The sequence below is a fragment of the Afipia sp. GW823-FHT06G09 genome, from assembly GCF_058794875.1.
Window position 1 is genome coordinate 743,778 of the sequence record NZ_JBXAHF010000003.1, and the last position, 112,268, is coordinate 856,045.

The window sequence follows — 112,268 nt, forward strand, 5'->3', positions numbered from 1 at the left end:
GGCTGGCGCATTCCGTTCCTGCTCTCGGTGGTTCTGCTCGGCGTCTCCGTCATCATCCGGCTGAAGCTGAATGAATCGCCGGTGTTCCAGAAGATGAAGGATGAAGGCAAGGGCTCGAAAGCGCCTTTGACCGAAGCCTTCGGCAACTGGAGCAACGCCAAGCTCGTGCTGATCGCGCTGCTCGGCGGCGTGATGGGCCAGGGCGTGGTCTGGTACACGGGCCAGTTCTACGCACTGTTCTTCCTGCAATCGATTCTGCAGGTCGACGGCTACACCGCGAACCTGCTGATCGCGTGGTCGCTGCTGCTGGGCACCGGCTTCTTCATCGTGTTCGGTGCGCTGTCGGACAAGATCGGCCGTAAGCCGATCATCCTCGCCGGCTGTCTGATCGCGGCTCTGACTTTCTTCCCGATCTTCCGTATGATTTCCAGCAACGCCAACCCGCAGCTGGAAAAGGCCATCGAGACGGTGAAGGTTTCGGTGATCGCAGATCCGAAGGGCTGCGGCGACCTGTTCAATCCGGTCGGCACCCGCGTGTTCACCGCGCCTTGCGACCTTGCCCGCGACTTCCTCGCGAAGTCCTCGGTCAAGTATGACACCGTTGCAGGTCCTGCCGGCTCGCCGGTGAAGATCTCGATCAATGGGACCGAAGTGCCTTACACCAAGCCGGCGGATTCGAATGCCAGCGCGACGGCTGCCCTTCAGGCGGCAGGTTATCCGAAGCGCGGCGCCAACCCGACGCTCGCGAAGATGTCGCATCCGTTCGACATCTTCAAACCGCAGGTGGCCGCGATCATCGGACTGCTGTTCGTCCTCGTGATCTACGTCACCATGGTGTACGGCCCGATCGCCGCGATGCTGGTCGAACTGTTCCCGACCAAGATCCGCTACACCTCGATGTCGCTGCCCTACCATATCGGCAACGGCTGGTTCGGCGGTCTGTTGCCCGCGACGTCATTCGCGATCGTGGCATCGACCGGCGATATCTACGCAGGCCTCTGGTATCCGGTGATCTTCGCCTTGATCACCGTGGTGGTCGGCTTCTTCTTCCTGCCGGAAACCAAGGACGTCGATATCAGCAAGTAACGATTGAAGGTCAGGCGGCTCGCTCCGCCGGACCTTTCAAACACAACGGCCGCGGAGCAATCCGCGGCCTTTTTTTGCAACATTGGATTTCAGATTTCGAAATCTCAGATTTTCTCGGACAGCTTTTTCTGCATCCGGTTCGCCATATCGATCAGCCGCTCCCAGACCCGCTCGATCAGCGCCATCAGCTTTTCGTGCTCCGGCGGCAGTTGCAGTTCGATCTTTCCGTCAGGCGACGCCTTGCTGCCCGGCGCAGCCTGTGCGCTTTTCTTCGAATCTTCCTTGGCCAGCGGCGCATCGGTCTTGCCGCTGACCGTATCGCGCTGGGCCAGTTGCTCGCGCAGTTTCTTGTTGTCGGCCTGAAGCCGGCCGATCTCGGTATCGAGCGCGGCGCGCTCGTCCGGCACCAGCCGGCAGGTCCAGCCGCTCTTGTTGGTGCAGATCGACACCACGCCGTTGCGGGTATCGAGCCGCAGGAATCCGTCGGTGACAGGTGACAACGTGAAACGGCCGTTTTCGGTCTCGGGCATCGCCTGCGCACGCGCCTCGTGACCAGTCATCACCGCCGCCGCCAACACCATCGCGGCAAGCCCCATTCGGCGGAGCGCCGCCGATGATGTCTCGACTACGATACCGGCTGAACCCATGGGCTCCTCATCGCGGCCAACATCTGCCTTGGCCTCAAACATCAGAGGTGTAGGCCTTGCGGCCTGATTTCAACGCATCGGCCAGCAATTCGATCCGATCCTGTCCCCAGAAAACCTCGCCGTCGAGCACCCAGCAGGGCGAGCCGAAGACGCCGGACGCAATCGCATCCTGGCGGTTCTGCTCATAGGCCGCGCCGATCTCGGCTGAGGTCGCCTCAGCGGCAAGCCTTGCACCCGGCAGACCGGCCTCATCGGCCAGCCGCGTCACTGTGGCCGGATCTGCAAGATCGAGTTCCTGCTCCCAGAGACCGGCGAAAGCGCGGCGCATGAACGGCTCGGGATTAAGTCCTGCAACAACTGCGGCAACAGCCACTCCATCGGCAAGCCGCGGGTCGCCCGGAAAAAACCGCGGCTTCAAATTGAACTTCAGATCGCGCTTGTCGCGCCAGCGCTGCAGTTCCATCATCCGATAACGCTGCCGCGCCGGGTGACGTTTCGCCAGCGGCAGGCCGCCGGTCTCGGAGAAGACATCAGTCAGGAGAACTGGCTTGTAATTGACCTTCAGCCGATGCGCGGCGGCAAGATCCTCAAAGAGCGCATGTCCGATGTAAGCCCATGGCGACTGCAGCGAAAAATAGTAATTAATCTGGCGCGCCATCGATCCTCCGGCAGCACGATTTCAGGAGACTTCGGTCTTATCATAACCGGGCCGAACGGCATCCGAAGACGCGACATTGTGTGTCATGGTTATCGCAGTGCGGCGAGTGCGCGCAGCGGCAGGATTTTTTCTCCGATTTCGTAAGTTAATTCAAAGCGATACATGTCAATCAGGCAATCTTGACTTGACCGTAGGCCGTCAGTATGGTCCGCGCGGTTTTCGTGGGTGGCGGGGCGTTTTTCTCTGAAATCGCGCGGCGGGGCGTGGGTGTCGACATCATGGTGGGCGCACACAACAAAGGTCGCGGCGACAATGGACGAGACAAACCGTCGGCCGAAGAAACTGCGCTCTCCGCAAGGCTCGCACGTCTGAATCATCGGCTTTCCGAAGTCCGGAATGGCCGCAAGAACCAGACAGATCAGTCGGGAAGCGGGGCAGCCTCCGCCAACGCGTCAGCGATGGCAAAGGGGTTTCGCCTCTCCTCCGAATTGATCGCAGGTGTCCTTGTCGGAGCGGTCATCGGCTGGGGCATCGACCGTCTGTTTTCGACGTCCCCTTGGGGTCTGATCGTGTTTTTTCTGCTCGGCTTCACTGCCGGCGTGATTAACGTGATGCGGGCAGCCGGCGTCGCCAACCGCGATGCGCCCGACCGCTCCTGACAGGTCCCGCGACCGGTCCTTGGGAATCGCCTGGAATTTCAAGCCAGCTCTCTGGCGGGTATGACTGTCCGGCTTGCCGGCAAAGATGAAAGACGAACGTGGATGGCCGATCCGATCCATCAATTTGAGATCCACAAGATCTTCTCGCTGGGCCACATCGGTGGTCAGGAGATCGCTTTCACCAACTCCTCCGCCTACATGTTCGGCGCAGTAGCCGTCGTCTCGCTGCTTATGATCGGCGGCAGCGCGGCGCGCGCCCTCGTTCCGGGCCGCTTCCAGTCCGTTGCCGAACTATCCTACGAATTCGTCGGCGACACTCTGAGAGAGAGCGTCGGCGACGAAGGCATGAAATTCTTCCCCTTCGTGTTCTCGCTGTTCATGTTCATCCTGACCGCGAACATGATCGGCATCATTCCCTACACCTTCACCGTCACCAGCCATCTGATCGTGACGCTGGCGCTGGCGCTGATGGTGTTTCTCACCGTTCTGCTCTACGGCATCTACAAGAACGGCTTTAAATTCTTCAAACTTTTCGTGCCTTCGGGCATTCCGCTCTACATCCTGCCGCTGATCATGGTGATCGAGGTGATCTCGTTCCTGTCGCGGCCGGTGTCCCACTCCGTGCGTCTGTTCGCGAACATGCTGGCAGGTCACATCACCCTCAAGGTGTTTGCGGGATTCGTAACGTCGCTGAGCGCGCTCGGCGCTGTGGGCATCTTCGGTTCGATATTGCCGCTGGCGATGACGACCGCGCTCACCGGCCTCGAAATTCTCGTGGCTTTCCTGCAGGCCTACGTCTTCACCATCCTGACCTGCATCTACCTCAACGACGCACTTCATCCCGGACACTGACCTCGGACACTGGCCGGATTTCACTTATCCACTGACACCAACATCCCAGAAGGAGTTTCACTATGGATCCAGTTGCAGCAAAGTACATCGGCGCCGGCATCGCTTGTCTCGGCATGGGCGGCGCAGGCATCGGCGTCGGCATGATCTTCAGCCAGTTCCTCAACGGTGCGCTTCGCAACCCGTCGGCTTCGCAGGGCCAGTTCGCAAACCTGATCTTCGGCTTCGCCGTGACGGAAGCGCTCGGCATCTTCTCGCTGCTGATCGCGCTGCTGCTGCTGTTCGCCGTCTAAGTCAGACCGGATGATGCGTTTGCCGCGGTCTCATTGAGCCGCGGCTGACGCCAACAGGAGACGCTCATGGCGACGGGTCAGGGCACTGCAAAGGGCACGACCGCCCACACCGAGGCAGACGGTCATGGCAAGGCGGGTTTCCCGCCTTTCCAGAAGGAGACGTTTGCCTCGCAGCTGGTGTCGTTCGCGATCGCCTTTGCGCTGCTTTACTTCATCGTGTCGAAGTTCGCGCTTCCGCGCGTCGGCGGCATCATAGCGAACCGCGAAGGCGTGATCGAAAACGATCTGGCCGAGGCGCACAAGCTGAAGGACGAATCCGATCAGGCTCTCAAGGCCTATGAGACCGAGCTTGCCGATGCGCGGGCGCGGGCTCAGGCGATCGGTTCGGAAACGCGCGACAAGCTGAACGCACAGGCCGAAAGCGACCGCAAGGCGCTGGAAACCAGCCTTGCGGCCAAGCTTGCCGACGCCGAGAAGACCATTGCCTCAACGCGCGCAACCGCGATGGGCAATGTCCGCTCGATCGCATCCGATGCGGCGACTGCCATCGTTCAGCGTCTCACCGGCGTTGCGCCCGACAGCAAGGCTGTCGAAAGCGCCGTCGATGCGTCCTTGAAGGGATAACGACGATGTTCCAAGCAGAATTCTGGGTTGCCGTCGCTTTCGTCATCCTGATGGGTGTGTTCGGCTATTTCGGCGTTCACCGCACGATCCTGCAAGCGCTGGATCATCGCCGCGATCGCATCCAGAAAGAACTCGACGACGCCCGCCGCCTCAAGGAAGAGGCCAACAAGCTGGTCGCCGAATATCGCGCCCGCCGCGCCAGCGCCGAGCGTGAGGCACAGGATATCGTTGCCAACGCCAAGGCCGATGCCGAGCGCATCGCGGCCGAAGCCAAGGCGAAGATGGAAGATTTTGTCGCCCGCCGCACCAAGACCGCGGAGAACAAGATCGCCCAGGCCGAAAGCCAGGCCATCGCGGATGTCCGCGCTGCCGCGGCCGAAGCCGCTGTCAGCGCCGCCTCGTCGATCATGACGCAGTCGGTGAAGGGACAGGTCGCTGGCGACCTGATCGCCAAGGGCATTCAGGACGTCCGCAGCAAGCTGAACTAAGCGCTCACATCATCAAAAAAAGCCGGCCTCGTTGATTCGAGGCCGGCTTTTTCTTTAGGCATGAATGATGCGCGCTATTTCTTGCGCTTGCGCGCCGCAGGTTCTGGCTTGAGCGCCGCGGGATCGAAGCCGACATAGAAAATGTACTTGTCGTTCGCCGCCTCGGTGGGCGTCGGATAGACAAGGTCCTCGGCAACGATACTGAACTCGGTGTTGTCCCCCTCGAGCGCCACCGAGGTGCGGAACGCCTTGGTGACAATGACTTTCTCCGGTGCGCCCTCCTGCACGAGCGCAACGCGCATCGGCACATCGACGGTCGGCGGCGCCCCCGCGGGGCCGGTGATGATCCGGCCCATCACGCCGATTCGCGCGGTGATCTGGCCGCCCTGCAGATTGCAGTCGCGCGCGGTGCGCGTGATCGACCCCTGATAGCGCAGATCGTTGCCGGAAGCCGGTTTGCCCGGCGTCCCGACCGCAAGCGTGGACGCACCAAAACGGATCGCAACGCTTGGACAGGATAGATCGCTGTTCTCGGTCGCCTGTGACGACGGCGTGGCCGACGTGGTGGCCTCCTGCGATTTCGAGCCGAACAGCTGGCTGAACTTGCTGCCGATGGAGGAAGAGCCGCTGGATGAACTGCCGGATGAGCCGCCGAACATGCTGCCGCCACCGCAGCCCGATAACGCCGTTGTCGCTGCCACAGCCAGCACGGCCATTGCCGCGCACTTCAAACGCCTGTCACCCGCCATCATTGCTTCCAGTCGGCCCCGAGGATCGTAAAGGTTCGGAAAAGGAAAGGATCAGACGGCCTTATAGCAGGGCAAAGACGGCGAACCAAAGGCGCAAGACAGTCCACAAACGGGCTGGTTAACCGCGGAAATCCTCATCTAGCAGGCCGTACAGATAATGGTCCTGCCAGACCCCGTTGATGCACAGATAGCGCCGCGCCAAGCCTTCGCGGGCAAAGCCGCACTTCTCCAGCACCCGGATCGAGGACTGGTTGGTGGGGATGCAGGCGGCCTCGATGCGGTGCAGATTGAGTTCGCCGAACAGGGTCGGCAGCAAGATCCGCAATGCCCCGGTCATATAGCCCTTGCCGGCATACGGCTGCCCCACCCAGTAGCCGAGTGTTCCCGCCTGCACGATGCCGCGCCGCACATTGGCCAGCGTCACGCCGCCGAGGAGCACACCATCGCTCTCGCGAAACACCAGGAACGGATAGGCCCTGTCCTCGGCAATATCCTCGGCGTAGCGGCGGAGCCGGCGGCGGAATCCCGAGCGCGTCAGGTCATCGGATGGCCAGATCGGCTCCCACGGCGTCAGGAACAGCCGGCTCGTCTCGCGCAGTTCGCTCCACTGCACGTAATCCGGCATTTGCGGCGCGCGCAGCAAAAGCCCGTGTCCGCGCGGGGCAAGCGCGGGAGCCGTCGACGTTGGCAAGCGAAACAGGGCCATCCAGAACCCTTCCCGTATCCGGATGCTCACTCTGCATCCACGTACCTTTTCTAGCACAGTTTTCCGGCTATTCCGATCCGGCCGGCGGGGCGATCAAAAAACTACGAGGGCCTCGAAAACACGTAAGCAAGGCCTGTCAGCATCAGTCCGGCGACGGCAAGTGTCAGCGGCAGGCCGGGATCGGCGACGATCCAGAACAGGGTAAAGCCCACAATCATCCCGGCAAGCGCCGCCATCTTCGCCCTGTGCGGAATGGCCCCGCGCAAACGCCATTCGCGCAACGTCGGCCCGAAGCGCTCGTGCTCCAAAAGCCAGGTCTCGAACCTCGGAGAGGACCGGGCGAAACACGCCGCCGCCAGGATCAGGAAAGGCGTTGTCGGCAGCACGGGCAAAAAGGCGCCGATCACGCCAAGCGCGACGAAGACAAACCCAAGACCGAGGAAGAAGGCCCGTGCAAGACGCGACGAGCGCGGAGCCTTTACAGGATCACCGCTCGCGTTCTCCATGGCGGCTCAGTGCAGCAGCGCCTTGGCCTTCGGCCGCGCCAGGCCCTCGGCAAGGCTGACCGCGGTGTCGAGCCCGCGGCCGCCGCCCAGAGCGACAACGACCGGACGGCTGCGGCTGAGCAATCCGCGCGCGGCATTACGGGCCGATTCCACACTGACAGCATCGATCCGTGCCACCAGTTCGTCCACGGTCAGCGGGCGTCCATAAGCCAGAATGTGCCGCGCCATCTGCTCGGCGCGGGCACTGCAGCTCTCCATGCCCATCAGGAGGCCAGCCTTCATCTGCGCCTTGGAGCGGGCGATCTCCTTTTCAGTCAGCGTCTCGACCGCGTTGTTCATTTCATCGACGATGACTTCCACCATCTCCGGCGCATCGGCGGGATCGGTGCCGGTATAGAGCCCAAAGAATCCGGTGTCGGAATAGGCGGCGTGGAAGGTGTAGATCGAATAGCAGAGCCCGCGCTTCTCGCGCACTTCCTGGAACAGCCGCGACGACATGCCGCCGCCGAGAATGTTGGTGAAGACCTGCAGGCTGAACAGCGACAGATCCGATTGCGGCACACCTTCAAGCGCCAGTGTCAGATGCGCCTGCTCGAGATCGCGGTGAATGACGCGCGAGCCGCCCTTGCCGAACATCGCGGGCACAGGTTTCGGCGCCGGCGTGCCCTCGAAACTCGCAAAGCGCTGCTCGGCCTCGGCGACGACATGTTTGTGATCGACCGCACCGGCGGCGGCGACCACCATGTCGGGACCGCGATAATGCGTGGTCAGGTAGTTGTGCAGATTGTCACGATTGAAACCGGCAAGCGTCTGCGGCGTACCAAGCAGCGAGCGGCCGAGCGGCTGGTCCGGATAACTCAGCTCGCTGAGGTGTTCGAAGATCACATCGTCCGGCGTATCCTGCGCGGCGCCGATCTCCTGCTCGATCACGCTCTTCTCGCGCTCCAGTTCTTCGGCATCGAACGATGGATTGGCAAGAATGTCTGACAGCACATCGAGCGCCAGCGGCACATCGGCCTTCAGCACCCGCGCATAATACGCGGTCGTCTCGTTGCTGGTGGCGGCATTGAGATCGCCGCCGACCGCCTCGATTTCCTCAGCGATCTGCTGCGAGGTCCGCCGCGTCGTCCCCTTGAACGCCATGTGCTCGAGGAGATGCGACATGCCGTGCTCGTCTAGCTTCTCGTCGCGGCCGCCGACGCCGGTCCATACGCCAAGCGCCGCCGTCTCGATGTGCGCCATGGTGTCGGTGACAACCGTCAGACCCGAAGGCAGCTTGGTGACGTTGACGCTCATCCGGCAACTCCCTGCTTGGCAGCACGGCTCACCGAGAGAATGAACCGTTCGACCTCGGTCTGATCGTTCTTCATGACCTTGATGTGTTCGGACCTTGTCATCAGGCCGTCGAGCCATGCCGGAAGCGCCGGACGGACACCACACGCCGCTTCGACGGCATCGGGGAACTTGGCGGCATGCGCCGTCGAGAGCACGATGTTCGGCACGGTCGAGACCGGCTTGTCCTGATCGGCGACCGCGAGCGCCACCGCGGTATGCGGATCGACCAGTTCACCAGCCTCCTTCCATGCGGCGCGGATCGCGGCGCTGGTTTCGGTCTCGTCGGCGCGGCCCGCATCGAAGTCCTCGCGGACCTGTTTCAACACCGCATCACTCAGCACGAAACGTCCCGACTGCGCCAGCGAGCCCATCAGCGCGCGGATCATCGCACTGTCGCGGCCGGTAGCTTCGAACAGCAGCCGTTCGAAGTTTGACGATATCTGGATGTCCATCGATGGCGACGTGGTCGCATGGACCTGCTTCACTTCATAGATGCCGGTCTTGAGCGTGCGCGCCAGAATGTCGTTGACGTTGGCGGCGATCCGCAGACGCCGGACCGGAAGGCCCATGCGCTTGGCGACATAGCCGGCGAAGATGTCGCCGAAATTTCCGGTCGGCACGGTGAAGTCCACCTCGCGCGCAGGCGCACCCAGGGCAACCGCCGACGTGAAATAGTAGACGACCTGCGCCACGATGCGCGCCCAGTTGATCGAGTTCACACCGGACAGCGAGACTGAGTCGCGGAACTTGTGATGGTTGAACAGGCCCTTCACGATTCCCTGACAGTCATCGAAGGTGCCTTCGATCGCCAGCGCATGAACGTTGGCCGCGCCGCTGGTGGTCATCATGCGCCGCTGCACATCGGAAATGCGCCCGTTCGGAAACAGCACAATGAGATCGGCGTTGTCGCGGCCGGCGAAGGCATCGACTGCGGCACCGCCGGTATCGCCCGACGTCGCAACCACGATGGTGGTGCGCTGCCCGCGCTTCGCCAGCACATGATCCATCAGCCGCGACAGCAACTGCATCGCCACGTCCTTGAAAGCCAGCGTCGGGCCGTGAAACAGTTCGAGCACGAAACGATCCGGCGCGATCTGGCTGAGCGGCACCACTGCAGGGTGACGGAAGGTGGCATAGGCCTCAACGGCCATGCGGCCGAGGTCGGCTTCGGAGATTTCATCCGCAACGAACGGACGAATCACTTCGACCGCGACTTCCCAGTACGGGCGGCCGAAAAAACCCGCGATGATCTCGGGGCTGAGTTGCGGCCAGACCTCCGGCACATAGAGGCCGCCGTCGCGGGCAAGCCCGGTCAGCATCACATCGCAGAAGCCCAGCCGGGGAGCTTCGCCCCGTGTCGAAATATAGCTCGTCAAGCGATCCTCCAAAGGCTCAAGCCTGAAGCAAGCCTTTGATAATGATGGATAAATTATCCGACAAACAGCCGGATCAAGCCGCACCATATCGGCTGAGCTTTGCCTTCACAAGGAAGCCAAACGGTGCAGGTTAAGCCCTGCGACGCTGGATCACCCAGGCGACGAAGGCGCCCGCCACCACAAGTGCCAGGCCAAACCAGGTGATGGCGTACTGCAAATGATCGTCCTTGAGATGGACGTGCAACGGACCCGGCTTTGGAATGCCCGAGGGGGGCGCTGGCGATTCGAGGTCGATATAAAATGGCGCGACCTCACCCCAGCCGAGTGCCTTCGCCATGGTCCGATGATCGCGCACAAACCACAGGCGTCTGACAACGTCATCTGCCGGTGTCAGCGTTCCGGCGGATTCGGGAAAGCGCAGATAGCCAGTCAGCGTCACCGGGGCGCCGGTAACCAGCGGCTTCACCGCACGATCCTGCTGCGCGCGGTCCTGCATCGTGTTCTGCACAAAGCCCGCATTGATGACGACGCTGCGGCCGTCGGCCAGACGCGCTGGCATAAAAGCCCAGGTGCCAGGCCCGTTGATATCGTCGCGCACGGCGGAGCCGGAACTGTAGACCATGACGTCGGGCTTCGACTCAAAGGTCGCGCTGAAACTGACGCGGCGAAATTCGTCATGGGCCGGTGTCAGCGCGGGCCACGCGGTTGCTGCCGGCAATACACCTGGCGCAGCAGCGAGCCGCTCGGTCAAAGCCGAAATCAGCGCGCGCTTCTCGTCCTTGCGGCGAAGCTGCCAGACGCCGAGGCTCACGAGCACCGACACCATGATCAGCGCGATCACGGCAAGACCGAAGATGCCTCGCCCGCGAGGCATGGCTGCTTGTGGCGCATTCATTCCGGCTTACGCCCAATCAACTGCCCCTCGGCGGCCTTGTGATGATACTGCAAGGCGATCAGCAACGCCTTCATCGACCGCAGCGGCAGCAGGGTCGTTGCAAGGATCAGCGGCCCCCACAGCGCGGCATGGACCCAGAACGGCGGCTGATACTTCATCTCCACAACCAGTGCGGCACCGACCACGATGAAGCCCGCGATCATGATGATGAACACTGCGGGACCATCGCCTGCATCGATGAAGGCGTAGTCGAGACCGCAGGCGTCGCAGGACGGGCGCAGCGTGAGGAATCCCGCATAGAGCTTGCCCTCTCCGCAGCGCGGGCACTTGCAGGCAAGGCCGCGCAGCGCAGCCTGTGACACACTGGAGGAAGCAGGATCATCGGTCATGGCGTGCTTTCATCGGCCTTCGCTACGCCCGCTGCCCCATCGCTGCAAGAGCGAAAGCATCACAAAAAAGGGCGGCCCGGAGGCCGCCCCTGATGGGTGAACCCGGTGCGCAATCAGTGCGCGCCGTGCGCCATGGTCGATGCGCCATGTCCCCAGACATAGATGGCGATGAACAGGAACAGCCAGACCACGTCGACGAAGTGCCAGTACCAGGCGGCAAACTCGAAGCCGAGATGCTGCTTCGGCGTGAAATGGCCCGCGTAGGCGCGGAACAGACATACCAGCAGGAAGATGGTGCCGACCAGCACGTGGAAGCCATGGAAACCCGTGGCCATGAAGAAGGTCGCGCCGTACACGTTGCCGGCGAAGCTGAACGCCGCGTGGCTGTATTCGTAGGCCTGCACGCAGGTGAACAGCGCGCCGAGCAGCACGGTCAGGATCAGACCCCACTTCAGGCCCTTGCGGTCGCCTTCGAGCAGCGCGTGATGCGCCCAAGTGACCGTCGTGCCGGAGGTCAGCAGGATCAGCGTGTTGAGCAGCGGCAGGTGCCACGGATCGAAGGTCTCGATGCCCTTCGGCGGCCAGACGCCCGGCACCTTGCAATCAGCCGGAGAAACGCCGGCGCCGCAACCGAACAGGGCGTCGCGGACGTAGTGGACCGAGTCGGCCGGGAACAGCGCAGCGTTGAAGTAAGCCCAGAACCAAGCCACAAAGAACATCACTTCGGAGGCGATGAACAGGATCATGCCGTAGCGGTGATGCAACTGCACGACGCGGGTGTGGTCACCCTTGTGCTCCGCCTCGCGGATCACGTCGCCCCACCAGCTCGCCATGGTGTAGAGAACGCCGATGGTGCCGACGCCGAACACGATCGGCGCGCCAGCGAACATCTTGTGCATCCATGCGACGGCGCCGAGGGCCATGATGAAGGCCGAGATCGAGCCGACGACCGGCCACGGGCTCGGATCGACGAGATGATAGTCGTGGTGTTTGGCTTGGCCCGTTGCCATGTGGTCTCTCCGTGATGCCGGTCTTATCCGGCGCGTGTCGCAGTTAAAGCCGAAAACTCAAAGGTTGCCCTTGCGCTTGTCCGTCTCCGTCGCCGCGAGCGGCTTCGGTGCCGGATCCTTCACAGGGTAGAAGGTGTAGGACAGCGTGATGCTGTTGAGGTCGTCGTATTCGCGATCGGCGGCAAGCGCCGGATCAACATAGAACACCACGGCCATCTCGCGCTTCTCGCCCGGACCGAAGGTCTGCTCGGTGAAGCAGAAGCAATTGATTTTCTGGAAGAACGCGCCGACGGTCAGCGGCGCGACATTGTAGGCGGCAACGCCTGCGGTCGCGCGCGCGGACTGGTTGGTGACGGTGTAGTAGACGGTGACGACCTCACCGATCTTGACGGAGATCTCGTTCTGCTCCGGCTGGAATTTCCACGGCAGGCCGCCGCTCACGTTCGAGTCGAAGCGCACATTGATGCGGCGCTCCAGCGACTTCTCCGGCGCGGATGTCGCAACCTGCGTGGTGCCGTTGAAACCGGTTGCGCGGCAGAACCAGTCATAGAACGGCACGGCCGCGTAGGACGCGCCGACCATGAAGGCGACGACAAAGCCGCAGATCGACGCGACCATGACATCGCGGCTGATGCGTGGCTTTGGCTTGCTGGCGGGCTGCTGCGTCATATCGCTCGCATCCCTCAGATCGGTCGATGAAGGACGGCGGGGCCCTTCACCAGGGTGACAGCAAAGAACAGGATCACCAGAATGCCCAACGCGACCGCAATGGCGATCGAGCGCTCGCGCTGGCGCTTCTTCTGCTCCGGCGTGAGAACGATACCCTGCTGCGGCTTCTTGTTGCTGTCCATGACGATGCCTGCGCTCATGACCAGAAGATCCGCATGGCTGCGGACACCACGACTTCGGCCAGCAACACGGCGAACAGTCCGAAGAGATACAGGATCGAGAACTTGAACAGCCCACGCGTGGCGCGCAGCGCGGCGCTGCCGGTGCGCTTGCGATAGACGCTAATGGCGAGCCACAGCATTCCTGCGCCGAGCACCAGTGAGGTTACGCCATAGACTGCGGAGAAATACCCAAGCGGCCACGGCGCGAGCGCAACCGCCACCAGCACGATCGTATAGAGCAAGATCTGCAGCCGCGTCGCATCGGGACCGGCGACATTCGGCAGCATCGGGATGTTGGCGCGCTGATAATCGTCGGTGCGGAACAGCGCCAGCGCCCAGAAGTGCGGAGGCGTCCACAGGAAGATGATCAGGAACAGCAGAATCGGCTCAGGCGACAGCGAACCCGTGGCGGCGGCCCAGGCCACCACCGGCGGCAGCGCACCGGCGGCACCACCGATGACGATGTTCTGTGCGGTCCACCGCTTCAGCCACATCGTGTAGATCACGACATAAAAGAAGATGGTGAAAGCCAGAAGCGCTCCGGCCAGCCAGTTCACCAGAATGCCGAGCGTCATCACCGAGAAGAATGCCAGCGTCAGGCCGAAGGCCAGCGCCTCACCAGGCAGAATGCGCCCGCGCGGAATCGGACGGTTGGCGGTGCGCGACATCAGGGCGTCGATATCGTGCTCGTACCACATGTTCAGCGCGCCCGCCGCGCCCCCACCGACGGCGATGCACAGGATCGACGTGATGGCCAGCACCGGATGGAAATGACCGGGCGCGATGACGAGGCCGACCAGCGCGGTAAACACCACCAGTGACATCACGCGCGGCTTCAGCAGCGCGATGTAGTCAGCGACGCCCGCCTCGGAGATACGAGGCGACAGATCGATCGCGTGATGGTCGACAATCGACAAGATCTAACTCACTTCCTGATCGTTTCATCCGCCGGGGCCACAGGGCCGCGGCGGATGCATTGTCTTGGTCTTGGCCGCGTCAGTTACTGAACGCGCGGCAGAACTTCGAACTGGTGGAAGGGCGGTGGCGAGGACAACGTCCATTCCAGCGTCGTTGCACCGGCACCCCACGGATTGTCAGCAGCCTGCTCCTTGCGGACGAACGCCTGGATCACGCCGTAGATGAAGATCAGCACGCCGAAAGCCGAGATGTACGAACCGATCGACGACACCAAATTCCAGCCCGCGAAAGCATCCGGATAGTCGATGTAACGGCGCGGCATGCCGGACAGGCCGAGGAAGTGCTGCGGGAAGAAGATCAGGTTGACGCCGACGAAGGTCACCCAGAAGTGCAGCTTGGCGATGGTCTCCGAGTACATGTAGCCGAACATCTTCGGGAACCAGTAGTACCAGCCCGCGAAGATCGCGAACACGGCGCCCAGCGACAGCACGTAGTGGAAGTGCGCGACGACGTAGTAGGTGTCCTGAAGGACGCGGTCGACGCCGGCGTTGGCCAGCACCACGCCGGTCACGCCGCCCAGCGTGAACAGGAAGATGAAGCCCATCGCCCAGATCATCGGGGCCCGGAATTCGATCGAACCGCCCCACATGGTGGCGATCCACGAGAAGATCTTCACGCCGGTCGGCACCGCGATGACCATGGTGGCCGCGACGAAATAGGCCTGCGTCGCCGAGGACATGCCCACCGTGTACATGTGATGCGCCCAGACCACGAAGCCGATGCCGCCGATGGCAACCATCGCGTAGGCCATGCCGAGATAGCCGAACACGGGCTTGCGCGAGAAGGTCGAGACGATCTGCGAGATCATGCCGAAGCCCGGCAGAATCAGGATGTACACTTCGGGGTGACCGAAGAACCAGAACAGATGCTGGAACAGCACCGGATCGCCGCCGCCTTCAGCCGAGAAGAACGTGGTGCCGAAGTTGCGGTCGGTCAGCAGCATGGTGATGGCGCCGGCGAGAACCGGCAGCGACAGCAGCAGCAGGAACACGGTCACGAGGATCGACCACACGAACAGCGGCATCTTGTGCAGGGTCATGCCCGGCGCGCGCATGTTGAAGATCGTGGTGATGAAGTTGATGGCGCCGAGGATCGACGAAGCGCCGGCGATGTGCAGCGACAGGATCGCGAAGTCCACCGCCGGGCCCGGATGACCCGAGGTCGACAGCGGCGCATACATCGTCCAGCCCGCGCCGACGCCGTTGGCGCCCGGCTCGCCCTCGACGAAGGTCGAGATCAGGAGCAGCGCGAACGAGGCAGGCAGCAACCAGAAGGAAATGTTGTTCATGCGCGGGAACGCCATGTCCGGCGCGCCGATCATCAAGGGCACGAACCAGTTGCCGAACCCGCCGATCATCGCCGGCATTACCATGAAGAAGATCATGATCAGGCCGTGCGAAGTGACGAACACGTTGTAGGTGTGGGCTTCGTGGAAGAGCTGCACGCCCGGATACATCAGCTCGATGCGGATCGCGACCGACATCGCGCCGCCGATGACGCCCGCCACGATCGCGAAGATAAGGTACATCGTGCCGATGTCCTTATGGTTCGTCGAATAGACGTAACGCCGCCACCCGGTCGGGTGATCGTGCGCATGGTCGTCATGAGCGTGATCATGTGTTGCAGCGGAGGTGGCCATTTTCAAATCCTTTAAGCCTCGTAGTGCCGTCAGCTAGTCCCGTCAGCCTTGCGGTGCGGGCGCCAAGCGCCCGGCCCGCCCGTCGATGCGCTTACTGCGCAGCAGCCCCGATCGACGCGTAGGAGTTCGCGGGGTTGGTCGCATACTTCTTCTTCGCCGCTTCGACCCAGGTGGTGAATTCCTGATCGCTTACGACGCGAATCGCGATCGGCATGTAGGCGTGATCCTTGCCGCAGAGCTCGGAGCACTGGCCGTAATACATGCCTTCCTTGGTCGCCTTGAACCACGTCTCGTTGAGGCGGCCCGGGACGGAGTCGATCTTGATGCCGAAGGCCGGAACCGCGAAGGAATGGATGACATCGGCGCCAGTGGTCTGAACACGGATCACCTTGTTCACCGGCACGACCACTTCGTTGTCCACCGACAGGAGGCGCGGCGCCTTGTCGGCGACCAGGAGCGAATCGAATTCGAACTTGCCGTTATCCGGATAGCTATAGGTCCAGTACCACTGCTTGCCGGTGGCCTTGATGGTGAGATCGGCCTTCGGAATATCGAGCTGCTGGAACAGCAGGCGGAACGACGGCACGGCGATACCGACCAGAATCAGGACCGGCACGATGGTCCAGACCACCTCGATCAGCGTGTTGTGCGTGGTCTTGGAGGGAACGGGGTTCTTCCGGGCGTTGAACTTGATCGCCACGATGGCCAGCAGGATCGCGACGAAAATCGTGATCGCGGCGATGATCCAGAGCAGGAAGTTATGGAACCAGGTGATGTTATCCATCACCGGCGATGCCGACGGCTGGAGCGTGATTTCCCAAGGCGACGGCTGACCCAGCGTCCCACCTGCCGCGAAAGCTGCCCCGGCCGCGGCAAGCACGGCGGCAGCCACCGCAAAACCCAGTACTCGGCGGCCATTTTGGCCCTTCGACATCTTCATGCCGCTATCGCTCCTGCTCTCGTCACCCCAGCGATCCCACCGGGCGGCGAGATCTGCCTTAAGCCTGTTTATCAGCCGCGGTCATGATTTCGGCCGTTGGCCAAAGGTTAGAACGCGTCGAATTTCCCGCTTCTCAAACCATAATTCTATGCCTACCGCAATGCACGTAATAAGGTGCACGCACAGCCTGAATCCCATTGGCAAATGGGCCAAAACCGGCGGTCCGGCAGCCGGAGAATGCTTGACACTTGGATTGTCCGTTGTACCCACGGGCAGATATGCGGCGAAATCCCGATTCGCGGCTTTGAGATGGTGCATCCCGGCAATAGGCGTTTGCCCTCAAGACGCCGTCATTGCGCTGTCAATCCAGCTATCGGGCGGGCCACACTGCGGGAAACCGCCGAATCGCCGGGAATTGCCGAGATCATTGCCAGGGAATTGAGCCTGATGGGCGCGCGAAACCAACCTTTCTCCATCCGCAGCCGGGGGATTGCGCCGATCTGGCTCGCGATCGTCGCAGGGGCATCCATTCTGACCGCACCAGCCGCCGCCCAGGCGCAGGGAGCCGTCAAATCGGTCCACGGCGACTGGCAGATCCGCTGCGACACCCCGGCTGGTGCGCAGGCCGAACAATGCGCCCTGATTCAGAGCGTTGTGGCCGAGGACCGCTCCAATGCAGGGCTGACCGTCATTATCCTCAAGACTGCCGACCAGAAGAGCAAGCTGATGCGGGTGGTCGCCCCGCTGGGCGTGCTGCTGCCGTCCGGCCTCGGCCTCAAGCTCGACGACAAGGACGTGGGACGGGCCGGATTCGTGCGGTGCCTCCCCAACGGCTGCGTCGCAGAGGTCGTGATGGAAGATACCCTGCTGAACCAGCTCAAAACCGCCAAGACCGCGACCTTCATTATCTTCGAGACGCCGGAAGAAGGGATCGGCTTCCCCCTCAGCCTGAAGGGGCTCGGCGAGGGTTACGACAAGCTGCCGTAGTCAGCCGCCCATATTCCAGGCCCTCGCCCTCCGGCATGATCGTCCCTATCTTGAAGGCCTGATCCTCGCTGCAATCCCGCGATCCCGGAGTTCCTTCATGAGCCATCCGTCCGACGTCGTACCCGTGACCACTTCTTTGATCGATCGCGCCGGGCTCGACCGCGACGCCGTCCGCAAGGAAATCGTGCGCGGACTGGCGGGTGCCGACGACGGCGAACTGTTTCTTGAATACCGCCAGTCCGAAGGACTCGGTTTCGATAACGGCCGCCTCAAGCAGGCGACCTACGACACCGCCCAGGGTTTTGGCCTGCGCGCGGTGAAAGATGACGCGGTCGGCTACGCCCACTCCTCCGATGTCTCCCTGCCCGCACTGATCCGCGCCGCCGATACCGTCAGCGCCGTGCGCGGCGGATATTCGGGGACATTTGCGGCTGCGCCCGGCCACACCAACATCCGCCTCTATGGCGACGAAAATCCGCTCGACGGCCAGAGCTTCGAAACCAAGGTCAAACTCCTCGCCGAGATCGATGCCTATGTCCGCGACAAGGACCCTCGCGTGCGGCAGGTCTCCGTGTCGCTCGGCGCGACATGGCAGGTGGTGGAAATCGTGCGCCCCGATGGCGAGAGTTATCGCGACATCCGCCCACTGGTGCGCGTGAACATTTCCGTGGTCGCAGGCAACGGCGACCGGCAGGAAAGCGGCAGCGCCGGTTACGGCGGACGCGAGGGCTATGCGCGCTTCATCGAAACCAGGGCGTGGCGCACGGCCGCCGATGGCGCGATCCGTCAGGCGCTGGTCAATCTGGAATCGGTGCCGGCACCTGCGGGCGAAATGGATGTGGTGCTCGGTCCCGGCTGGCCGGGTGTGATGTTGCACGAAGCTGTGGGCCATGGGCTTGAAGGCGACTTCAACCGCAAGCAGACCTCGGCCTTTTCAGGGCTGATGGGCCAGCAGGTCGCGGCCAAGGGCGTGACTGTCGTGGACGACGGCACCATTTCGTCGAAGCGCGGCTCGCTCTCCATCGACGACGAAGGCACGCCGACCAACCGCACCGTGCTGATCGAGGATGGCATCCTCGTCGGCTACATGCAGGACCGGCAGAATGCGCGGCTAATGAACATGAAGCCCACCGGCAATGGACGGCGCGAGAGCTACGCACACGTTCCGATGCCGCGCATGACCAACACCTACATGCTGGCGGGCGGACGCGATCCCGCCGAAATCCTGGCATCCGTGAAGAACGGCATCTTCGCCGCGAATTTCGGTGGCGGTCAGGTCGACATCGTATCCGGCAAATACGTGTTCCAGTGCACCGAGGCTTACAAGATCGAGAACGGCAAGCTCGGCGCGCCGCTGAAAGGCGCGATGCTGATCGGCAATGGTCCGACCGACTTGCATCGTATCTCGATGGTCGGCAACGATCTCAAGCTCGATGATGGCATTGGCACCTGCGGCAAGCAGGGTCAGGGCGTTCCCGTGGGCGTCGGCCAGCCGACGCTGCGCATGGATCGCATCACCGTCGGCGGCACGGGCTAGTACGACCTCGGCAATCGGCACACGGAGACGATCATGTCCGATCAGCAAGACATCGCCCCGGCGGCGCAAAAGCCATCGCGCCCGTGGACACGCTCGCTGGTCGAGATCATCGCCGCATTCCTGGTTGTGATGGCCGCCAAGGGCGCACTGGCCGAGCCGTTCTATGTGCCGTCCGGCTCAATGGAGCCGACGCTGCTGATCGGCGATGCGCTGCTCGCCTCGAAGTATCCCTATGGCTACAGCGCAGCGTCGCTGCCGGTGAACGTCGCCTTGCCGGCGACGGGACGTGTGTTCGGCGCTCTGCCCGATCGCGGCGATGTCGTGGTATTCCGCTGGCCCGGCGACACATCGCAGGTCTGGGTCAAGCGCGTGGTCGGATTGCCGGGCGATCGCGTGCAGATGCGCGAAGGCCGCCTTTGGATCAACGGCGAGCCGGTCGCAATGCGAGCCGACGGCCGCGGTGACGCTGAAGATGAAAGCGGCCGGGTCACGCCCGCAGCCCGCTTTGCTGAAACGCTGCCGGGCGGGCGCGAGCACATCCTGTTCAAACTGAAGGAGCACGGCTTCCTCGACAACACGCGCGAGGTGACGGTGCCGCCGGATCGTCTGTTTGTGATGGGCGACAACCGCGACAATTCCGCCGACAGCCGCGTCTCCGTCGCCGATGGCGGCGTCGGATTGCTGCCGGTCGAAAATCTTGTCGGGCGCGTCGATGCCATCGTCGGCTCATGGGATCTCGGGATGAAAAGCCAGCCGATCTGGACCTGGCTGTCGGGATTCCGGATCGCACGGTCGTTCACCTCCGTGCATTGACACCGGGCCGCAGCGATGACCTTCGATGATGTCCGGACTGCTGCTTTGAAATGGCCCGAGGTCACCGACGGAACGTCATACGGCACCCCTGCCCTGAAAGTGCGCGGCAAACTTCTGACACGGCTGAAGGAAGACGGCGAAAGCCTTGTCGTGCCCGGCGTCGAACCCGACGAGCGCGCCATGCTGGTCGAAACGCAGCCGAAAGTTTTCTACTTCACCGACCATTACCGCGACTGGCCGATGGTTTTAGTGCGGCTACCGAAAGCGCGGCGGCAAAATGTCGAGGGACTGCTGCTGCGGCACTGGCGGACACTGGCGTCAAAGAAAGCGCTCAAGGCATTTGAACCTGCGTCCCGCCGCTGACCTCAAGCAAGTGCACTCTCGTCATCAGCGCAGCTCATAGGTCTTGCCGTCCATCGAAATTCGTTCGGCGCGCATTTCATTCATCTCGATTTTCGACGGATATCCGTAAGCCGACACCTTCTTGCCGACGGCGACGACGTCCGCCTTCACGCCGCGCTCGATCATTTGCGAGATGGGCGCCAGTGTCACGGTCCAGATCTTGTCAGCGCCCTTGACAGAAATGGTCGCCTGCGGGTCCTCAAACGTGCTGACCAGTATCGGCCCTTCCACTGTGACCGGATGGCCGGAATCGTAGCTGTCCCAGCCGCGTTGCGCGAATGCAGCCGCGCTCGTGAGTGCGACGATCGAGGCTATGGCGAATACACTGCGGACAGGCATCATCGGGACACTCCTGACGTGGTTCGGTCCCAGCCCTAACGCACAAATCGGAGTATTGTTTGGCTATGGAACCGGCTACCGCACGACGCCGGAAATAAACCCCGGCTTGCGGCGCGGCGGCTTGACGTGATCCTTCAGGAAGCAGCGCGCCGATTTTCCGATATAGCCGGGCCGCGCATAGGTCCATGCGCGGCATTTCTGATCCTCGTCGCACACCGCCTTGCAGGTCTCGCCTTTCGGATCGACGTCCACATCGACACTGCGATAATCGCCGCCGAGCCGGTCCGTCTCGACCTCAAGCGCGCTGTTGCGCGGCTCGACAACGCCCGCGCCCCGCACGCCGGAAACGCAGCAATTGCTCGGCACGCGCGGCGGCACCGCATTCTTGAGCCAGCAGATCGCACTTTCATCGCTGACGGTTGGATAGTTGAAGCTCCATGCACGACAGCGCCGGTCGCGCTCACATTGCAATGCGCATAAAGCCGGATCACCCGACGGTATCGGCGTTCGCAGATAGTCGTTGCCGGGGCGATCGAAACTGGCCTGCGCTTGAACCGGCTGGACCGAGACAAGACACGACAGGGCCAGCGCAGCCATCAATGCGACGCAAACGCCGATGCATGATCTGAAATTGCAGATTGGAAGCATGCCATCGCTTTCAGCGGAGAACGGGCGTGATTGGCCGGACAGATGCCGCCTATTCAATCGCCGTGCGGATGTACGGCAGATGAACGGCAGATAAATGCCGGAACAACATTCTCGTGAAGACGGTAACTTGCTGAGTTAGAATGCGTATTCGCTGTATACCGGATCGACGGAATGCCGCCAGGCGCCGTTGAACTTCTCGAGCAGCCGCTCCGCAGGGGTAAGTCCCGTATCCATAATGTGATCGAGCGGCTCCAGATACCGTGTTTCGTCACGGCCCAGGTGGTCGATCTTGCCGCGCCGCGCGAGCCCCTTATGGGCCAGCACCATGCAATCCCGTGCGACCTCGAACAGATAGCGGTTGCCGATTTTCGCCTTGAAGCCGAGACGCGGCACGTCGTCGCGCAAAGCCTGCCGCTCATGCGCGGTCCAGCGCCTGGCGATCTCCCACGCGGCGTCGAGGCTTTCGTCGTCATACAGCAGGCCGACCCAGAACGCAGGCAGTGACGGCAGCTGCTGCCATGGCACGCCATCGGAGCCGCGCATTTCGAGATAGCGCTTCAGACGCACCTCGGGGAAAATCGTCGAGAGATGATTGGCCCAGTCGGACAATGTCGGCTTCTCGCCAGGCATCATCTTGTTCTTGCCGTCGAAGAAATCACGGAACGACGATCCGGACACATCGATGTAATCGTCGCCGCGCTTGACGAAATACATCGGCACGTCGAGCGCGTAATCGACCCAGCGCTCGAAGCCCATGCCGTCCTCGAACGCCCATGGAATCATGCCGGCGCGTGCGTTGTCGGTATCGCGCCAGATCTCGGAGCGGAATGACAGGAAACCGTTCGGCTTGCCTTCCGTGAAAGGCGAGTTCGCGAACAGCGCAGTCGCCACCGGCTGCAACGCCACCGACACGCGCAGCTTCTTGACCATGTCAGCTTCGGAACAGAAATCGAGATTGGTCTGCACCGTGCAGGTCCGGTACATCATGTCGAGACCGTACTTGCCGACCTTCGGCATGTAGTTGGTCATGATCCGGTAGCGGCCCTTCGGCATCACCGGCATTTCCTTGCGCGACCATGACGGCGTCATGCCGAGGCCGAGAAAGCCGATGCCGAGCGGTGTCGCGACTTCGCGCACCTGCGCCAGATGCGCCATCAGTTCGGACAAGGTCTGGTGCACGGTTTCGACCGGTGCGCCGGACAGTTCGAACTGGCCGCCGGGCTCAAGCGAGATCGCGCCGCCGCCGGTGACGTCATGCAGACCGATGATGTTGCCGTTCTCCATGATCGGCTCCCAGCCGAGCAGGAGTTGCATGCCTTCGAGCAGAGCGCCGATGCCGCGCGCGCCTTCATAAGGCACGGGCCTGTGGCCCTCCAGCGTGAACGGGGTTTTTTCGTGCTCGGTGCCGATGCGGAATTCGGACTTCGGCTTTACGCCGGCCTCCAGCCACGCGACCAGTTCGTCCCGCGAATCCAGCGGTGTCATATCGATCTGATCACGCGCCATGGGACATCCAGGTAAGAGGCTTCGGTTTGAGTGTCAGTGCACGATGCAGGCGGATGCCACGGACGCGGGCATCCGTAACCGCGAGAGGTAAAGAAAGGATCATCGCGCCGACGTGGTTTCTTTGGCTGATTCTTTGACGGCTTCCCTGGAGACAGTGACAGCCTGCGGCGCGCCTGCACAACATCCGAGGCGATCGAGCAAACCGCTCAGCTTGACGGCATCGGCATCGGAGAGTTTCGAGCCGATATGCCGCTCGATCGCGGCGGAATAGGAATTCCACATCTTCTTCTGCAATTCGCGTCCGGCATCGGTGATCTCGACGAACAGGCCGCGCTTGTCCATCTTGCACTCGCGACGCGCCGCAAGGCCTTCCTCGACCAGGCGATCGATCAGACGCGATGTCGAATACTGCGGCAACAGCATCTGCTTTTCGAGTTCGACCGGGCGAAGTTCGCCGCTTGGCGCGCGCGAGAGCTCGAGCAGCGCGTCGTACCAGGCGAGCGGCGGAAAGCCGGCCTTCTTGAGATCCTGCTCGACAGCGCCGAGCACCTTGCCCTGAACCCGCATCAGACGAATCCAGACCTCTGTCGCCTCGGTGGATGGTTTGCGCTTCATGGTGTCGTCCGTGCCGGTGGGGCTATCCAAGCTTACCCTAATAAATGCAGTTGCATCAATCTTGACATACCTGCATTTAGGAGACGGTCATAGGCCTTGCCAATGCCCCAATGTTCAAATTTTAAAAAGGGATACCTCCCATGAAACTGTATTATTCGCCCGGCGCCTGCTCGCTCTCCCCCCATATCGCCCTGAAAGAGGCCGGTCTGCCGTTCGACCTGGTCAGGGTCGACCTGAAAGCGAAGAAGCTCGAGGACGGCAGCGACTACACGGCGGTAAACCCCAAGGGTCAGGTGCCGGCGCTCGGCCTCACCAATGGCGACCTGCTGACCGAAGGCGCCGTTATCGTCCAGATGATCGCCGATTCCGCGCCGCAGAAAAATCTGGCACCCGCCGCAGGCTCCAGCGAACGTTACAAGCTCCAGGAATGGCTGAATTTCATCGCCAGTGAACTGCACAAGAACTTCAGCCCGCTGTTCCAGCCGGTGCTGTCCGACGACACCAAGGCGTTCTTCAAGGACCGCCTGATGGGCAAGTTCAAGTACATCGATCAGGCCCTGAAGGGCCGGGATTACGTGATGGGCAGCCAGTTCACCGTGCCGGATGCCTATCTCTTCACGATGCTCGCCTGGGCGGATCGCGTCGGCCTCGACATTTCCGGCCTTTCGAATCTGACCGCCTACAAAGCGCGTGTTGCAGCGCGGCCGAAAGTGCAGGAAGCGCTCACCGCCGAGGGACTGCTGAAGGCGTCGTAACCGCGATCACATTACCTAACGTGACAAAGGCGGGATCGATGATCCCGCCTTTTTCTTTATCCGATGGCGGCGAACGGTTACGCCGCGGCCTTCTTCGGTGCGAAGCGGCCATAGAATGTCTCGCCCTTGGCGGCCATGTCGATCAGAAGCTTCGGCGGCGTGAAGCGCGAGCCGTACTTCTTCTCGAGCCTGTGACACAGCTCGACGAAGGTCTTGGTGCCCATGAAGTCGATGTAGGACAGCGTGCCACCGGTGAACGGCGCGAAGCCGAACCCGAGGATCGAGCCGACATCCGCTTCGCGCGGATCGGTGATGACGTGATCCTCGACGGTCCGCGCGGCCTCCACCGCCTGCACCACGAGGAAACGCTGCTTCAACTCCTCGACATCCAGCGTATCCGGATCGAGATGCTTGGATTGTAGCGAGGTCAATTCCGGCCACAGCTTCTTCTGACCCTTGCCCTTCTCGGGATAGTCATAGAAGCCCTTGCCGTTCTTGCGGCCGAAGCGTCCGCGCTTCTCCACCATCTCGACCAGAAGCGCCTTCTGCTCCGGATCGACGGACTGCGGACCCATGTCGGCCTCGGTGGCCTTGAGGATCTTCAGCGACAGGTCGATGGCGACCTCGTCGTTGAGCGAGAGGGGGCCGACCGGCATGCCGGCCATCTTGCCGACATTCTCGATCATCGCCGGCGGCACGCCTTCCTTGAACATCTCGTAGCCTTCCGAGATGTAGCGCAGCACGCAACGGTTGGCGAAGAAGCCGCGCGAGTCGTTGACGACGATCGGCGTCTTGTTGATCTGCCGCACGTAATCCAGCGCGGTGGCGAGCGCCAGATCGCCGGTGTTCTTGCCGACGATGATCTCCACCAGCATCATCTTCTCGACCGGCGAGAAGAAGTGGATGCCGATGAACTTCGACTGGTCCTTCCATTCCTCGGCCAGCGAATTGATCGGCAGCGTGGAGGTGTTGGACGCGAAGATCGCGCCATCGCGCAGCAGCGGCTGGGCCTTGGCATAGGTCTCGGCCTTGACCTTGCGGTCCTCGAACACGGCCTCGATCACCAGATCGCAATCCTTGATTGCATTGTAATCCGGCGTGGCGGTGATGCGCGCGAGAATGGCGTCGGCCTTGTCCTGTTTCATGCGGCCTTTTGCGATCATGCCGTCGAGCATGGTCTTGGCGTGACCCTTGCCCTTGTCGGCGCTGTCCTGATCGCGGTCGATCAGCACCACGTCGATGCCGGCCTGCGCCGACACGAAGCCGACGCTGGCGCCCATGAAGCCTGCGCCGATTACGGCAAGCTTCTTGACCTTGGTCGGCGGAACGTTGGCGGGACGGCGCGCGCCCTTGTTGAGTTCCTGCATCGAGACGAACAGCGAACGGATCATCGCCGCCGCTTCCTTCGAACGCAGGATCTTCGAGAAGTAACGCGACTCGACGCGCAGCGCCGCATCCATCGGCAACTGCAAGCCTTCATAGACGCACTGCATGATCGCGCGCGCGGCGGGATAGTTGTCGTAGGTCTCGCGGCGGAGGATCGCATTCGCCGGCGGGAAGAACTGCATGCCGGCCTTGGAATAGACTGCACCGCCGGGCAGCTTGAAGCCCTTCTCGTCCCACGGCGCGACGGCCTTGCCGCCGGCCTTGATCCAGTCCTTCGCGGTCTTGATAAGGTCAGGCGCAGGCACCACCGCGCCGACGATGCCGAGTGCCGTGGCCTTCTTCAGATCGATGGCGTCGCCCTTGAGCAACATCTGCACCGCTTCCATCGGCTGGATCATGCGCGGGAGCCGCTGCGTGCCGCCGCCGCCCGGGAACAGACCGACCTTGATCTCCGGCAGGCCGAGACGGGTCTTCGGATTGTCCGACGCAACACGGTAGTGACAGGCCAGCGCCAGTTCGAATGCGCCGCCGAAGGCAAGGCCGTTGATCGCCGCGACCCACGGCTTGCCCGATGTCTCGATCTTGCGCAGGTTCTGCGAAAGCCTCGAGACTTCGTCGAACACGTACTTGTTGGCGGCTTCTTCACCCTTGGTCTTGAGCATCTCCGCGTGATTGCGGTTCATGCCTTCCAGCATGGTCAGGTCGGCGCCGCCGGAGAACGCTTCCTTGCCGGAGGTAATGACGACACCCTTGATCGCTGCGTCCTTGGTGGTCGCATCGACGATCGCGGCGAGTTCGGTGCCGGTGGTTTCGTCCAGCACGTTCATCGACTTGCCGGGAATGTCCCACGTCACCAGCGCGATGCCGTCGGCGTCGGTCTCAACCTTGAAATTCTTGTAGGTCATGTGATTGATCCTCAAACGCGCTCGATGATGGTCGCGGTGCCCATGCCGCCGCCGATGCACAGCGTGACAAGAGCAGTGGATTTGTTGGTGCGCTCGAGTTCATCGAGCACGGTGCCGAGAATCATCGCACCGGTCGCGCCGAGCGGATGGCCCATGGCAATCGCGCCGCCATTGACGTTGATCTTGTCGTTGTCGATTCCGAAGGCCTGGATGTAGCGCAGCACCACGGAGGCGAAGGCCTCGTTGAGTTCGAACAGATCGATATCCGACAGCTTCATGCCGGAACGCTCCAGCACCTTCTTGGTGACGTCGACCGGGCCGGTCAGCATCATCGCGGGCTCGGAGCCGATGTTCGCGAACGCGCGGATTTTCGCGCGCGGCTTCAGATCGCGCTTCTTGCCGGCTTCGGCATTACCGAGCAGTACCGCGGCGGCGCCATCGACGATGCCCGACGAATTGCCCGCGTGATGCACGTAGTTCACGCCCTCGATTTCGGGATGCGACTGCACGGCCACCGCGTCGAAGCCACCCATCGCGCCCATTGCGGCGAATGACGGCTGCAACTGCGCCAGCGACTGCATCGTCGTGCCCGGACGCATATGCTCGTCCTTGTCGAGAATGGTGATGCCGTTGATGTCCTTCACCGGAACCACGGAGTTCTTGAAGCGCCCTTCGCTCCACGCCTTGGCCGCGCGATCCTGGCTTTGCACGGCGTAGGCATCGACGTCATCGCGGGAGAAGCCGTACTTGGTGGCGATCAGATCCGCGGCGACGCCCTGCGGCATGAAGTAGCTCGGCACCGCCATGGAGGGGTCCACCGGCCACGCCGTACCGGACGAGAGAATGCCGACGCGGCTCATGGATTCCGCGCCGCCGCCGATGGTGAGTTCGTGCTGCCCCGACATAACCTGTGCGGCAGCGAAGTTGACGGCGTCGAGACCGGAGGCACAGAATCGGCTGATCTGGATGCCCGGCACCGCCTCGCCGAGACCGGCGCCCAGCGCGGCGAAGCGCGCGATATCGCCGCCAGCCTCGCCGACCGGATCGACAACGCCAAGGATGACGTCGTCCACCGTGTCCTCTTGCAGATTGTTGCGCTGCTTGAGCGCCTTCAGCGGCGCGGTCGCCAGCGCCAGCGCCGTGACTTCGTGCAGAGAGCCGTCGGATTTGCCTTTGCCGCGTGGCGTGCGGACATGATCGTAGATAAATGCCTCAGGCATGACGCCCTCCCTTGAGACCAAGTGATTGATTAATTTTCATAGGAGCTCGCGCCGGGGTCCGGCGCAAGGAAACTGAAAAGCTCAGAACGCCTCGGCAGACAGTTCCATCATCGAGTCCGCGCCGGTCTGGATGCGCGCGAGGCGCAGCGCCGTCTCCGGCAGCATCCGTTCCATGAAGAACCTGCCTGTCACAAGCTTGGACTTCAGGTAGGGCTGCTCGCCGGATTCCGCCAGCTTGTCCTGCGCAACTTTCGCCATGCGCGCCCACATGTAACCGATCGCGACCAGGCCGAAGAGATGCATGTAGTCGGTGGAGGCCGCCCCCGCGTTGTCCGGCTTGGCCATCGCGTTCTGCATCAGCCACATGGTGGCCTGCTGAAGGTCCTTCACCGCCGCGCTGAGCGGCGCGATGTAGGGCTTCATCGCTTCATTGGCGGCGTTCTCCTTGGAGAAGGCAGCGACTTCGTTGAAGAACGTAGTGATCGCACGTCCACCGGCACGGCCGAGCTTGCGGCCGACCAGATCCAGCGCCTGGATGCCATTGGCGCCTTCGTAAAGCATCGTGATGCGAGCATCGCGCACGAATTGCTCCACGCCGGTCTCGACGATGAAACCGTGACCACCGAACATCTGCTGGGCGGCGACCGCGTTGGCAAAGCCCTGATCGGTCAGCACGCCTTTGATGACCGGGGTCAGAAGACCCATGTGGTCGTCGGCGGCCTCGCGCTCCTTCGGATCATCGGAGCGATGCGCCACGTCGCTTTTCAGCGATGTCCACACCACAAGCGCACGCGCCCCCTCGTTGAACGCGCGGATCGACATCAGCGTACGCCGCACGTCGGGATGAACAATGATCGGATCGGCGGGCTTGTCGGGAGCCTTCACGCCGCTGATGGAGCGACCCTGCAGGCGGTCCTTCGCATAGGCGACCGCGTTCTGGTAGGCAACTTCGGACTGCGACAGGCCCTGAACGCCGACGCCGAGACGCGCCTCGTTCATCATCACGAACATCGCCTCCATGCCCTTGTTCTCGGCGCCGACAAGGTTGCCGACCGCGTTGTCGAAATTCAGCACGCAGGTCGAATTGCCGTGAATGCCCATCTTGTGTTCGATCGAACCGCATGACACGCCGTTCGGTCCGCCGAGCGAGCCGTCGGGATTGATCTTTCTTTTCGGAACGACGAACAGCGAGACGCCCTTGATGCCGGCCGGCGCGCCTTCGATTCGCGCCAGCACCAGATGCACGATGTTTTCGGTGAGATCCTGCTCGCCGCCGGAAATGAAGATCTTGGTGCCGGTGATCTTGTAGGTGCCGTCGGCCTGCTTGACCGCCTTTGTACGCATCAGGCCGAGGTCGGTGCCGCACTGCGGCTCGGTCAGGTTCATGGTGCCGGTCCATTTGCCGGTGACCATGTTGGGCACAAAGGTGTTCTTCTGTTCCGGTGTGCCGTGCACGAGAAGCGCCGCCATGGCGCCCTGGGTCAGGCCGCCGTACATGCCAAAGGCCATGTTGGCTGACGACATGAATTCGCTGACCGTTTCCGACAGTGACGCCGGCAGGCCCTGCCCGCCGTATTCCTGCGGCGCCGCCAGGCCGATCCAGCCGCCATCGGCGAATTGCTTGAATGCTTCCTTGAAACCTTTTGGCGTCGTGACGCTGCCGTCGTCGTGACGCGTGCAGCCTTCCTGATCGCCGCTATGGTTCAGCGGATGAAGCACCTGCTCGGCGAGCTTGGCGGCTTCGTCGAAAATCGCGGCGCGGACATCTGCCGTCGCGTCGCTGAAGCCTGGAAGGTTGTTGTATTTATCGATCTGAAAGACATCGTTGAGAAGGAAGGTCACGTCTTCGACGGGCGCTTTGTAGATCGTCATGGAATGTCTCTCGGCTCACAATTGGACGTGGATTGCGCGAATTGTTGGCGATGCGTCGCTTGAGCAAATGGACTGCCGTCGATGACCTCACCATGACATGGAAATGCGCGATACGCGCCGTCATCAGCAGGCGCGAGAATATCGGACACCCTTCATACCGACGCCAGTTCCAGTGTCACATTTCTCCGTACACATCTGTACGGAGCCTAGCGTGGGGCGCCGTTTTGTGTCAATACACTTGTGCATGGTGGAAACTGCCGAATCTTCAATCTCGAAAGACCGCCTCACCCGCGAGCAATGGATTGCCCACGGGCTGCGGACTCTTGCCCGCCAAGGCGCCGCCGCCCTGAAAACCGGCATGCTGGCCGAGGGACTGCAGGTTTCAAGGGGCAGTTTCTACTGGCATTTCGAGAGCATTGCCGATTTTCGCACCCAGCTTCTGGCGACCTGGCAAGAACGCGCGACGGATGGCGTGGTCCGCGAGATCGATTCGTCGATCACGGGACCTGCGCGGCTGACTTATTTGATGAAATTGGCCTTCAAGGAAGACAGAAGCCTCGATCGCGCCTTCCGCTCATGGGCTGCCACGGATGCCGATGCCGCCAAGGTCGTCTCAACGGTCGATGCCAAGCGTGTCGCCTATATCGCCAAACTTCTTCGCGAATCCGGCGTTGATGCCAAGGCGTCGATCCCTCGCGCAGAGTTCATTTACTGGGCCTATATCGGGCAGTCGTCGGTCATGAATTCTGCTCACTGCACAATCACGGAACAGGATCTCGGCGATCTCAGCGGCCTGTTTACGCGGCCGTCCTCCAGCTGACGCCTCAGGCCCGAGAATTATTAATAGGGCCGCTGCCGTTTCATTAACCCGGTATTTACCGTAACGCGAAAAAGTCGGGACTGGAAACAGACGTCTCGCGTCGAAATTTGATTGTCTCTTCAATGGGACGCGGGGGTCTGAAGCGCACTGGCAGGAGCCAGCGCCAAGACCGGACCAAGGCATGACAGCGCGCGTATCGTGGAGTGTTGACGGAATCGAGCCATCGGTCCGCGAAAGGGCCGAAGCTTCCGCGCGCCGTGCCGGTATGTCCTTGGGAGACTGGCTGAATTCGGCAATCGGCAGCCCCGCAGCCGCACCCCGCGAAGCGCAGGATGTCGCCGAAATCCATAAGCGGCTGGATTCGATCAGCCGCCAAGTCGAGCATATTTCGCGTGCTCCGGGTGCCCCGAAAAACGATCCCGCCGTTGCCCGGCAACTGAACGACGCCATTTCGCGGCTCGATGCCCGGTTGTCGCAGATCTCAAGCGGCACCCAGCCCCCGCCCCCGCCGTATCAGGCTGCTCCGGCTGCCCGCACTGCCCCCGTCACGTCGCCCAGCATGTCTCCGATGGATTTCTCTATCGCGGAAATCGTTGCGCGGCAGGGCGAACTCGACGGCGCGCCGCGCGCCATGCCGCAGCCGTCCGTGCGGATGCCGCCGCCGTCATTCGTGAACCACGCACCGCCGATCCAGCCGCAGGCCGACTTCTCCGGTCTTGAGCGGCAGCTGTCCCAGATCACCAGCCAGATCGAGATGCTGCGCCGGCCGGACGGCATCGAGCAGTCGATCGCCGCGTTCCGCAGCGAACTGAGTGAGATCCGGCAGGCGATCACCGAGGCATTGCCGCGCCGCGCGATCGAAACTCTCGAGGGCGAAATCCGATCATTGGGACGGCGCATCGATGAGACGCGCTCCAGCGGCATCGACAGCACGGCGCTGTCCGGCATCGAACGTGCGCTGTCTGACATCTACAGCGAACTGCGCGCTCTCAAGCCCGCCGAACAACTCGCCGGCTTTGACGACGCGATCCGCAATCTCGGCGGCAAGATCGACACCATCGTGCGATCGAGTCACGATCCGGCGACGGTCCGTCAGCTTGAAGACGCCATCGCCGCGCTCAAGGTGATCGTCTCGAATGTCGCCTCGAATGACGCGCTGAACGAACTCGCCGGACACGTCCAGACATTGTCGGCAAAGGTCGATCAGCTCGCGCGTTCGAGCGGCAGCGGCGATATTCTGTCGGCGCTCGAACAACGTATCGCCGTGCTGACCACGGCGCTTGAACAGCGCGAGCGCCCGCCCGCGGGCGACACGGTCTATTTCGACAATGCGGTCCGCACGATTTCGGACCGGCTCGACAATCTTCAGGTCGGCAATGGCAGCGCTGCGTCGCTCAGCCATGTCGAACAGCGCGTCCATCATCTTCTTGAACGGCTTGAAGCGTCGGAGACGCGCGGCGGAAACCTCGCACGGGTCGAAGAAGGGCTCTCCGACATTCTCCGCCATCTCGAAAACCAGCGCGCCAGCAGCGCAGCGGGTGATCCGGGCCTGCGCGCCATTGCGCCGATGGACAGCGAGTTTGTCGACACCCTCAAGCGCGAACTAACCGACATCCGCTTCAGCCAGTCGGAAACCAACCGGCATACGCAGGACTCGCTCGAAGCCGTTCACAACACGCTCAGCCACGTCGTCGACCGGCTGGCGCAGATCGAGGGCGATCTGCGCAACGCACGGACTGCTGCTCCTGCAACACGCGAGATGCCGCGCGAGCAGGCCATGCCTGACCCCCGCGCACGCGAGGCCTATGCGCCGGAGCCGCCGCGCCCGGCCACATCGTTCGCGCCGGTGCCGCGCCCCGAAATGCCGAATCCGGCTGCGGCGCAGGCTCCGATTGCACGCCCGCAAGCCGCGCAATCCGCCGCGCAGGCGCTCGACATCGCGCCGCCTTCCCGCGTGGAAGCGCCTTCCGCCGCACCCGCATCGGTGCGCCCGCCGCCGAGCCCGCGCAGCCCCATCGATCCCAGCCTGCCGCCGGATCATCCGCTTGAGCCGGGAACCCGCATGCAGCCGTCGCGCGGCGGATCCAGTCCGTCCGAGCGCATTGCCGCGTCGGAAGTCGTTCTGAACGAGATTTCCGCGAGCAAGCAAGAACCCGTCAGCTCGACCAATTTCATTCAGGCCGCACGCCGCGCCGCGCAGGCCGCCGCTGCTGCACCCCCCGCGGCAACGGGGCCGAAACCAAACCGCGTGACCGCGCTCAACGATGCCGCTCGCAACGCCGCCAAGGCTGCGGCGATCGGAGATTCCGGCATCTCCTCAAAGATCCGCGCTCTTCTGGTGGGCGCAAGCGTCGTCGTGATTGTGCTCGGCACCGTCAAGATGGGCATGAATCTGCTCAGCGGACACGACAGTTCGAACTCGTCGCTGCCTGCCGAATCCAGCGTGACGCCGCCGGCTCCGCCGCCTGCGCCGGAAAACGGACCGCGCTCCGACGCTTCGCCTGCGCTCACGCCGTCGATGACCTCGCCGACACTGCTCACGCGACAGTCACCGATGAGCGGGCCGCAGATCATTTCAGTCCCTCAGATGCCTGCGATTCCTGCTGCAGCTCCCGCTGAACCTGTCGCGGCGCCGGCCGCCGCTCCCGTTGCGCCCGACATTACCGGCTCGATCCTCACGCCGCAGGAACGGGTGTCCGTGACAATCCCATCGGGCGCAAAGACCACTGCGAAAATCAAGCTGACCCCGGTCGCGGACAAATTGCCCGAAGCCATCGGCAGCGCCGCACTTCGCAACGCGGCCAACCGGGGCGAGCCGGGTGCAGCCTTTGAAATCGGCGTGCGCTACGCCGAAGGCCGCGGCGTTGCGGCTGACTATACCACCGCAGCGAAATGGTATGAGCGCGCCTCAGCAGGCGGCATTGTCCCGGCGACATTCCGCCTTGGTACGCTTTACGAGAAGGGGCTCGGCCTGAAGAAGGACATCGAGACCGCACGCGGCTACTACCTGCAGGCCGCCGAGAAGGGCAGCGCCAAGGCGATGCATAACCTCGCGGTGCTCGACGCTGACGGCGGCGGCGCGGGACCGAACTACAAGAGCGCGTCGCAATGGTTCCGCAAGGCGGCCGAACGCGGCGTCGCGGACAGCCAGTTCAATCTCGGCATTCTCTATGCCCGCGGCATTGGCGTGGAGCAGAATCTCGCCGAATCCTTCAAATGGTTCAGTCTGGCCGCAGCCCAGGGCGACGGGGATTCCGGCCGCAAGCGCGACGATATCGCCAAGCGCCTCGATGCCCAGTCGCTTGCCGCGGCAAAACTCGCAGTCCAGACCTTCACGCCCGAAGGACAGCCCGACGAAGCCACCGCCGTTGGCGCGCCGGCCGGCGGATGGGACGTCGCCGCACCCGCAACGCCTGCGGCGAAGTCGGCCAAGACGGCCGCGAAAAGCGCAACCCGGTAGTCCCGCAGATCCGCTGAGCGAGCGCACCGAGGACAGCGGCCGCGTTAAGATTAACGCGGCACAATCCCGAAACCACACCGCGCATTTTTCGGCCCCCCAGCCGGATTCTCTAGCGCGCCCGCAAACGATTTCGGCTAAGCAGAAGCGCGGCGCATGACCCGCGTCGCGGCACACTCACTGCTGCGAGGTCCCGGCCCCGCGCAAAATCCAAGCGAACGCGCGTGCAACTTTTCCTCCCCATCGCCGACATTCCGGTCAATGTCTTTCTCATCCTGGCGATGGGCGCGGCGGTCGGATTTGTGTCCGGCATGTTCGGCATCGGCGGCGGATTCCTGATGACGCCGCTGCTGATCTTCGTCGGAATTTCACCGGCGGTCGCCGTCGCCTCGGTCTCAAGCCACATGGCGGCCTCGTCGTTCTCCGGCGCGCTGTCCTATTGGCGCAAGCGCGCGATCGACCCGGCGCTATCCATGATCCTGCTCTGCGGCGGTGTCACCGGCACGGCATTGGGTGTGTGGATTTTCGCGCTGCTGCGATCGGTCGGGCAACTCGATCTGATCATCGCGCTGTCGTACGTGGTGCTGCTGACCGCGGTCGGCACCCTGATGTTCCTTGAAGGCCTGCGCGCCATCTTGCGGGCGCGGCGCGGCAACACTGTCATTACCCGGCGCGCGCGGGCTCAGGGCTGGATTCTCGGCCTGCCGCTGAAGATGCGCTTCAAGCGCTCCAAGATTTATCTATCGGTGATCCCGGTGATCGCCGTCGGACTGCTGGTCGGCTTTCTCGGCGCCATCATGGGCATCGGCGGCAGCTTCCTGCTGATCCCGATCATGATCTATGTGCTGCGGGTGCCCACCGCGACGGTGATCGGCACCTCGATGGCACTGACACTGGTGACGATGGTGATGGCGACCGTGTTGCATGCCGTAACCAATCACCTCGTCGACGCAGTGCTGGCGCTGGTGCTGATGGTGGGCGGCGTCATCGGCGCGCAGTTCGGCGCGCGGGCCGGGCAGCGAATCCGCAGTGAACATCTGCGCCTCTTACTCGGGCTTCTGATCCTGTCGGTCGGGGTTCGCTTTGCGGTCGAACTGGTGATCCGGCCGAATGAACTCTACTCCATTCGCGATCTGGGGATTGGCGGATGAAACATCGCGCACTCCCCTTCTTCGCCGCGCTATTGCTCACCCTCGCCGCGAGCACGACTGCGAGCGCGGAGAACCTGATCGTCTCGGTCTCCAACCACCGCATCACGGTGACGCCGAATTATTCCGGCGAAGAACTCGTGCTGTTCGGATCGATCGAACGCGACAGCAAATCCAGGCCGCTAGGCACAGCCTACGACATCGTCGTGACGGTGAGCGGGCCGCGCGCCGACATGGTCACCCGACGCAAGGAACGCAAGCTCGGCATCTGGATCAATGTCGATTCACGCGAGTTCATTCAGGTCCCGGCCTATCTCGGGATCTTCGCCAACCGCCCGATCGACAACATCGCCGCGCCGGATGTGCAGCGCCGACAGCAGATCGGCATGGCCAGTTTCCCGCTGCCGCAGCGCATGGGGCCGGATGTCGCCAACACGGTCGCGAGCGACCCGTTCCGAACCGCCTTTGTGCGGCTGCGCACCGACCACGGGCTTTACCGCGAGCAGACCAATGCGGTGACATTCCTTACGCCGACGCTGTTTCGGACCGGAATTCCGCTGCCCGCGGAGGTGCCGACCGGAACCTACACGGTCGACATCAAGCTGTTCGCCGACGGCGCGGCTCTCGCCAAAACGGAAACCGCGTTTGAAATCGTCAAGGTCGGCTTCGAACAGTTCGTCGCCAATTCAGCCCGCTATCATGGGCTGCTCTATGGTCTGGCCACCGCGATGATGGCGATCATGACCGGATGGCTGGCGTCTGTGGTCTTCCGCAGGGACTAAAAGAAGAAACCTGCGATCATCGCTACTACGCAGACCGCCATTGCCGCCGTCGACAGCCACCCCAGCCAGAGCAGCGGACCGGTGATCGCAAACTTGCTCATCACATCGCGGCGGCGCGCCATGACCATCAACAGAACCATGACGGGCACCGCGAGCACGCCGTTGATCACAGCGCTCCAGTACAATGCCGAGATCGGATTGATCGGCGTAAAATTAAGACCGATGCCGATACCGGCCGACAATGCCAGCACCGAATAAAACGCCCGCGCTTCACGCGGCTTGCGGGCAAGACCGACCGGCCAGCGGCGGCCTTCACCGATCGCGTAGGCTGCGGACCCCGCGAGCACCGGAACGGCCAGCAACCCGGTGCCGATGATTCCCAGCGCGAAAATGAACTCGGCAAAAACACCGGCAATCGGTTTGAGTGCTTCCGCCGCCTGCGCGGACGATTCGATGTCGGTTTTACCCGCCGCATTCAGTGTCGCCGCTGCCGTGATGATGATCGAGATCGCAATCAGGTTCGAGAACGCCATTCCCACGATGGTGTCGGCGCGGATGCGGTGAAACTCCTTCTGTGCGCCGTAATGCTTCTCTGCCAGCGGCTGCTTTTTAGCGTCGATACGCTGCTCCTCCGCTTCCTGAGAGGCTTGCCAGAAAAACAGATAGGGGGAGATGGTCGTGCCGAGGATGGCGACCAGCGTGGTCAGGAAAGCCGAGGTCCATTGCACCTGCGGGATGGCGATGCCGCGCAAAGCATCGCCCCACGATACTTTCGTCACCGCAAGCGCGGCGACGTAAGCAAACAGGCTGAGCGTCAGCCATTTTAACACGGAGCTGTAACGTTTGTAGTCGAGAAAAATCTGGGCAACCGTCGAGGCCACACCGAACACCAGCACGTAGAGAAAGCCGGGACCACCGATCAAAAGCTTGAGCGCATCGCCCATGGCCGCCAGATCCGCTGCGATATTGATCGTGTTGGCGATGAAGAGAAGTGCCACGATGATGTTGAGCACCCAGACTGGGTAATGGCGGCAGACATTGCCGGCGATGCCAAGGCCTGTGACGCGACCAACCCGAGCAGAGATTTCCTGAATCGCCACCATCAGCGGGAATGTCAGCAGCATGGTCCAGCCGATGCCGTAACCCAGCTGCGCACCCGCCTGGCTATAAGTCCCGATGCCGGACGGATCGTCATCCGAGGCACCGGTGATGAGGCCGGGGCCGAGCGTCTTCAGAAAGCCGCGCAGGCTGAACGGCTCAGGCTTGCTAGCGTGCTGAGCCATCCTTCCCGGATGATCTGTCTTCCGATGATCGACCTTGTGGTTTGCCATGCCCATATCCAGCCGCCGCAGATAACGGCCGTCATGCGGCCGGGTTCCACGAGGTCTGTCGTGTCGGCGGCCCGAAGTCCATGGGGTAGATCAAATCATGCCGGGACCGATGGGACCACTGATCGGGTGACAAGGTAGATGCCAAGCGCGACCGGAACAATGCCGAGCAGGTCCCATGCCGCGACGTGTTCGCCGAGCAGCATCCAGCCGAACAGCATGCCAAGCGGCGGCATCAGGAAGTGATAGGCACTGGCGGCGGTCGCACCAACGACAGTCAAAAGATGAAACCACAGCATATAGGCGACAATGGACCCGAGCATAATCAGATAGGCCAGCGCCCACAGCAGCCGCGCGCTCGGCACGATGTCGCCGACATTCGAGAACAACACTGCGAACGGCAGCAGCGCGAGACCGCCCGAGATATTCTGCACACCGTTGCCGACCCACAGGCTGCCCTTCGGTGCCAGCACCTTGAACAGAATGGTGCCCGCGACGATCGAGATCAGCGCGCCGACCGAGAATGCGATTCCGATCGCACCGTCGCTGCCGGCTGAAATGCGGTGCGCCACGATCAGCGCGACACCGGCGACGCCCAGCAACAGCCCGGCGACCTTGCGCCAGGTGATCTGCTCGCCGAGCAGCGCCGCCGCCAGCATGGTCGTGAACACCGGATTAGCACTGACAATGAGCGCGTTGAGTCCCGCCGAGATGGTGCGCAGGCCGATATATCCAAGCCCAAGATAAAGCGCGTTGTTGGCGACGCCGATCAGCGCGAACGCCATTACATCGCGTCGCGACAGGTTCCATTCGCCGCCGCGCAAAGCTGCGATGCCAAGGATCAACACTCCGGCCGCGAGAAAGCGCACCGTGAGCAGGATTAGCGGCGGACAGTCGGTGACACCGATCTTGCCGGCGACGAACGACGCACTCCAGATCAGGCAGAACGCCGCCACATAGAACGGAAACGGATTGATTCCCAGCTTTGCAGCCGGGACCGGAACGGCGATGGACATGGCTGTCTCCTTCGCCTCCCGAAATAGGCCTCTTCATTGTCATTTGAAAATTAAATGATAAAATCATGATCAGTGGAAAAATAAATAGGTTGGGCCATGCTGGATCTCGAGCTTCTGCGCAGCTTCGTCTCTGTGGTGGAATCCGGCGGCTTCACGCGCGCCGGTGAGCGCGTCCACCGCACCCAATCCACAGTGAGCCAGCAGATCAAGCGACTCGAAGACGACTTCGGCCGCGTCCTCCTCAATCGCAGCGGCAAGACCGTGACGCCGACCGAAGACGGCGAGCGGCTGCTCTCCTATGCGCGGCGAATCCTGTCGCTGGCGGAGGAGGCGCGCGACGTTCTCGCGCGGCCGGCGACGGAAGGCGCGGTGCGGCTTGGCATTCCGGAAGATTTCGCGGCCTATCGATTGACGCAACTGCTCGCAAGTTTCGCGCGGTCACGGCCGGGCGTGCGGCTCGACGTCCGCGCCGACCAGAGCACCTATCTGCGCCGCGATCTCGAACGCGGCGACATCGATCTCGCCCTGATCAAGCGCGACGCGGGCGAAAAAGGCGGCATCGCGGTGTGGCCGGAGCGGGTGCACTGGGTGACAAGCAAGAAAAATCCCGTCGACGCGAAGGCGCAGTCGCTGCCGCTGGTGTTTTTCGCAATCGGATGTCTGTATCGCACACGCGCGATCCACGCCATCGAGTCGGCGGGACGCAACTGGCACATGGCCTATACCAGTTCGAGCCTGTCCGGGATTCAGGCCGCGGTCGCGGCGGGACTGGGGCTGAGCATCCTTCCGCAAATTGCCATCCAGTCCGATCATCGCGTGCTGACGGCCAAGGATGGCTTTGCCCCGATCGACAAGACCGAAGTGGCGCTGGTTGCGTCACCCGAGGCAAGCCCGGCCACGCTGCGGCTTGCTGATCGCCTTGCGGAATTTTGCAGCGAGGTGCAGGCGAAGGCCGCCTGACATTGATGCGGCATGATCTCGCCCGAAAATCGGTACCGGCTTTCGGAATCCTGCCTAATAACAGCGCGAGGCCGCGATGGTGTGCACCCGGCGATCGCCGAGCACATGCGCGGTAAAGGCCAGGGTCTGGAAGATTGCCGCAAAGGCCACATCGCGAATGCTGAGGCCACCGGTGTAGGCGCCGAATGCCGGCATCACCGCCCGCTCCCCGTCGCTGGCAAAGCATCGCCGCTCGACCGAACGGCCGCGCGTTGAGACACGCGCCTTGGGATGAAGATGGCCTGCGATCTCGCCAACCGCACCGGTCGGCTCATGGCGAAACACAATCGGCCCTATGGCGACCTCGTCCGCGACCGTACCGCCAAGATCGCGCGGCAGCGCCGGATCGTGATTGCCGGAAATCCAGATCCAGTCGCGCCGCATCTGCAAGGTGGATAGTGCTTCGCGGTCATCCGGCGACAGCCGTTCATGCGCTTCGCGATCATGGAAGCTGTCACCCAGCGCAATCACCGTGCGCGGATCGTGGCGCGCGATCACCGCACCGAGCCGGGCCAACGTCGCCGCCGTATCGAACGGCGGCAGCAGCACACCGCGCTGCGCGAAGCTGGAACCCTTTTCAAGATGCAGATCGGAAACGACCAGCAGGCGCTCATCTTCCCAGAACAACGCACCGGCGATATCCGCGGTGAACGTCACGCCCGCGACAGTCACTTCTGGAACCCGATCTGCCGCCTGCGCGCCGTGCATCTCTCGTCAATCCTGATCGGGCGACATCGCCTCTTTGACGAGTTCCTCGGCGGCTTCCGCCAGCAACTCGTCAGACGCTTCGCCATAAACCGCTTCGCGGCCGATTTCCAGCATCACCGGCACCGCCAGCGGCGATACCCGGTCGAGCTCCTTGTGCGTGATTCGGCCCTTGATCCGGATCAGCATATCGCTGAGACGGCGAATATCCAAAAGACCGGTCGCGGCATCGGCTCGCGCCGCGCGCAACAGCACATGGTCAGGCTGATGCTTGCGCAAAACATCGTAGACGAGATCGGTCGAGAACAGCACCTGCCGGCGCGATTTCTCTTCGCCGGTGAACCGCCGCGCGATCAGGCCCGAGATCACGGCGCAGGTGCGGAACGTGCGCTTCATCAGCGCAGATTCCGCGAGCCACGCTTCGAGGTCATCGCCGAGCATGTCGGCATCGAACAGCGCGTCGAGATTGAGCCGATCGCTCTGGATCATCGACGACATATCGCCGAGCGACCACACCGCGAGCGCGTATTCATTAGCGACAAAGCCGAGCGGCTTGGCGCGCGCCCGCTCCAGCCGCCGTGTCAGCAGCATGCCGAGCGTCTGGTGTGCAAGACGCCCTTCGAACGGATAGCAGACAAGATAGTGCTTGTCGGCGCGCGGAAAGGTTTCGACGATCAGCTCGCGCGGCCCCGGCACGCGGGAAAACGCTGCCTGCAGCGACAGCCATTCGCGGACCTGATCGGGCAGCCCTTTCCATGCACGCTGGTCCGCGAGCAGCAGGCGCACGCGCTCGGCCAGATAGGTCGAGAGCGGGAACTTGCCGCCCATATAGGAAGGCACCTTGGCATTGGCATCGTTGCTGCGCGATACATAAACCTCATCCTCCATCAACGCTTCGTAACGCACCACCTCGCCGCCGAACACAAACGTGTCGCCGGGCACGAGCCCCTCGATGAAGTATTCTTCGATCTGGCCGAGCATCCGCCCGCCCCGCGCAATCGCGCCGGTGGAGCCCGACCCCTTGCTGCGGCCACGCACCAGCTTCACTTTCAGCATCGGCTCTTCAACGATAGTACCGACATTGAGACGGTAGCTCTGGCGCACGCGCGGATTGGCGACCCGCCACCTTCCGGCCTTGTCCTGCTTGATGCGCGCAAACCGCTCATAGCTTTTCAGCGCGTACCCCCCCGTCGCCACAAAGTCGATCACATCATCGAAGTCCTTGCGCGGCAAATCGAGATACGGCGCGGCACTGCGCACTTCCTCATAAAGAGCATCGGCGAAAAATGGCTCGCCGCAGGCGCAGCCAAGAACATGCTGCGCGAGCACATCGAGCGATCCGGTCCGCTGCGGCGGCGTGTCCTGCGCGTTCTCCGCGACCGCATCGATGGCGGCACGGCATTCCAGCACCTCGAAACGATTGGCCGGGACCATAACCGCGCGCGACGGCTCATCGAGGCGGTGGTTGGCGCGGCCGATCCGCTGCATCAGCCGCGATGCACCTTTCGGCGCCCCGACATTAATGACGAGATCGATATCGCCCCAGTCGATGCCAAGATCGAGCGACGAAGTGCAGACCACGCCGCGCAGCTTGCCCGCCGCCATCGCGTCCTCGACCTTGCGACGCTGCGCGACATCGAGCGAGCCGTGATGCAGGGCTATCGCCAGCCCGTCGTCATTGATCCGCCACAGATCCTGAAACAGCATCTCCGCCTGTGCACGCGTATTGACGAACATCAGCGACGTCTTGTTGGCCTTCACCAGATCGTAGATTTCACCAAGCGCGTGGCGCGCCATGTGTCCCGCCCACGGCAGTCGCTCCTTTGTATCGAGCATTTCGACAATGGGGGCCGCGCCCGCATCCGCGATGACAAGATCGGCCATACGCTCAATGCCCGATTGCTGCGGCACCAGATAGCGGCGCAGATCATCCGGCTCCGCGACCGTCGCCGACAGACCCACTGTCGTGGCCTGCGGCGCGAGCCGCCATAGCCGCGCGAGGCCGAGCGACAGCAGATCGCCGCGCTTCGACGTTACCAGCGCGTGCAGCTCGTCGAGCACAATCCGCTTCAGTGACGAGAACAGATACGGCGCGTCATCGGACGAGAGCAGCAGCGCAAGCTGTTCGGGCGTGGTCAGCAGAATGTCCGGCGGGTATTTGCGCTGCCGCTGCCGCCGCGACACCGGCGTGTCGCCGGTGCGGGTCTCGACCCGAACCGGCAGCTTCATGTCGGCGATCGGCCGTTCGAGATTGCGCGCGATGTCGACCGCCAGCGCCTTGAGCGGCGAGATATAGAGCGTGTGCAGGCCGCCGCTGCGCACAACGCTCCGTCCCGTCGACATTGTTTTCGCGGATTTCAGTTGCGGCGAGCCGAGTTCCACGAGTGTCGGCAGAAATCCCGCCAGCGTCTTGCCCGCGCCGGTCGGTGCGATCAGCAAGGCGGACCTGTTATCCTGCGCTTTTGCCAGCAGATCGAGCTGATGCGCGCGCGGCGACCAGCCCCGCGCCGCGAACCAGCGCTGGAAAATCCCGGGCAGCAAATCGGGCGATGTCGGGGTCTTGGTGTCCACCGCCTAGAAGTAAGGCGTCACGCGGTCGCGGTCGAGAGCAGCGCGGAAATCCGCCCTGCCCTCGCACGTATTATTTTATCCGCTATTGGCTGACCGGCTTTGCATCGAGATCCCAGTCCTTGCCGTTGAATGTTCCGATAAACAACGTCTTGATCGGCGAATAATCATCGGGCGAGGTTGAATAGGTAATACCGGGCAGGAAAATCGGCGCCTTGTAGCCGGCCAGCGACGTGGCGTGCTTCAGAACATTGGCATGGGTCAGTTCATCGCCGCACTTTTCGAGAATGCGGGCCATGGTCACCGCCTGCGAATACCCCTGGAACGCGATGGTGTTGTCCTGATCGACGTTCGGCAGATATTTTGTCCGCAGTTCCTGAAATCCTTTCACATCGGGATCATCCGCCCATTTCGAGCTGCCGACTTCCTTGGTGTAGCTCGCGGCCACGATGCCAATGGCATTATCCGCGCCGGCGGCATTCAAGATCGACCGGCCGCTCGATGTGCTGACCAACAGATGCAGCGGCTTCCAGTTAAGCTCCGCGACCTTGCGGATTGATTGCGACGTCGCCTTGCCGGTGGAGATATTGTAGAAAACATCCGCGCCGGATTTCGACAGATTGATCATCTGCGAATCGATGGTCGGGTCCGTGAGATCGTAGGACGCCTCCGCGACGACCTTCACCTTGCCGCCGGCTTCCGTCAGAATCTCCTTGAACGAATTCATATAGTCGCGGCCGAACTCGTCGTTCTGATAGAGGATGGCAACCTTCGCGTCCGGCTTCTTTTGCAACAGATAGCGCGCAAGGATCCGGCCCTCGGTCGGATAGAGCGGCAGGCCAGGCGTGGTCCATTTGAAATTCTTTGGATCGTTCCAGCGCCCTGCGCCAGTGTTGAGAAGAAGCTGCGGGATGTTCTTGCCGTTGAGATACTTCTGCACGGCGGTCTGGGGGCCGGTGCCGAGCGAGCCAAACAACGCGAGCACTTCCTCCTGCTCGACCAGACGCCGCGTCGCCTCGACCGTCTTCGGCGCGCTGTAAGAGTCATCCAGCGTCAGGAACGTGACCTTGCGCCCGTTGATGCCACCCTTTTCATTCAGCATCTGGAAATACGCCGCCTGGGTGCGGCCGATCACGCCATAGAGCGAACCCGGCCCGGAATGCGGCACGGTCTGGCCGAGCTTGATTTCGATGTCGCTCGCACCCGGATCGTATTTCTTCTGCGCCTGCGCGGCGGATGCCACCATCAGAACGGCCCCCGAGAACGCAGCGCCGGTGGCAAACGACTTCATCGTCTTTTTCATTTCTTGTTGTCTCCCTGAATTGATTCAGCGGCATTCTGCGATGCCTTTGATTCTCCGGACGTATTCCTCGTGGATCGGATGCAGATCACGGCATCCTGCCGCGCGATGCCGCCCTGTCTTGCGTTTTGGCGTCACGGCCGGTCTTTTTGCACGGTTGCCGCAGGTCATCGGTCCTACCGCACCGTAACCGCCTCTAATTCCAGTAAAATTTCTTGAAGTCACCCTGCGTCAATTTGGCTCAGGTGTGGCCCGCGAGGTACAGCCGAACAGCCCGGTAACCGCTAAGCAGAAGAGCAATCTGAAGTGGAATTCCATGCAGAAGTTTCTGATCGCGGCCGCGCTCGTCGCAACGACGGCAAGTGCCCATGCTGCGGACCTTCCTGCCAAAATCGCGTTCAAGAAAGCGCCTGTCGCATCGACCACCTATGACTGGACCGGTTTGTATGCGGGCGTGAATGCCGGCGGTGCTGTTGGCGGCGAAGGCCGCTCCGGCCTCAATGTGCTCGGCTTCGGCGGCTCATTCGAGACATTCAACCTCGCTTCGCTGGGCGTCGTTGGCGGCGGCCAGGCCGGATACAACTATCAGTTCGGCAACTGGGTGATCGGTGCGGAAGCCGATATTCAGGGCATCGGCAATCAGAATCACGCCAACTGCATTCTGACCTGCAACGCGCTCAACAGCGCCATGCTTCAGCAGGACATGACATGGTTCGGCACGGTGCGCGGGCGCGTCGGCTACGCATCCGGCCCCATTCTCAATTACTTCACCGGCGGCTTTGCTTACGGCGGCGTCAAGGTGACTGACGCGCAGCGCCTGTTCGGCGTCAACGTCGGCACTTTCGCCATTGAGCAGACCAGAACCGGGTTCGTTCTGGGCAGCGGCATCGAGGCGGCGGTCGGCGGCAACTGGACCGCGAAGATCGAATATCTCTATGTCGATCTCGGTTCGATCAACCAGGCCTTCGTGCTTGGTGGAACGCCCCATGTGATTGGCACCGAGGTCCGCGAGAGCATTTTCCGGGCGGGCGTGAATTACCGCATCGGCGGCAATGGCAGCCTGTTTGCAGTCACACCTGCCGCGAACTGGACCGGTTTCTACGCAGGCGGCAACGGCGGCTCGGGCCTCGCGCGCGACGCCACAACCCACAGCGTCATATCCGGCCTGACAGCAGCCAACAACGATTTCGATCTCGCCCCGCGCGGTTACAACGGCGGTTTGCAGGCAGGTTACAGTTGGCAACGCGGCAACGTCGTGTACGGCCTTGAGAGCGATATCCAGTATTCGACGCAGGAGACCGATCGGAGTTGCCTGTTCACCTGCACGCCGACCGCGACTGCCACGTACCGTCAAAAGCTGGACTGGTTCGGCACCGTGCGCGGACGCATCGGATATGGCGTCGGCTCGACGCTGTTCTACGCCACCGGCGGTCTCGCCTATGGCGAGGTCAAGACCCGCGTGACGGAGACCATCACCACGCTTGGAATCAACGGGACAGCAGGTTTCAAGGATGTGCGTGCCGGCTGGGCGCTGGGCGCCGGCGTCGAGACGCCACTTGAATTGTTCGACTGGTTCAAGCCCGGCCAGTGGAGCGTCAAGACCGAGTATCTCTACATCGATCTCGGCAGCGCATCGAACAGCTATAACCTCAACGGCATTCCGCACACCCTAACGACGGAAGAGACCAATCACATTTTCCGCACCGGCGTGAATTACCACTTCGATACGCCGGTGACCGCCAGGTACTGATCGCAGCGGTCAGGCCTTGCTTGCGGTGACGACCAGACCCGGCACAGGCTCGCCGGCCTCGATGCGGGTCGATGCCGGCGTGATCGCGCACCGCGTCAGTCCGGCAGCGGCAATGGCGCCGCGCAGATAAGCCTCGCTGTGAGCATAGCGCAGTCCGGGGCCGAGAATCACGCTCTTACCAACATGCGTCTCGACTGTGAATGCCAAGAGGCCCAGCGGCTTCAGCACGCGCGCAGCTTCATGCAGCAACGCATCCAGTTCCGGAACATAAACGAAAGCGTCCGCCGCGATGACCAGGTCTGCGCTGGCGTCGCTCTCGGCCTGCAAACCCTGCAGCATGTCAGTGACATCCAGACGCGCATAGAGACCCGTGTCGCGCGCGCGCTCGATCATGCCGGACGACAGGTCGACGCCAATAAACTCATCAGCCAGTGAGGCGAACTCGCGGGCGACGAGGCCGGTCCCGCATCCGAGATCAATCGCACGCATGAAATGGACCGGCAGCTTTGCCGCGTGACGCACAGCCAGCACCGCCTTCAGCAGAACCGCGGGCCCGCAATAATCGAGATCATTGACCAACGTCTTGTCGAACCGCGGCGCATATTGATCGAACAGCGCTCGTACATAGCCCGGCGGCATGGTGGAGAGATCTTCGACGCCGAGGCGCATCAGCCGCACCTTCGCGCCATGCCGGTCGTCCGGATCGGCATCGCGCGCGCGCAAATACGCCGTCACCGCATCGTCGCGCTGGCCCATCTGTTCGCGCAGATCGCCAAGCGCAAACCATGCCGAGGCAAAGCCGGGTTCCAGCTCCGCTGCCTGTGCCATCAGGTCGGCGGCGGCGGCAAGATCGCCGCGCAATTGCAGGTCGCGCCCGAAGTCATAGCGCCGGTCGGCGATCAGGTTTCCGGAGGACAGGAACAACACGGCAGGCATGGACTTGATCTGAACCTCAAACAGAGCCAAGCGGGATTTACCAGACTCCAATGCGTTTTCGGAGCGACTATATAACCTAGTGGAGTGGATTTGACATTCGCTCCCTGCTCCTACGAGTCCGCAAGCGAATGTCAAATCCAAAACTCCACTAGAAACCTATATTTGCTAGTGGTCCCTTGATTCTAACATTCGCAAGGGTGCCTGCCGAGACGCGATGCGAATGTTAGAATCGGACCACTAGAGATGCGCCCGCAAGACATCCTGATGCCCGTCGCCGCCGGCCTCTGCTGCAAGCCCGGCGGCTTTCATATCGATCCGGTGCGGCCGGTCGAGCGGGCGCTGATCACCCATGGCCATTCCGATCACGCCCGCCCCGGCCATGGCGCGGTACTGGCGACGCAGGAAACTCTCGACATCATGAGGCTGCGCTATGGCGACAATTTCGCCCGCAGCACGCAGGCGATCCCCTACGGCGAGACCCTCAAGCTCGGCGATGTTAGCGTGACGTTTCATCCCGCCGGTCATGTGCTGGGCTCGGCGCAGATCGCCGTCACCGGCGGCAAGACAAAAATCGTCGCGTCGGGCGACTACAAGGACACGCCCGATCCGACCTGCCCGCCGTTCGAGGTTGTGCCGTGCGATGTGTTTATCACCGAGGCGACATTCGCGCTCCCGGTCTTCCGCCACAGCAATGTCGAGGGTGAAATTGCGAAACTGCTCGCGTCCGTCGCGTTGTTTCCGGAGCGCGCGCATCTTGTGGGCGCCTATTCGCTTGGCAAGGCCCAGCGCGTCATCGCGATGATCCGCGCCGCGGGCTACGATGCACCGATCTACATGCACGGCGCGATGGAGAAGATCACGCGCTACTATGAAGGCCGCGGTATCCATCTTGGCGAGTTGCGGCTGGCAAAGGGGATGAAGAAAGCCGATCTCGCCGGGACCATCACACTGGCTCCTCCGTCCGCCATCACTGACATCTGGACGAGGCGTTTTCCCGATCCCGTTGCCGCATTTGCCTCAGGCTGGATGCGGGTGCGCGCCCGCGCGCGGCAAAAGGGCATCGAACTGCCGCTGGTGATCTCCGATCACGCCGACTGGGACGGATTATGCGCGACGATCGACGCCACCGGCGCAGGCGAAATCTGGGTCACCCATGGCCAGGAAGACGCACTGGTTCACTGGTGTCAGTCGAGGGGCCTCAAAGCGCGGCCGCTGGATCTGGTCGGCTATGGCGACGAGGACGAAGGCGCTGCGCCGGAAGAGGCGGCGCCATGAATCGATTCGCGCATCTGCTCGACCGCCTTGCCTATGAGCCCGGCCGCAACAACAAGCTGCGGCTGATCACAAACTACTTTCGCGAGGTGCCGGACCCCGATCGCGGCTGGGCGCTGGCGGCGCTGACCGGCGCGTTGTCGTTCCGTCATGCCAAGGCTGGCCTCATTCGTGATCTGATCGCCGCGCGCACCGATCCGACGCTGTTCGCGCTATCATATGACTATGTCGGCGACCTGTCGGAAACTGTCGCGCTGATGTGGCCGACGGACCGGCGGGCGACGAATTCACCGCCGCCACCGACGCTCACGGAAGTCGTCACCACGTTCAACACGCTGGGTAAGACCGAAATCCCCGCACAACTGGCGCGCTGGCTCGACGAACTGGATGAGACCGGCCGCTGGGCGCTGCTGAAACTGGTCACCGGCGGTCTTCGTATCGGCGTCTCCGCACGATTGGCAAAAACAGCAGCCGCAGCCCTTGGCGACAAGGACGCCCATGACGTCGAACTAATATGGCCGGGGCTGACCCCGCCCTATCTCGACCTGTTCGCGTGGCTGGAAGGCCGCGCCGACAAGCCCGTCAACCGCGACCCGGCGCCGTTCCATCCCGTGATGCTGGCACATGCCATCGAGGACTCAGACTTTACCAATCTCGCGCCGGAAGACTTCACCGCCGAATGGAAATGGGATGGCATCCGTGTGCAGGCGGTAAATGGAAAGGACGAGCGCGGAAATCTTCTCACGCGGCTCTATTCACGCACCGGCGAGGACATCACCAGGAGCTTTCCCGATCTGGTGCTATCCCTGAGACTGCCCGGGGCGCTCGACGGTGAACTGCTGGTGCTGCGCGACGGGCGCGTTCAGACGTTCAACGTCTTGCAGCAACGGCTCAACCGAAAATCCGTCACGCCAAAATTGATGAAGGATTATCCGATCCACCTGCGCGTCTACGACCTGCTCAGCGATGGCGACAACGACCTGCGTATGCTGACCTTCACTGAGCGGCGCGCAAAACTCGAGAACTTTGTGGTGCAGCTCAATGATCCGCGCATCGACCTTTCGCCGCAAGTCTCGTTCAAGACGTGGGACGATCTCGCCGCTGCACGAGCCGACCCTGCGAGTGCCGGAGCCGGGGAGGATTCGGAGGCCATCGAGGGCGTGATGCTGAAACGCCGCGACGCGCCATATTTGCCTGGCCGGCCGAAAGGCCAATGGTGGAAATGGAAACGCGATCCGCACATCATCGATGCGGTCCTGATGTATGCGCAGCGCGGTCACGGCAAGCGCTCGTCTTATTATTCCGACTACACCTTCGGCGTCTGGACCAGCGTCGACGGCGCGGATCAACTCGTGCCGGTCGGCAAGGCTTATTTCGGTTTCACCGACGAGGAGTTGATTCAAATCGACCGCTTCGTCCGCCGTCACACCACCGAGAAGTTCGGCCCGGTGCGTCATGTGGTGCACGAGCCGGACCAGGGACTGGTGTTCGAGGTCGCGTTCGAGGGACTGGCGCGCTCGGCGCGGCACAAGTCCGGTGTCGCCATGCGCTTTCCCCGCATCAGCCGATTGCGATGGGACAAGCCACCGCGCGATGCCGACCGGCTGGAAACACTTGAACGGATGTTAATCTCCGAGAGTAAAATTCTCTCTCCTGCCGCTGCGGATAGCCATTGACGACGGCAAGACAGTCCCCCATCTGGCGTGCCAGTGTGCTGAAACCGAAGTTCGCGCAATCCCGCAGAGCCTACCGTCCACGAACTTCGGATTCGAAAGGACACTGTCTAAATATTGTACTAGTGTGCGGTGACGCACTCACTTTGGGAGACCACAATGCCGGACGATGTGAAGGAATTGCCAGCCAGAAACGACGACGCCCTGTCGCGCTTCCTGGGCGGTTCGCCATTGTCGGTCTTGCTGCGGCTGGTGCTGCTGTCGCTGCTGGTCGGTGTCGTGCTCGCCGCGATCGGCTTCGATCCGTGGAACATCATTTACAGCATCCGCCGCCTGATCGACTGGATCTGGAATCTCGGCTTCGACTTCATCAACGGCGTGTGGCGCTACTTCCTGCTCGGCGCGGTGATCGTGATCCCGATCTGGCTGATCTCGCGGCTGTTCAGCACCCAACGGCCGCGCTGATTGAGAGACGCGGCCAGAGTTACGACCGGACAGGTTTTCAGCATCGCCGGACCGGCGATGCTGGCCAATCTGACAACGCCGCTGCTGGGCGTTGTTGCGACAGCCTGTATCGGCAGGCTGGGCGATCCCGCCCTGCTCGGCGGCGTCGCAATCGCCTCGGTGGTTTTCGATTGCCTGTTCTGGCTGTTCGGTTTCCTGCGCATGGGCACGGTCGCGTTCACCGCGCAGGCGCTCGGCGCCCGGGATGATGTTGAAATCCGCGCAACCCTGTTTCGCGCAATTATCGTCGCTGCGGCGATCGGCCTTCTTCTGATCGCAGTCAGCAAGCCGCTCGGCACCGTCATCCTCTCCGTGATGGGAGGCAGCGCGCCGGTGACGGCGGCGGCGCATGAATACTTTGCGATCCGGCTGTGGTCCGCGCCGATGGCTCTCGGCAACTATGTCCTGCTCGGCTGGTTCGTCGGTCAGGCACGCGCGAAAACCGCGCTTGCGCTGCAGATTCTGATCAACGTCGTCAATATCGCGATGACCGCGTGGCTGGTCCTTGCACTCAACAAGGGTATTGCGGGAGCGGCGATTGCCGCGGTGCTGGCGGAAACCACAGGATTTGTCGTTGGCGCTGTCCTGGCATGGCGTCTGCTTGGCGGTGTGTTCGACATCAGCGCCGAGCGGCTGTTCGACCGCGAGCGGCTGCTGCACATGTTCTCGGTCAACCGCGACATTCTGATTCGTACCGCCGCCCTCATTGCCGCGTTCCTGTTCTTCACATCGCAGGGCGCACGTGCCGGCGACACCGTGCTGGCCGCCAACGCCGTCCTCAACAACTTCCTTCTGATCAGCGCATTCTTTCTCGACGGTATCGCGAATGCGGCCGAACAGATCTGCGGCCGCACCTACGGCAATCGCGACCGCGACGGTTTCCTGATTGCGACCAAACTCGTGATGCTGTGGGGGTCCGTGTTCGCGCTCGCCGTCAGCACCGCGTATTTGCTTTTCGGATCGAACCTGATCGCGCTGATGACGCCGAACCCCGACATTCAGCGCGTCGCGAACGATTATCTTGTCTTTGTCATTCTCGCGCCGATCGTCGGCTTTTTCGCATTCGCCTATGACGGCATTTTCATCGGCGCGACCTGGGCCCGCGACATGCGCAATCTCATGCTGCTGTCGCTGGTGATCTTCCTCACGGCATGGGCTCTGCTGCGATCGTTCGGCAATGCGGGCCTGTGGAGCGCGCTTCTGATCCACTACGTCGCGCGCGGCGGTCTGCAGGCGCTGCGCTATCCGGCGCTGTTCAAGGCCTCGTTCGGCAACGGAGTGCTTACTCCGGCCAGGGCTCTGCAGTAATTGTCGCCGCATCGGCGCCGACAATTTCGGAGAGACTGTCGCGGCTGGTCCGCCGCAATGTCGACAGCAGATCGGCCTTGATGTCCTCAACCAGCCCGAGGCCCTTGTAGATCAGCGAGGAGTAAAGCTGGATCAAAGTGGCCCCGGCACGGATCTTCATCAGCGCGGCACCGCCGGAATCGATGCCGCCGACGCCGATCAAAGGAAACGCGCCCTCGGTGCGTACGTAAGTCTCGGCCACCATGCGCGTGGACAGCCGCAGCAGCGGACGCCCGGACAACCCGCCCTGCTCTTTCGCTTTCGCCTGTTCACGCAGCGTCGCGGGCCGCGCCAGCGTCGTATTGGCAACGATCATGCCGTCTACCCGGCGGGAGCGCGCGATGTGCACGACATCGTCGAGTTCCTGCAATGTCAAATCGGGCGCAATCTTTAGAAGCAGCGGCGAATCGCCGGCGTTCTTGCGCACGCGTTCGCGCGCATCGACCACCCGCGCCAGAAGATCGTCCAGCGCCGCCGCCTGCTGCAGATTGCGCAGGCCCGGTGTGTTGGGCGAAGAGATGTTGACCGTGAAATAGCTCGCCACCGGTGCGAACAGCTCGATCAGCCGGACATAGTCCGCCGTGCGATCCACCGAATCCTTGTTGGCGCCGACATTGACGCCGACGATGCCGCCGAGACGCGATCGCGCGGCGAGCCGCCGAAGCACGGCTTCCGCCCCGTCATTGTTGAAACCCATCCTATTGATGACGCCGAAATCCTGTTCGAGGCGAAACAGCCGCGGGCGCGGATTTCCGTCCTGCGGTTTCGGTGTCACCGTTCCGATCTCGACAAAGCCGAAACCCAGCCGCAGCAACGCGTCTGGTGCTTCGGCATTCTTGTCGAAACCCGCGGCCATGCCGACAGGATTGGGGAAGTTCAGGCCAAAGGCACGCACCGCGAGCTTGGGATCGCTGGGGCGCGGCTTGGCCGGCGGCAGCAGCCGCAACCCGCCGATTGCCAGCCGATGGGCGTCCTCCGGGTCGAGCCGGCGCAGCAGCGGCAGGGTGAGGGCATCAAAGGCGCGGATCACGACGCAAGCTCCGGAATATCGTGCGAACCGTCGGAGCGCGCACGCAAGTCGAGGATTTCTGTCACGGCGCCGGTGTCGAGTTCGCCGTAGAGATGCGGAAACAACTCGCCGCCGCGCGAGCGTTCCCATTTCAAGGCCGGGCCCAGCGCCTCGGCATCGACCGCAATCAGGAACAGCCCCGTCTGCCCCGCGAAATGCTTGGCGACGGTCCCCGCCACCTGGGACGCGGTGGAAAAATGGATGAAGCCGTCGCGCTTGTCGTCGGCACTGCCGCGAAAGGCGCCCTGCCGCTCGGCCTCGCGCCAGGCCGACGCGGGGCAAATCTTGTAGATCGTGGACACGGCGGGCGGACTCTCGTGAGTTATTGAATTCATTTGGGATTTTTCGGAGCTCTGCCGAGCGCCCCGCAGACCGTATCGGCGCGCTCCGGCCACTTCAAGGGCAGCGTTCATCTGATCGCTATGCATTGCAGAGACGCCGGTTTCGAGGTAATAATTCCTAGTTCCTGATAAAATTCACTGCCCGGTCCGGTCGGCTGGGCCAGACATCCGGCCATCCCATGTTGACCCACGATCAAATCTGGAATGCGCTCGACCGCCTCGCCGAACGCGCGGGTTTATCGGCATCCGCATTGGCCAAACGTGCGGGCCTCGACCCCACCACCTTCAACAAATCGAAGCGGATCACGCCGGACGGGCGCGAGCGCTGGCCGTCGACCGAATCCGTCGCGAAAGCGCTGGCCGCGACCGGCACCACCGTCGACACGTTCGTGCAATTCATCGAGGACACCGCACGCTCGGTGCAGGCGGTGCCGCTGCTCGGCTTCGCCGAAGCCGGCACCGGCGGCTATTTCGACGACGGCGGCTTTCCGGTCGGCAAGGGCTGGGACGAAGTCGGACTTCCCTCGGTCAACGATGAGCATGCCTACGCGCTGGAAATTTCCGGCGACTCGATGAAGCCCGCCTATCGCGACGGTGACGTCATCATCGTCTCGCCCGGCTCACCGATCCGCCGCGGCGACCGTGTGGTGGTCAAAACCAAGGACGGCGAAGTCACCGTCAAGGAACTGAAGCGGCGCACCGCCAAGGTGATCGAGTTGCAGTCGCTCAATCCGGCGCACAAGGACCGCGTCATCGACGCCAAGAATGTCGAATGGATCGCGCGCATCGTCTGGGCGAGCCAGTAACACTCCGCCTCAAGCCACCAGCGGCGCAACGATCGCGTTCAGGATCTTGGCCGCGTCGCGCGGAGCGAGCCGCACCTGCAACCCGCGCTGTCCGCCATTGATGTAGACAAGCTCGTGCGCCATCGCCTGCTCCTCGATGGCCGCGCGCGGCGGCCTCGATTGTCCGAACGGACTGATACCGCCGACCTTGTATCCTGACAGGCGTTCCGCATCGGCCGGTTTCATCATCTGTGCGGATTTTCCGCCGAACCCAGCGGCAAGCTTTTTCATCGAGACTTCGCGATCGGACGGAACGATGACGCAGACCGGCTTGCCGTCGACCAGCGCCATCAGCGACTTGAGCACGCGCGACGGCGCTTCGCCGAGCGCCTCGGCGGCCTGCAATCCGATGCGGTCGGCATCGCCATCGTAATCATAGGTGTGAACGGTGAAGGCGACGCCGGCCTGTTCCAGCATCTTGGTCGCGCGCGTCACTTTCGACATGCGTTACTCCGAGGCGGCGGCTAGGCCGCCGCCCGCTTCAGCGCAGCATCGATCATCGCGATCGCGTTCGTCACACCATAGACCGCGACGAACGACCCGAAGCGCGGGCCTTTCTCCTGGCCGAGCAGCACCTGATAGAGCATGTTGAACCAGTCGAGCGAAACACCCGGACGGCCGTCCTTGCCGGCCTTCTTGTGATCCAGGAACGGTTCGCGGCGGCCGATTTCATAGACCACGTTCTGGATATCTTCAGCGGAAGCATCGGCATCCAGTCGCGCCAGCGCATTACGCAGGTCGGTCAGGGCCGCGCGTTCGCTCTCGGTCGGTTGGCGGAAGGTCTTCGTCGGCGCCACGAAGTCGCGATAGTAGTTGATGGCGTAACCGACCATGTCGTCGAGCTTCGGATGGGTCTTCGGCGTCACACCCGGACGATACCGGCCGATGAAGCCCCACAGCGTTTCGGCATTCTCCGCGTTCGATGACGACACCAGCGTCAGCAGCAACTGGAAGGTCACCGGCATATCGGCCAGCGGCGGATTGCCCGCGTGGATGTGCCAGACCGGATTGCTCAGGCGCTGCTTGCCATCCTGACGCGGATAGCCGTCAATGAACTGCTGATAGTCATCGACATTGCGCGGGATCACATCGAAATACAGCCGCTTCGCCGCCTTCGGCTCACGGTACATGAACAGCGACAGCGATTCCGGCGAGGCGTAGCGCAGCCACTCGTCGATGGTCAGGCCATTGCCCTTCGACTTGGAAATCTTCTGGCCCTTGTCGTCGAGAAACAGCTCGTAGTTGAAGCCTTCCGGCGGCGTGCCGCCGAGCGCCGAGCAGATCTTGCCCGACAGCTTCACCGAATCGATCAGGTCCTTACCCGCCATTTCATAATCGACGCCGAGGGCAACCCAGCGCATCGCCCAATCCGGCTTCCATTGCAGCTTGCAATGCCCGCCGGTAACCGGAACAGTGACGCGCTCCCTGGTGTCCGGATCGTCATACGAAATCGTACCGGCCTTCGCATCGTGTTCAACGATCGGCACCTGCAGCACGACCCCGGAGCGCGGCGAAATCGGCAGGAACGGCGAGTACGTGGCGGCGCGCTCCTCGCGCAGCGACGGCAGCATGATCGCCATCACCTTGTCGATGTTCTCCAGCATCTTCAGCAGCGTCGCGTCGAAGCGGCCCGACTTGTAGTACTGCGTCGATGACGCGAATTCGTAGTCGAACCCGAACGTATCGAGGAACGCGCGCAGCCGCGCGTTGTTGTGTTCGCCGAAACTCGGATGCGTACCGAACGGATCGCGCACCTGCGTCAGCGGCTTGCCGAGATCCTGCTCCAGCATCTCCTTGTTCGGCACGTTGTCCGGCACCTTGCGCAGGCCGTCCATGTCGTCGGAGAATGCCAGCAGCTTGGTCTTGATCTTGTCCTCGGTCAGCACGCGAAACGCATGGCGCACCATGGTGGTGCGCGCCACCTCGCCGAAGGTGCCAATATGCGGCAGCCCCGAGGGACCGTAGCCGGTCTCGAACAGCACTTCGTCCTTCGGCTTTTTCTTCAGCCGTGCGACAATCTGCTTCGCCTGTTCGAACGGCCAGGCGTTGGATTGTTCGGCAAGCGCCCGCAGGTCGCTCGCGGTTGAAGGCATTTCAGTCGACATCAAGGATCTCCGCGCAAAAATCAAACCGGCTGCCGGCGCGCAAGCCACCAGCCGGTCATCACCAGACACATGCCGATCGCAGCGCAGACGATCAGCAATCCGGCTGTATTAGCCGCAACCCCTGCATAACCCAAGGTCTTGGCGTCAATAAAGGGGTACGGGTAGAAGCCGAACATCTTTCCGCGCACCAGCACGAAGCCGAGATAGAACAGCGGGTAGATCAGCCACAGCAGCGGATCGTACCAGCGCAGCCCCGCCTTGCGCACACAGGTCAGCCAGAACAGCAGATAGGCGACGGGCATGGCGTAATGCAGCATCGCGTCTGCAATCCACTGCGCGCCCACCGGCGACCGGAGCTGCCGCAGCAGTACCGCATAAACCAATCCAACCATGGCGATGTAAACCGCCACCGCAGAGCGCACGAACGGATGCACCAGCCATTCCTCCGGGCCGCTCTTGATGGCAAATGCGGTCAGCACCAGGGCCGCCAGAATGTTTGACTGGATCGTGAAGTAGGAGAAAAAGCGGATAGTGGCCTCAAGCGGCGAAAGCGCCATCACGCCGGCGGTTCGCATCAAAAGCCAATACTGCAGCAGAAGCGTCGCCCATCCCAGCAGCGCAAGAAGCGCCGCGGCGGTTCGCTTGAGTTTCGCCGTTCGCGTCAAAGTCATTGCCGCATCCGAGAAGTTAGAACGGACTGACCGAGAAGTAGCGCAGCCATAAATCGGTGTAGCGGCCCTTTTCCCAGAGCCGGAACATCGCCCAGTTCAGCGCCTGCCGCAGCACATCGTTGCCGCGCTTGACCCCGATTCCGACGCCCTCGCCGAAATACCGGCTCTCCGTGAATGGACCCCCGCTGAACGCACAGCAATCGCCGGAATCGGTTCCGTTGATCCAGAACGCCAGCGAAATCGCATCCCCGAAAATGAAATCGACCTCACCCCGGCGCAGCGCAAGGCGAAGGGCATCGTCATTCGGAAAGCTGACGATCTGCGCGTCGGTGAACAGCGTCTTCAGATACGCCTCATGGGACGAGCCCGCGATAGCGCCGACCTTCTTGCCCTCGAGATATTCCGGCCGGACTTCGGCCATCACCGCATCCCGCCGCGACACGAACCGCGCCGGCGAACGATAATAGGGATCGCTGAAATCGAGCTTGGCGCGAAGCTGCGGCGTCACCGCCAGCGACGCAATGATCGCATCGCCGCGGTTGCCGTTGATCGCATCGACCAGCGTCTCGAACCGGCGCATCTGGATGGTGCAAGCCACCTTGATTTCGTCGCAGATCATCCGGGCCAGATCGACATTGAAGCCGGCCGGATTGCCGTCGGGGCCCGTGAAGTTGAAGGGCGGATAATCCGTCTCGGTCAGGAAACGGATGACCGTGAGCCGGGAGAGGTCCGGCCGGTCGGGGCGACGCCGGGGATCCCAAAATCCCGGCACAGCCTGAGGCGCGGCCGGCTGCGGAATAGCAGCCGGGGGCGATGACTGAGACGCTGCGGGTGCGCCTTGCGCGTGTGCTGGCGGCGTCCCGGGCGCGAAGCACGCCAGAGCGCTCCAGACAACGACCCCGGCGGCTGCACGGACAGCGCCACGCAATCGGACATTGAAGGAAAATACCATCTGTGGTTGCATTGACCCGGGGTTCTGCGTGTGGGGTCTTATAGACCATCCACGGGCGGATTCGAGTGCGTTTGTGGCGTGGGGTAGCGGTCTGATGGCCGTGGCTGGGCGGACAAGCGAGTTTGAGGAAGCCAGGCCGCAGCGTTTCGCGCGCCTGACGGCGTCCGCCCGGAATTTCACCTCGTTCATCGCCGGACTGCTTGGGCCGCCGCAATCACAGAACGACAACCGGCCAGGAACTGGTGAGCCCGGTCCCGCGGTCGAACTCGATTGCCTGCGCCATATGCTCGCTCCGTCGCTGCTCGCCGCAGCAGAGCAACGGAGCAAGGAGATCGGCGTCGGTGCCGACCGGGTCCTGATCCAGTGGGGCGTCATCGGCGAAGACGCGTATCTGGACCAGCTCGCCCTTCATACCGGCCTCCAGATCGAAACACTGGAGGACATCAGCCGAGCGGACTGCCTGCTGCCCGACGACGGCCTTCATCTCTGTGCACGGCACGGCATCCTTCCTGTCCGAAAACAGGGAGAACTCGCCTACGTGTCCGCTCCGCACGGGTACACCACGCGGCGCATCGTCAGGCTGATCACGGAGTATCCGTCGCTTCTTCCACGCGTCCGGCTCACATCGGATGCGAAGTTCAATGCGTTTCTCGCCTATCATTCCGGCGATGCACTGGCCGATACCGCGGCTGAAAACCTTGCACGACGCTTTCCTCACCTCTCCGCCGCGCCGGTTCCAGCTTCAAGCAGCCGCCTGTTCCGTTTCTGTCGCCATCTTCTGCGGCTTGCAGCCCCCGTTGCGCTGCTGACGCTGGCGCCGACCGTGGTGCTCGATACATGCGGCCTGATCCTCGCAATCTGGTTTCTGCTGTTCACGAGTCTGCGGCTTGCAGGATGTTTTTCGCAGCCGACACGGCGATCGCGTCCACCGCGGCTGCACGACAGCCAGTTACCCGTCTACACCGTGGTCGCGGCGCTTTACCGGGAGGCATCGTCCGTCGCGCCCTTGATGCAGTACATCAATGCTCTGGACTACCCCCGCGAGAAACTCGACATCAAGCTCGTTATCGAAACCGACGACCTCGCAACCCGCGCAGCGATCGCCAGACTCGGGCCGATGCCGCACGTTCAGGTCATCATCGCACCTGATGTCGGACCGCGCACAAAACCCAAGGCTCTCAACTGCGCGCTGAACTTCGCGCGCGGCACATTCATCACGGTGTTCGATGCCGAAGACCGGCCCGAGCCCGGCCAGCTTCGCGAAGCGCTCGATGTCTTCCGGACCTATGGACCGGAGATTGCCTGCGCGCAGGCCAGCCTTTGTATCGACAACACCGCGGACGGCTGGATACCGCGGATGTTCACCGCGGAGTATGCCGGGCAATTCGATGTCTTCCTGCAGGGCTTTTCCAACTTCGAGATGCCGCTGCCGCTCGGCGGATCGTCCAATCACTTCCGCACCAGCGTGCTGCGCGAGGTGGGCGGCTGGGATCCCTACAACGTTACCGAGGATGCAGATCTCGGCTTTCGACTTTCGCGCTTCAGGTATCGCTGCGTCATGTTCCCGTCGACAACGTATGAGGAGGCTCCGGCCCAGTTCGGAAGCTGGCTGCGGCAGCGCTCCCGCTGGATGAAAGGCTGGATGCAAACATGGAGCGTCCACATGCGTTCACCGCGACAACTCTGGCGCGATGCAGGGCCCGGTGGTTTCCTTGCTCTCAACATCATCGTCGGCGGAAACGTGCTGACTGCACTGGCGCATCCGTTCCTGCTCGGCGAGCTGTTCGTTCGCAGTTTCCTGAGTGCATTCGACGACAGCGTTTCCTCGTTCTTCGCCAAGCCGTTCATCGAACTCTATCTGGCGACGATTGCGGCGGGCTATCTCACCACGATCGTGATCGGACTGATCGGACTGGCGAAGCGGAATTTGCTGCGCGAAGCATGGGTGCTTGCCCTCACTCCGATCTACTGGATTTTCCTCTCCATCGCCGCCTGGCGCGCGCTCTGTCAGTTGCTGATCGAACCCTACCACTGGGAAAAGACCGAGCACGGTCTCGCGCGAACGTCGCGGATGACATCCCTCCGGCGGAGTAAGCCGGACCGGAAGCGCGATCAGAGATAACGCTTGAGATCGGCCGCAGCTTCCTCTGGCTTGCGCTTCAGATCGAACGGACGCACGAAATTTCCGTTGCGGTCCATCAGATAGATCAGCGCGGTGTGATCCATCGTGTAGTCGCCGTCCTTCAGCGGAATCTTCTTGGCATAGACCCTGTAGGCCGAGATGACTTTGGCCACCTCGTCCGGGCTGCCCGTCAACGCCTTGAGATGCGGATCAAAGCTCGACAGATAGTCCTTCATGACAGCCGGTGTGTCCCGCTCGGGATCGACCGACACAAAATACGCATTCACCTTGCTTGCGTCAGGACCCATGGCGCGCAGGACTTCGGACATCTCGAACAGCGCGGTGGGACACACGTCGGGACAATGGGTGAAGCCGAAGAAGACAATCGAGGGCTTCCCGATCAGGCTTTTCTCCGTCACCGCCTGTCCGGCCTGATCGGTCAGCCGGAACGGCCCTCCGATTGCCGACGGCGCGGTGGCGCCGCGCAGACCGCCGAGCAGCCACAGCGTCACCAGCAGGCCGATTGCAAGGCTGCCAGCAAACGCCGCGATAATCACCAGCGGCCGGGTCGTCCTGTCCATCGCCATCCGTCCTTGATCCTTCGCGGGGCAGCCCTGCCGCCTGTTCCAAGCCGGGCATGGGATAGAGCGCGGGGCTATGGCGGGCAAGTGTCGCAGGCGCATGCCCGATCACATGACCGGGAGCGAATTTCTGCCTGATCCGGGCTTTTGCGTTTAGCGCACGTGCGCAGAAGCCTGCGCGTCCATGTAGCACGGACGATACATGCTCGTCAGTTCGCGGCCACGCAGGAAGATCATACGCGGCTTCAAGCCGCCACGCCGCGAAATCCAGGTCCGGATCGATGTCGGATACATGTCGTACAGCATCCGGGTAGCTTCGCGGTTCGTCACCGGCCGGCCGCTCGCCCCGAAGTCCCACGCAGCGTGAAATCCGAGGCTGGCGCGCGAGGTCACGCAAATCTTGTCATGCGGAACGGCGCCAAGCACGATCGTGCAAGCCGACGCACACAAACCGTCGATCACAACGGTCTCGCCGGACCCCTTGAGGCTTTGATACTTGTCGACATAGGTCCCGATGCGGCCGCCGCGGTCATCGGAAATCCGGACCACAGCCTGACTCGCACCAACTCCGCCCAGGAGTAGGATTGCCGCAAGAAACCCCGTCACAATCTTCATTGCCGGCCCCGTCGCCCCCTGCCTGTCGATCGGGGCACTGTCAGCGTGTTGCGAGTCTGGTTTTTTGTCCAGATCGCGCTGCGATGCGCGGACGGATTCTGCCGCAGTGTTGCTGGCTTGCTGCACCTGCACTGGCCGATCCCGAATTGGAACATGACCAGCGTGGGCCAGTGAACGACCGGGAGCGGGCGCTGCCATTTTTGGCCGCAATTTCCGTTGACCCGGCTTCACGCGCCGCGCTTCAATCCGGAAGCGGGGGAGACATCAAAAATGGCGAATGATGCGGACGTAGTTGTCGTCGGTGCAGGACTGGCGGGCCTCACGGCAGCGACCGAACTGGCCGACGCGGGCAAGCGCGTGATTGTGGTCGATCAGGAAGGCGAGCAAAACCTCGGCGGGCAGGCGTTCTGGTCGCTCGGCGGGTTATTTCTTGTCGATACACCCGAACAGCGGCGGCTTGGCATCAAGGATTCCCATGACCTCGCTCTGCAGGACTGGATGGGGACTGCGGGATTCGACCGCGATGAAGATCACTGGCCGAAGAAGTGGGCGGAAGCTTACGTCGCCTTCGCAGTCGGCGAGAAGCGCGGCTGGCTTCAGGCCATGGGCCACCGCATTTTTCCCGTGGTCGGCTGGGCCGAGCGGGGCGGCTATGACGCCATGGGGCACGGTAACTCGGTGCCGCGGTTTCACATCACATGGGGCACCGGCCCGGGTGTCGTGGAACCGTTTGAACGGCGCGCGCGCGAGCACGCCAAGACCGGCCGCATCATCTTCAAGTTCCGTCATCGGGTCGATGCGCTCGATATAACGAGCGGGGCCGTGACCGGCGTCAGCGGTAAAATACTGGAACCGTCATCCGAGCTGCGCGGCGTCAGTTCTTCACGCAGCGAGACCGGTGATTTCATGTTCAGGGCGCAGGCCGTGATCGTCGCCTCCGGCGGCATCGGCGGCAATCATGATCTCGTGCGCCAGAACTGGCCGAAGCGTCTCGGTACGCCGCCGAAGCATATGGTGAGCGGTGTTCCCGCGCACGTCGACGGGCGCATGATCGGCATCACCGAGGCAGCCGGGGCTCGCCTCATCAACCGCGACCGCATGTGGCATTACGTCGAAGGCGTACACAACTGGGCGCCGATCTGGCCGGGTCACGGCATTCGCATCCTGCCGGGTCCATCCTCGATGTGGTTCGACGCAACCGGCAAGCGCCTGCCCTCACCGCTTTATCCGGGTTACGACACGCTTGGTCAGCTCGAATACATCATGCGCACCGGGTACGACTATTCCTGGTTCATCCTGACGCAGAGCATCATCAAGAAAGAGTTCGGTCTTTCCGGCTCCGAACAGAATCCGGACCTCACCGGCAAGAGTTGGCGGCAGGTCATCCGCCGCGCCGGCGCCAAGGGCGGTCCGGCACCAGTTGAAGCCTTCAAGAACAAGGGGGCTGACTTCATCGTCCGCGACAATCTCGACGATCTCGTCGCCGCTATGAACAAGCTCGGTGGCACAAACCTGCTCGATCCCGCCTTCATCAGAACGCAGATCGAGGCGCGCGACCGCGAGATCGACAATCCTTACGTCAAGGATACCCAGGTCATGGGCATCCACAACGCGCGTCGTTATATCGGCGACAAGCTGATCCGCACCGCCAAGCCACACAAGATTCTCGATCCTGCCCATGGTCCGCTGATCGCCGTAAAGCTGAACATCCTGACGCGGAAAACGCTCGGCGGGTTCGAGACTGATCTCGACTCGCGGGTATTCGGAAATGACGGCCAGATCATTCAGGGACTGTACGCGGCGGGCGAAGCGGCGGGCTTCGGCGGCGGCGGTGTGCACGGCTATCGCGCGCTGGAAGGCACATTCCTTGGCGGCTGCCTGTTCTCCGGGCGCAATGCCGGACGCGCGGCAGCGAAGGCTGTCCTCTAGTTAAAGCTGCACCTGAGTCAAGGATGCAGAACCATCTTGCTGCTGGCCTGCTCCCTGAAGGAAGCGCTTCAGGGAGCAATGGCCATAGCAACACGCGAGTATTTCGCGGCGTTCGTCAGAACCCGATCCAGTACGCATCGACCTCGCGGACTCGATTGCCCCAATCGAAATCCTTGTCAGCCTCGAACGACGGCGCTTTCGACAGCTCCTCCTCCGTCATCAATGTCAGGAGTTCGTAGCCTTCGATGGCGGGATTGTACTTCATGCTCGCCCACGGAAGCGGACGATAGTCCTCACCAACTCCGAGAAAACCGCCGAAGCACAAGACCGCGTAGGCGACGTTGCCGCTGGTCTTGTCGATCATCAATCGCTTGATGCTTCCAATTTTTCTGCCGTCGGCATTGAAGACCCGCGTTCCCTCGACCCTGTCACTGGCAACAAGACGATGTGATTTTACGTTGATTGTGTCAGCATGCATGAGAGCCTCCAGACGTGGAAGCCTGTCTTGCAGATTGGTCCGCCATGGGCGCGCGGCGCAAGCCCGCGGCACACGACCTGACCGCTCTTCCGAGCAGGCCTGTCAACCGGGCTCGCGGGCAAGACAATTGCGGGCGTGACCCGGCGCTTGCATCAACACAGATAACGTAACGCCGCCGCCGCCGCGCCGCCAGCCCGTCCGGCAGGAAAATCAGCCCTGAACCACAGGCCGTATCTGCTCCGGCGTCAGGCCCGGTGACCCCTTGCCGGCTTTTTCCGCGTGCCGGATCAGCGCGGCGATGCGCGCGGACAGCGGCGCTTTCAGACCGTGCCGCTCGGCGAGTGCGACAATCAGGCCCTGAAGGTGACCGATTTCGGTGCGTCGGCCGCGTTGCAGATCCTCCCACATCGACGAACGCGCCTTCGGGTCGATCTTCACCATCGACGCCGCGATCCGGGTGAACAACGCATCGGGCAGCTTCAGGATAAACGGTGTAAAGGACGCCGGCAGCGGCGTTGTCGACACCGGCGCAATGCCCTCGGCCTTGATCACCGCCAGCGCCTCGCGCATCTGATCCGCGAACAGCACGCGCCAGGACCGTTGTGCAAGCTGGTCGCGCAGCGGCAGCCCGGACAGCGCATTAAGCGCATTGTTCAGGTTGACCAGCAGCTTGCCCCATTGCACGGCCTCGATGTCGTTCACGCTTCGGAAAACGAGTTCGGGCCGCGAGAGCAATTTTGCGATATCGGGATCGTCCTTCTCCAGCAGGATGTCGCCGGAGGTAGCGCGATGAAAGTGCCCCTCGCCCATTGAAACCACATTGAACGGCACCATGCCCGCCAGCACATCGTGATCCGGCAGCGCTTCGCGCAACACGGCGACATTGCCGATGCCGTTCTGAAGGCTGACGATCACCGCATCCTTCCGCGCATGTCGCGCGACCAGGTCCGCGATCTCCGCGGTGTCATCGCTCTTGACGGTGACAAGGATGATATCCGCGCCCGCAAAAATCGCCGCAGGATCGTCGGACAGTCTGATCTCAGCCGGCGTCAGGCGATGCTCGATACCTTCAAAGCTCGTGACCTTCAGCCCGTGCCGGTTGATATCCTCAATCAGGCGCGGGCGCGCCAAAAGCGAGACCGGGTGCCCGCCGGCGCGCAGCATCCCCCCGACGAAGCAGCCGATGCTGCCGGCGCCTGCGACCGCAACGGACTTCAATGTGCTCATGGTGCTGGCCGTTCCTTGTTGCAGTCCCGGAGAGGTCCGGTCATTTTTCGTGCCGGGATCGCAGAAATCCAGGAACTTGTTTGCCTCTGCTGCATCCAACGCCCAAGTATGACTGAAACCGGCCAAGAGGGCACCTGCCGTGCAGCAACCATCCATACCGCAGATGACGGCCGCCGACGACGCGCTGCTGGTGCAAGGCGCCCGTGACCGCGACGAAGCGGCCATTCGCGCTATCATGCAACACAACAACCGCCGGCTGTTTCGGGTGGCCCGAAGCATCCTGCGCAACGACGGAGAAGCCGAGGACGTCGTCCAGGAGACTTACGTCCGGGCGTTCACCCATCTGGACGGCTTCCGGGGCGACTCCAGCCTTGCGACCTGGCTGACCCGTATCGCCATGAACGAGGCCCTTGGCCGGCTGCGGCGCGAGCGGCCACAGGTCGAACTGACAAGTCTCAAGCCCGGCGTGCTGGAAGCGCAGATCATTCAGTTTCCGCAATCCCTGAACCTCGGCGATCCCGAAAAATCCATGGCGCAACGCGAAATCCAGCATGTCGTTGAGCGGGCGATTGATGATCTGCCCGAAGCTTTCCGCATTGTGTTCATCACCCGTGTGGTGGAAGGCATGAGCATCGAAGAAACAGCCGAACTGCTCGACCTGAAACCGGAGACAGTTAAAACCCGGCTGTATCGCGCAAGAAGCCTGCTGCGCGGCAATGTCGAAAAGCGGATCGGCCCTGTGGTGATGGAAGCCTTCCCGTTCGCCGGCAAGCGATGCGAGCGTCTGACCGAAACCGTTCTCAAGCGGCTCGGCATTACAAGCTGATTCTCCAGGAACCTCTTTGGTCCTGCTGCATCCAAGCATCGTGTCATTCAACGGCACGATCCAGGGCTTCGTCGAAGTCCATGCACAGGAGCGATAAAATGTTCGTCCGTATCAGCGCGGCCATCGCCGCCCTTTCCCTCTTGAGCGGCGCCGCCTTCGCGCAGGGCGCGTCCAAACCGACCGATCCGCAGATCGCTCATATCGCCTATACCGCCGGCGTCATCGACGTGACCGCCGCGAAACAGGCTCTCGCGAAGAGCACCAACAAGACCATCAAGTCGTTCGCGGAAGACATGGTGCGCGATCATGAAGCCGTGAACCAGCAGGCGCTCGCGCTGGTCAGGAAGCTGAACGTCACGCCGGAAGACAACGACACCAGCCGCGCGCTGTCAAAGCAGGCCGCCGCCAAGCTCGCCGAGATGGAAAAACTCAAGGGCGCCGAATTCGACAAGGCCTATGCCGCTAATGAGGTGGCCTATCACAAGGCGGTCAACGGCGCGCTCGAAACGCTTCTGATTCCTTCTGCCAACAATGCGGAGTTGAAGAGCCTGTTGCAGACTGGCCTCAAGATCTTCCAGGGCCATCTCCAGCACGCCGAACACGTCGCGGCTTCGTTCAAGTAGGAGCAGCCTATGTGGTCGAGACGGGTTCTTCTTGCGTCGCTCACTGCCTTGCTGGGGATGGTGTCGGTCTCGGCACATGCGGCGACGATCGAGATCACCATCGAGAATCTCGTGTTCTCTCCTGCCAATGCGAAGGCCACCGTCGGTGATACGATCGTGTGGATCAACAAGGATATCTTCGCGCATACGGCGACGGCCCGGAACGGCGACTGGGATGTCGCCCAGCCGCCGAAGAAGACGGTCCCTCTGGTTTTGAGAAAAGCGGGATCGATCGACTATTACTGCCGTCACCATCCGAACATGAAGGGCACCATTGTGGTGGCGCCGCAGTAACCACCAAAAGAACAGGCGCCTTTTGGCGTCTGTTCACTTATGCCTTGCGGAATGGCAGTGCGGGTCCGTTGAGCTTGCGCAGGCCCGGCTCGCGGCGCTCCAGCCACCAGCCATACTGCTTCGGCCAGGATGCAAACGTACCGTCGCCGATCACGCCCTTCGTTTCGCTCAACGCGAGTTCGGCATGCAGCGGCCAGTTGGGATCGAACAGCGCCTCGCGGCCGACTGCAATCAGATCGGTCTTGTCTTCGGCGAGAATATCCTCTGCCTGTTGCGGATGCAGGATGAGACCGACCGCCATGGTCGTCACCTTCGCCTCACGGCGAATCTGCTCGGCAAACGGCACCTGAAAGCTGTAGCCGCGCGGAATCCGTGCCGCGGTCGCCGATCCCATCAATCCGCCGGACGAGCAATCGATCACATCCGCGCCCCGCGCCTTGGCTTCATTCACGAAAGCCACCGAGTCGGCGATGTCGATCCCGCCATCGATTCCGTCGACGGACGAAATACGGACGAACAGCGGCCGGTCCGACGGCCACACTGCGCGCACCGTCTCGATAACTTCGAGCGGATGCTTCATGCGCCCGGCGCGGTCGCCGCCATAGGCGTCGTTGCGTTGGTTGGACAGGGGCGACAGAAATTCGTGCAGCAGGTAGCCGTGGGCGCAATGAATCTCGAGTACGTCGAAATCCGCCTCGACCGCCCGCAATGTCGCAAGACGCCAGTCCTCGCACAGCGCTTTCAGATCAGGCTGCGTGAGTTCATGCGGCATCAGCCAGCCGTCATCCATCGGAATCGCGCTGGGCGCAACGATGGTCCATGGCTTGTCGCCACGCGCGTGGTCTTCGGGAGTCAGCGCCGCATTGCCGTACCAGGGTCGCTGCATGCTGGCCTTGCGCCCGGCATGGGCGAGCTGGATCGCTGGCACCGACCCATTGGCGCGAAGAAACGCCGCGATCCGCTTGAGCGGCGCGATCTGCCCATCGTGCCAGAGGCCAAGATCGCCATGGGTGATGCGGCCTTCCGCGTTGACCGCCGTCGCCTCCGTCATCACGATCCCGGCGCCGCCCTGCGCGAACTTGCCGAGATGAACCAGATGCCAGTCATCCGCCATGCCGTCGGTGGCCGAATACTGGCACATCGGCGAAATCACGATCCGGTTCCTGGCCGTGACATTGCGGAGAGAAATCGGCGTGAACAGGCGGGGCTGTGACATCAGACCTCTGTGGATTTTTGGTTTGTTGGGAAAACTGGAGCGGGCGAAGGGAATCGAACCCTCGTATGCAGCTTGGGAAGCTGCCGTTCTACCATTGAACTACGCCCGCGCGGTTCCGACCTTAGCCATACCCGGCACCCCGCCGCAAGATGGCTGCCATCACAGGTTTCGGGTGGCGGACAAAACGAAAAAGCGCAAGATTCTCCAAGTCCCGAAAATGACGCCTAAGGCAGACTGGAACGCGACATGACGGCTGGTTTTGCATTGTTCGACACGGCGATCGGACGTTGCGGCGTCGCCTGGGGCGAGCGCGGCCTTCTGGGCGTGCAACTGCCGGAGGCTGACGATGCGAAAACCCGTGCACGGCTGCTTCAGAAGGCGCCGGGCGCCCACGAAACAATGCCGCCGGCGGACGTGCAGCGCGCCTGCGACGCCATGACGGAATTACTGAACGGCACATCGACCGACCTGTCCTTTATTGCCCTCGATACCAGCCACCTGCCCGCCTTCAACCGCAGTGTCTACGACATCGCCCGGACCATCGCACCCGGCGAAACCCTGACCTATGGCGATATCGCCAGCAGGCTCGGCGACAAGCTGCTGTCGCGCGCCGTGGGCAAGGCGCTTGGAGAAAATCCGCTCCCCATCATAATTCCGTGCCATCGGGTGCTGGCGGCGAACGGCAAGACCGGCGGATTTTCCGCCAACGGGGGTGTGACCACGAAGTTCCGCATGCTGGCGATCGAACGCGCCCGGATATCCAGCCGCGACGCCGAGGACGCCCCGATGCTGTTCGATCCGGGCCTGTCGATTGCTCCGCGCCGCCGCCGGGGATAACATCCGGCCATGAAGACGACGCTGATGGAAAGCGCATCGCTGTCCGTGTTCGATTACCGGTGCACCATGGGACCGGACGACAAGCCGTTTCCCGAGCAGCATCGCAACCATTCGCTCTCGTATGTCCGCAAAGGCAGCTTCGGTTACGACACCCGTGGACGTTCCCACGAACTCGTTGCCGGCGCTGTCATGCTGGGCCATGCCGGTGACGAATACACCTGCTCGCATCCGCATCATGTTTGTGGCGACGAATGCCTGTCATTCCAGTTGTCGCCAGCGCTCGCCGACGACATGGGCGTACGCAAGGACGCGTTGTGGATCGGCAGCGTGCCGCCGCTCCCCGAACTGATGGTTTATGGCGAACTGGCGCAGGCCGCCGGGCGCGGCGACAACGACATCGGGATCGACGAAGCCGCGATGTTGTTTGTGAGCCGTTTCGCCGAAACGATGTCCGGAAAAACCCGGAAGGCATCGCCCGCCACCGCACGCGACCGCCGCCGCGCCGTCGAAAGCGCGCTGTGGATCGACGCTCATGCCGACAAATCTGTCGATCTGGAGACGACCGCAAAAGCTGCGGGCGTCAGCTCGTTCCACTTCCTGCGGATGTTCTCCAACGTGCTCGGAGTGACGCCGCATCAGTATCTGGTGCGCGCGCGGCTGCGTCATGCGGCGAGACTGCTGGCCGACGATGCAAGATCGATCACGTCGATTGCCTTCGATGTCGGTTTTGGCGACCTGTCGAATTTCGTGCGGACCTTCCACCGGGCTGCCGGTGTGTCACCACGGCGTTTCCGTGACGCCGCGCGCGGCGACCGCAAGATTTTCCAAGAACGGCTCAAGGCTGCGACCGTAGGGTGATCCTCCATCACAGGGAGATCACCATGTACGACCATATCGGACTGAAAGTCAGAAACCTCGACGCCAGCATCAGGTTCTACACCGCTGCGCTTGCACCGCTCGGCCATGTCCTCTGCTCGCGCGACAACAGCGGCGCGGGCTTTGGACCAAAGGATGCACCGGCGCTCTGGCTGCATCTGTCGAAAGAGCCTGTGGGGCCCGGCGCCCATGTCGCGTTCCGTGCGGCCAGCCAAGACGCCATCAAGGCGTTTCACACAGCCGGACTCAAGGCTGGCGGACGCGATAACGGCGGCGCAGGCCCGCGCGCGGATTATAGCCCGACCTACTACGCGGCATTCCTGATCGACCCGGACGGCAACAATGTCGAAGCCGTGTGCACGTAACGACCCGGCTGGAGCGGAGGATTGAATATGGCATCCATCGAGAAGGAATTTGTGGTCGCATCGTCCGCACCCGCTGTCTGGGATGCCGTGCGCGACTTCGGAGCAGTCCACACACGGCTTGCGCCCGGATTCGTCACCGCCGCCGTCATGGATGGCGATGCTCGGCTCGTGACATTTTCGAACGGCACGAACGCGCGAGAAATCCTTGTCGATTGCAACGACGCGAAACGGCGTCTGGTCTATGCCGTCGTCAGCGAACGGATCAGGCAACACAGCGCCTCGGTGCAGATTTACGAAGATGGCGACAAGCGCTGCAAATTTGTCTGGACCGTGGACGTGCTGCCGAACGAAATCGCGCCATACATCAGCGGACAAATGGATCTGTCGATCGCCGCGATGAAAAAACAACTCGAAAACGGCTAGATGTCGGAACGAATGTGTCGCCCACTTCGCCGCAGGCGCCCTGCAAGACGATCATGCTGCATTCCCGAAGTGTAGCATGGTCGAATTCGCATCAGAGCCGCCCGATGCAACCAGAACTCCGACAAATTTCTCTCAAATTTGAATCGCTCTCGCGCGTTTAACCTTACCGAATTATAGAGGTGGATGGTTCAACAATTCCACATTTGCGACCCCTCCATGACGCTAAGACTTCGGTCTCTGGGGACACGGAGGTGACGCATGAGGGGTTTCAAGCCCGCGGAATTGGATACGGTCGCGACATTCGGCCAGCGCAAGATGACGCCGCGCGTTTGCATCGTCGACGCGAAAAGACACATCCGCACGTTTCTCGCGGAGGCTCTCGAGGAGCTCGGCTTCGTTGCTTCCGAATGCGCGAGCGCGGACGAACTGCCGCTGCGGCTCGACGTGCACGCACCCGATCTCGTTCTTGTCGGAATGCCGAATGACGGCGTTCAGGCGGGGCAGATCCTGAAAACCCTCGTCGACAAGAAATTCGACGGCCAGGTGCTGCTGATCGGCCCGAAAGAATCGATTATCGCAGGCGCACTCCGTCAGCTCGGAGAGGAACTCGGCATCGCCATGCTGCCGCCGCTGGCGACGCCGTTCAGTGCGGATGGCCTGCGGGCCAGCGTGGTCACGCTGCTTCCGCAACAGGCCCCGCCGAGTCCGCCCGTCGATGTCGCGGAGGCGCTGAAGGCCGGTTGGCTGGAACTGTGGTATCAGCAGAAGATCGACGTGCATACGCTCGCGCCGCGCGGCGCCGAGGCGCTGATCCGCATGCGCCATCCGTCCTGGGGCGTCGTGCCTCCCGCTTCGTTTATCCCCGACGACAATGACCCCCAGTTCAAGGGACTGTCGGAATTTGTGGTCAGCCGCGCGCTGGACGACTGGCATTATTTCATGGGCCAGCACGGCCCCGTCGATATTTCCATCAATCTGCCGATCAGCTTCCTCGAAGACCCCGCGTCAGTCAGCAACCTCTGCCGCCAGATTCCGGATCACCCGGCGTTCGGTGGATTGATCGTGGAGGTCAAGGGGGCCGAAGTGATTCGGAACCTCGATCTGGCGATCGACGTCGCCAAGCGTATGCGTTTTCACAACATCGCAATCTCGATCGATGATCTCGGGACCGACTGGCCTCTGCTCACGGAGCTGAAGAGTTTTCCGTTCGTCGAAATCAAGGTCGACCGGGAATTCGTCACAGGCTCCGCCGACAACCGCCTCAAGCAGACAGTGTGCCGCCGCATTCTCGAGCTTGCGAACCGGAACGGCGCGCGCACCGTCGCCAAGGGCGTAGAGACACGATCCGATCTGGTCGCAACCCATGAAATGGGGTTCGATCTGGCGCAGGGCTATCTGTTCGGCAAACCTGCCAACGCGAAGAAATTCGCCCGTGCCTCGCTCGCGCGTCCGACGGCTCTTGCTTGACGGCTCTCATCCGGCCCTGACGGCTGCGCCTCTCCCGCCCCAGTTCGTGAAACGAACTGCGGCGACAGCGAGGACACCCAGCAAAATCATCGATACCGCTGCCAGCCAGAAGAACTGCGTGCTGTCCCCGCCATGTGACATCAGCCACCATCCGCCTGCCATGACGAATGCAAGCCGCGCGGTTTGCGCAAGCACAGGCCCGATGACGCGCGCCGCGCCCTGCGAGGAGAAGTAGAGAGAAATCGCGAGGCCGACGAAAGCGAGAAAGGGGCCGACGATGGAAAGATACTGACGGCTCGCAGCTCGCACCGCGGTGTTATCGGTGAAAATATTCACCCAGATATCCGGATAGAGGGCAAAGAAGCTACCGAAGACGCCGACCGCCGCAAACGACACACCACCCGCGGTCCAGGCAATTCGCCTGGCCCGGGCGATACGGCCCGCGCCGATCGCCATTCCGATCATCGGCACCGATGCAATGCCCACCGCAAACGCCAGCGATGTCAGCATGAACTCGAGGCGAGCGCCGATTCCGTAACCCGCCAGCACCTCGGTCCCAAACGTTGCCAGCAGGTGCGTGAAGATCGTCACCGTGAGCACGATCTGCAACGGCGAAAAGCAGGCAATCGCACCTACCTGCAAAATGTCGTAGAACATCGCGCGCTGAAACCGGAAGCCCCTGAAATTCAGTTTCACGCGGCTGCGGCCCGACAGCAGATACCACGCCATGATCCCCGCGCCGATCGAGAACGCCATCAGCGTGCCGGCCGCGACGCCGCGCATGCCGAACTGCGGAATTGGCCCAAGGCCAAGACCGAGCACACCGCCAAACAGAACCTGAAAGAACGCCGAGTTGAGAATGATCGCCGACGGCAGCTTCATGTTGCCGGTGCCGCGCAACAGCGCCGCCAGAGTGTTCATGATCCATGGCAACACGGCGCCGCCGAAGAATATCTGCGCGTACCCGATCGCCTCACCCAGGACGCGGCCCCTGCCGCCCAGTGCGGCAAACAGATACGGCCCGAAGACCAGCATCCCGATCATGAAGGTCAGACCGAAGCAAATCCCGATCATCAGCGCGTGCACGGCAAGCGCGGATGCACGCTCGGTGTCGTTGGCGCCCAGCGCGCGCGCAATGGCTGACGCGACGCCGCCGCCCATCGCGCCGCCTGACATGGTCATCATCAGGATGACAAACGGAAACACCAGCGCCATCGCCGCCAACGGTTCGACACCCAGACGGCCGATATAGGATGTTTCCGCGATCGCGACGCAGGTGCCGGCAGTCAGCGCGACGACATTGGGAGCAGCCAGCTTCAGCAGAGTAGAAAGGATCGGACCGTCGAGCAGCGGATTTCTGGCCGGGCCTTTGACAGGGGGGAGCGGCGGCTTCTCGTCCGCCTGCACCACAGGAATTTCGGCAGCTCCCAGTTCGGACATGCACTCCCCGGCGTGGCGGTCTCATTGATGTCAGCCGCCTCCGCCGACCCTTACCATCAAACCGGTGGCCTGCAATGCGCGCCTTGCGCATGGCGCCCAGTCACCGGCCCGAATATCAGGCCGAACCGAGCATGTCGGCGGCCTCCGCCATCGACATGGGCCGGTCGCCGAGCAGCCTGTCGGCGACCGCGCCATCGCCTTCGCCCGGCAGGACCGCAAAGGGGTCCTGCGCGGTCAGACGGTGATCGACCACGAGCCTTGAAAGCAATAGCCGGCGCGCATCGCCGCGCATGGCGTGGATCCGGCTGCCCTCCCAGGCAAACGTCACGGCGCTTGCGACATGATAGAGCGTGCTGGTCGCGCGCCGGGCTTCGGCCTCATTCTCAGACCGGCCCGCGACCTCGCGCGCGAAACCGATAGCCCTGTCGGTGAAGCCATAAAGCCGATCCCGCCAGCCCTGCGGAACGCCGGGCATGTCGTCGATCCGCGCATGCAGATCAGCGCCGAGCGCGGCTTCGGCGCCGTGACGGCCAACTGCCCGCTTGAGCGTGTCGATAGCTACGATGTTGCCGGTGCCTTCCCAGATCGAACCAAGATGCGCATCGCGTAAGAGCCGCGGCGTAGCGAATTCTTCGATGTAGCCGATGCCGCCGCGCATCTCCATCGCCTCGCCACAGACCTTGCGAGCATCGCGTGTGGCGCGGTACTTCAGCGTCGGCGTCAGCACGCGGAGCAATGCCGCCGCGTCCTGACTACCGGCTTCGGCGCGATCCAGCGCATCGGCCGTCATGAAACTCATCGACACCGCCTGTTCGGTCGCGAGCATGATTTTCATCAGCTGACGGCGTGCGAGCGGCATGTCGACAATGCGGCGGCCAAAAACCACCCGGTTGTGGGCAACGGTGTTCGCATCATGATGTGCGCGGCGCATCAATGCAGCGGATTTCACGCCGTTGGAGAGCCGCGACCAGTTGACCATTTCGGCCATCTGCACGAAGCCGCGATCAAGCCGCCCAACGGCGTAAGCAACCGCGCCTTCAAGCTTGATTTCGCCTGACGCCATCGAGCGGGTGCCGAGCTTGTCCTTGAGACGCACAATCCGGTAGTGGTTCGGCGAACCATCGTCGAGTTCGCGCGGCATCAGGAAGAGGCCGACGCCCTGCGTGCCGCCAACCGCGCCTTCCGGCCGCGCCAACAGCATCACCATCTTGGCATCGGCGTTGGAGCAGAACCACTTCTCGCCATGGAGCCGCCAGTGATCGCCTTCCTGCACGGCCGTGGTGGTCAGCTTGCCGACATCGGAGCCGCCCTCCTTCTCGGTCATGAACTGGCCGCCCTGGGTCAGCTTCGACATGTCGGTCTGCGTCAGGCCGTCGAGATACTTTGCCTTGAGCGCTTCATCTCCGAACCGTGACAGCAGGCGCGCGGCGCCGTCCGTGACATTGATCGGACACCCGAGACCGAACTCAGCCTGATTGAACAGGAATGTGAAGGCGTGTTTCGCCACCGCCGGATAAGTATCGGCCCAGCCAAGAATGCCCTTGCGATGCGACATCGCGTGAATGCCGAACTCGCCATAAGCCGCGCGCTCAAGCTCACGATACGCCGGATGATACTCGATCCATTGCCGGTCGTTGCCGAAGCGGTCGCGTTGATGCAGCACCGGGCCGTGTTTGTCGGCAAGGCGGGCGCATTCATCGAGATGCCCTCCCGCAAGCGCTCCGAGCCGGTCGAGATGGGGCTCAATGTGTTGAAACAACACGGCGGGAAGATGGATGCGCAGCAGATCGGCGAGGATCGGATCGGCGCGATAGAAATTCATGCCCGAGGTGTCGGGCGCGATCAGACCGAACCCGGATGTCGAAGCTGATGTCTCAGCGGGCGGAGTTTTTGCGGCTGCAACCATGGCGTTTTCATCCTGCCGGGATCGCTCCCGTTGTTTTCAGGAATGATCCGGTATTTGGATGCCCGCGGCAAGCTGGCCGGAAGCCAATGGCGGCATGGGTGAAATGTGCCGCGAGGGGACGTAATTCGCAGAGCGGAACCCGGCCGCTAGGTCCGAAAATGCTTCGAGAGCTTCAGGCCCTGCCCCTGATAATTCGATGCAATGCGCTGGCCATACAGCGCATCGGGGCGCGACAGCATTTTCTCATACACAAGACGACCGACGATCTGGCCGTGCTCGAGAATGAACGGCACTTCGCGCGAACGCACCTCCAGCACTGCGCGCGAACCCTGCCCGCCCGCGCCCGCATAGCCGAAACCGGGATCGAAGAAGCCGGCATAGTGGACGCGGAATTCGCCAACCAGCGGATCGAACGGCACCATCTCGGCGGCGAAATCCGGCGGCACCTGCACCGCTTCCTTCGACGCGAGAATATAGAACTCGCCGGGATCGAGGATCAGGCTGCGATCCGGCCGCGCGCGGATTGGCTCCCAGAATTCACCCACCGTGTATCCGGCACGGCGATCGACATCGACCACGCCGGTATGGCGCTTGGCGCGGTAGCCGACAAAACCATCGGAGCCCTCGCCGGACAGATCGACGCTCAACGCCACACCGCCGGCGAGATCGGCTTCGTCGCTGTCGACCAGACGCTCGGCTTCATGCAGCGCCTCCAGTTCTTCGCCATCGAGCAGCGGATGGCCGGTGCGGAAACGAATCTGCGACAGCCGCGATCCTTCACGCAGCAAGACCGGGAATGTCTTCGGGCTGATCTCCGCATAGAGCGGGCCATGATAGCCGGGCGCGATCATGTCGAAGCGGCGCGTGCCGTCGGCGATCACGCGGGTGAAAACGTCAAGCCGGCCGGTCGAGCTTTTCGGATTTGCCGCAGCCTGAATCGTCGGCGGCAGCGCCAGGCTTTCCAGCAGCGGCACGATGTAGACGCAGTTGGTTTCCAGCACCGCGCCATCGGACAGATCGATCTCGTGCAGCTTCAGTTCATCGATACGCTGGGCCACAGTCATGTCCGGCCCCGGAAGGAAGCTGGCGCGCACGCGGTAGGCGATCGCACCGAGGCGCAGGTCGAGACTGGCCGGCTGGATCTGGCTTTCAACGAACGGATATTCCGGCAGGATCAGGCCGGCATCGGCCATCGCCGCGATCATGCGGTCAGGCAGAATTCCTGTCGCGTCGGGGGCAAGTGTGAAGGCCACGGGGTAATCCTCGGCTATCGGCTGATCCAGCAAAACAAGCATTTTATCGGTTATCCGATGGGGTGCTTGACGGAAAGGGCATGCGGGATTAAGCCTAGAACTTATCCCGTGGTCATTTGAGCCGGCCGGCTTGCAGCCACGTTAAATAACTCGCTAAACAGGCCGGGGACAGTGTGATCCCGGCCTGTGGAAAGATTTTCCAGGCCGGTTTTTTTGTGTCCATCGCGAGGTGGCCACGATGGAGTGCACATGTCCGAGACCAAAACGCCCGCGGCCAATACGTCCCCAAGCAAGCCGCTATCCCCGACCCGCAATTATCGCCCCGAAACCCGCCTCGTGCATTCCGGCACGCTGCGCTCGCAGTACGGCGAAACTTCCGAAGCGCTGTTCCTGACGCAGGGGTTCATCTACGACACCGCCGAACAGTGCGAGGCGCGCTTCACCGGCGCAGACCCCGGCTTCCTGTATTCGCGATTTTCGAATCCGACGGTTGCGATGTTCGAGCAGCGCATGATCGAACTCGAAGGCGCCGAAGCCGCGCGCGCGACCGCGACCGGAATGGCGGCGGTGACCACCGCCATTCTTGCTCCGCTCAAATCCGGCGATCACGTCGTCGCCGCGAAAGCGCTGTTCGGCTCATGCCGTTATGTCGTGGAAGATCTGCTGCCGCGTTACGGCATCGAGTCCACGCTGGTCGATGGCCATGATCTCGACCAATGGAAGAAGGCCGTGCGGCCGAACACCAAATCGTGCTTCCTCGAAAGCCCGACCAACCCGACGCTCGATGTGGTGGACATCGCAGCGGTCGCGGACATCGCTCACAGCGTCGGTGCGAGGCTGATCGTGGACAACGTGTTCGCAACCCCGATCTGGCAGAGCCCGCTCACGCTCGGCGCTGACGTCGTGGTTTATTCAGCGACCAAGCACATCGATGGCCAGGGTCGCTGTCTCGGCGGCGTCATCCTGTCGTCGGAGGCGTTCATTCAGGAGCACATCCACACGTTCCTGCGCCAGACCGGACCTGCAATGTCACCGTTCAACGCATGGGTGCTGCTGAAGGGCCTCGAGACACTGAGTATTCGCGTCAAGGCACAGACCGAAACGGCAGCCGCCATTGCCGATGCACTGGCAAAACACCCGAAAATCTCACGGCTGATCTATCCGGGCCGTGCCGACCACCCGCAGGCCGCGATCGTGAGGAAGCAGATGCGCGCAGGCTCGACGCTGATCGGCTTCGAAGTCAGGGGCGGCAAGGCGGCAGCATTCCGCACACTGAATGCGCTGAAGCTGGCGCGGATTTCCAACAACCTCGGCGACTCCAAGAGCATCGTCACCCATCCCGCAACCACGACGCATCAGCGCCTGACACCGGAAGCACGCGCCGAACTCGGCATCAGTGAAGGCTTCATCCGCTTCTCGGCGGGCCTGGAACACAAGGATGATCTGATCGAGGACCTGAATGCGGCGCTGGAGACAGCGTGAGGAAACCGGATGCAGACATTTGATTTCCAACAGGTCGATGTCTTCACCGGCAAGCGCCTGAAGGGAAATCCGCTTGCTGTGGTTATCGGCGCCGACGGACTTCCCGACGGCGCCATGACTGCGCTCGCGAACTGGACGAATCTCAGCGAGACGACCTTCCTTCTGAAACCGACAGTGCCGGAAGCCGACTATCGCCTGCGGATTTTTACGCCTTCAGGCGAACTCCCGTTTGCCGGCCATCCGACATTGGGCAGTTGCCATGTCTGGCTGAGCCTGGGGAATACCGCCAGGCAGGCGCATGTCGTCCAGGAATGCGGTGCTGGCCTCGTTAAAATCAGACGCGACGGGAACAGGCTGGCATTCGCCGCGCCTCCTCTGCGCCGCACCGGAAATGTCGAAAGCGATATTCTCGATCAGATCGCCCACGGCCTGCAAATTCGCCGGGACGCCATCAAGGCATCGCAATGGATCGACAATGGCCCCGGCTGGGTCGCCGTGATGCTGGCATCACGCCCGGAAATCCTTGGGCTGAGGCCAGACTATCCCGCCCTCGGAACTCTGAAACTCGGCGTGGTCGCACCGTGGGACCCCTCGCGCGACGGCGGGGATATTTCTTTTGAGGTTCGCGCGTTCGTGTCCGACCGCGCGACAGAAGACCCGGTCACGGGCAGCCTGAATGCAGGTCTCGCCCAATGGCTGATGTCCGCAGGACTCGCACCCGCTGCCTATGTCGCGAGCCAGGGCACCGTACTTGGGCGGGAGGGCCGCATTCACGTCGAGCGCGATGGTGATGATATCTGGATCGGCGGCGAGACGCTGACATGCATCAAGGGCAAGCTGACGGTCTGACGCAGCCCTACATCGGACGAAAGGTCATCACGTTGCTCGGGATGTTGACGCCCGCCTTCACCTGCCCGACCGATCTGATGATGGTGTCGCCGAGCAACTGGGCGAAACATGCGTAGCCCCAGTCGTTCATATGCAGGCCGTCGCCGATCACAAACTTCTCGAACGGCATTTTCTCGTCCTCGTGCCACTGCCGCATAACTTCGAAGCGCGGAAACACCGAGACATTTTTTAGCTTGGCGACATCGCCGAGCAATTTGACCATCTTGCTTGCGTTCTCGGTCTTCGCTGCAACAGCAGGAACGTACTGCGGGTCAATCAGTACGACATCGATGCCGCGGGCCTGAAGGCGCGCGATGCCGTCTTCCACGAGCGCCGCCGTCGCAGCGATATCGCTTGCGTTGCCCTTGACGACAGCGTTGGTGCCGAGTTGCCAGATCACGAGATCCGGATCGGCATCGAGAACGGCGACATCGAACCGCTTCATCATTTCGGGCGCGTCCTGCCCGCCCATGCCACGATTGATGACACTGATGTCAGCGGTTGGAAATTTGCGGCGCAACTGATCCGCAAGCCGGCTTGGATAATTGTAGGCCGCCGACGTACCGTAACCGACCGTGGTGGACGACCCGAATGCGACAATGGTCACCGGCTCGTCCGCAGCGATCCGCCGGGCAACGCGCGGCAGCGAGCCGGGAATGTCCTTCACTCCCTTTGCAGGCAGGCAAGGCACGCGGGTGAGAATATCCCCCGCCCCCTTTGCCACGTTCTTCGCCGCTTCAATGGCCTTGGTGCCGAGGCCTTTCTGCTGCGGCGCTTCAGGCGCCTGTGCCAAAACCGGAGAAACGGCTGGCGAGCCGCACATCATTGCGCCCGCCATGGCGGCAATCGCCAAACGACCGTAAAAATTCATCAACGTTGAATCCTGAGCTCCGCCGGATTAATGCGCGACGCCTCGACGATCATCGTCGACAGCGACCGGCCGATGCAGTCATGAACCCGTTTCGCCATTCCAAATCCGTGTGCCGGGCCGAACAGATCGAAGTCGCCGGCCTCGCTCCAGTGCCGCATGATCGCAAACCGATCGAACACCGGAATTTCATGCTCCTGCGCGACCACCCGCATCGTATCGTTGTACGGCGTGACCGAGAGCATCGTTTCCATACGTGGGTTGTATTGCAGATTGATCAAGAGCACGTCGACGCCGGCCTTTTGCAAGGCACCGATGCCATTGTCCAGCGCCGCGCGGAAATCGTCCGTGTCGATCGAGCGGATCGCATCGACCGTCCCCGTCTGCCAGATCACGAGATCCGGCTTCTGGTCCGCAGGAAGCTTTTCGATCAGCTGACCGAACCCGGCGGCAGCCTCCGCTGCGGTCTTCTTGGGCCGGAGATCGGTCCGCACGTTGACGGCCACGCCCGCGAGGTTCTCGCGCAACGTCGCTTCGAGCCGCGCCGGGTAGGACGCGCTCGCCCCGTCGGCACCGGCGAGAGCCGAAGAGCCGCTGCCGACCACGAGGATGTCGAGACGCTTCCTGGTCTTGATCGCATCGGCGACCTTCGGAAACACGCTTTCGGTCGTCAGGAGATAAGCCGGCACGACGCATCCGGGGGTGTTCTCCGCATGCGACGGAGACGCCGCCAGGAGACCCATCGCTATCCCTGCCACCAGCAGCGCTTTCATGATCCGCCTCCCGCGAGATCGGCGTCGCTTTCCGCGCCCTTCGCACGTTTGTCGGTCTTGCTTGCCTCGATCTTGTACCACGAAAACAGCGAGGCCGCGGCTGACATAATGACGATCCCGGCCATGCTGACGAAGAAATGCATCCACGCTCCGCCGGAGACTTCGGCGAGGACGAAGTGCCCGGCGAATGCAAGGAAGACGCCGAGGCAAAAGATCTCCAGCGAGTGCTGGCCGCATCGAATGACCGGGCGCAGCCAGAGCGATTTCAGGCCCGGCCAGCTCGCCGGGATAAAGCGTACTGTGATCGCCGCAAGCGCGAGGAAATGGGCGAAACGCAGCACGTCGAGATCGGTCTTGTTGATCGGGTACATCCAGCTTTCCAGCCAGCGCGGCATGTAGGTATTCAGTTGCGGCATATGCCAGGTCAGCGTCACACAGAACGCAAAAACAAGATAGGCAATGCATAGCCCCAGTGTAATGCGTGACGACAGAATGCGGGCCATTCGCTTTGCGCCGCCCAGCGCGCACCACGCCCCGAACACAAAAAGCAACTGCCAGGCGAACGGATTGAAGAACCATGTGCCGTTCGGATAAGCTGGCAGAGCAAGATCGAACTCCCATGTGATGGCGTAGAGCACGACCGACAACGCCAAAGCTAGGTCGGCCTTGCGCTGCATCAGCCAGATGATCCCCGGCAGGAAAATCATCAGCACGATGTAAAGCGGCAGGACGTCCATGTTGACGGGCCTGAACTTCAGCAGCAGCGCCTGAACGATCGTGACGTCGGGTTGCTTGAGAAAGTCGAGGATGCCCATTTCTTCGGCGTAGAGCGGGTTGTCGAACCGCGCCGCGATGTAGGAGATTTCGGCAAGGTAGATCGTAAACAGAAAAACGTGCGCTACGTAGATTTGCCAGACGCGCTTGAAGATGCGCGCGCTCGCGACCACCAAGCCGCGATCGAGCATCGCGCGACTGTAGACGAATGCCGCCGTATATCCCGAGATGAAGATGAAGATTTCGGTGGCGTCGCTGAAGCCGTAGTTGCGGATCGTGAACCAGGTCAGGATATTCGGCGGCAGATGGTCGATGAAGATCAGCCAGAGCGCGATGCCGCGAAACAGATCGAGGCGCAACTCGCGCTCGCCCGCGGCGGCCGGAACAGCCACCGCCTTCGCAGGCGCTTTCGCAACAGCCTGTTCGGTCATCTGGGTCGTCACGAGCGTCATTCCGGTCGAGTCCGTTCAGTCGGTTCCGCTGGAAGCCGGCAGCTCATGCCATAATCCTATGGAAGATCAAAGCGGCCCGCAAATTGCACGCATTCCAATGGACAGGCGCCTCGCAGAATGCTGGATGGCAACGATGTTGAAACAATGATCGGCGCGATCCCGTATCCACGACAAGACGCCGCAAGCATCAATTATTGGTGCCTACGCAAAGAACAACAGGTCTGCTATACTGTAACCCGAATATGGACGGACACCATGTACCGCGCCGTGACCCGTCAGATCGAAGTTATCGTCGAGCCCAGCTTCCTGCCTGAGCGCTCGTCGGCCGAAGATGGCCATTTTTTCTGGGCTTACACGATCGCCATCGTCAATGCCGGGAACGAGACGGTTCAGCTCAAGACACGGCACTGGATCATTACCGACGGGGTCGGCCGCAGCCAGGAAGTCCGCGGCGAGGGCGTGGTCGGAGAGCAGCCGGTGCTCGAGCCGGGCGAGCGGTTCGAGTACACCAGCGGCGTACCGCTTCAGACACCCTCCGGGTTCATGACCGGCAGCTATCAGATGGTAACCGAAAGCGGCGAACCGTTCGACATCGACATCCCGGCCTTCTCGCTCGACAGTCCCACCTACAAGCGTACGTTGAACTAGCACGCCAAAGCCGGACCGCACGGGTCGCGGGCCGCCCTTAGTCGGCCGTTCCCTGGCTGGACACCGGCTCAACCCCCGCTTCATCCGGTGTGAACTCGTACACCGAACTGCAGAACTCGCAGGTGACGACCACCTTGCCGTTCTCGACCATGTCGGCGCGATCCTGCGGCGTAAAGCTTTTCAGCATCCCCGCCACAGCGTCACGCGAGCAGGAACACTGCGCGCGCATCGCCTGCGTCGGAAACACGCGGACCCCGCGTTCGTGAAACAGCCGGAACAACAACCGCTCTCCCGAAAGATCGGGATCGATCAGCTCGACATCTTCGATGGTGCCGAACAGCGACCGGCTCTCGGCCCACGCATCGTCCTCCGGCAGGTCATGCTTAACCGCGCCCTCCGGAGCATCCCCGGGATGCAAGTCGGGCTGACGCGCGCGCTCGGGAGCCTTGGGCAGAAACTGCATCAGCATGCCGCCGCCGCGCCACCGGTGCTTGGGGCCATCGCCACTGCGGAATTCCTCGCCGACCGCGAGCCGCACCCGCGTCGGGATTTGCTCCGAGCGCAGGAAATATTCATGCGCGGCGTCTTCCAGGTTGCCGCCTTCCAGTGCGACGAGTCCCTGATAACGGCTCATCTCGGCACCCTGATCGACGGTCATGGCAAGATGCCCGTGACCGAGCAGCGCGGCTGAGTCCTGGCCGGACACAAGCCTGCCTGCGTCGTAGCGCGCATAGGCGCGCACCCGGTTCGGCGCCTGAAAGTCGACCACGATCATCGACACGGGACCACCGGTTTTGGTTTGCAGGATAAAACGGCCATCGAACTTGAGCGTCGAAGCAAGCAGTGTCGTGAGTACGATGGCTTCGCCAAGCAGCTTGCCGACCGGGGCTGGATAGTCGTGCTTGGTCAAAATCTCGTCGAGCGCAGGGCCCATCTTCGTCAGCCGGCCGCGCACATCCAGCGCGCTGACTTCAAAGGGCAGCACGGCATCCTCCACCGGCGTTGCGGAGGGAGCACGGATTTGGCTTTCGAGAGTCATGTCGGACGCATTCTTTTCAGGAGAAACGAATTGCCGCAGTTAGAAGCTCAAACCATGACGGTCTGACTTCCGGCCCCAGGGCAATGATGGATCAAGCGAGGTATCCGCACAATATAGGGTGCCTTGTTCCGCAAAAAAGGAGTGGATCGGGAACACAGGCCAGCGGAGGAACGGCCGGAACATCGCGACCGCGCCCGCTTTTGGGCGGCCGCGATGTTTTCAAAACCGGGTTTCTTTTCCGGGATGAGACCTTAGCCGATGGCGTGCAGACACCAGGCCAGAATGCCCTTCTGCGCGTGCAGGCGATTTTCCGCCTCGTCGAACACCACCGACTGCGGACCATCGATCACTTCATCGGTGACCTCGTCGCCGCGATGCGCCGGCAGGCAGTGCATGAAGATGGCGTTGGGGTTGGCCAGCGACATCAGCTTGGCATTGACCTGATACGGCTTCAGCAGGTTGTGACGGTGCTCGCCGTCCTTGTCGCCCATCGACACCCAGGTGTCGGTGACAACGCAATCGGCTCCGCGCACCATCTCTTCGGGCTTGGTGCCGAGCACGATCGGCGCGCCCGTCGACTTGATCCAGTCCTTCAGCAGCTTGTTGGGCGCCAGTTCCGGCGGGGTCGCCACGCGCAGGTTGAAGCCGAACCGGTCCGCAGCATGCGCCCACGACGCCAGCACGTTGTTGTCGTCGCCGGTCCACGCCACCGTGCGCCCCTTGATCGGGCCGAGATGCTCTTCAAAGGTCATGACGTCCGCCATCACCTGGCAGGGATGCGAGCGCCGGGTCAGGCCGTTGATGACCGGGACCGTCGCATGCGCGGCCAGCTCGGCCAGCGCTTCATGATTGAGAATCCGGATCATGATCGCATCGACGAAGCGCGACAGTACCCGCGCGGTGTCCGCGATGGTTTCGCCGCGCCCGAGTTGCATTTCGGCGCCGGTCAGCATGATGGCTTCGCCGCCGAGCTGGCGCATGCCGACATCGAACGACACGCGCGTGCGCGTGGACGGCTTGTCGAAAATCATCGCCAGCGTCTTGTCGGCCAGCGGCTTGTTGGACATATCGCCGGCCTTGCGCTGCTTTTTCATCGCGATGCTGGCGTCGAGGATCGTCCGCAGATCCTGCGTCGACACGTCGAACAGATCGAGGAAATGCCGCGGAGACTGATTGGACAGCTTGGTCATCACACGGCCTCGCTCTGCGCGGACGTCTTGGCAAGCCGCGCACAGGCGCGTTCGAGACGCGTTACCGCATCATCGATCTCCGATTCATTGACGATCAGCGGCGGCAGGAAGCGCACCACGTTGTCACCCGCGGCAACCGTCAGCAGCTTTTCGTCACGCAGCGCGCTGATGACGTCTCCCGCAGGCACCACGGCTTTGACGCCAATCAGAAGGCCGTCGCCGCGCACTTCGCTCACGACGCTGCTGTAGCGATCGACCACGGACGCCAGCTTCTGCTTGAGCAGCAGCGACATTTTCTGAACGTGATCGAGGAACCCTGGCGCGAGCATCACGTCGAGGGTGGCGTTGCCCGCAGCAGCCGCCAGCAGGTTGCCGCCGAAGGTCGACCCATGCGTACCCGGGGTCATGCCGGCTGCAGCGGCGACCGTGGCAAGACATGCGCCCATCGGGAAACCGCCGCCAAGCGCCTTCGCCAGCGCCATGATGTCCGGCGTCACGCCGGTCTTCTCGTACGCGAACAGCGTTCCGATGCGGCCCATGCCGGTCTGCACTTCATCGAACACCAGCACGAGCTTGTTGTCATCGCAAAGCTGCCGCAGGGCGCGGAAGAAGGAGGGATCCGCCGCGCGCACGCCGCCCTCACCCTGCCATGGCTCGATGATGATCCCTGCGGTGTGTGGGCCGATTGCTTTCTTTACCGCTTCAAGATCGCCGAGCGGCACCTGGTCGAAACCTTCAACACGGGGACCGAAACCTTCGAGATATTTCTGCTGTCCGCCGGCGGCGAGCGTCGCAAGCGTGCGCCCGTGGAAAGCACCTTCAAACGTGATCAGCCGATAGCGCTCGGGGTGGCCGTTCACTGCCTGAAATTTCCGCGCCATCTTGATGGAGGCTTCCATCGCTTCCGCACCAGAATTGCAGAAGAAAGCCACGTCGGCGAAGCTCGCGTCGCACAGCCGCGTCGCCAGCCGCTCGCCCTCCAGAATCGTGAACAGGTTCGAGACATGCCAGAGCTTCGCGGCCTGCTCCTGCACCGCCGCGACCAGATGCGGATGCGCATGACCGAGCGCGTTGACAGCCACGCCGCTGGTGAAATCGAGATAACGATCGCCATTGGTCGCGATCAGCCATGGGCCCTCGCCGCGCTCGAAAGCAACGTCGGCGCGGGCAAAAACCGGCAACATGTGAGAGTCGAGATGCGGTTTGACACTTTGGCTCATGGCGACCTGATCGATGGTGAAGGACCGGCAGCGGCGTGATCGCATCAGCGATCGTCGCTCAATTGCCTGCCCCGGAAACGAAACGTGCCGCCCGAAAAGGCGGCACGTGGCGGTTATTCTATTGGTGGCCCCTGTTGTGTCAATCCACGCGAGCCCTTCCCGAGGCCGGGCGACAGCCCGTTTATCACTGCAAATGAAGCACAATCCGGCGTTTTGAACCTGTTCCAGCAATGAAACCGCCCGTGCAGGCAAGAAAACCGCGATTTGCAACGTCGCAGAAAGATCGAATTTATTTGCTTTTTGTCCGGAACATGTGGACGCGCCATGCCCGACTCTTGCGCGTGAGTCACGGCATATTGTAGCATTCCTGTCGTTGGGTACGACATCTCGTGCGGCGGTTCTGATCCTCGATTGTCTTCGGTACGGCGTAAACGCCCGGTCGCTTTTCATGCAACCGGCGAGGGCTAAGGGATTCTGCCGACAGGGATTTTGGACGGTTTGCAATCGCGACGCCGCGTCAAAAATGGCCGGCGCGATATCAAAAGGAAGAGTGCGATGACGGTAATAAGCTGGACCGACGATCGCGTTGAACAGTTGAAAAAGCTTTGGGAAGCCGGGCTTTCGGCAAGCCAGATCGCTGCCGAGCTCGGAAACATCACCCGCAATGCCGTAATCGGCAAGGTGCATCGGCTGGGTCTCTCCGGCCGGGCCAAGAGCCCGTCTTCCGCCGCGCCCCGGCAGCGCAAGGTGCGTCCGGCGCAGCACATGATGCGGATCAGCCGTCCGGTGTCTCGCGGTAACACCGCGCTGGCCCACGCCTTTGAGGTCGAAGCCGAGCCGGATCCGATCGCCTATGACAACGTGGTGCCGATGAGCCAGCGCCTTAGCCTGCTGGAGCTCAACGAGAACACTTGTCACTGGCCTGTCGGCGATCCGGGCAGCCCAGATTTCTTTTTCTGCGGCGGCAAGGCGCTGACCAGCCTGCCATACTGCGCGCATCATTCGCGCGTTGCCTATCAGCCGGCCTCTGATCGCCGCCGCACCTCGCGGCCGAGCACGAAGTAAGCGGAAATCCTTTCATCAATAGCGAAAAAGCCTCATCGATCCGATGAGGCTTTTTTGTTGCGAAGTAGCGGCGAAAATGCTCCGGATCGAACCATCCTATTCCTTTGCCGAAATTTTCTCGCTTATCGGAGTCTTCGTTGAGGGAAAGCAGGCCGTGAAGGTTGCGCCGTGATTGGGAACACTTTCGATCAATAGCCGCCCGCGATGGCGATTGAGGATGTGCTTGACCAGCGACAGACCCAAGCCCGTACCGCCCTGCGCGCGGCTGTCGCCAACGTCGACGCGATAGAACCGTTCGGTCAGCCGCGGCAGATGTTCCGGTGCGATGCCGGGACCGAAGTCACGCACCGCGAGCCGGACCTCACCGGCGTCCGCAGGCGCGGGATCGGTCAGCGATACGACGACGCGTCCGCCGGATGCGCCGTATTTGAGGCCGTTCTCGATCAGGTTTTCCAGCAGGCGCAGCAATTCCTCACTGTCGCCGGCGACAACAACCGGCTCCTGCGGAAGCTCGACATCGATCACAACCTGACGCTCGCTCGCCAGCGGCTCGAGGCCATCGACCACCTGACGCACCAGTGGCACGACATCGACCAGCTTTTCGGGACGCACATGCGCGCTGAGTTCAACCCGCGACAGCGAGAGCAGATCGTCGATCAGCCGCGCCATGCGCGTCGCCTGCGCGTGCATGATGCCGAGAAAACGTTCGCGCGCCTTGGGGTCCTCACGCGCCGGTCCCTGCAGCGTGTCGATGAAGCCGGACAGCGCGGCCAGCGGCGTTCGCAGTTCATGGCTCGCATTGGCGACGAAATCGGCGCGCATTTCCTCGACCCGACGCAGCGGCGTCTGATCCTGGAATGTCATCAGAATGCAATATTCGCTGCCGCCGAATGCGGTCGGCAACGACAGCGGCGTCACGATCAGTTCCATCCAGCGGTCGACAGGAACGCGGTCCACATAGCTGGCGCGCTGCGGTTGACGGGTCGCGATGGCTTCGCGCAGCGCGGCGATAATCTCGGGAGAGCGCAGCGCGAACAGGGCCAGTTCGTTTCTGCGCAGCGCCGGCGCCAGTTGTGCCGCGGCGGTGTTGAAATGCAGCACGCGTCCGGCGCGGTCGAGAAGCACGGCCGCATCGGGCATGCCGCCAACCAGCGCCTGCACCACCGGCGTTTCCGCAGGCCGCGCACCGATCATGTCTTCGGTTGTCGGAACGGACTGATGCAGATGCCATGGCACGAGCGCCGCGCCCGCGATCACGAGAAAGATCAATCCGGCCTGCGGCAGCGTCAGGCCTCCGAACACCACCGAGGCGACAAGACCCAGGGCGGTCGCAATCAGGATGATCGCCGACCGCCGCAGCCGGTCCGACCACGGAGCAAAACCAGAATTGGAAGACGTTATCGTCATGCGCCGTACCTGTTTCGCGCTCACACCCACTTCGCGAAGTTTGTGATCCGCTTCAGCATCCCTTTCCGAATTTCGGAAAACCCGCAGGCACGAACTGACGCAGCACACCCCTACGATACGGGAGACTGCGACCCCTTGGCCGACGGAGACTTCGCAGCTTCGTCGAGCCTTCGCAGGGCCGCTGAGACTCGCTTCGCCCGAAGACCGACAATAAGCTCCCGAAGCGAGAGCAAGATGACAGAAATAAAGAACGGGACGAGATAATACAGCACCCGGAACAGCAGCATCCCGGCCAGCAGCTCTTCCCGGTCGAACTGAAACAGGCCCACCAGCATCGCGGCATCGAAGACGCCGAGGCCGCCCGGCGAGTGGCTGGCGAAACCGAGCAGTGTCGCCGAGACAAAAATCACCGCGACCACGATGAACCCGACATGAGGCTCATCCGGGACCAGAATATACATCGCCAGCGCACAGAAGCCGAGATCGACGATGCCGATCGCTATCTGCAAAAGCGTCAGCGGCCCGCCGGGAAGAAAGACGCTCCAGCTCCCGCGGCCGACCTCGCGCGGCTTCATCCAGACCCAGATCACGTAAGCGCACAGACAAAGCAGGATGCCGATCGCCGCCGTGCGATTGAGCCAGACCGGCAGCTTGTCGATAGAGGCAGCCGCTTCCGGGTGATAGGCGACGCCAAGACCCAGCACAGCGGCATTGCCGAGCCAGAAGGTCAGTCCGGCGAGAAAGCAAACCTTGGCGACATCGACCGCCGACAGACCCCACGCCGAATAGACCCGATATCGCACCACGCCGCCGGTAAAGACGCTGGCCCCGACATTGTGGCCGATCGAATAGCTGGTGAATCCGGCAAAGGCGGCAACCCGGTAGGGCACCGCATCGCGCCCGATGGCACGCAATGCAAACAGGTCATAGAACGTCAGCGTGAAATAGCCTGCGGCCACGCAAAGCCCGGCGAGCACGACAGTGCGGATTTCCGTACCGCGCAACGCCTCATAGAGGTCGTCGACATCGAGACCCTCGAGCATGTGATAGAGGATGTAACAAGCGGTCGCGATGATCGCGATGCTGATCGCGACACCAAGCTTGTGCAGGATTTGCTTCTCGCGCATGTACGCGATGGCCCCGCGCAGTGTCTCCAGCATCCAGACCTCAAAATTGCACTATCCCACGTGTTTCCTAGCAGACCGGCGCGGCAACCGCGAGGGCCGGTATCACCAATCTGAGCCCATTTATAATGCGGAAGTCACGTTAAGGATCACATTAAGAATTGCGGTCGTCCGCCGCACCGCGACGGTGTCAACACCGTGTCATGACGATGACGCCGATTTGACTTGCTCGCGCTGAAAAAACAGCAGGTCCAGCTCGGTGGCAGGCTGTCCGAGCCCTGTCAAAAGCGCATGAGTCTAACCGCGATGATGGGTCTGGTGATTGAACCAGTGCGCCAGTGCGGGAGCCAGTTCCTGCACGAAATGCTCGGGGCTGGAGACACGCCGATAGGAAATCGTTCCGGCAACACGCGTATCGTCCAGTCCGTCGACATAGGCCACGATCCGGGCATCTTCCGCCACGCGGGCCGCGCGGAGCGCGCCGAACGTCTCGAACAGAATCGAATCAAGTCGGTCCGGAGCATCGCCCTCACCGGTAAAGCGCTTCATCCAGATTCGATCCGTTGCCAGCAGATGATTGAGCGTGCCGTGGACCGATTTGAAGAAGGTGCCGCGATCGGCCCTGTATTGGGCTTCGCCAAGACGGCCGGCTGCGTCGTACAGCCGCGCATTCGCCCACGCATTATAGTGGCCAAGCATCCGGAAATGCGACGTGAGGCCGGCCGCCATACGCGTCAGCCTGCGGCGGCGTGCCGCGCGACCACGAGACTGCGCAGCCACGATCCAACAGCGCAGCCGATGACATAAGCCGCGAACATGACAAGACCGAGATCGAGCCAGTACCCCGCCCGGCCGGGGGCCAGATGAAATACGGCCGCCAGGATGAGCGCCACGATCAGCACGGCGACCTTGCGCAGTGTCGTCGTGGACCAGCCGCGGCCGCGATGGACGACGGCAATCCATCCCATCGCGAGACCGACGAGACCCGATGCCAACAGCCAACCCCAGTTGAATGTCGCAAGATAGATCATGATCATTTCACCACGAAATCGATGCGCCGGTTCTTGGCCTTGCCGTCGTCGGTGTCGTTGGCGGCGACCGGCTGCGAACTGCCATAGCCCACGGCCTTCAGCCGGTCCGGCGGCAGTCCAGCCTTGATCAGGTAGTCCGACACCGCCTGCGCGCGCTTTTCCGACAGCGCCATATTGGTGTTGTTGTCGCCATCGCTATCGGTGTGACCTGCCACTTCGATGTTGGCAGTCGGACAGCGCAACGCGGTTTCGATCAGCTTGTCGAGCAGACCCATCGAATCCTTGTCGATGGTGGCGCGGCCGGACTCGAATCTGATCTTCGCCTTGCCGAGCAGCTCGAAAAACAACTGCTGGCAAACGGTCGGATCGACCGCACTGGCCACCGGCTTGACGGAGACGTCCGCCTTGACGCTCCAGCCCTGCGGCAACTCGCCGCCGATGCCACCGCGAATCTGGTCCGCCGCGACTGCATAGAGCGCATCGCCCGACAGCTTGACCTCCCGGTCCGAGAGCATCAGCGAGCCGGTCGAGACCCGTGACAACGCGCCGAGCGCAGCCACGACCGCATTCTGAAATCCCTGCGGCGCACCGGCGCTCGCCTTCAGATTGTCGACCAGCTTCTCGGCAAAGAACTTGCGGCCGACCGCCGCGACGATGGCGGCATGCACATTGTTGTCAGGCACATAACCTTCGAGCGTAACGGTGTTGGCGACCGGATCCTTGTTGGCGCGGAAGACATAAGGCGGTGCCTTGATGGCGTTCTCTTTCACCGAATAACCTTCAGGCAGATTTTTCAGCGCCGCCAGGATCGCCTCGCGATTGCCGATCTCGCGCGCCATACCGGTCAGGCTGACGGCGGTGTCGCTGAGCGTGATCTTGCCGTCCTTGAGCCTGCCGATCTGATCGATCAGCAACAGCGCGGCCGTGTCGAACCGCGGCGGGGCGCCCCGCGCCAGGATCATCTGATCCAAAACTTCGGTACCCGCGGCCGCGGCCCGGGCAGCGTCCGCCAGGCGCGCCTTGCTTGCAGGCAGCGGAGCATGTCCACCGAGGGTGATCCTGACCACGTCGCGCTCGATCGACCATTCAAACGGCCTGGCCTCGCGGATCAGGGTGGTATCGTCGTCAATCAGCCGGACGCCGGTGACGGCTTCGACCTGCGAGACAGCGCTCCGCCGGCCCTCCTCCGAAAAAGCCTCCGCCGACAGCGAAACATCGCGGCCGGACACGGAAATACGGGTCTTGTCGAGGACGGTGCCCTTGAGCGCGGCGGTTGAGCGCGCAGCAATATCGGTCTCGAGAGGCGAGGTATTCGTCCAGATCGCGCCGATCCAAAGGAACACCAAGGGAATCAACCCCGGCCACCACTTTCGCGCCCAACTGGATATTCGGTTCATCCCGGACCTTCACCTGACGGAATGGAGACAAAACAAACCCTTGGCAGGGTGTCAAACGGGAAATGAACGCCAAGCTGGGGCCACCGCCGCACGCCCCTGCCGTACCTGCCGGAGGGTGTTTCGGGCACCGGTATAACCGTTTGTTCAACGGTTTCTGCCCAATCTCGAGCCGGATCCCTGGAACGATCGGCCAACGCCCGCCGCCATGAAGCAGCTTCGCCACAACGTCATCCGCGCCGGCCTCGACGCGCTGTACTTCACAGGCGCGCACCACGTGCTGCGACCGATCCTGGCGGGTGTCGGCACGATCTTCATGCTGCATCACGTCCGCCCGGCGGGCGACAGTCTGTTCCAGCCCAACCGGCACCTCGAGATCACCCCGGATTTCCTGCGCGAGGTGCTGACGCATGTCCGCGCGCTCGATGTCGATATCGTCTCACTGGATGAAGCGCATCGCCGGATGGAACAGCGCAACTTTGCGCGCCGCTTCGCCTGTTTCACGTTCGACGACGGCTATCGCAACAACCGCGATCATGCGCTTCCCGTGATGCGGGAGCACGACGCACCGTTCACGGTCTATGTCGCCAGCGACTTCGCAGAGGGCACCGGCCGGCTGTGGTGGGAGGCGCTGGAGCGCGTTGTCGCCAAGGCCGAGACCATCGAGATCGTCCGCGACGGCGCGACGCTGCAGCTCGATGCACACGACGCCGGTGCCAAGCAGAACGCGTTCAATCAGATTCACGACTGGTTACGCACACTCTCAAACGACACCGAGGTGAATCGCGAAGTCAGCGCATTGTGCGCCCGGCATGGCGTTGACAATGCCGCGATCGCACGCGAACTGTGCATGTCGTGGGATGAACTGAAGACGTTTTCCGCAGATCCGCTGGTGAGTATCGGTGCGCACACCGTCAGCCACTGCAATCTGGCGCGCGAAGCCGACGCAGGCGCACTGCGCGAGATGCGCGACAGCCGGATGCAGATCGAGGACCACCTGCAAAAGCCCGCGCGCCACTTCGCCTATCCATATGGAGACAAATCGGCCGCCGCCGCACGCGAGTTCGCAATCGCCAGAGAACTCGGCTTCGCAACGGCCGTAACCACGCGTCCCGGCATGATCTTCGCCGAGAACGCCGAACATCTCACAGCGCTGCCCCGCATTTCGCTGAACGGCAACTACCAAACCACGCGCTTCCTGTCGGTGCTGACATCGGGCGCCGCAACTGCGATGTGGAACGGCTTCCGCCGCGTGGACGCGGCGTAGGGCGTTTCAAACAGAATTCGCAGTTCCGCCATTCCTTGACTTCGGCTTCGTTGCTGGCGCTATATCCCGCCAAAGCAACAGGAGGCACCATGTTCAAGGATCTGTTTTCACTGAAGGGCCGCATCGCGGTCGTCACCGGCGGCTCGCGCGGCATCGGCAAGATGATCGCGTCGGGCTTTCTCGCCCAGGGCGCCGCGAAAGTCTACATCACCGCGCGCAAGGCCGGTCCCTGCGAGGAAACCGCCAAGGAACTGACCGCCGCCTATGACGGCGAGTGCATCGCGCTGCCGATCGACATGTCTACCGTTGCCGGATGCGAGAAGCTGGCCGAAGAACTGATCAAGCGCGAACCGAAGATCGACATCCTTGTGAACAATGCAGGCGCGGCCTGGGGCGCGAACTTCGACGAATTCCCGGAAGCCGGCTGGGACAAGGTGATGAACCTCAACGTCAAGTCGCTGTTCTTCCTCACCAAGGCGCTGGCCAAGCCGCTGCGCGCCGCTGCAACCAAGGACAAGCCCGGCAAGGTCATCAACATCGCATCGATCGACGGCCTGTCGGTCAATCCGATGGAAACCTATTCCTACCAAGCGAGCAAAGCGGCGGTCATCCATCTGACGCGCCGCATGGCTGCGAAGCTGATCAAGGACAATATCAATGTCACGGCGATCTGTCCCGGCGCGTTCGAGTCTGACATGAACATCGCGGCACGCGATCACGGAGACTCGGTTGCGAAGGCGATCCCGGCCAAGCGCATCGGCCGTCCGGAGGACATGGCGGGTATCGCGATCTATCTCGCGTCGCGGGCCGGGGACTATGTCATCGGCAACTCGATCGCTGTCGACGGCGGCATCGTCTACGCGAATCTCAGCCTGCCGGTATCGGGCGAAGGCTAGGCCGCCTTCATCATCTGCCGGTAGATGGCGAAATACTGTTCGCGCATATTGGCGATGTCGAATTCGGTCACGAAGTGCTGCGCGGTCGCCGCGATGCGCGCAGCAGCTTCGGGATTGGCCACTAGCGCTGCAATCTTGTCCGCAAGATCCTCTGCCGAGCAGGCCTTGAACTTGATGCCGTTCGAGCCATCGACGAGAAGCTCCGCCGGCCCGTCGACATCGGCCGCGACCACCGGAACGCCCGCCGCCATGGCTTCGAGCAGCACCAGCCCGAAGCCTTCGAAACGTGACGGCAGCACGAAGACATCGGCATTCCCGAGCAAAGCCGGGATATCGGTGCGGTCACAGAGAAAGCGAATCCGATCCGATATGCCTTCCGCGGCGGCAAGGCGCTGCAAGGCCGGGACCATCTCCCGATCGCCTTCAGGCGGATCGCCGACAAAATCGCAATGGATGTCGAGCCCGCGCTTCCGAAGAATGCCGATGGCCTCGATCAGAATGTCCTGACCCTTCTGACGCGGATAAAGCCGGGCGACGTTGATCAACCGGATCGGCGCATCGGGCTGGAGCAAGCGAACCGGCGCGCAAAACGACGCCAGCGGGATCGCGTTATGCACCTTGAAGATTCGTTGCAGCCGGGCTGCTTCGCATTCGCGCGCGACCGCTGCGGAAATCGCGATGTTCCAGTCGACGAACCGCCGATGCAGCCGCACCTTGACGCCGTCCCACGCCGGAACGAGGCCGGTATTGTGAATGGTATAGCCGACGCTCATCGGCCGATACAGTTTACTCAGCATGGCGAAATGCTTTGCCCCGGTGTCGTGGGCATGAATCATTCGGACATCGTGCCGGCGCATGATGTTGAGCAGCGTCAGAACGATGCGCGGGTTGCGCTGACCGGGCGGGCGCTTCAGGAAATAGACCGGATGACCCGTCGCAGCGAGGCTTTCGGCCAGATAGGCATTGATCTTGTCGTTGATGACGACAAAGACCTGCGGCAGGCCGGGGCTTTCTGCGCAACTGGCGGCGAAACTGGTGAGCAACCGTTCGGAGCCGCCCATACTCAGCGACGAAATCAGTTGAAGTACAGACGCCATAATGTGCTTCGATCCCCGGCCCGAGCGCCGGGCGTGCCAACAAATTGACCCGGTGCCGCCAAGCGACCATTCCGCGCCTTGATGACGCAGATCACGATCACAACCCTGGAACCTCGGGACTGGGCATTCCAAAAAACGGAACGTGGCCAGCGGACACGGCTATTCTAGGGCAGCCTTTTTGGAAAATGCGCCGCACATCTGGGGGGCGTTTGTTTGCGAGAGCCGCGAACGCGCTAGTACGTCTCAACGTGGTAGCGGCCACTCTCCCGCATCTTCGGTTTCAACGCTGACCAGTCGATCGACGCCGAGCGGCAGGCATCGGCGAACGCTTCATCAACGCCGGTCTCCATGCCCTTCAACCCGCAGATGTAGACATGGGTCTTGTCGTCACGCAGCAGCGCGGCGATCTGCGCCATCTCGCTGCGAATCCGATCCTGCACATACACGCGCGGCTGATCCGGCACACGCGAGTAGCAGAAATATTTCCCGAGCAGCTTTTCAGGCACTTTCTGCAGTGGGCCGAAATACGGCAATTCCTCAGGACGCCGCGCGCCGAAGAACAGCAGCAACCGTCCCGGTGCATCCGGCATGGCGCGGCGACGGCGCTCGGTAAAGCCGCGAAATGGCGCGGAGCCTGTGCCAGTGCAGATCATGATGATGTTTGCGGCGGGATCGTCCGGCATCAGGAAGGTGGCGCCGAACGGACCGGTGACTTCGAGCTTGGCGCCGCGCGGCAGATCGCACAGATAATTCGAGCAGACGCCGTTGTCCTCGCGCTTCACTGTGAGCGCGAGATTGTTGGTGTTGGGCTTCTCGCCGCCGCGTGGGCTTGCCACCGAATAGAGCCGTGCCACATGCGGCTTGCCGTTCTCATCGGTGCCGGGCGCGACGATGCCGATGCTCTGGCCCTCCAGCACCGGAAACTTCTGATCGCCGAAGTCGAGAATGATGTGACGCACGTCGGAATCTGCGTTGGCATCGGTGAGACGGAAATTTCCGGTGACCGTCGCCGTCGCCGGCTTGCCACGGTTGTAGAGATTGACCGTCGGCTTGCTGGCGGAATGCGGCGCGACCGGCTTGCCGCCGAGCCCCTTGCGGGCCTCTTCCAAAAGCCTTGAGACCTCGTCCTCAAGTGCCTCGACCGTGCCGCCCTCGCTAGATGCTGCTGCGACCTCTTCCTGCTTCGGCAATTCCTCCCACGAGAATTGCTCCTCAAGGGAGTAGGCCCGCGTCACCACGCGCCAGTTGTCGATCGATCCGGTGGGGCATGGTGAGATGCAGTCCATGCAGTGATTGCAGATGCTCGCATCGACGACATAGTTGTTGCCGTCATGCGTCACCGCATCGACCGGACATGTCTCTTCGCAGGTGTTGCAGCGAATGCAGATTTCCGGATCGATGAGATGTTGCTTCAGCAATTCCTGCGTCGGCGCATTCATAGGCTTCGTCCGTTACGCCGCGATCTTCACATATTCGAAGTCGCCGGGCTTGTTGTCGATACCGACCTTGGGAGGCGCAATCCAGTTCGCGAACTTGCCGGGTTCGGACACCGGCTCCATCAGCGAGGAAATGAAATCGCCGTCCGCCGTCGAGGGCAGATAGTCGTCGCGCACCTTCGCCCACTCGGCATCGGAAACAATGATGCCCTTCGGCGTCGCCTGCACATTGGCAAATTCGCCGATCTGGCGATGAAACGCGGTGTGCGGCAATTCGAGACGGAAATTCACGCCGGCCTTCTCGATCACCTTGTTCCAGCGCTCGACGCCCTTGGCGCAATCCTCGGTGTAGTCGTCGCGCAGCCGCATGTTGAGTGCGGTGAGCGCGGGCTCGTCCACCAGCGTGATCTTTCCATCGACCATCTTGAGCACCTTGTAGATGTCGTTGGTCAGACGATGATCGTCATCGATCTTGGTTTCCTGAAAGCGGCCCTTGAGGCCAGCATTGTAGAAGTTCGCGGCGTTGGTCGAGACCTCCGAACCGAACAGATCCAGCGACAGCGAATAATGCAGGTTCATCTTCTTCTGCATGGTCGGCAGATCGATGACGCCGAGCGCGCGGACCTTCTCGATATCGTTTGGATCATCGATGCCGGCGGCCTTCATCGCATCACAGGTGCGCTGGAGCACGCGGCTGACGCCGGTCTCGCCGACGAACATGTGATGGGCTTCTTCCGTCAGCATGAAGCGGCAGGTGCGCGACAGCGGATCGAAGCCGGACTGCGCCAGCGACTCAAGCTGCATCTTGCCGTCGCGGTCGGTGAAGAAGGTGAACATGAAGAACGACAGCCAGTCCGGCGTCGCTTCGTTGAACGCGCCGAGCATACGCGGCGCGTCCTCGTCGCCGGAACGGCGGCGCAGCAGATCGTCCGCCTCTTCGCGGCCGTCGCGCCCGAAATACTTCTGCAACAGATAGACCATCGCCCAGAGATGGCGGCCTTCCTCGACATTGACCTGAAACAGGTTGCGCATGTCATAGAGCGACGGCGCAGTTTTACCCAGATGACGCTGCTGCTCGACGGAAGCCGGTTCGGTGTCGCCCTGAATCACGACGAGGCGGCGCAGCATCGCGCGATATTCGCCGGGCACTTCCTGCCACGCCTTCTCGCCCTTGTGCTGGCCGAAATTCACAAGGCGCTGCTCATCCTGCGGCGCAAGCAGGACGCCCCAGCGATATTCCGGCATGCGGACGTAATCGAACTTGGCCCAGCCCTTCGGGTCGACACTGATCGCGGTGCGCAGATAGACCAGCGATTCCTGGAAGCCGTCCGGACCCATGTCGTTCCACCAGTCCAGATATCCCGGATGCCAGCCCTCCAGCGCTTTCAGCACCTGACGGTCTTCGGCGAGATTGACGTTGTTCGGGATCTTGGTGGTGTAGTCGACGTTCATGATGTTCATGGCGTGCTCTCCGTCAGGTTGCTTTGTCATTGCGAGGAGCGAAGCGACGAAGCAATCCAGCTTCTTTATGTGGCTCTGGATTGCTTCGCTTCGCTCGCAATGACGGCATTTAAATTTCTCAAACCCTCGTCATGTCGAACTGCGCGCGCTCGCCGGTGCCGTAGCGTTGCAGTGCGCCGTTTTCCCCCACCGCATTCGGCCGCTGGAAGATCCAGTTCTGCCACGCAGTGAGCCGCGAAAAGATTTTCGATTCCATGGTCTCGGGCCCGACGAAGCGCAGGTTCGCTTCCATGCCGGTAAGACTGTCAGGCGAGAACGACGTGCGCTCTTCAAGGAACACGCGCACTTCGTCGTCCCAGTCGATGTCGTCGAGCGCGAAGGTGACGAGACCCAGGTCCTCGGCGGTTTCGGCATCGAGCGCTTCGCCGATCTTCGCCTTCGCTGTCTCGACATCCGATGGATCGGCCTGGAAGCGCGATTCCAGCCGCGTCAGGCCGTGGCTCATCGGATAGGGACCGAAGTTCGCAGGCGAGAGAACAATCTCCGCGGGCGCGCGATTGTCGCCCTGCTTCTCGCCGATCAGCATGTAGGAGCGGTCGGATGCGAACACGAGTTCCGCCAGCGTGCCGACGAAGCAAGAGCCGGGCTCGACCAGCGTCACCAGCGTGCGCGAGGTGACATCGATGCGCTTGAGCACGCGCTTCCAGTAATGACGGATCTCGTTGACCAGCCAGTTGGCCTTGTTGGCTTCGAGGAACGCGTCATAGGCCAGCACCCGCGTGCGTTCGCCGACCGACTTGAACACCAGCATCGCGGTTTCAAGCTCATTGATGCGCAGATGCAGGATGGCGTCGTCTAGTTCACGCGCCACCTGAAGCGGCCAGAAATCCGCACCCTGCGCGGTCATGCCGACGACATCGGCGGGCGGATCGTTTTCGGGGGCCTTGATGGTGATGGTGGCGATGCGTCCCGTGCGATTGAGATCGACGCTGACGAAACCATAGCGGATGCCATCTTCGGTGAAGCTGCGCTTCAGCGGCGTCAGCGCGATGCCCTGCCCTTCGCCGTTGCGTTTGGATTTGTCGGCAAATTCCTTCGCGCGCTCCGCGACCTTGGCTTCCAGCTTGGAGTTGGAGACGATTTCATCCACCAGCCGCCACTGCACGGCGCGCTTGCCCTTGATGCCTTCCTCGATGGTGCAGAAGAAGTCGGCATGATCGCGTCGGACCTTGCGCTTGTCGACAACGCGGGTGAGCCCGCCGGTGCCCGGCAGCACCGCAAGCAGCGGCACTTCGGGAAGCGCGACGGCAGCCGAACCGTCGTCCGCCATGATGATGTGGTCGGCGGCGAGCGCGAGTTCATAACCGCCGCCGGCCGCGGTGCCGTTGACCACGCAGATGAAACGCTGGCCGGAATTCTCCGACGAATCTTCGATGCCGTTACGGGTCTCGTTGGTGAACTTGCAGAAGTTCACCTTGTGCGCGTGGGTCGAACCCGCGAGCATGCGGATGTTGGCGCCGGCGCAGAACACGCGGTTCTTGCCCGAGCGCAGCAGCACCACCTTCACTTCCGGGTGCTCGAAGCGCAGCCGCTGCACGGCGTCGGCGAGTTCAATGTCGACGCCGAGGTCGTAGGAATTCAGCTTGAGCAGGTAGCCCTCGAACAGGCCGCCGTTCTCGTCGACATCCATGGTCAGGGTGGCGACATCGCCCGCCACATCGAGTTTCCAGTGCCGGTACTTCGATGGCTCGGTCTGGAAATCGATGAAGGTCGCGCTGTTGGCGAGTTTTCGGTCTTCCGCGGCCATGGCTGTCTCTCGATCCGAGCTGAAATCTGAATTATAATGCACAATAGTGCAGGTTAAAGGACGCGTCCAGCTTTATATTGCACTCAACATGCACTTTTTTGCATGTCAGGCAGCCCGGCCCACGGCACCCTCCCCATGCAGGGACAGCAGTCGGTTGGCGAAATCCGCCGCGGCCCGGAGGGTGGGTTCGGGAGTCTCGCGATGGGGCGAATGGCCCGCGCCGGGAATGATCGTCACGTCCACCGGGCAGTAGCACTCGGCCTGCGCAATCTCGATGTGGCGCAGCGTGCCGTACTGATCGTCGGAGCCCTGGATGATCTCCACCGGCACGCGCACATAGGCGAGCGATTCCGAAATGTCCCATTCGCGGAATTTCGGATCGAGCCAGACATCGGCCCAGCCGTTGAACGCGTTGTCGGCATCCTTGTGCCAGCGCGCGAGCTTCGGCTTGAGGTCGCCGGTGTCGTAGTTCTGTTTGGTCTTCTTGATCGAAACCAGACCGAACTCCTCGACCATGAAATGCGGCGCGATCAGGATCACGCCGCGCACGCGATGATCCTGAATGCCGCCGGCATAGATCGTCGCGATCGACGCGCCGTCGGAATGACCGAGCAGCAGCCCGCGCCGGAAGCCGATGGCGTCCAGCACCTTCGGCAACACATCAAGCGCTTCGATCTCCATGAAGTTCAGCGGCCGCGGCAGTTTCGCCGGTGATGAGTTGCCGTAACCTGCGCGTGAATAAACGAACACACCGGCGCCCGTCGCAGCCTGCAGCTTTTCGGGAAAGTCACCCCACAGCCCGACCGAGCCGAGACCTTCATGCAGCATCACGATGGTCGGCGCCTTGTCGGGCATAGGCCCGATCATGCGATACTCGAGCTGCGCGGCGCCGATGGTGAGTGTGCCGGAGGGTTGCAGGATAGTCATTGGTTTTCCTCGTCGTTCCACTTCAGTTCGTCATTGCGAGGAGCACTTGCGACGAAGCAATCCCGTTTTCTTTTCTTAAGAGTGGATTGCTTCGCTCCGCTCGCAATGACAGGCTAGTGCCTCGCGCCGGCCCGCAGCTTGAAGCGCTGGATTTTTCCGGTCGCAGTTTTCGGCAACGACTCCACCACCTCGATCCAGCGCGGATATTTCCACGGGCCGATCTTCTGCTTGACGTGCTCTTTCAGTGCTCCGTTGAGATCACTGACCGACGCGCCCTGCTTCAGCACAACGAACGCTTTCGGCTTCAGGAGACCTTCGGAATCCTCGGCAGGCACGACGGCGGCCTCCGCCACCGACGGATGCGTAATGAGCGCGCTCTCCACTTCGAACGGCGACACCCAGATGCCGGAGACCTTGAACATGTCGTCGGAACGGCCGCAGTAGGTGTAACGCCCGTCCGCATCGCGGGTGTACTTGTCGCCGGTGCGGGTCCAGCCGCCCTCGAACGTCTGGCGGCTCTTGCTGCGCTGATTCCAGTAGCCTTCACCGGCCGAGGGAGCGTTGACGATCAGTTCGCCGACCTCGCCATCCGCAACATCCGCGCCCGCATCATTCACAAGACGCACCGTATAACCCGGCACCGGTTTGCCCGAGGTGCCGTACTTGATGTCGCCCGGCGCGTTGGACAGGAAGATGTGCAGCAGTTCGGTCGAGCCCACACCATCAAGAATGTCGACACCGAAGCGATCCTTCCAGCTCTGGCCCACCAGTTCGGGCAGCGCTTCGCCCGCCGAGGTGCAGACACGCAGACGTTTGGTACGCGGCTCGCTCTTGAAGCCCTCGTCGTTGAGCATAGCCGCGAACAGCGTCGGCACGCCGAAGAAGATGCTGGGATCGTGCTTGCGGATCAGTTCGAACATCACCTGCGGCGTCGGACGTTCGGGATTGAGGATCGTGGTCGCGCCGACCGACATCGGGAAGGTCAGCGCATTGCCGAGGCCGTAGGCGAAGAACAGTTTTGCCGCCGACAGGCCAACATCGTCCTCGCGGATGCCGAGCACCTGCTTGGCGTAGGTCTCCGCAGTCGCCTCCAGATTGGAGTGCAGATGACGCACGCCCTTCGGCATGCCGGTCGAGCCTGACGAATAGAGCCAGAAGGCGGGCTCATCCGGATGGGTGGCGGCGGTGACGAACTGATCGCTTTCCTTCGCGAGTTCATCCTTGAGCAGCAGATGCCCGTTCGCGTTTGCACCCGACACCACGACATGCTGCAAATCCGGCATGCGGCCGAGCACGTCCTTCACCACCGGCAGCAGCGCTTCCGAAATGAACAGCACGCGCGCGCGGCAATCCGCCAGCACGTAGGCATACTGTTCGGACGTCAGCAGGGTGTTGAGCGGCACCGGCACAATGCCCGCGCGGATCGCGCCCAGGAACACGATCGGGAAGTCGATGGTGTCGAGCATCATCATCGCGACGCGCTCTTCCCGCCGCACACCAAGCCGCTTCAGGAGATTCGCGAGCCGGCGCGTCTGCGCCTGCAACTGGCCATAGGTGATCTCGGACACCGGGTCCTTGAACACGACCTTGGCCCCGCGCCCTGCGTCGACGTTGCGGTCGAGCAGGTAGGCCACGGCATTGTATCCGCCGCCTGAATCGCTCATGACTTCGACGCTGGGCCGGTGCCCAGTCCACCCCTCACCCGCACGACGCTCTCCCTTGGATCGTTTTAGAATTATAATTCATATAAAGTCACCCCCTGAGCTTGCTGTCAACCTTTTCCGGCATTATGTTTCAGGTGCGCCCACGAGTCGAAATCGAGATGACCCCGCAGGTAGAGCCGGAAAGCCAGTTCCTTGAGCAGCTTGGACAGCGCGTCCGCACCATGCGCGCGCTGCGCGGCATGTCGCGGAAAACGCTCGCCAAGGTATCGGGAATCTCCGAGCGCTACATCGCGCAGCTCGAAAGCGGCAAGGGCAACGTCTCCATCGTGCTGCTGCGCCGGGTCTCCGCGGCGATGGGCGCGCATGTCGAGGACCTGATCCCGACCGCGGACACAACGCCCGACTGGCTGGTGATCCGCGATCTGATGCGAACGGCGACGCCGCAGCAGATCGCGCAGGCCAAGGAAGCCCTGTCCGGCAACGGCGCGGCGCGCGGCAACACCTTCGCCGGCATCGCGCTGATCGGATTGCGCGGCGCAGGCAAATCGACGCTCGGCAAAATGCTGGCGAAGAAAATCGGCTGGACCTTTGTCGAGCTGAACAAGGAGATCGAGAAGCAGAACGGCCTCTCGGTCGCCGAGATCATCGCCCTCTACGGCCAGGAAGGTTTCCGCCGCATGGAGCAGGCGGCGCTGGCGCAACTGCTCGCACGCAAGGAGCCGATCGTGCTGGCGACCGGCGGCGGCATTGTCTCCGAGCCGGTCACGTTCGATCTGGTGCTGTCGTCGTTCTATACGATCTGGCTGAAGGCCAAGCCGGAAGAGCATATGGGGCGCGTGCGCAAGCAGGGCGATCTGCGGCCAATGGCGGACGATCGCTCCGCCATGCAGGAGCTGCGCACCATCCTGCTCAGCCGCGAGCCGCTCTATGCGCGCGCCTCGGCGCAGGTCGACACCGCCGGGCTCGATGTCGAGGAAGCCGCGAAACGCCTCGCCGACACCGTCGCGCCGCTGCTGGCCAAGGAACCGATCACCTTCGCGCCGCGCGCCGTCGCCGCGCAATGAGCGGCGTCCTCGACCTTGCATCACCTGTGACCGTCGCAACGGCGGCGGCACAAACACTGGCGGATCTGCTCGGCGCCCGCGGACTCGACGCGGCGAACATGGTTGCGATCCGCAACACGCTGCACATCGACGACATGTCGAGCGACTTCCGCACCCTTGCCGATGTGATTGACGCCAACGCGCTGCCGATGCTCGACCGCATGCAGGATGGCCCGCGCATTCCGCACAATGCATTGGTGCTGTCGTTCGCTGCGCTAGATGATGCTCGCGCGCGGCTGACCGGCTTCCGCCGCTTCCTGATGCGGCGCGAGGGCATCGTGCCGACGGACATTGTCTATGATTACGACGCCGCGCATTTGCTGCACGCGTTCATTGCGCGCGCTCATGCACCTGTTTTTTATGATGCGTTCGATGAGGATGGGCTGACCGATCTGATCGGCACGCTTGTGGTGCAGTGGCCGCAGCCGCTGGAGCGGGACATTGTCGAAGCGAGTGATGCGGGACTGGTGGTAGTCACTTAGCGTCGTCATTGCGAGCGAAGCGAAGCAATCCACTCTTAACTTTCGAAAGATGGATTGCTTCGTCGCAAGCGCTCCTCGCAATGACGGTCCTAAACCCCCAGATGCTGCTCCAGCAGATCCTGCTTCTGCGCCAGCTCGGCAGGCGTGCCGTCAAACACCACCGTGCCTTTCGACAGCATCACCATGCGGTCGGCGATCCGCGACAGCGAGCGGAAATCCTTATCGACCACAATGGTCGCGACGCCTTCACTGCGAATGATGCCGAGCGTCTTCCAGATGTCTTTCGCCACCAGCGGGGCGAGCCCTTCGGTCGCTTCGTCGATCAGGATCAGATCGGGATTGGTCATCAGCGCGCGTCCGATGGTCAGCATCTGCTGCTCGCCGCCGGACAGTTGATGGCCGCCATTGGTGCGGCGCGCATGCAGACGCGGAAACAGCTCGTAGATTTTCTCCAGCGTCCATACCCTGCGTCCGTCGACGCCGGGGCGCGCGGCCATCACGAGATTCTCCACCACCGACAGCGAGCCGAACACGCCGCGGCCTTCCGGCACCAACGCCACGCCCGCGCGCGCGATTGTCTCGGGCGCGGCCCGCATGATGTCGCGGCCGTTGAGCGTGATCTGCCCGCGCCGGTCAGCGAGGAGTCCCATCAGCGAACGCAGCAGCGTGGTCTTGCCCATGCCGTTGCGGCCGAGCAGCGCCACCTGTTCGCCGCGCGCAATCGACAACCCGACGCCGTGCAGCACCTGGCCCGCGCCGTAAAACGCTTCGAGTTTCTGGACATCAAGCAACGCGCTCATGCCGCGTCCTCCTCAACGCCGAGATAGGCGAGCCGCACCGCCGGATCGGTGCGGACATCCTGCGGCAGGCCGCTGGCGATGACATGACCGTCCGCCATGACAGTCAATCGATCCGCCAGCTCAAAGACCGCATCCATGTCGTGCTCGACCACCAGCACGGCGCGCCCCCTCTTCAGCGACGCAATCAGATCGACCACCTTGCGCGCTTCCGACTGCCCCATGCCGGCCAGCGGCTCGTCGAGCAGGATGATGCGCGGCTGCGTCGCCAGCACCATGGCGATCTCGAGCTGCCGCTGCTCGCCGTGGCTCAAATGCATCGCCGTCATCTGCGCGCGCGCCGAAAGCCCCGCCTGCTCCAGCGCCTCGCGGGTGCGACGGTTGACGTCCGCATCGGAGAACACGTCGCCAAACATCTTCAACGGTGATGCGGCATGCGCCTGCGCCGCCAGCCGAACGTTTTCCTGCGCACTGAACTGCTGGAAGATCGTGGTCTTCTGATACGAACGGCCCAGACCCGCACGGGCGCGGCGGTCTGGCGCAAGCCGCGTAATGTCGTCCTGACCCAGCATGATCTCGCCTGCGCTCACGGAAAGGTCACCGGACAACAGATTGATCAGCGTCGATTTGCCCGCACCGTTCGGCCCGATCACGGCGTGAATTTCACCGGTGTGAACGTCGAGCGACACATCGGACACGGCGGTGAGACCGCCGAAATGTTTCTTCAGGCCGACGGCCCGCAGCGCGACGGAGGAAGCATCAGTCATGATCAGCCTCCCACTTTGTCGTCATTGCGAGCGGAGCGAAGCAATCCAGAAACATCTGACATGGGGCTGGATTGCTTCGTCGCTGCGCTCCTCGCAATGACGGGAGATGCTTCCTTTTCCGGTAGCACCATCCTCAGCACATCGCGCACGCCGTTGGGCAGCACCAATACGATCAGAATGACGATCAGTCCTTCGGCGAGCTTCCAGTGTTCCGTCGTCGCCTTGAGAACTTCCTCAAGCCCGATCAGAACCAGCGCGCCAACCAGAGGCCCCACGACCGAGCGTTGGCCACCGATCAGCACCATCACCAGCACCGTGGCCGACAGATGCCAGCCCAGCATCTGCGGCGCGACAAAGCCGAACTGCGCCGCAGCGAAGTATCCGGCGACACCGGCAATCGCGCCCGAGATCACGAATGCCGTTAGCCGCACACGAAACACCGGAAAGCCGAGCGCACGGGCGCGGCGCTCATTGTCGCGGGCCGCCGCCAGCGCGTGACCGAACGGCGAACGCACGATCATGGTCAGGAGCGCGATCACCGCCACCAGAACAGCGAGGATAACGAAATAGTAGGTCAGCGGCTTTTCGAGATCGAGCAGGGTGATGTTGCCGAGCATCATCGACGGCTTGTTATAGATAAACGCGCCGTCAGAGCCGCCAGCGAACTTGCTGTCATGAAACAGGAAGAACAGCATTTCTCCGAATGCCAGCGTCACCATGATGAAGTAGATGCCACGCGTGCGCAGCGCCAGCGAACCGATTACCGCGGCAGCACCCGCGGAAGCTACCACCGCAAGCGGCAGCGTCCACCACAGCGAGACTGGATCGTATTTCGGGGAGGCCAGCGCCAGCACATAGCCTGCGATGCCGAAGAACGCAGCGTGGCACAGGCTCACAAGACCTCCGTAGCCGACCACGAGATTGAGCGACATCGCCAGGATGCCCATGATCAGCGCCTTGCTGACGAACTGAACGTAATAGGTTGGCGCGACGAACGGCAGCGCGATCGCCAGCGCGAGCAGCGCACCCGGCAACAGCCACACACGCGGATTGCGTCGCACTTTCTCGTCCATGCGGATCATACCTCCCGCCGGCCGAGAATGCCGTTCGGGCGCCACAGCAACACCGCCGCCATCAGCAAATAGATCAGGACGCTGGACACGCTCGGGAAGAACACTTTTCCGAACGTGTCGGTGAGGCCGATCAGGAGCGCGCCAATCGCAGCGCCCCCAATCGAGCCGATGCCGCCGAGCACGACGACAACGAACGAAAGGATAAGCATGCTGTCGCCCATGCCGGGATAGACGGTCGAAACCGGGGCGACGACGATGCCGCCGAGTGCCGCCAGCGCGATGCCCACCGCGAAGACGTAGCGATTCACAGTGTCGAAGTTGATCCCAAGGGTGCGCGTCATCTCGCGGTTCTCAGCGCCCGCCCGCACGATCATGCCGATTTTGGTGCGCGTAATGACAAGATAGATGATGGCGGCCGCAACCAGACAGAAGCCACAGATCGCGAGACGATAAACCGGGTATGACAGGTTATCAGTGAGCTGGATCGCTCCGCGAAGCCCTTCCGGCGGCAGCACCGAATGCACGTCCTTGCCAAACAGCAGTTGCCTGACTTCGTCGATGACAAGAATCAGACCGAACGAGAGCAGCACCTGGGCCAAATGATCGCGGCCGTAAAGCCTGCGGATGAAAACGTTCTCGAGCAACAGCCCCACGACGAAGGCGATGGCGACACCGGCAACAAGAGCGACCCAGAAGCTGCCGGTATAGGCCGCGATCCAGTAGGCGAGATAAGCGCCCAGCATGTAGAACGCGCCGTGGGCGAGATTGATGACGCCGAGAATGCCGAACACCAGCGTCAGGCCGCTGGCGACCAGAAACAGGACCATCCCATACTGAATGGCATTCAGAAGCTGAACGCCGAGGGTTACGAGGTCCATTTAATATGTCCCGTCAGAAAAAGCGGCATGAACTACACACACGATGTCGTCCCCGCGAAGGCGGGGACCCATACTCCCTGAATCCGAGCCTCCCGCAAACATGCTGATGGGGATTCTGTGCGAAATATCAAACATAGTGGTTATGGGTCCCCGCCTTCGCGGGGACGACATCGGGAGAGGAGCCCGGTGGCTCTTTTATGTGCGCCGACCCGCTCGCGCCTCACGCCATCTTGCAGCCACGTGCCGGATCATCTACCGCGCTTTGCGCAATCGACACCAGTTCATTGCGGCCGTTACGCACCTCGCGCAGATAGATGTTCTGGATCGGGTTATGCGCCTTGTTGAAAGACAGCGGCCCGCGCGGGGAATCGATCTTCGCCGCGCCCATCGCTGCGATCATCTTGTCCTGCGCCTTGGCATCGCCGCCAACCGCCGTGAGGCCGATATCAAACAACGCCGCCGCGTCGTAGCCCTGCACCGCATAGATATCGCCATCGAGACCCGTTTTGGCCTTGAACGCTTTCAGGAACGCGAGGTTCGCCGGATTATCGAGATTGTCCGCGTAGTGCAGCGTGGTCTTGATGCCGTTGGCCGCTTCGCCCTGCGCCTGAATCGTGCCGTCGGTGAGGAAGCCCGCACCGTAAAGCGGAATGGTCTTGTTGAGACCAGCTGCCGCGTAGTCCTTGACGAACTTCACCGCGCCGCCGCCGGCGAAGAACGAGAACACCGCGTCCGGCTTCAGGGTGGCGATGCGCGTAATCAACGCCTGGAATTCCACCTCAGGGAACGGCAGCGTCAGATCCTCGACGATCTTGCCGCCGGATTTGGTGAAGTTCTCCGAGAACGCACTGATCATTTCCGCGCCGGCGGTGTAGCGCCAGGTGATGGTGACGACGTTCTTGATGCCTGCGTCGACCAGCACCTTGCCGGCGGGATAGGTCGTCTGCCAGTTCGAGAACGAGGTGCGGAATACGTTCGGCGAGCACAATGCGCCGGTGGCGTCGTTGGCGCCGGCGTTCGGAATGATGAGCATGGTTTTGGTATCGCGGGCCACCTTCACCATCGCCATGGCAACACCGGAATGCACCGTGCCGACCACGACATCGACCTTCTCGCGCCCGACCAGGCGATTCATGTTGTCGGTCGCCGCCTCGGGCTTGGATTCGTCGTCCACCTTGATGAACTGCACCTCACGGCCGCCGAGCTTGAGGCCTTTCTGCTGATAGTAAAGCTCAAAACCATTGTCGATGAACTGGCCGAGCTTCGCGAACGTGCCGGTATAGGGCAGCATCAGGCCGACCTTCAGCGGTGCATTCTGCGCAATCGCGGGACTGAACAGGCGCGGCGTCACGGCAAGCGTTGCGGCTCCCGCAGCACCGGATAACAGTGCCCTGCGGCTCACCTTCATGATCTTCGACATTGGCGTCTCCCTCCCGTTTTTATGTTTGAATCCGATTGCAGCACGCATGGCCTGCCGGTTTCAAGATCGACCTTGTGTCCATCAGACTGGACATCCGATCCAGTCGCCGGATTCGTCATCGTCGAGCCGCTTGAGGTCCGCCGCGCGGCGCGTCAGCACCGCGCGCTGATTGATGTAGCCCTTGTCGGTGATTTCGCCGCCGTCGACTGACGGCAAATCCGTCAGCAACAACGCGCGCGTGGCAAAACTCGACGAACCGCCGCCGTTCGCCTTCAGGCGTGCGAGCCCCTGCGCCACCGCCTCGCGCACGGCAGGCGAACGCAGCACTTCGGCAACATCAGCGTCCGGCAGTTTCGTCAGTGCACGGCAGACCGGGATGTTCGGAAACACCAGGAAACGAACCTCATGCCTGTCATGACCGGTGACCACGATGTCCTGCGCCAGCGGCGCCAGCGCGGCGATACCGGCGATGCGCAATGCGCCGACGCTAACCCACGTGCCGGACGTGAGCTTGAAATCTTCGGCCACGCGGCCATCGAAAAACAATCCGAGTTCAGGTCGCGCGGCGTCCGCGAGTGTCATCGCGTCGCCCATCATGTAAAAACCGTCGGCATCGAACGCCTTTGCGGTTTGCTCCGGTGCTTTCCAGTACCCGGGCGTCACGTTGGGGCCGCGCACGCGCGCTTCCAGCTTGTCGCCGGTCGGCACAAGCTTGATTTCCGTGCCCGGGATCGGCACGCCGATATTGCCAGAGCGTTGCGCCTGAAAATGACAGTCCGTGGCAAGCGGTGCGGTTTCGGTCGAACCCCAGGCGGACACTATTGGCACCGCATGGCCAACGGTTGCGATCGACAGCGCTTCCAGTGCCTCCCAGAGGTTTTGCGGCAACGCCGCCGCGGCATAGAACAGGAGTTTCACTTCCGAAAAGAACCGGCGACGCAGGTCGTCGTCTTCGCGCAGCGCAGAGATCAGCATGTCGTAACCACGCGGTACATTGAAATACACGGTCGGGATCACATCGCGCAAATTGGCGAGCGACAACGCAAAAAGGCCCGGGGCCGGCTTGCCGCTGTCGATGTACAGCGTGCCGCCGTTGCGCAGCACGCAGTTGAAGTTGTGATTGGCGCCGAAGGTATGGCTCCACGGCAGCCAGTCGAGCGTGGTGAGGCCGGGTTGGGTGAGAAACGGCCAGGTTTGAGCCTTTGCCGCCTGATTTGAGGTCAGCATGCGCTGGGTATTGATGACGGCCTTTGGCGTTCCAGTCGAACCGGAGGTGAACAGAAACTTTGCAATGGTGTCGTGGCCAACGGCAGCGAAGACACGCGCGACCTCCGGCGTTTCCGCTGCAGCTGTCAGAGACGAGAATGCAATCGCCCCGTCAAATCCCTCGGGATCGCCGGCAACGACGACCGCCGTATGCAGCGGTGCGATGGCACTCAGTGCGGGCGCAAACATTTTCGCGCTGGAGACATAGACCGCGCCGGGATCGAGCAGCGCAATCATGCTTTTCAGCTTGTCGAAATCCTTCGACACCAGCGAATAGGCCGGCGACACCGATGCCGCTGGCACACCGACATGCATGGCCGCGAGCATGAAAACGGCATGGTCGATCGAGTTGTCGGACAGGATCGCAAGCGGCCGTTCCACGCTCATGTCCTGCGCCAGAATCCAGGCGCCCGCCGCGCGCACCCGCCGCAGCGTTTCGCGGTAGGTCAGCTTGGTCCACGCCGCGTCGGCGCTGCCGCGCTCTGCAAGAAAAACTGTATCCGGCGTGTCGCGCGCCCACTGCTCCAGCCAGTCGCCGACACAGCGCGCGAACGGCTGCAACGGCGCCGCCGATTTCAGCCAGATGCTGCCATCGGCTTTGCGCTCGGCGACAATATTCGGATCAGCGAACAGCGCCTGCGCACTGGCCTGGCGTTGGGCGACGACCGCTGTCATGGCAGCGCCCGGAGCGCGCCAGCCGACATTTCTTCCGCCGCAGGTACTGCGAACGCAGGCATTGGCTTCCTTCCCCTCCGCGACTGCATGTTTTAGAATAATAATGCAGCTCTGATGCCGCTCTTCGGCGACTAATGCAATATAATGCAGATTGCTTAGAGCGTGTCAATTGCCGTCCGGCCTTAGCGGCTGCGGCAGCATGCCGCCTAAAATTTAGTCTTAGGACCAAAGCCGCGCAGGATTTTCCCAGCCCGGAGAGTCCCTCTGGCTGACATCAACCTGTTGTTTCGGATCGGCAATCGGGCATCCGTACGGTCGCTGCGCGCTTTGTACACAATGGCACACCGCTTGCTTCGTTAACGGGGATTAACGAAGGCGACGCTGATGCCACCGACGAAAAATTTGCTCGCAGCCGAGCCGACGCCGGTCGATGTGACCTGGGCGAAGACCGCACTCGTCATCATCGACATGCAGCGCGATTTTCTTGAACCCGGCGGTTTCGGCGAAACCCTCGGCAACGATGTCTCGCAGCTTGCGAGCGCCGTGAGACCGTGCGGCCTCGTGCTCGACGCGTTTCGGGAAGCCGGGCTGCTTGTCATCCACACACGCGAAGGTCATTTGCCCGACCTCTCCGACGCGCCACCCGCCAAGATCGCGCGCGGCGCGCCTTCATTGCGCATCGGCGACCCCGGTCCGATGGGCCGCATTCTCATTCGCGGCGAAGCCGGGCACGACATTGTGGAGGCTCTTTATCCCGTCAAAGGCGAGATTGTCATCGACAAGCCTGGCAAGGGCGCGTTCTACGCAACTGACCTCGGCGATACTCTGAAACAGCGCGGCATCGAAACACTGCTGGTGTGCGGTGTCACCACTGAGGTCTGCGTCAACACCACGGTGCGCGAAGCCAACGACCGCGGTTACCGCTGCGTCGTGCTGGCCGATTGCTGCGCATCGTACTTCCCAGAATTTCACGAGATGGGCCTGCGCATGATCAAGGCACAGGGCGGCATCTTCGGCTGGGTCAGTTCATCGTCAGAGGTTTTAGCGGCACTGAATTCCGAACCATCGAAAATGATTGCATAGGGGCGCGCGATGAGCACATCAGACACGGCTGTGACTTCCGGCAAACCGATCCTGTGGGCGCCCGGCGACTGGAACGCCTTCTTCGGCTTTGGCACCAACATCCTTGTCAACATGCTAACGCTGACGGCGCTCCTGCGCTTCGTGCTGAAGATGCCGGATTCGCTGGTGTTCGGCCGCATCCTGCCCGCGCTCGGGCTGATGATGTTTCTCTCCACCATGTACTACGCATGGCTGGCCTATCGTCTCGCGCAGAAAACCGGCCGCAGCGACGTCTGCGCGCTGCCCTCCGGCGTCAGCGTTCCGCACATGTTCATCGTCACCTTCGTGATCATGCTGCCGATCCTTCTCAAGACAGGTGATCCGATCAAGGCGTGGGAAGCCGGGCTGACCTGGGTGTTCATCCAGAGTTTCATCCTGATGCTCGGCGGCTTCATCGCGCCCTGGATTCAGCGCATCACCCCGCGCGCGGCGCTGCTCGGCACGCTGGCGGGCGTATCGGTCGCGTTCATCTCGATGCGCCCCGCGTTCGAGATGTTCATGACGCCCGTGATCGGCCTCACATGTTTCGCCGTGATCCTCGCAAGCTGGTTCGGCGGCGTGAAATATCCGAAGAACATTCCGGCCGGCCTTGTCGCCATCTTCGTCGGCACCGTAATCGCATGGGGCTCGAACCTCTTCGGCCTCAACATCGGCGGCATGAGCTTGGCCAAGCTGGGTGCGGCATTCGGCAATGTCGGCTTCTCGCTGCCGATCCCCGCCATCGGCCACGTGTTCTCCGGATTTGAATTCATCGGCATCATTCTCGTCACCGCGATTCCGTTCGGCGTCTATGACCTCGTCGAGGCGATGGACAATGTGGAAAGCGCGGAAGCCGCCGGGGATCACTACCCCACGACACGCGTGCTGACCGCTGATGGCGTCGTCAGTCTGATCGGCGCGTTGATGGGCAATCCGTTCATCAACGCGGTGTACATCGGCCATCCCGGCTGGAAGGCGATGGGCGGGCG

Annotated in this window: 106 protein-coding genes, 1 tRNA gene, 1 pseudogene and 1 riboswitch (2 of these 109 cut by a window edge); of the genes and pseudogenes, 42 read left to right on the forward strand and 66 right to left on the reverse strand. The window is 62.3% G+C overall.

Going from position 1 to position 112,268, the window contains the following annotated elements; translation table 11 throughout:
* Positions 1-1,086, forward strand: the 3' portion of a protein-coding gene (locus tag AC1Q67_RS16105) for an MFS transporter (protein ID WP_492236331.1). The gene continues 579 nt to the left of window position 1, outside the view; the window shows 1,086 of its 1,665 coding nt (coding positions 580-1,665); its start codon lies off the left edge, out of view; the stop codon is at positions 1,084-1,086.
* A 104-nt stretch (positions 1,087-1,190) separates the two neighbouring features.
* On the opposite strand, the gene AC1Q67_RS16110 is transcribed toward AC1Q67_RS16105, so the two are convergent.
* Together AC1Q67_RS16110 and AC1Q67_RS16115 are read right to left on the reverse strand one after the other, a co-directional pair.
* Complete coding sequence (locus AC1Q67_RS16110; protein ID WP_492236332.1) at positions 1,191-1,733, reverse strand: hypothetical protein; 543 nt, start codon at positions 1,731-1,733, stop codon at positions 1,191-1,193.
* 34 nt (positions 1,734-1,767) lie between these two features.
* A complete protein-coding gene (locus AC1Q67_RS16115) occupies positions 1,768-2,391 on the reverse strand; it encodes a 2-hydroxychromene-2-carboxylate isomerase (RefSeq protein WP_492236334.1) in 624 nt (207 codons plus the stop codon).
* A 278-nt stretch (positions 2,392-2,669) separates the two neighbouring features.
* Between AC1Q67_RS16115 and AC1Q67_RS16120 the strand changes: the two genes are divergently transcribed.
* The 5 genes from AC1Q67_RS16120 to AC1Q67_RS16140 all read left to right on the forward strand — a co-directional run bounded on the left by AC1Q67_RS16120 (position 2,670) and on the right by AC1Q67_RS16140 (position 5,304).
* A complete protein-coding gene (locus tag AC1Q67_RS16120) occupies positions 2,670-3,050 on the forward strand; it encodes an AtpZ/AtpI family protein (RefSeq protein ID WP_492236476.1) in 381 nt (126 codons plus the stop codon).
* Positions 3,051-3,152: 102 nt separating this feature from the next.
* The gene (locus AC1Q67_RS16125) at positions 3,153-3,902 is read left to right on the forward strand and encodes a F0F1 ATP synthase subunit A (RefSeq protein WP_492236335.1); all 750 of its coding nucleotides are present in this window, start codon (positions 3,153-3,155) and stop codon (positions 3,900-3,902) included.
* A 62-nt stretch (positions 3,903-3,964) separates the two neighbouring features.
* Positions 3,965-4,192, forward strand: coding sequence for a F0F1 ATP synthase subunit C (locus AC1Q67_RS16130; protein ID WP_006022884.1), 228 nt, complete (start codon positions 3,965-3,967; stop codon positions 4,190-4,192).
* Positions 4,193-4,258: 66 nt separating this feature from the next.
* Entirely contained in the window at positions 4,259-4,816 is a 558-nt protein-coding gene (locus tag AC1Q67_RS16135; RefSeq protein ID WP_492236337.1) for a F0F1 ATP synthase subunit B family protein, read from the forward strand.
* A gap of 5 nt (positions 4,817-4,821) precedes the next feature.
* Positions 4,822-5,304: a F0F1 ATP synthase subunit B family protein gene (locus AC1Q67_RS16140; RefSeq protein ID WP_296395699.1), complete on the forward strand. Its 483-nt coding sequence runs from the start codon at positions 4,822-4,824 to the stop codon at positions 5,302-5,304.
* Between the two features lie 74 nt (positions 5,305-5,378).
* On the opposite strand, the gene AC1Q67_RS16145 is transcribed toward AC1Q67_RS16140, so the two are convergent.
* From AC1Q67_RS16145 to coxB, 13 genes are all read right to left on the reverse strand, one after another.
* Entirely contained in the window at positions 5,379-6,020 is a 642-nt protein-coding gene (locus AC1Q67_RS16145; RefSeq protein ID WP_244432775.1) for a hypothetical protein, read from the reverse strand.
* Between the two features lie 151 nt (positions 6,021-6,171).
* On the reverse strand, positions 6,172-6,759 hold the full coding sequence (locus AC1Q67_RS16150; RefSeq protein ID WP_492236339.1) for a GNAT family N-acetyltransferase: 588 nt from the start codon (positions 6,757-6,759) through the stop codon (positions 6,172-6,174).
* Between the two features lie 101 nt (positions 6,760-6,860).
* A complete protein-coding gene (locus AC1Q67_RS16155) occupies positions 6,861-7,265 on the reverse strand; it encodes a YbaN family protein (RefSeq protein ID WP_024577237.1) in 405 nt (134 codons plus the stop codon).
* 6 nt (positions 7,266-7,271) lie between these two features.
* Positions 7,272-8,561 carry a M16 family metallopeptidase gene (locus AC1Q67_RS16160; RefSeq protein ID WP_296395698.1) on the reverse strand — a complete coding sequence of 430 codons (1,290 nt, stop codon included), beginning with the start codon at positions 8,559-8,561 and terminating at the stop codon, positions 7,272-7,274.
* Positions 8,558-9,976, reverse strand: coding sequence for a threonine synthase (gene thrC / locus AC1Q67_RS16165; RefSeq protein ID WP_024577235.1), 1,419 nt, complete (start codon positions 9,974-9,976; stop codon positions 8,558-8,560). Before thrC ends, AC1Q67_RS16160 begins: the two co-directional genes overlap by 4 nt.
* A gap of 130 nt (positions 9,977-10,106) precedes the next feature.
* Complete coding sequence (locus AC1Q67_RS16170; protein WP_296395697.1) at positions 10,107-10,871, reverse strand: SURF1 family protein; 765 nt, start codon at positions 10,869-10,871, stop codon at positions 10,107-10,109.
* Positions 10,868-11,260, reverse strand: a complete 393-nt coding sequence (locus AC1Q67_RS16175; protein ID WP_024577233.1) for a DUF983 domain-containing protein — start codon at positions 11,258-11,260, stop codon at positions 10,868-10,870. The genes AC1Q67_RS16170 and AC1Q67_RS16175 overlap by 4 nt, the downstream gene beginning before the upstream one ends.
* A 113-nt stretch (positions 11,261-11,373) precedes the next feature.
* Positions 11,374-12,270 carry a cytochrome c oxidase subunit 3 gene (locus AC1Q67_RS16180; RefSeq protein ID WP_024577232.1) on the reverse strand — a complete coding sequence of 299 codons (897 nt, stop codon included), beginning with the start codon at positions 12,268-12,270 and terminating at the stop codon, positions 11,374-11,376.
* 57 nt (positions 12,271-12,327) lie between these two features.
* Positions 12,328-12,939 (reverse strand): cytochrome c oxidase assembly protein, encoded by a 612-nt coding sequence (locus AC1Q67_RS16185; RefSeq protein WP_024577231.1) that lies wholly within the window; start codon positions 12,937-12,939, stop codon positions 12,328-12,330.
* Positions 12,940-12,953: 14 nt separating this feature from the next.
* Positions 12,954-13,139 carry a cytochrome c oxidase system small membrane protein gene (locus tag AC1Q67_RS16190; protein WP_006022896.1) on the reverse strand — a complete coding sequence of 62 codons (186 nt, stop codon included), beginning with the start codon at positions 13,137-13,139 and terminating at the stop codon, positions 12,954-12,956.
* Entirely contained in the window at positions 13,136-14,077 is a 942-nt protein-coding gene (locus tag AC1Q67_RS16195; protein WP_024577229.1) for a heme o synthase, read from the reverse strand. The genes AC1Q67_RS16190 and AC1Q67_RS16195 overlap by 4 nt, the downstream gene beginning before the upstream one ends.
* A gap of 83 nt (positions 14,078-14,160) precedes the next feature.
* Entirely contained in the window at positions 14,161-15,777 is a 1,617-nt protein-coding gene (ctaD, locus tag AC1Q67_RS16200; RefSeq protein WP_024577228.1) for a cytochrome c oxidase subunit I, read from the reverse strand.
* A 91-nt stretch (positions 15,778-15,868) separates the two neighbouring features.
* Complete coding sequence (gene coxB / locus AC1Q67_RS16205) at positions 15,869-16,717, reverse strand: cytochrome c oxidase subunit II (RefSeq protein WP_492236340.1); 849 nt, start codon at positions 16,715-16,717, stop codon at positions 15,869-15,871.
* A 447-nt stretch (positions 16,718-17,164) separates the two neighbouring features.
* Here coxB and AC1Q67_RS16210 point away from each other — a divergent pair, with 447 nt between their 5' ends.
* The 4 genes from AC1Q67_RS16210 (at position 17,165) to AC1Q67_RS16225 (ending at position 20,417) form a co-directional block, all read left to right on the forward strand.
* Complete coding sequence (locus tag AC1Q67_RS16210; RefSeq protein WP_492236477.1) at positions 17,165-17,704, forward strand: invasion associated locus B family protein; 540 nt, start codon at positions 17,165-17,167, stop codon at positions 17,702-17,704.
* A gap of 97 nt (positions 17,705-17,801) precedes the next feature.
* The gene (gene tldD, locus AC1Q67_RS16215) at positions 17,802-19,241 is read left to right on the forward strand and encodes a metalloprotease TldD (RefSeq protein ID WP_492236341.1); all 1,440 of its coding nucleotides are present in this window, start codon (positions 17,802-17,804) and stop codon (positions 19,239-19,241) included.
* Positions 19,242-19,274: 33 nt separating this feature from the next.
* Positions 19,275-20,054, forward strand: a complete 780-nt coding sequence (lepB, locus tag AC1Q67_RS16220; RefSeq protein WP_492236342.1) for a signal peptidase I — start codon at positions 19,275-19,277, stop codon at positions 20,052-20,054.
* 15 nt (positions 20,055-20,069) lie between these two features.
* Positions 20,070-20,417: an MmcQ/YjbR family DNA-binding protein gene (locus AC1Q67_RS16225; protein ID WP_492236343.1), complete on the forward strand. Its 348-nt coding sequence runs from the start codon at positions 20,070-20,072 to the stop codon at positions 20,415-20,417.
* 24 nt (positions 20,418-20,441) lie between these two features.
* Here AC1Q67_RS16225 and AC1Q67_RS16230 read toward each other — a convergent pair whose 3' ends face one another.
* The 4 genes from AC1Q67_RS16230 to AC1Q67_RS16245 all read right to left on the reverse strand — a co-directional run bounded on the left by AC1Q67_RS16230 (position 20,442) and on the right by AC1Q67_RS16245 (position 23,564).
* Positions 20,442-20,798 (reverse strand): hypothetical protein, encoded by a 357-nt coding sequence (locus AC1Q67_RS16230; protein ID WP_492236344.1) that lies wholly within the window; start codon positions 20,796-20,798, stop codon positions 20,442-20,444.
* Between the two features lie 72 nt (positions 20,799-20,870).
* Positions 20,871-21,443 (reverse strand): PAN domain-containing protein, encoded by a 573-nt coding sequence (locus AC1Q67_RS16235; protein ID WP_492236345.1) that lies wholly within the window; start codon positions 21,441-21,443, stop codon positions 20,871-20,873.
* A gap of 135 nt (positions 21,444-21,578) precedes the next feature.
* Positions 21,579-22,949: a glutamate--cysteine ligase gene (locus AC1Q67_RS16240; protein WP_492236346.1), complete on the reverse strand. Its 1,371-nt coding sequence runs from the start codon at positions 22,947-22,949 to the stop codon at positions 21,579-21,581.
* A gap of 99 nt (positions 22,950-23,048) precedes the next feature.
* Positions 23,049-23,564 carry a MarR family winged helix-turn-helix transcriptional regulator gene (locus tag AC1Q67_RS16245; protein ID WP_492236347.1) on the reverse strand — a complete coding sequence of 172 codons (516 nt, stop codon included), beginning with the start codon at positions 23,562-23,564 and terminating at the stop codon, positions 23,049-23,051.
* Between the two features lie 140 nt (positions 23,565-23,704).
* Between AC1Q67_RS16245 and gstA the strand changes: the two genes are divergently transcribed.
* Positions 23,705-24,319 (forward strand): glutathione transferase GstA, encoded by a 615-nt coding sequence (gstA, locus tag AC1Q67_RS16250; RefSeq protein WP_492236348.1) that lies wholly within the window; start codon positions 23,705-23,707, stop codon positions 24,317-24,319.
* A gap of 77 nt (positions 24,320-24,396) precedes the next feature.
* Here the strand turns inward: gstA and AC1Q67_RS16255 are convergent, their stop codons facing one another.
* From AC1Q67_RS16255 to AC1Q67_RS16265, 3 genes are all read right to left on the reverse strand, one after another.
* Entirely contained in the window at positions 24,397-26,610 is a 2,214-nt protein-coding gene (locus AC1Q67_RS16255) for a 3-hydroxyacyl-CoA dehydrogenase NAD-binding domain-containing protein (protein ID WP_492236349.1), read from the reverse strand.
* Between the two features lie 11 nt (positions 26,611-26,621).
* Entirely contained in the window at positions 26,622-27,830 is a 1,209-nt protein-coding gene (locus AC1Q67_RS16260; protein WP_024577217.1) for an acetyl-CoA C-acetyltransferase, read from the reverse strand.
* A gap of 81 nt (positions 27,831-27,911) precedes the next feature.
* Positions 27,912-29,702: an acyl-CoA dehydrogenase C-terminal domain-containing protein gene (locus AC1Q67_RS16265; RefSeq protein WP_492236350.1), complete on the reverse strand. Its 1,791-nt coding sequence runs from the start codon at positions 29,700-29,702 to the stop codon at positions 27,912-27,914.
* A 103-nt stretch (positions 29,703-29,805) separates the two neighbouring features.
* Here AC1Q67_RS16265 and AC1Q67_RS16270 point away from each other — a divergent pair, with 103 nt between their 5' ends.
* The 4 genes from AC1Q67_RS16270 (at position 29,806) to AC1Q67_RS16285 (ending at position 35,909) form a co-directional block, all read left to right on the forward strand.
* A complete protein-coding gene (locus tag AC1Q67_RS16270; protein ID WP_492236351.1) occupies positions 29,806-30,522 on the forward strand; it encodes a TetR/AcrR family transcriptional regulator in 717 nt (238 codons plus the stop codon).
* A gap of 181 nt (positions 30,523-30,703) precedes the next feature.
* Positions 30,704-33,982 (forward strand): tetratricopeptide repeat protein, encoded by a 3,279-nt coding sequence (locus tag AC1Q67_RS16275; RefSeq protein ID WP_492236352.1) that lies wholly within the window; start codon positions 30,704-30,706, stop codon positions 33,980-33,982.
* Between the two features lie 221 nt (positions 33,983-34,203).
* Positions 34,204-35,130, forward strand: coding sequence for a sulfite exporter TauE/SafE family protein (locus AC1Q67_RS16280; RefSeq protein WP_492236353.1), 927 nt, complete (start codon positions 34,204-34,206; stop codon positions 35,128-35,130).
* Positions 35,127-35,909: a TIGR02186 family protein gene (locus AC1Q67_RS16285; RefSeq protein WP_492236354.1), complete on the forward strand. Its 783-nt coding sequence runs from the start codon at positions 35,127-35,129 to the stop codon at positions 35,907-35,909. The genes AC1Q67_RS16280 and AC1Q67_RS16285 overlap by 4 nt, the downstream gene beginning before the upstream one ends.
* Here the strand turns inward: AC1Q67_RS16285 and AC1Q67_RS16290 are convergent.
* Together AC1Q67_RS16290 and AC1Q67_RS16295 are read right to left on the reverse strand one after the other, a co-directional pair.
* Positions 35,906-37,240 (reverse strand): NRAMP family divalent metal transporter, encoded by a 1,335-nt coding sequence (locus tag AC1Q67_RS16290; RefSeq protein ID WP_492236355.1) that lies wholly within the window; start codon positions 37,238-37,240, stop codon positions 35,906-35,908. The genes AC1Q67_RS16285 and AC1Q67_RS16290 overlap by 4 nt on opposite strands.
* Before the next feature lie 95 nt (positions 37,241-37,335).
* Positions 37,336-38,253, reverse strand: coding sequence for a DMT family transporter (locus AC1Q67_RS16295; RefSeq protein WP_492236356.1), 918 nt, complete (start codon positions 38,251-38,253; stop codon positions 37,336-37,338).
* A gap of 96 nt (positions 38,254-38,349) precedes the next feature.
* On the opposite strand from AC1Q67_RS16295, the gene AC1Q67_RS16300 reads away from it, so the two are divergent.
* The gene (locus AC1Q67_RS16300) at positions 38,350-39,213 is read left to right on the forward strand and encodes a LysR family transcriptional regulator (RefSeq protein ID WP_492236357.1); all 864 of its coding nucleotides are present in this window, start codon (positions 38,350-38,352) and stop codon (positions 39,211-39,213) included.
* Between the two features lie 54 nt (positions 39,214-39,267).
* On the opposite strand, the gene pdeM is transcribed toward AC1Q67_RS16300, so the two are convergent.
* The 3 genes from pdeM to AC1Q67_RS16315 form a co-directional block, all read right to left on the reverse strand.
* On the reverse strand, positions 39,268-39,960 hold the full coding sequence (gene pdeM, locus AC1Q67_RS16305; RefSeq protein ID WP_024577208.1) for a ligase-associated DNA damage response endonuclease PdeM: 693 nt from the start codon (positions 39,958-39,960) through the stop codon (positions 39,268-39,270).
* 6 nt (positions 39,961-39,966) lie between these two features.
* Complete coding sequence (locus AC1Q67_RS16310) at positions 39,967-42,528, reverse strand: ligase-associated DNA damage response DEXH box helicase (RefSeq protein WP_492236359.1); 2,562 nt, start codon at positions 42,526-42,528, stop codon at positions 39,967-39,969.
* A gap of 82 nt (positions 42,529-42,610) precedes the next feature.
* Positions 42,611-43,771: an ABC transporter substrate-binding protein gene (locus tag AC1Q67_RS16315; protein WP_492236478.1), complete on the reverse strand. Its 1,161-nt coding sequence runs from the start codon at positions 43,769-43,771 to the stop codon at positions 42,611-42,613.
* A 370-nt stretch (positions 43,772-44,141) separates the two neighbouring features.
* Between AC1Q67_RS16315 and AC1Q67_RS16320 the strand changes: the two genes are divergently transcribed.
* Complete coding sequence (locus AC1Q67_RS16320; RefSeq protein ID WP_492236360.1) at positions 44,142-45,575, forward strand: outer membrane protein; 1,434 nt, start codon at positions 44,142-44,144, stop codon at positions 45,573-45,575.
* A 9-nt stretch (positions 45,576-45,584) separates the two neighbouring features.
* Here the strand turns inward: AC1Q67_RS16320 and AC1Q67_RS16325 are convergent, their stop codons facing one another.
* A complete protein-coding gene (locus AC1Q67_RS16325; protein ID WP_492236479.1) occupies positions 45,585-46,511 on the reverse strand; it encodes a class I SAM-dependent DNA methyltransferase in 927 nt (308 codons plus the stop codon).
* 243 nt (positions 46,512-46,754) lie between these two features.
* Between AC1Q67_RS16325 and AC1Q67_RS16330 the strand changes: the two genes are divergently transcribed.
* The 4 genes from AC1Q67_RS16330 to AC1Q67_RS16345 all read left to right on the forward strand — a co-directional run bounded on the left by AC1Q67_RS16330 (position 46,755) and on the right by AC1Q67_RS16345 (position 51,268).
* Positions 46,755-47,786, forward strand: coding sequence for a ligase-associated DNA damage response exonuclease (locus AC1Q67_RS16330; protein WP_492236361.1), 1,032 nt, complete (start codon positions 46,755-46,757; stop codon positions 47,784-47,786).
* The gene (locus tag AC1Q67_RS16335; RefSeq protein WP_492236363.1) at positions 47,783-49,459 is read left to right on the forward strand and encodes a cisplatin damage response ATP-dependent DNA ligase; all 1,677 of its coding nucleotides are present in this window, start codon (positions 47,783-47,785) and stop codon (positions 49,457-49,459) included. The genes AC1Q67_RS16330 and AC1Q67_RS16335 overlap by 4 nt, the downstream gene beginning before the upstream one ends.
* A gap of 156 nt (positions 49,460-49,615) precedes the next feature.
* Positions 49,616-49,921 (forward strand): DUF6460 domain-containing protein, encoded by a 306-nt coding sequence (locus AC1Q67_RS16340; RefSeq protein WP_492236365.1) that lies wholly within the window; start codon positions 49,616-49,618, stop codon positions 49,919-49,921.
* 57 nt (positions 49,922-49,978) lie between these two features.
* Positions 49,979-51,268, forward strand: a complete 1,290-nt coding sequence (locus tag AC1Q67_RS16345) for an MATE family efflux transporter (RefSeq protein ID WP_492236366.1) — start codon at positions 49,979-49,981, stop codon at positions 51,266-51,268.
* Here AC1Q67_RS16345 and AC1Q67_RS16350 read toward each other — a convergent pair.
* Both AC1Q67_RS16350 and AC1Q67_RS16355 read right to left on the reverse strand, forming a co-directional pair.
* Positions 51,243-52,337, reverse strand: coding sequence for a quinone-dependent dihydroorotate dehydrogenase (locus AC1Q67_RS16350; protein ID WP_492236367.1), 1,095 nt, complete (start codon positions 52,335-52,337; stop codon positions 51,243-51,245). The genes AC1Q67_RS16345 and AC1Q67_RS16350 overlap by 26 nt on opposite strands.
* Positions 52,334-52,678, reverse strand: a complete 345-nt coding sequence (locus AC1Q67_RS16355) for a DUF952 domain-containing protein (RefSeq protein WP_492236480.1) — start codon at positions 52,676-52,678, stop codon at positions 52,334-52,336. The genes AC1Q67_RS16350 and AC1Q67_RS16355 overlap by 4 nt, the downstream gene beginning before the upstream one ends.
* A gap of 218 nt (positions 52,679-52,896) precedes the next feature.
* Between AC1Q67_RS16355 and AC1Q67_RS16360 the strand changes: the two genes are divergently transcribed.
* On the forward strand, positions 52,897-53,523 hold the full coding sequence (locus AC1Q67_RS16360; protein WP_024577197.1) for a S24 family peptidase: 627 nt from the start codon (positions 52,897-52,899) through the stop codon (positions 53,521-53,523).
* Between the two features lie 9 nt (positions 53,524-53,532).
* Here the strand turns inward: AC1Q67_RS16360 and ybaK are convergent, their stop codons facing one another.
* Genes ybaK through AC1Q67_RS16380 form a run of 4 tightly spaced genes read right to left on the reverse strand, consistent with a single transcriptional unit; the run spans position 53,533 to position 57,290 of the window.
* The gene (ybaK, locus tag AC1Q67_RS16365) at positions 53,533-54,006 is read right to left on the reverse strand and encodes a Cys-tRNA(Pro) deacylase (RefSeq protein ID WP_492236368.1); all 474 of its coding nucleotides are present in this window, start codon (positions 54,004-54,006) and stop codon (positions 53,533-53,535) included.
* 20 nt (positions 54,007-54,026) lie between these two features.
* The gene (locus AC1Q67_RS16370) at positions 54,027-55,667 is read right to left on the reverse strand and encodes a lysine--tRNA ligase (protein ID WP_492236369.1); all 1,641 of its coding nucleotides are present in this window, start codon (positions 55,665-55,667) and stop codon (positions 54,027-54,029) included.
* Positions 55,668-55,687: 20 nt separating this feature from the next.
* Positions 55,688-56,338 (reverse strand): Pr6Pr family membrane protein, encoded by a 651-nt coding sequence (locus tag AC1Q67_RS16375; protein ID WP_492236370.1) that lies wholly within the window; start codon positions 56,336-56,338, stop codon positions 55,688-55,690.
* A 16-nt stretch (positions 56,339-56,354) separates the two neighbouring features.
* The gene (locus AC1Q67_RS16380) at positions 56,355-57,290 is read right to left on the reverse strand and encodes a transporter substrate-binding domain-containing protein (RefSeq protein WP_024577193.1); all 936 of its coding nucleotides are present in this window, start codon (positions 57,288-57,290) and stop codon (positions 56,355-56,357) included.
* Positions 57,291-57,384: 94 nt separating this feature from the next.
* On the opposite strand from AC1Q67_RS16380, the gene AC1Q67_RS16385 reads away from it, so the two are divergent.
* On the forward strand, positions 57,385-59,412 hold the full coding sequence (locus tag AC1Q67_RS16385; RefSeq protein ID WP_492236481.1) for a glycosyltransferase family 2 protein: 2,028 nt from the start codon (positions 57,385-57,387) through the stop codon (positions 59,410-59,412).
* Here the strand turns inward: AC1Q67_RS16385 and AC1Q67_RS16390 are convergent.
* Both AC1Q67_RS16390 and AC1Q67_RS16395 read right to left on the reverse strand, forming a co-directional pair.
* Positions 59,403-59,993, reverse strand: a complete 591-nt coding sequence (locus AC1Q67_RS16390; protein ID WP_024577191.1) for an SCO family protein — start codon at positions 59,991-59,993, stop codon at positions 59,403-59,405. The two genes, AC1Q67_RS16385 and AC1Q67_RS16390, sit on opposite strands and share 10 nt — an antisense overlap.
* Before the next feature lie 153 nt (positions 59,994-60,146).
* Positions 60,147-60,608, reverse strand: coding sequence for a hypothetical protein (locus tag AC1Q67_RS16395; protein ID WP_492236371.1), 462 nt, complete (start codon positions 60,606-60,608; stop codon positions 60,147-60,149).
* A gap of 270 nt (positions 60,609-60,878) precedes the next feature.
* Here AC1Q67_RS16395 and AC1Q67_RS16400 point away from each other — a divergent pair, with 270 nt between their 5' ends.
* The gene (locus tag AC1Q67_RS16400; protein WP_492236372.1) at positions 60,879-62,537 is read left to right on the forward strand and encodes an FAD-binding dehydrogenase; all 1,659 of its coding nucleotides are present in this window, start codon (positions 60,879-60,881) and stop codon (positions 62,535-62,537) included.
* A gap of 115 nt (positions 62,538-62,652) precedes the next feature.
* Here the strand turns inward: AC1Q67_RS16400 and AC1Q67_RS16405 are convergent, their stop codons facing one another.
* Both AC1Q67_RS16405 and AC1Q67_RS16410 read right to left on the reverse strand, forming a co-directional pair.
* On the reverse strand, positions 62,653-63,015 hold the full coding sequence (locus AC1Q67_RS16405) for a PRC-barrel domain-containing protein (protein ID WP_492236373.1): 363 nt from the start codon (positions 63,013-63,015) through the stop codon (positions 62,653-62,655).
* A gap of 210 nt (positions 63,016-63,225) precedes the next feature.
* The gene (locus AC1Q67_RS16410; RefSeq protein WP_492236374.1) at positions 63,226-64,242 is read right to left on the reverse strand and encodes a 2-dehydropantoate 2-reductase; all 1,017 of its coding nucleotides are present in this window, start codon (positions 64,240-64,242) and stop codon (positions 63,226-63,228) included.
* A gap of 163 nt (positions 64,243-64,405) precedes the next feature.
* On the opposite strand from AC1Q67_RS16410, the gene AC1Q67_RS16415 reads away from it, so the two are divergent.
* From AC1Q67_RS16415 to AC1Q67_RS16425, 3 genes are all read left to right on the forward strand, one after another.
* On the forward strand, positions 64,406-65,068 hold the full coding sequence (locus tag AC1Q67_RS16415; protein ID WP_051358672.1) for an RNA polymerase sigma factor: 663 nt from the start codon (positions 64,406-64,408) through the stop codon (positions 65,066-65,068).
* Between the two features lie 98 nt (positions 65,069-65,166).
* Complete coding sequence (locus AC1Q67_RS16420; RefSeq protein ID WP_492236375.1) at positions 65,167-65,691, forward strand: DUF4142 domain-containing protein; 525 nt, start codon at positions 65,167-65,169, stop codon at positions 65,689-65,691.
* Between the two features lie 9 nt (positions 65,692-65,700).
* Positions 65,701-66,024 carry a cupredoxin domain-containing protein gene (locus AC1Q67_RS16425; RefSeq protein ID WP_024577184.1) on the forward strand — a complete coding sequence of 108 codons (324 nt, stop codon included), beginning with the start codon at positions 65,701-65,703 and terminating at the stop codon, positions 66,022-66,024.
* A 37-nt stretch (positions 66,025-66,061) separates the two neighbouring features.
* Here AC1Q67_RS16425 and AC1Q67_RS16430 read toward each other — a convergent pair whose 3' ends face one another.
* Together AC1Q67_RS16430 and AC1Q67_RS16435 are read right to left on the reverse strand one after the other, a co-directional pair.
* Positions 66,062-67,240, reverse strand: a complete 1,179-nt coding sequence (locus AC1Q67_RS16430) for an NADH:flavin oxidoreductase/NADH oxidase (RefSeq protein WP_024577183.1) — start codon at positions 67,238-67,240, stop codon at positions 66,062-66,064.
* Between the two features lie 35 nt (positions 67,241-67,275).
* Positions 67,276-67,349 (reverse strand) — tRNA-Gly (locus tag AC1Q67_RS16435).
* Positions 67,350-67,486: 137 nt separating this feature from the next.
* Between AC1Q67_RS16435 and AC1Q67_RS16440 the strand changes: the two genes are divergently transcribed.
* The 5 genes from AC1Q67_RS16440 to AC1Q67_RS16460 all read left to right on the forward strand — a co-directional run bounded on the left by AC1Q67_RS16440 (position 67,487) and on the right by AC1Q67_RS16460 (position 71,208).
* Positions 67,487-68,077: a methylated-DNA--[protein]-cysteine S-methyltransferase gene (locus AC1Q67_RS16440; RefSeq protein ID WP_492236376.1), complete on the forward strand. Its 591-nt coding sequence runs from the start codon at positions 67,487-67,489 to the stop codon at positions 68,075-68,077.
* Positions 68,078-68,086: 9 nt separating this feature from the next.
* On the forward strand, positions 68,087-68,935 hold the full coding sequence (locus AC1Q67_RS16445; protein WP_492236377.1) for a helix-turn-helix transcriptional regulator: 849 nt from the start codon (positions 68,087-68,089) through the stop codon (positions 68,933-68,935).
* Positions 68,936-68,958: 23 nt separating this feature from the next.
* A complete protein-coding gene (locus tag AC1Q67_RS16450) occupies positions 68,959-69,318 on the forward strand; it encodes a VOC family protein (RefSeq protein ID WP_492236378.1) in 360 nt (119 codons plus the stop codon).
* A 27-nt stretch (positions 69,319-69,345) separates the two neighbouring features.
* Positions 69,346-69,741: an SRPBCC family protein gene (locus AC1Q67_RS16455; RefSeq protein ID WP_492236379.1), complete on the forward strand. Its 396-nt coding sequence runs from the start codon at positions 69,346-69,348 to the stop codon at positions 69,739-69,741.
* A 258-nt stretch (positions 69,742-69,999) separates the two neighbouring features.
* Positions 70,000-71,208: an EAL domain-containing response regulator gene (locus tag AC1Q67_RS16460; RefSeq protein ID WP_024577178.1), complete on the forward strand. Its 1,209-nt coding sequence runs from the start codon at positions 70,000-70,002 to the stop codon at positions 71,206-71,208.
* Between the two features lie 6 nt (positions 71,209-71,214).
* On the opposite strand, the gene AC1Q67_RS16465 is transcribed toward AC1Q67_RS16460, so the two are convergent.
* The 3 genes from AC1Q67_RS16465 to AC1Q67_RS16475 all read right to left on the reverse strand — a co-directional run bounded on the left by AC1Q67_RS16465 (position 71,215) and on the right by AC1Q67_RS16475 (position 75,849).
* Complete coding sequence (locus AC1Q67_RS16465; RefSeq protein ID WP_492236380.1) at positions 71,215-72,648, reverse strand: MATE family efflux transporter; 1,434 nt, start codon at positions 72,646-72,648, stop codon at positions 71,215-71,217.
* Positions 72,649-72,763: 115 nt separating this feature from the next.
* On the reverse strand, positions 72,764-74,554 hold the full coding sequence (locus AC1Q67_RS16470) for an acyl-CoA dehydrogenase family protein (protein ID WP_492236381.1): 1,791 nt from the start codon (positions 74,552-74,554) through the stop codon (positions 72,764-72,766).
* 146 nt (positions 74,555-74,700) lie between these two features.
* Entirely contained in the window at positions 74,701-75,849 is a 1,149-nt protein-coding gene (locus AC1Q67_RS16475; RefSeq protein WP_492236382.1) for a 2'-deoxycytidine 5'-triphosphate deaminase, read from the reverse strand.
* 56 nt (positions 75,850-75,905) lie between these two features.
* Positions 75,906-75,985: riboswitch (SAM riboswitch) on the forward strand.
* 71 nt (positions 75,986-76,056) lie between these two features.
* On the opposite strand from AC1Q67_RS16475, the gene AC1Q67_RS16480 reads away from it, so the two are divergent.
* On the forward strand, positions 76,057-77,289 hold the full coding sequence (locus AC1Q67_RS16480; protein WP_492236383.1) for an O-succinylhomoserine sulfhydrylase: 1,233 nt from the start codon (positions 76,057-76,059) through the stop codon (positions 77,287-77,289).
* A gap of 9 nt (positions 77,290-77,298) precedes the next feature.
* The gene (locus AC1Q67_RS16485; RefSeq protein ID WP_492236384.1) at positions 77,299-78,138 is read left to right on the forward strand and encodes a PhzF family phenazine biosynthesis protein; all 840 of its coding nucleotides are present in this window, start codon (positions 77,299-77,301) and stop codon (positions 78,136-78,138) included.
* A gap of 7 nt (positions 78,139-78,145) precedes the next feature.
* Here AC1Q67_RS16485 and AC1Q67_RS16490 read toward each other — a convergent pair whose 3' ends face one another.
* Genes AC1Q67_RS16490 through AC1Q67_RS16500 form a run of 3 tightly spaced genes read right to left on the reverse strand, consistent with a single transcriptional unit; the run spans position 78,146 to position 81,044 of the window.
* Positions 78,146-79,048 (reverse strand): SGNH/GDSL hydrolase family protein, encoded by a 903-nt coding sequence (locus tag AC1Q67_RS16490; protein ID WP_492236385.1) that lies wholly within the window; start codon positions 79,046-79,048, stop codon positions 78,146-78,148.
* Positions 79,048-79,818, reverse strand: coding sequence for an SGNH/GDSL hydrolase family protein (locus tag AC1Q67_RS16495; RefSeq protein ID WP_492236386.1), 771 nt, complete (start codon positions 79,816-79,818; stop codon positions 79,048-79,050). Before AC1Q67_RS16495 ends, AC1Q67_RS16490 begins: the two co-directional genes overlap by 1 nt.
* Positions 79,815-81,044: an OpgC domain-containing protein gene (locus AC1Q67_RS16500; protein ID WP_492236387.1), complete on the reverse strand. Its 1,230-nt coding sequence runs from the start codon at positions 81,042-81,044 to the stop codon at positions 79,815-79,817. Before AC1Q67_RS16500 ends, AC1Q67_RS16495 begins: the two co-directional genes overlap by 4 nt.
* Before the next feature lie 255 nt (positions 81,045-81,299).
* On the opposite strand from AC1Q67_RS16500, the gene apaG reads away from it, so the two are divergent.
* Entirely contained in the window at positions 81,300-81,692 is a 393-nt protein-coding gene (apaG, locus tag AC1Q67_RS16505) for a Co2+/Mg2+ efflux protein ApaG (protein ID WP_024577169.1), read from the forward strand.
* A gap of 37 nt (positions 81,693-81,729) precedes the next feature.
* On the opposite strand, the gene AC1Q67_RS16510 is transcribed toward apaG, so the two are convergent.
* The 3 genes from AC1Q67_RS16510 to AC1Q67_RS16520 form a co-directional block, all read right to left on the reverse strand.
* Positions 81,730-82,731, reverse strand: a complete 1,002-nt coding sequence (locus AC1Q67_RS16510) for an Hsp33 family molecular chaperone (RefSeq protein ID WP_492236388.1) — start codon at positions 82,729-82,731, stop codon at positions 81,730-81,732.
* A gap of 251 nt (positions 82,732-82,982) precedes the next feature.
* A complete protein-coding gene (argF, locus tag AC1Q67_RS16515) occupies positions 82,983-83,921 on the reverse strand; it encodes an ornithine carbamoyltransferase (RefSeq protein WP_492236389.1) in 939 nt (312 codons plus the stop codon).
* Positions 83,921-85,141 (reverse strand): aspartate aminotransferase family protein, encoded by a 1,221-nt coding sequence (locus AC1Q67_RS16520; RefSeq protein ID WP_492236482.1) that lies wholly within the window; start codon positions 85,139-85,141, stop codon positions 83,921-83,923. Before AC1Q67_RS16520 ends, argF begins: the two co-directional genes overlap by 1 nt.
* Before the next feature lie 555 nt (positions 85,142-85,696).
* Here AC1Q67_RS16520 and AC1Q67_RS16525 point away from each other — a divergent pair.
* Positions 85,697-86,206 (forward strand): GcrA family cell cycle regulator, encoded by a 510-nt coding sequence (locus AC1Q67_RS16525; RefSeq protein ID WP_024577165.1) that lies wholly within the window; start codon positions 85,697-85,699, stop codon positions 86,204-86,206.
* A 96-nt stretch (positions 86,207-86,302) separates the two neighbouring features.
* On the opposite strand, the gene AC1Q67_RS16530 is transcribed toward AC1Q67_RS16525, so the two are convergent.
* The 5 genes and pseudogenes from AC1Q67_RS16530 to AC1Q67_RS16550 all read right to left on the reverse strand — a co-directional run bounded on the left by AC1Q67_RS16530 (position 86,303) and on the right by AC1Q67_RS16550 (position 91,165).
* Positions 86,303-87,613, reverse strand: a complete 1,311-nt coding sequence (locus AC1Q67_RS16530; RefSeq protein WP_492236390.1) for an ATP-binding protein — start codon at positions 87,611-87,613, stop codon at positions 86,303-86,305.
* Between the two features lie 110 nt (positions 87,614-87,723).
* A complete protein-coding gene (locus tag AC1Q67_RS16535; protein WP_024577163.1) occupies positions 87,724-88,773 on the reverse strand; it encodes a putative bifunctional lysylphosphatidylglycerol flippase/synthetase in 1,050 nt (349 codons plus the stop codon).
* 165 nt (positions 88,774-88,938) lie between these two features.
* Positions 88,939-89,466: pseudogene (locus AC1Q67_RS16540) on the reverse strand (DinB family protein).
* A 5-nt stretch (positions 89,467-89,471) separates the two neighbouring features.
* Positions 89,472-89,768 carry a hypothetical protein gene (locus AC1Q67_RS16545; protein WP_492236391.1) on the reverse strand — a complete coding sequence of 99 codons (297 nt, stop codon included), beginning with the start codon at positions 89,766-89,768 and terminating at the stop codon, positions 89,472-89,474.
* A 2-nt stretch (positions 89,769-89,770) separates the two neighbouring features.
* A complete protein-coding gene (locus AC1Q67_RS16550; protein ID WP_492236392.1) occupies positions 89,771-91,165 on the reverse strand; it encodes an OmpA family protein in 1,395 nt (464 codons plus the stop codon).
* A 205-nt stretch (positions 91,166-91,370) separates the two neighbouring features.
* On the opposite strand from AC1Q67_RS16550, the gene AC1Q67_RS16555 reads away from it, so the two are divergent.
* A complete protein-coding gene (locus AC1Q67_RS16555) occupies positions 91,371-92,429 on the forward strand; it encodes a polysaccharide deacetylase family protein (protein ID WP_492236393.1) in 1,059 nt (352 codons plus the stop codon).
* 89 nt (positions 92,430-92,518) lie between these two features.
* Entirely contained in the window at positions 92,519-93,325 is an 807-nt protein-coding gene (locus AC1Q67_RS16560) for an SDR family NAD(P)-dependent oxidoreductase (protein WP_492236394.1), read from the forward strand.
* Here AC1Q67_RS16560 and AC1Q67_RS16565 read toward each other — a convergent pair.
* The 6 genes from AC1Q67_RS16565 to AC1Q67_RS16590 all read right to left on the reverse strand — a co-directional run bounded on the left by AC1Q67_RS16565 (position 93,322) and on the right by AC1Q67_RS16590 (position 101,717).
* Entirely contained in the window at positions 93,322-94,422 is a 1,101-nt protein-coding gene (locus AC1Q67_RS16565) for a glycosyltransferase (RefSeq protein WP_492236395.1), read from the reverse strand. The genes AC1Q67_RS16560 and AC1Q67_RS16565 overlap by 4 nt on opposite strands.
* 233 nt (positions 94,423-94,655) lie before the next feature.
* Positions 94,656-95,861, reverse strand: coding sequence for a benzoyl-CoA 2,3-epoxidase subunit BoxA (gene boxA, locus AC1Q67_RS16570; RefSeq protein WP_492236396.1), 1,206 nt, complete (start codon positions 95,859-95,861; stop codon positions 94,656-94,658).
* Positions 95,862-95,873: 12 nt separating this feature from the next.
* Complete coding sequence (gene boxB, locus AC1Q67_RS16575) at positions 95,874-97,319, reverse strand: benzoyl-CoA 2,3-epoxidase subunit BoxB (protein WP_492236397.1); 1,446 nt, start codon at positions 97,317-97,319, stop codon at positions 95,874-95,876.
* A gap of 118 nt (positions 97,320-97,437) precedes the next feature.
* Positions 97,438-99,126: a 2,3-epoxybenzoyl-CoA dihydrolase gene (gene boxC / locus AC1Q67_RS16580; protein ID WP_492236398.1), complete on the reverse strand. Its 1,689-nt coding sequence runs from the start codon at positions 99,124-99,126 to the stop codon at positions 97,438-97,440.
* 105 nt (positions 99,127-99,231) lie between these two features.
* Positions 99,232-100,053, reverse strand: coding sequence for an alpha/beta fold hydrolase (locus tag AC1Q67_RS16585; protein WP_492236399.1), 822 nt, complete (start codon positions 100,051-100,053; stop codon positions 99,232-99,234).
* 113 nt (positions 100,054-100,166) lie between these two features.
* Positions 100,167-101,717, reverse strand: coding sequence for a benzoate-CoA ligase family protein (locus tag AC1Q67_RS16590; protein WP_492236400.1), 1,551 nt, complete (start codon positions 101,715-101,717; stop codon positions 100,167-100,169).
* Between the two features lie 158 nt (positions 101,718-101,875).
* Here AC1Q67_RS16590 and AC1Q67_RS16595 point away from each other — a divergent pair, with 158 nt between their 5' ends.
* Together AC1Q67_RS16595 and AC1Q67_RS16600 are read left to right on the forward strand one after the other, a co-directional pair.
* The gene (locus AC1Q67_RS16595; RefSeq protein WP_492236401.1) at positions 101,876-102,781 is read left to right on the forward strand and encodes a helix-turn-helix transcriptional regulator; all 906 of its coding nucleotides are present in this window, start codon (positions 101,876-101,878) and stop codon (positions 102,779-102,781) included.
* A complete protein-coding gene (locus tag AC1Q67_RS16600) occupies positions 102,778-103,302 on the forward strand; it encodes a hypothetical protein (protein ID WP_492236402.1) in 525 nt (174 codons plus the stop codon). The genes AC1Q67_RS16595 and AC1Q67_RS16600 overlap by 4 nt, the downstream gene beginning before the upstream one ends.
* Positions 103,303-103,391: 89 nt before the next feature.
* Here AC1Q67_RS16600 and AC1Q67_RS16605 read toward each other — a convergent pair whose 3' ends face one another.
* From AC1Q67_RS16605 to AC1Q67_RS16630, 6 genes are all read right to left on the reverse strand, one after another.
* Entirely contained in the window at positions 103,392-104,102 is a 711-nt protein-coding gene (locus AC1Q67_RS16605) for an ABC transporter ATP-binding protein (protein WP_492236403.1), read from the reverse strand.
* Complete coding sequence (locus AC1Q67_RS16610; RefSeq protein WP_492236404.1) at positions 104,099-104,866, reverse strand: ABC transporter ATP-binding protein; 768 nt, start codon at positions 104,864-104,866, stop codon at positions 104,099-104,101. Before AC1Q67_RS16610 ends, AC1Q67_RS16605 begins: the two co-directional genes overlap by 4 nt.
* A gap of 2 nt (positions 104,867-104,868) precedes the next feature.
* Positions 104,869-105,939: a branched-chain amino acid ABC transporter permease gene (locus AC1Q67_RS16615; RefSeq protein WP_492236405.1), complete on the reverse strand. Its 1,071-nt coding sequence runs from the start codon at positions 105,937-105,939 to the stop codon at positions 104,869-104,871.
* A 5-nt stretch (positions 105,940-105,944) separates the two neighbouring features.
* A complete protein-coding gene (locus tag AC1Q67_RS16620) occupies positions 105,945-106,817 on the reverse strand; it encodes a branched-chain amino acid ABC transporter permease (protein WP_492236406.1) in 873 nt (290 codons plus the stop codon).
* A gap of 220 nt (positions 106,818-107,037) precedes the next feature.
* A complete protein-coding gene (locus tag AC1Q67_RS16625) occupies positions 107,038-108,237 on the reverse strand; it encodes an ABC transporter substrate-binding protein (RefSeq protein ID WP_492236407.1) in 1,200 nt (399 codons plus the stop codon).
* An 81-nt stretch (positions 108,238-108,318) separates the two neighbouring features.
* Positions 108,319-110,178 carry a feruloyl-CoA synthase gene (locus AC1Q67_RS16630; RefSeq protein ID WP_492236408.1) on the reverse strand — a complete coding sequence of 620 codons (1,860 nt, stop codon included), beginning with the start codon at positions 110,176-110,178 and terminating at the stop codon, positions 108,319-108,321.
* 384 nt (positions 110,179-110,562) lie between these two features.
* Between AC1Q67_RS16630 and AC1Q67_RS16635 the strand changes: the two genes are divergently transcribed.
* Together AC1Q67_RS16635 and AC1Q67_RS16640 are read left to right on the forward strand one after the other, a co-directional pair.
* Positions 110,563-111,261, forward strand: coding sequence for a cysteine hydrolase family protein (locus AC1Q67_RS16635; RefSeq protein ID WP_492236409.1), 699 nt, complete (start codon positions 110,563-110,565; stop codon positions 111,259-111,261).
* A gap of 9 nt (positions 111,262-111,270) precedes the next feature.
* Positions 111,271-112,268, forward strand: partial view of a regulator gene (locus AC1Q67_RS16640; protein WP_492236410.1) — the 5' portion only. Its footprint extends 589 nt past the window's final position; the window shows 998 of its 1,587 coding nt (coding positions 1-998); its start codon is at positions 111,271-111,273; its stop codon lies off the right edge, out of view.

Bases quoted from the DNA above. Each gene is read 5' to 3' on its own strand.
- AC1Q67_RS16110 (WP_492236332.1), bottom strand. From the start codon at position 1,733: ATGGGTTCAGCCGGTATCGTAGTCGAGACATCATCGGCGGCGCTCCGC.
- AC1Q67_RS16115 (WP_492236334.1), bottom strand. From the start codon at position 2,391: ATGGCGCGCCAGATTAATTACTATTTTTCGCTGCAGTCGCCATGGGCT.
- AC1Q67_RS16120 (WP_492236476.1), top strand. From the start codon at position 2,670: ATGGTGGGCGCACACAACAAAGGTCGCGGCGACAATGGACGAGACAAA.
- AC1Q67_RS16125 (WP_492236335.1), top strand. From the start codon at position 3,153: ATGGCCGATCCGATCCATCAATTTGAGATCCACAAGATCTTCTCGCTG.
- AC1Q67_RS16130 (WP_006022884.1), top strand. From the start codon at position 3,965: ATGGATCCAGTTGCAGCAAAGTACATCGGCGCCGGCATCGCTTGTCTC.
- AC1Q67_RS16135 (WP_492236337.1), top strand. From the start codon at position 4,259: ATGGCGACGGGTCAGGGCACTGCAAAGGGCACGACCGCCCACACCGAG.
- AC1Q67_RS16140 (WP_296395699.1), top strand. From the start codon at position 4,822: ATGTTCCAAGCAGAATTCTGGGTTGCCGTCGCTTTCGTCATCCTGATG.
- AC1Q67_RS16145 (WP_244432775.1), bottom strand. From the start codon at position 6,020: ATGGCCGTGCTGGCTGTGGCAGCGACAACGGCGTTATCGGGCTGCGGT.
- AC1Q67_RS16150 (WP_492236339.1), bottom strand. From the start codon at position 6,759: ATGGCCCTGTTTCGCTTGCCAACGTCGACGGCTCCCGCGCTTGCCCCG.
- AC1Q67_RS16155 (WP_024577237.1), bottom strand. From the start codon at position 7,265: ATGGAGAACGCGAGCGGTGATCCTGTAAAGGCTCCGCGCTCGTCGCGT.
- AC1Q67_RS16160 (WP_296395698.1), bottom strand. From the start codon at position 8,561: ATGAGCGTCAACGTCACCAAGCTGCCTTCGGGTCTGACGGTTGTCACC.
- AC1Q67_RS16170 (WP_296395697.1), bottom strand. From the start codon at position 10,871: ATGAATGCGCCACAAGCAGCCATGCCTCGCGGGCGAGGCATCTTCGGT.
- AC1Q67_RS16175 (WP_024577233.1), bottom strand. From the start codon at position 11,260: ATGACCGATGATCCTGCTTCCTCCAGTGTGTCACAGGCTGCGCTGCGC.
- AC1Q67_RS16180 (WP_024577232.1), bottom strand. From the start codon at position 12,270: ATGGCAACGGGCCAAGCCAAACACCACGACTATCATCTCGTCGATCCG.
- AC1Q67_RS16185 (WP_024577231.1), bottom strand. From the start codon at position 12,939: ATGACGCAGCAGCCCGCCAGCAAGCCAAAGCCACGCATCAGCCGCGAT.
- AC1Q67_RS16190 (WP_006022896.1), bottom strand. From the start codon at position 13,139: ATGAGCGCAGGCATCGTCATGGACAGCAACAAGAAGCCGCAGCAGGGT.
- ctaD (WP_024577228.1), bottom strand. From the start codon at position 15,777: ATGGCCACCTCCGCTGCAACACATGATCACGCTCATGACGACCATGCG.
- coxB (WP_492236340.1), bottom strand. From the start codon at position 16,717: ATGAAGATGTCGAAGGGCCAAAATGGCCGCCGAGTACTGGGTTTTGCG.
- AC1Q67_RS16210 (WP_492236477.1), top strand. From the start codon at position 17,165: ATGGGCGCGCGAAACCAACCTTTCTCCATCCGCAGCCGGGGGATTGCG.
- tldD (WP_492236341.1), top strand. From the start codon at position 17,802: ATGAGCCATCCGTCCGACGTCGTACCCGTGACCACTTCTTTGATCGAT.
- lepB (WP_492236342.1), top strand. From the start codon at position 19,275: ATGTCCGATCAGCAAGACATCGCCCCGGCGGCGCAAAAGCCATCGCGC.
- AC1Q67_RS16225 (WP_492236343.1), top strand. From the start codon at position 20,070: ATGACCTTCGATGATGTCCGGACTGCTGCTTTGAAATGGCCCGAGGTC.
- AC1Q67_RS16230 (WP_492236344.1), bottom strand. From the start codon at position 20,798: ATGATGCCTGTCCGCAGTGTATTCGCCATAGCCTCGATCGTCGCACTC.
- AC1Q67_RS16235 (WP_492236345.1), bottom strand. From the start codon at position 21,443: ATGCTTCCAATCTGCAATTTCAGATCATGCATCGGCGTTTGCGTCGCA.
- AC1Q67_RS16240 (WP_492236346.1), bottom strand. From the start codon at position 22,949: ATGGCGCGTGATCAGATCGATATGACACCGCTGGATTCGCGGGACGAA.
- AC1Q67_RS16245 (WP_492236347.1), bottom strand. From the start codon at position 23,564: ATGAAGCGCAAACCATCCACCGAGGCGACAGAGGTCTGGATTCGTCTG.
- gstA (WP_492236348.1), top strand. From the start codon at position 23,705: ATGAAACTGTATTATTCGCCCGGCGCCTGCTCGCTCTCCCCCCATATC.
- AC1Q67_RS16255 (WP_492236349.1), bottom strand. From the start codon at position 26,610: ATGACCTACAAGAATTTCAAGGTTGAGACCGACGCCGACGGCATCGCG.
- AC1Q67_RS16260 (WP_024577217.1), bottom strand. From the start codon at position 27,830: ATGCCTGAGGCATTTATCTACGATCATGTCCGCACGCCACGCGGCAAA.
- AC1Q67_RS16265 (WP_492236350.1), bottom strand. From the start codon at position 29,702: ATGACGATCTACAAAGCGCCCGTCGAAGACGTGACCTTCCTTCTCAAC.
- AC1Q67_RS16270 (WP_492236351.1), top strand. From the start codon at position 29,806: ATGCGCGATACGCGCCGTCATCAGCAGGCGCGAGAATATCGGACACCC.
- AC1Q67_RS16275 (WP_492236352.1), top strand. From the start codon at position 30,704: ATGACAGCGCGCGTATCGTGGAGTGTTGACGGAATCGAGCCATCGGTC.
- AC1Q67_RS16285 (WP_492236354.1), top strand. From the start codon at position 35,127: ATGAAACATCGCGCACTCCCCTTCTTCGCCGCGCTATTGCTCACCCTC.
- AC1Q67_RS16290 (WP_492236355.1), bottom strand. From the start codon at position 37,240: ATGGCAAACCACAAGGTCGATCATCGGAAGACAGATCATCCGGGAAGG.
- AC1Q67_RS16295 (WP_492236356.1), bottom strand. From the start codon at position 38,253: ATGTCCATCGCCGTTCCGGTCCCGGCTGCAAAGCTGGGAATCAATCCG.
- AC1Q67_RS16300 (WP_492236357.1), top strand. From the start codon at position 38,350: ATGCTGGATCTCGAGCTTCTGCGCAGCTTCGTCTCTGTGGTGGAATCC.
- pdeM (WP_024577208.1), bottom strand. From the start codon at position 39,960: ATGCACGGCGCGCAGGCGGCAGATCGGGTTCCAGAAGTGACTGTCGCG.
- AC1Q67_RS16315 (WP_492236478.1), bottom strand. From the start codon at position 43,771: ATGGTGGCATCCGCCGCGCAGGCGCAGAAGAAATACGATCCGGGTGCG.
- AC1Q67_RS16320 (WP_492236360.1), top strand. From the start codon at position 44,142: ATGCAGAAGTTTCTGATCGCGGCCGCGCTCGTCGCAACGACGGCAAGT.
- AC1Q67_RS16325 (WP_492236479.1), bottom strand. From the start codon at position 46,511: ATGCCTGCCGTGTTGTTCCTGTCCTCCGGAAACCTGATCGCCGACCGG.
- AC1Q67_RS16330 (WP_492236361.1), top strand. From the start codon at position 46,755: ATGCGCCCGCAAGACATCCTGATGCCCGTCGCCGCCGGCCTCTGCTGC.
- AC1Q67_RS16335 (WP_492236363.1), top strand. From the start codon at position 47,783: ATGAATCGATTCGCGCATCTGCTCGACCGCCTTGCCTATGAGCCCGGC.
- AC1Q67_RS16340 (WP_492236365.1), top strand. From the start codon at position 49,616: ATGCCGGACGATGTGAAGGAATTGCCAGCCAGAAACGACGACGCCCTG.
- AC1Q67_RS16345 (WP_492236366.1), top strand. From the start codon at position 49,979: ATGCTGGCCAATCTGACAACGCCGCTGCTGGGCGTTGTTGCGACAGCC.
- AC1Q67_RS16360 (WP_024577197.1), top strand. From the start codon at position 52,897: ATGTTGACCCACGATCAAATCTGGAATGCGCTCGACCGCCTCGCCGAA.
- ybaK (WP_492236368.1), bottom strand. From the start codon at position 54,006: ATGTCGAAAGTGACGCGCGCGACCAAGATGCTGGAACAGGCCGGCGTC.
- AC1Q67_RS16370 (WP_492236369.1), bottom strand. From the start codon at position 55,667: ATGTCGACTGAAATGCCTTCAACCGCGAGCGACCTGCGGGCGCTTGCC.
- AC1Q67_RS16375 (WP_492236370.1), bottom strand. From the start codon at position 56,338: ATGACTTTGACGCGAACGGCGAAACTCAAGCGAACCGCCGCGGCGCTT.
- AC1Q67_RS16380 (WP_024577193.1), bottom strand. From the start codon at position 57,290: ATGGTATTTTCCTTCAATGTCCGATTGCGTGGCGCTGTCCGTGCAGCC.
- AC1Q67_RS16385 (WP_492236481.1), top strand. From the start codon at position 57,385: ATGGCCGTGGCTGGGCGGACAAGCGAGTTTGAGGAAGCCAGGCCGCAG.
- AC1Q67_RS16390 (WP_024577191.1), bottom strand. From the start codon at position 59,993: ATGGACAGGACGACCCGGCCGCTGGTGATTATCGCGGCGTTTGCTGGC.
- AC1Q67_RS16395 (WP_492236371.1), bottom strand. From the start codon at position 60,608: ATGAAGATTGTGACGGGGTTTCTTGCGGCAATCCTACTCCTGGGCGGA.
- AC1Q67_RS16400 (WP_492236372.1), top strand. From the start codon at position 60,879: ATGGCGAATGATGCGGACGTAGTTGTCGTCGGTGCAGGACTGGCGGGC.
- AC1Q67_RS16405 (WP_492236373.1), bottom strand. From the start codon at position 63,015: ATGCATGCTGACACAATCAACGTAAAATCACATCGTCTTGTTGCCAGT.
- AC1Q67_RS16410 (WP_492236374.1), bottom strand. From the start codon at position 64,242: ATGAGCACATTGAAGTCCGTTGCGGTCGCAGGCGCCGGCAGCATCGGC.
- AC1Q67_RS16415 (WP_051358672.1), top strand. From the start codon at position 64,406: ATGACGGCCGCCGACGACGCGCTGCTGGTGCAAGGCGCCCGTGACCGC.
- AC1Q67_RS16420 (WP_492236375.1), top strand. From the start codon at position 65,167: ATGTTCGTCCGTATCAGCGCGGCCATCGCCGCCCTTTCCCTCTTGAGC.
- AC1Q67_RS16425 (WP_024577184.1), top strand. From the start codon at position 65,701: ATGTGGTCGAGACGGGTTCTTCTTGCGTCGCTCACTGCCTTGCTGGGG.
- AC1Q67_RS16430 (WP_024577183.1), bottom strand. From the start codon at position 67,240: ATGTCACAGCCCCGCCTGTTCACGCCGATTTCTCTCCGCAATGTCACG.
- AC1Q67_RS16440 (WP_492236376.1), top strand. From the start codon at position 67,487: ATGACGGCTGGTTTTGCATTGTTCGACACGGCGATCGGACGTTGCGGC.
- AC1Q67_RS16445 (WP_492236377.1), top strand. From the start codon at position 68,087: ATGAAGACGACGCTGATGGAAAGCGCATCGCTGTCCGTGTTCGATTAC.
- AC1Q67_RS16450 (WP_492236378.1), top strand. From the start codon at position 68,959: ATGTACGACCATATCGGACTGAAAGTCAGAAACCTCGACGCCAGCATC.
- AC1Q67_RS16455 (WP_492236379.1), top strand. From the start codon at position 69,346: ATGGCATCCATCGAGAAGGAATTTGTGGTCGCATCGTCCGCACCCGCT.
- AC1Q67_RS16460 (WP_024577178.1), top strand. From the start codon at position 70,000: ATGAGGGGTTTCAAGCCCGCGGAATTGGATACGGTCGCGACATTCGGC.
- AC1Q67_RS16465 (WP_492236380.1), bottom strand. From the start codon at position 72,648: ATGTCCGAACTGGGAGCTGCCGAAATTCCTGTGGTGCAGGCGGACGAG.
- AC1Q67_RS16470 (WP_492236381.1), bottom strand. From the start codon at position 74,554: ATGGTTGCAGCCGCAAAAACTCCGCCCGCTGAGACATCAGCTTCGACA.
- AC1Q67_RS16475 (WP_492236382.1), bottom strand. From the start codon at position 75,849: ATGCTTGTTTTGCTGGATCAGCCGATAGCCGAGGATTACCCCGTGGCC.
- AC1Q67_RS16480 (WP_492236383.1), top strand. From the start codon at position 76,057: ATGTCCGAGACCAAAACGCCCGCGGCCAATACGTCCCCAAGCAAGCCG.
- AC1Q67_RS16485 (WP_492236384.1), top strand. From the start codon at position 77,299: ATGCAGACATTTGATTTCCAACAGGTCGATGTCTTCACCGGCAAGCGC.
- AC1Q67_RS16490 (WP_492236385.1), bottom strand. From the start codon at position 79,048: ATGAATTTTTACGGTCGTTTGGCGATTGCCGCCATGGCGGGCGCAATG.
- AC1Q67_RS16495 (WP_492236386.1), bottom strand. From the start codon at position 79,818: ATGAAAGCGCTGCTGGTGGCAGGGATAGCGATGGGTCTCCTGGCGGCG.
- AC1Q67_RS16500 (WP_492236387.1), bottom strand. From the start codon at position 81,044: ATGACGCTCGTGACGACCCAGATGACCGAACAGGCTGTTGCGAAAGCG.
- apaG (WP_024577169.1), top strand. From the start codon at position 81,300: ATGTACCGCGCCGTGACCCGTCAGATCGAAGTTATCGTCGAGCCCAGC.
- AC1Q67_RS16510 (WP_492236388.1), bottom strand. From the start codon at position 82,731: ATGACTCTCGAAAGCCAAATCCGTGCTCCCTCCGCAACGCCGGTGGAG.
- argF (WP_492236389.1), bottom strand. From the start codon at position 83,921: ATGACCAAGCTGTCCAATCAGTCTCCGCGGCATTTCCTCGATCTGTTC.
- AC1Q67_RS16520 (WP_492236482.1), bottom strand. From the start codon at position 85,141: ATGAGCCAAAGTGTCAAACCGCATCTCGACTCTCACATGTTGCCGGTT.
- AC1Q67_RS16525 (WP_024577165.1), top strand. From the start codon at position 85,697: ATGACGGTAATAAGCTGGACCGACGATCGCGTTGAACAGTTGAAAAAG.
- AC1Q67_RS16530 (WP_492236390.1), bottom strand. From the start codon at position 87,613: ATGACGATAACGTCTTCCAATTCTGGTTTTGCTCCGTGGTCGGACCGG.
- AC1Q67_RS16535 (WP_024577163.1), bottom strand. From the start codon at position 88,773: ATGCTGGAGACACTGCGCGGGGCCATCGCGTACATGCGCGAGAAGCAA.
- AC1Q67_RS16545 (WP_492236391.1), bottom strand. From the start codon at position 89,768: ATGATCTATCTTGCGACATTCAACTGGGGTTGGCTGTTGGCATCGGGT.
- AC1Q67_RS16550 (WP_492236392.1), bottom strand. From the start codon at position 91,165: ATGAACCGAATATCCAGTTGGGCGCGAAAGTGGTGGCCGGGGTTGATT.
- AC1Q67_RS16555 (WP_492236393.1), top strand. From the start codon at position 91,371: ATGAAGCAGCTTCGCCACAACGTCATCCGCGCCGGCCTCGACGCGCTG.
- AC1Q67_RS16560 (WP_492236394.1), top strand. From the start codon at position 92,519: ATGTTCAAGGATCTGTTTTCACTGAAGGGCCGCATCGCGGTCGTCACC.
- AC1Q67_RS16565 (WP_492236395.1), bottom strand. From the start codon at position 94,422: ATGGCGTCTGTACTTCAACTGATTTCGTCGCTGAGTATGGGCGGCTCC.
- boxA (WP_492236396.1), bottom strand. From the start codon at position 95,861: ATGAATGCGCCGACGCAGGAATTGCTGAAGCAACATCTCATCGATCCG.
- boxB (WP_492236397.1), bottom strand. From the start codon at position 97,319: ATGAACATCATGAACGTCGACTACACCACCAAGATCCCGAACAACGTC.
- boxC (WP_492236398.1), bottom strand. From the start codon at position 99,126: ATGGCCGCGGAAGACCGAAAACTCGCCAACAGCGCGACCTTCATCGAT.
- AC1Q67_RS16585 (WP_492236399.1), bottom strand. From the start codon at position 100,053: ATGACTATCCTGCAACCCTCCGGCACACTCACCATCGGCGCCGCGCAG.
- AC1Q67_RS16590 (WP_492236400.1), bottom strand. From the start codon at position 101,717: ATGAGCGATTCAGGCGGCGGATACAATGCCGTGGCCTACCTGCTCGAC.
- AC1Q67_RS16595 (WP_492236401.1), top strand. From the start codon at position 101,876: ATGACCCCGCAGGTAGAGCCGGAAAGCCAGTTCCTTGAGCAGCTTGGA.
- AC1Q67_RS16600 (WP_492236402.1), top strand. From the start codon at position 102,778: ATGAGCGGCGTCCTCGACCTTGCATCACCTGTGACCGTCGCAACGGCG.
- AC1Q67_RS16605 (WP_492236403.1), bottom strand. From the start codon at position 104,102: ATGAGCGCGTTGCTTGATGTCCAGAAACTCGAAGCGTTTTACGGCGCG.
- AC1Q67_RS16610 (WP_492236404.1), bottom strand. From the start codon at position 104,866: ATGACTGATGCTTCCTCCGTCGCGCTGCGGGCCGTCGGCCTGAAGAAA.
- AC1Q67_RS16615 (WP_492236405.1), bottom strand. From the start codon at position 105,939: ATGGACGAGAAAGTGCGACGCAATCCGCGTGTGTGGCTGTTGCCGGGT.
- AC1Q67_RS16620 (WP_492236406.1), bottom strand. From the start codon at position 106,817: ATGGACCTCGTAACCCTCGGCGTTCAGCTTCTGAATGCCATTCAGTAT.
- AC1Q67_RS16625 (WP_492236407.1), bottom strand. From the start codon at position 108,237: ATGTCGAAGATCATGAAGGTGAGCCGCAGGGCACTGTTATCCGGTGCT.
- AC1Q67_RS16630 (WP_492236408.1), bottom strand. From the start codon at position 110,178: ATGACAGCGGTCGTCGCCCAACGCCAGGCCAGTGCGCAGGCGCTGTTC.
- AC1Q67_RS16635 (WP_492236409.1), top strand. From the start codon at position 110,563: ATGCCACCGACGAAAAATTTGCTCGCAGCCGAGCCGACGCCGGTCGAT.